Here is a 108,880-nt window from a genome sequence, read left to right as displayed (position 1 = left end):
AACGTAATCGAACATCAGGCGTTCAATTTCCTCAAATCGCTCTGAGTCCAGAAACTCGAGGGACTGCCGCGATAACTCAGAGGCAATGCCTGTGAAGAAGGCAAAAACCTTGCGGCGTTTTTTGTGTGTCATCGCAGCAAAGTCGTAGCGGTTGCCGTTAATCTCAGCAAAACCGTCATCGTAGACCGCCTTGATCATCTCGAGTGCTTTTTTCTGCTGTTCTTTAGACATATCTGGCCTTATACGTTACGCACGACATTGCGGTACTCAATGGTGTATTCCATCAGTGCGTTAACGTCCTGGTTGTTTTTGGTTTGCGTCGGTTGTGTGGTGATAGAACCGGCCTGTAGATCGTAGGTTTCCTTCAGTGCCGCGCCGTCGCGCACGAACGACTCTTTAACTGAGCCGTTAAGGACAACGGGGATCGCGGCGTTACGCTGCTGGTTAAGCCAGATATCATCGTTAGAAAATTTCTGGACACGTATCACCATCACATGCACCCCGGCATCAACACGCCCGGAGATTGTGACGCCGTTATTCGCACTATTGGCGCGGCTTGTAAGCGGATTGGATGGCGTCAGCGTGACGTAGTCCCCCGCAGCGATATCCGTGATGATTCGCCCATTCAGAACGATGGTCGCGGTATCTGCACTGATAACAATCTGAGACATTTACCGCTCCTTATTTATTGAAATTGATGATGATATCGGCACTGTGAACAGCACCAGCATTCTTCACTGCAACCTGAACAACCGGAGATTTGCGTTCCTGCCTGTCTGCGGTTGACTGGTCTTTCAGATCACCGGCCAGCACGTAATACCCGTTTTGCTCGATATTTCGCAGAAACATTTCCCGATCCCCAAAGAAGTCAGGCAGCGTCCAGGCACCCGGATTGAACACACCAGCACGAACAAATCCGACTGTGGTCTTTTCAACACAATCCTCTAACTGATCGACACCGTAGTAGGTTTGCGGGACTTTGGTCGGCGTGGTTTTAAGGAGATTGAAGGAATCCGTCTGCACTGCGTCAACGTAGGCCATCAGGTTATAGACGTTGTCCACAAAATCATTGGCACCGCTCGACAGCACACAGGGAACGTCTTTAATCGTGGTGTAGATGTCGAGACCTACGCGCTTCGCTTTGTCGATCTCCGTCTGCTCATAACTTTCAGCCGGCACGTTCATTGTTTTGAGGTGCAAAGTGATTGCGGTACGCTCTCCGTTGAAATTGACGGTGTGTGTGCGGGCCATATAACTAACACCAAATTTCCGGTTGCCTGCTTTGCTGTAGAGCATGCGGAAATTACTCTGGCTGGCGAGAGTGACCGCCCATGCCGGATTAGCCGGATCAACTTCCAGAGCAGCGGAGCCGGTAAACGTCTCATACACGATTACCGCATTCGCTTTAGCCCATGAAGCGATCAACGGCACCTGCGCATCGAGAATTTTGTCGATGAAAGCCGCGCCTTTTACGTTGACCTGCGCTTTGAGTTTACTGAGAGACTCCAGCTGCGTTTCAGGTGAAATCTTCACTAATGCGCTACCGTTAGTCTGTGATGCACCAGAACCCTCAGCAATAGCCAGCAGATCACCAATAAAAGAACCACCGGCGATCGCTTTCGAAAAACCAACCACAGAGTTAGCCCCTGTTGATTTGCTGGTGATCACTATACGGCTACCATCAAAAACAACCGATGCAACTGCTGGAGTGATCTTCGTCTGGATTTGGGCGATAACATCTGCCAGTGTCGCCGCCGTCATGCCATTAATTGCGGTCACATCGTGCTTCGTGCCGTCAATCTCAATACTGAATGACCAGTCAGACTTCTCGCGTAACGCTGGCAGTACGACTGCCTGAGAAATCTCACCGCCACGCAGTACACCGCTGGTCGCAGGCAGCGTTTCCCCGGCAGCATTCCAGTAACCGACAATCAGCGTGCCGCCCGCGGATACCGGGTTAGGACTGGTCCCGAAAAACACATTCGCAAAAGCTGCGGTGACCGAAGAAGCCCCCCAGTCCTGTTCGACAGCAGGTGCGCTTTTGTAAGAGCGCCAGCGCTCTGCGGTGATCAATACCCCCGTCTGGCTGGTAAGAATTGCGCAGACGTTGATGTTATCGCGCGCCGCCGCCCGCCCCTCTTCGAGAAGCGTCACATTAATGACGTTATTAATTGATGCCGACATTTATTTGTCCTCTAAAAATTGAAACTCCGGCGTATCGATGCGCAGTCTCTGCACGTCCCGCGCAGGGGCATACTGAACATTGAAACTCAGGTGAACACGGTTGCCGTGGGACTGTCCCAGGAGTTGCCCCACATCGATGATGTTTGAGACGGCCATGATGGTGAGTGAATGCGTGCGGCGCAGTTCGTTGGCGTGCTGGCTTTCACTCAGCATCAGGAAGCTTTCAGCGTTGACGTAAGCCTTATCCCCGTAAAACTCCAGGGCAATCGCGTGGCTCACTGAGGCGCTATAAGTCATCACTTCCGCGTCACCATTAAAGCACTGGCCCCGGGCCAGCACTGATTGCGGTAGTGAGCCGTTGACTACGATATAATTGGTGGAAAAGTCGGAGGCCTGCACGTTCCGTCGGTCGAACTTGATCAACTGCTCGTCGTAGTCCAGAAGGTCACGCACGAAACGCGCGACCGCTTTCAGATGGGGTTGTGTCATGACGTTGGCACCAGTAGCGGGAGCCGGGTTTCCTCAGCTATGACGGCGCAGAATCCATAATCCATGTAATCAGCCGGGGACACGACCTTGTAGTCCTTCCCGCCCCTCTCGATAAACTGACCGGTTTCAATTTTCAGCCGCGCGTGAATCAGCAGATACTCTTTCGACCAGTCCAGACTATCCAGCGTCAAATTCTCTTTATTCGCACTTTGCACCACCGCCAGAATGTCCTGGCTGCTAACAGTCACGGACGGTTCAAAATCGATGGTGGTTTCAGTACGGGTTTTGAGTTTTACAGGCTGTTCCCAGCCGATTAACGCGTCGCTCATATCAAGGTCTGATAAGTCGCTCACTTACGAACCTCCCATGTTATGGCACCACGCAGGGCGCCTGTATCGATTAATGGCGCGGATGAACCCTTGGCCTTTTTAGTCGCCGTCTTGATGTCGGGCCACGTCCCATATCCGGCAGTCTCAAAGGCTTTCACGCTAATATTCCGCGCAGTGGCCCCTATCAGGTTTAACGCGGTAGTCGCATCCATTTTCCCGGAGCCTACGGCTTCACAGGCCTTTTCGATTGCCCGGTTAATTTCAGACTTTTTGAGGGTGAATGGAGCGCGAAGAAAGGAGCGTTCGGGAATGGTTATCTTGTGGGCTGTCGTAAAGCCGCTAACCGGTCCCATAAAGGTCTTGCGGGTAAAAGTAGCTTTTCCACCGGTTGCCATATACCCCGTCCCGCCAGGGTGATCGATTTCAGCACCGAACTCGTGAACCGCCCCGATCTCAATTATCGATGTTCCGTCATCGTGGGTTTTATTTCCCACCTTGCCCGCTGGCAAACCTACTGCAACGTAATGCGTTTTCATCGCCTGCAGGTTCTTCAGGTATTCGGTGGTAAGCTTTAGCGTTTCTTCCGGAGTCATAAAAAACACTCCCTGTTAACTACCGTATCGCCAGCACATGCACACCTACCAGCTTACGAAGCCTCAGATACTCCTGACCGAATGAGCTTGAGCCGTACCCATCATGGCTGGTCCCAAACCCGGCATCGGGCGCAGAGTAGCCCAGAGACACGCCTGCAACGGATCGGCTGGTGATTGTCTGTAGGGGTTTCCCGTTACTACTTCCAGAGGGAGTGAGCGCGCCAGCCGCATACAGCAGATGCGCCGCTAAAGCATGAAGCCCTTGTTCATAGAGCTTGTTCCATACCTTGCGGCTCATCTGGTTTTCTGCATCCTGTAGCGCCCCTTCTATGCGAGCAGGGGCAACACTGGCGAACTCGGGGTAACGAACGGTGAAATCCATGCTACCCCCTGTAATTACTCTGCCGGAGAGGATTTGTAATCCACATACACCGCGGACTGCGGCTGTTTCCACATCGCGCCACCGAAGGCAGAACGATAGCCACACTCATATGTCAGTAGATCACGCTGTCGTGCCGCCAGCAACTCCGGCATATGCACTTCCATTTCGATGTAATCGGCTTCGTAGGTGTAGATGGCCAGGCGGGTTTTGCCCGATTTGATTCCTACTGCGTAATTGCTCGGGACTTTCACGAAAGTAATGTTGAAGGACTCATTACCAGAAGCCTTACGCAGCGCCGCCATAATGCGATCCATCGCCGCAATCGGCAGCAGGTCAGTACCCACAACGATCGGGTTCGGGTCGAATTTCTGCATGGCGAGCATAAAGTCGCTGGCGTCCATTGCGATATTCGTCGGCTGAATGCGATAGTTGGATTTGCGCCAGGCCACGTTGTAAGCATCCAGTACCAGCTTCACGAACTCATCAGAGGTCATGTCTGTAATGGTCTTTCCTGATGAGTCAGTGACGAGTTGAACGCTTTTGCCTGTCAGCAAGCCTTCCTGCCCTTTTACCCCCTGGTGGCCGACGTAGCCCGCATACTGAATTGTCGCGAGGGCGTTGGCATACAGATCATCCTGCTTTTTCGTCTGCAGGTTGATGTTGAGGCGAGCGATTTTCTCCAGTTCCTGCTGAGTCCAGGTTGCGGCTTTAGCCCACTGGCCAACAGGAGCCTTCAGCCATTCAATATCGCTATCAATAGTTTTCAGACTGTTGGTTTTGTTACCAATGATGCCGTCTTTAACCGAGCCCATCACTTCAGACACACCGAAATCAACGTAATCAAGTGAGTAATCTAGACCTTCTTTAACCGGAAGGGCTTCACCGATGTTGATCTCCGGCAGTTCTTTTTCCTGCAACTGCGTGTCACGCTCGGTGAGCGCCTCCTGCAGCACCTCTTCAAAATCTGCTGATACCATTGGCATTTGTTATGCTCCTTCCGCTGGCTGAGCTGCCTGCTGTACGTAACCGAGGGTGATAGCCACGCAGTTATTACCCGCGCTCACATCTTCCACCCAGTAGCCCAAATCAATGTTGCCGGCTGCTTCTGTTGTCACCTTCCCGGCATCGTCCCCCGTCGCCACGATGTAAGCCGCCGCGCCACGAGTAAAATCAGCGTCATCGACTGTCAGCGCGCCAACACAATCGCCGTGGGAAAAATGCCCAACGTTGACCTGTTTATTATGCGGCGCACCATCACCGTAAATATCACGCACCACAATCCCATGAATGCGTTTGCCAGCAGCGAGAGGCATTACGCCGCCGTCCGGGTTGACAGCTACAAACGTGCCGTAGGGCAGCGTTGTTTCGGTCAGATTCTCTTCCCCCCAGACTTTGTCGTTAGAGCTGGAGGCGCGTTTGATTGAACCCGGTTTAATAGTGCCGTTGGCACCATCCCAGTCAGTAAAAGACATAGTTATTTACCCCCAAGGCGTTGAGTTGCGGTTTTTGTGCTTTTGTTCGCGGAGTCGTTAAACAGATGAGCACCAATTTCACTGCGTGGCTTCGAGGTGGCCTGAATGGCTGCATAAGCCGCACGGACTTCGCTGTCAGTCATTGCTTTGACCTCAGCATCGTTAAATGCTTTAGTGCTCACCAGTACGGCGGCGCGCACGTCACGCGCTGATTTGGCATCATTGAAGCTGACTTTAGGGAAGCGGGCTTTCGCGTCTGCCAGTGTGGTGCTGGTTTCATTGCCGGATTTCAGCTGCTCCAGTTCTTCTTCCAGCGCTTCAACCTTCGCTTTCAGATCGGCGTTTTCGGTTTCCAGCGCGGTGATTTTCGCGTCCTTGTCGTCACCACCACCAGCAGATGGATCGTCATCGTTTGGCGATGGTGCTCCCGTCATGCCTTCCAGTTGTGTTTTAAGGTCAGCGAGTTGCGCCAGCACTTCCTGAGCCATTGCCGTCGCCTCGTCAGTCCCTTGCCCCTGGAGTTCTTCCAGTGCTTTTTCCAGCGCGGCGATCATGCCGACCAGTTCGTCAGGAGTTAGCGCTGCACCGTCCGCATCCTTCAGTTTTTTGCCCTTCAGGAAACTCAGGGCGTCAGTTAATGTTTTGAACATCGGCTTACCTTTTTTGTCGTTTAACTTACACTGAGGCCCGTAGCGCCCCTCTGCCACGCCCGCGACATGATTGCCGCGAATGTTGATGTGGTAATACTTCCCGCCTCTTTCCTCGAGTTCAGCAGGCTCATATCCAACGGATACTTCACGAATCCCCGTTTCTTCCAGCGTCTTAATTGCAACGGCATCCGTCAGAAAAACGTCGCAGACCACCTCACCGCCCTCGATACGGGTATTGGCGATATGACCGGATGCTTTGTCTTTGTGGTCTGCTGCGGTGACTTCCCCGTCGTCGGGGTGCGTTATGGTGAACGGGAGGCCATTGAATGAAGCGAGTGTTTCAGGTTTTGATAATTCGTCGAGGGTGCGGACAACGGTGATTTTTTTGTTGGCATCGCTGCCAGTTAATCCCAGTTCGTGACCGTAATATTCAATCGGCCCTGCGCGGGTGATCGTCGCAGTGGTAATCACATACCCCTGCGGTGTTCGTTTCCACTTCATTGATTAATCCCATGAGACGTAAGGGTGAGGCAGGCACCGGCATTGATAGTCTTCTCCTGGCTTACCGATAAATGCTCCGAGAGTGGAGCGTTTCTTCCACGTTTTACCGCCGTCGTCTGAATAGACTGTCGGATCCGAATATTTGCAAAGCATGCCGTTCAGAACGGAATGGCTTTCCCGTTCGCGTTCATCGCCAGTGCCGCCCCACTCATACAGGTCAAGACCAAGAGCAACATTTCGTGCTTCAGTCAGGTCTGCGTTCAGTTTTGAGGTCTGGTCACGAGCGATGAACCTTGCACGATTGCGGGTGACCTCCCCACGCTCCTTAATCAGGTCAATGAGGTTTTCATGTCGGCCACCGTCTTTCATGTTGTCGAAAACTGCCGCGCCGATATCGTGAATAAAATCGGTATGGATGGATGTAATCAGGTCAACGTTGTCACTGACAGCCTTTTCCATTTCTGTCTTTATCGCGCCATCGCCGAACATCCCGGTCAGGTCAATTCCAAATGCCTGAGAGAATGTGCGCTGCGTCTGTTCTTTGTTCTGCAAGTTCGCACGTGCAACGAATCCGGCAGAGAGTCGGGCGGCGACCTCCTGAATTGAAATGCTCGCTAATCGCTGCATGACTGCCGCAAGGCGCGCTGTAATCGACAAAGGAGTGATATCGGGTGCATCGGTGAGTGTGGGCTTGTCCAGCTCGTCCAGGAGTGTCTGAAGCATGCTATCGACAAACTCAATCAGCCTGTCTCGATACCAGACCTCTGCGCGCTTACTGGCGGTTGGTGGACGCATTCGCCGGCGACGCGGTTTCAAACGTCCCTGCTTACGCTCAAGAAGCAGTTTTAATTCCATAATCCCCTCAGAAGCCAGCATTCGCCCCGACGCTGACTATCGCCTTGATTTCAGCTTCGGTAACAGTCTTCAGCACGCCGCGGTTTACCATCTCCCTGATGGCAACCTCTTCCGTCAGAATTGACGACGTTACCAGCGTATTGAAGCCCGTCGCATACTGGCTAAACCGGTTAGCTTCGTCAGCCTCGTTAATGCTGTCGATTGTCGGATATTCGTAGGTAAGGCTTTCTGTGATGGCGAGTTTGTCCAGTGTGAACTGGTCGGCGAAATCCTGCATAGGGCGAAGCCTGGACTCCTGCAGGCCGTTAATCGTCTCGTAATAGGATTTGTTATCTTCCTCGCCGCTGCTGAACCCGCTGGCCGACTCACCAAACAGAACCGTTATCGGTCTGTCCAGCGCCCCGGCCAGTACAATCGCCATTTTGCTGATCACATCCGACAGCCCGGTAAATTGCGCGTTTTTTTGCTCATAGCGCCCCTGCGCCTGAGTATCACCAGCATCAATCAATAACATCCCGGTTGAAGATTTGGTGTCCTTCATCACCCTGGCGTACTCGCGCACCTGTCCTTCCTGACCCGCTGCGATCTGGTTATTCATGCCGGGGATAAACAGCACATCGACGTTTGCCTCCTGAATGGTGTCGCCGGTGCTCAGAATTGCAGTGTCGAACGTTTTGATGTGCTCGTAGGGCGCCTGTAGGTCTGACGTGCCAAACTTGGCGCGGTCCTTGATGCTGTGATTTCCAAGCTTCGTTCGGCAGCAGCGGGAGTGGTGAAACCTGAGTTGCTTTGTCCCGACATCAAGTTGATACGTCAGCGGTTCACCAAAACAGTCCGAACGTATGTCGGTGATGACATTACTGTCCGGCGTGTACTCCCCTTTACGGAACACCAGAAATTTAACGATATCTTCGCTCTGCAAATTGAGCGGCAGGGCTATCTGGTCATCGGCACAATCAGTGATAGCCACGATTAGCGAATCTCCCAGCAGGGAGGCCCATCCCAGCGCGCTGTGAAAGACTGCGTTCAATTTCAGTTCTTTTTCAGCATCAGCGATGCGCTTGGTTATGGAGCTATCGACATCGCCCGAAAATTTACGGGGCAACTTCAGCATGTCGTCGGCGGTTTTGTTGATGTACTTTTTAACCACCCACGATTTTTTATACATCGCGAGCAGCTCTTTATCAGGTACGTCAGGCTTACTGCTGCTATACCGCACTGCGCCAATCTTCTCGCCGAGCGAGGTCATTAAGCTAACCAGGCCATCATTCAGACGACCAACGATATTTTTTCTCGTCATTACATGATGTCCAGTGGGCTGAGTGTTTTTCTCTGATACAAATCGCGTAACCCCTGCGTCATTGCATCGACAACGTCATCGTTCGCGCCAACAGGGAACGTGGTAATTTCCTCAACCGTCTCGGTGATCCACGGAGCGATGTCTTTATGGGGAAGGAAAACGTTACCCGCTTCCCATACAGCGGTGATCGCATGCGCCCTCGCAACTTTACTGCCGTCCGGTTCGACAGGTACGAGACCTGCCACTGTGTTTTTCAGTGAATCAATAACTGCCGGGCCGTTGGCCTTATCCTCCACCAGCTTGCGCAAACCTTTGGGGAATTCGTCAGCCATGCGTTTAACGGCTTTAAGCGTTGCGGTGAAACTCATGCGGGCTCGTACCTGATGAAGCAGATAAGCATTGGCGCCCTTTTTACCCCATACCTGACCGACAACGTAGTCAGTACCTTCGCTGTCTTTAAACGTCATATCCCAGCTGTGGATGACGATGTCGAAGTTGGTCGGCAAGTCTTTCGGGAGGTAATACTTGATCCATTCGTCTTTGAAAATGGAGCCACCAGCCTGTTTTGGTGACTGCTGATACATCGCAGACCAGAAGTAATCCCCTAGAATGGTTTTTGTTTCGAGCAGTTTTTCTTTTGGGTGCAGCTCTGGCACCAGCGCTTCACCCTGCTCGTTGATTGCAGGGAACGCCAGCACCTTAGCGCGTGGCGTGATTTCCACTACACGCCCGGATAAGTCATCCGTCGCCCAGCGGGTCGCCATGATGATTTCGCCGCTGTTTTTCGACAGACGCGTTTTAAACGTGGAAACGTACCAGTTCCAGATAGATTTTTTGGTCGTCGGGCTGAGTGCTTCTTTGGCGTTTTTTATCGGGTCATCGATGATACCGAGATCGATTTTCTTACCTGTTAACGGGCCGCCTACGCCCGCACAGACATACGTTCCCTTATGGTTGGCTATACCGAATTCGTCAGTGTTACGCTTTACGGCCACACCATCAGCCGGCTTATTTCCCAACCAGGCACCCGGAAATATGTTGCGGTATTCCGGCGTGGACATAATGCGCTGAACATCGGCGTTCATGTCCCCGGCAAGGTCAGCGGAGTACGACAAAGCGCCCACGCGCATTTCAGGATATTTTCCGAAGAAATACGCTGGCAGGTAACGCGAAACGATATCCGATTTACCATGCTGCGGCGGCGCACCGAGAATCAGTATCGGGCGCAGCCCGTTCATCATATCCAGCAGGAACTGATCCAGAGCGTCGCAGACCGTCTGAGAGAACTTGCTGGTGATGTATTCGGGGTTTATGTACTGAATGAAGTCGTGGAGGCTTGCTCGGGCACTGCGCCGCTTGAGTAGTTCCCTGGCTGCTGCCTGTTTACTTACCGCCGATAATTGCGGCGAGTTGCTCATCAGTGAGATCCTCCGCACTTACAGAGTGGCTGTGCTGTATGGGCTCACCATTCGGGCCACTTAACTCAGTTTTGGTTTTCAGCATTCCGAGGTGCTGTGCGACCATCTTCATAGCCTCATCCTGATTGCGAGTGATCATTTCAAGGCCAAATTTGCCCTCTTTAATCCCGGCAAAAAGACGGCGTTCTGCGCCCTTCAAATCTCGCGTATCGTGGAAAACAGGACGGCTCAGACCAACGCCATTGCAGCGGGGGCAATCCGGGTTCGGGTCCAGTGTGCCGTCGTAGCCGTAGCCGCCCGTATCCTTAGGCTGTATGGCACCTTCCTTCCCCTTAACCTTTTCTTCCGCCTCTTCAAACTCAACTGCATCGCGCCACTGGTAGTTAAATCCGAGCCCCCAGCAGTAACGGCAACAGCCGCGGTGATGCTCGGTCAGTTGAGTAGCGTCTGCCGTCGCAATGTCCCACCACCATTTCAACACTTCGTCTTGTGTAACTTTCACTCTTCGCGAACGTTCATCCAGCGCGTCGCGAATTGCCTGGCTGACCTTAGCATTCCTTAGCAATCGAGAGGCGTTAACGTAAGCCGTATTACCTTCGCCTTTGTAGCCAGCCCGCTTGTATGCAGCGGTCCTGTTCAGATCGAGAAGATACTCTTCGACAAACCTGATCTGCATATCGTTAAGGCCGTAATTGCGCAGGTTGAAGGGTTGCGCACTTTCCGGTATATCGGTCTGCGCATCAGTTGGGGATTGCTCATACTGCGCAGTGGTAGGGGCTTGTTCAGTCTGCGCATTGCGCACTTTCTTTTGCGCAGTTTTTTGCGCAGTTGGCTTTTTGATGTAGCGCCGCGCAGATGTGTAATTCAGTCCCTGCGCTTCACACCAGTCTTTTGGTGATACGCCGGTTACGGCATGATCGGACAGGAACCGTTGCTGAAGCACGCCCCAGTCCGGTTTGCTCATTCATCACTCCATTGTTGATCCTGTGGGCTCTACCGTCACTTTCTGGGTCATGCCATGCTTCACGATGAACGCAGCCACCTTTTCGTAATCAGGCTCGCGCTGCATCAGCATGCAGAACAGGGTCAGCGTTTTGATATAAACCGGCAACCACCATTTGGCTTTGAGTTCGACTAACAGCTTGCAAATTGCCATTGGTAACTCCGCTTATCCCCTACAGGGTATATTTACGATTTATCCGCTACAGCCATTACGATGGGTCTGCCCATAGTGATGGCAATAAAAAACCGCCCGTAGGCGGTTATATTCAGCAGGTCGCATGTTATCTGTGAATGACAAACAGTGATTTGCATTGAGGGCAGAGCAACGGTAGTTCTTGCCGTACTTTTGTGGACGGGTGGTTCGAGTTATGGCCGCATATCGGGCAAGCCACTGTTGTTTTGGTCGCCGCTTCAACGCGTTTAAGTGCGTAATAGAAGAATGACATATTTTTAACCCCTCTAAGAATGAGGTCTATCATACCACGATTGATTATTTTTTAATCTAAAATAGCCACAACTTAGCACTTAATCACCGAGTTAATAAACTGCTATCGGTTGGTTGTTTGCAGTTCGCCTGCCACGATTTGTTATGCGCCAGGATGTCGCGCTTCGTCTGACGATCCATCACTTGGATGTCGTGCTCAGTGAGGCGAATCGCACTCACCCAGTCACAGCCGGTATCGATGACCTCAACCTTTGCGGGTCCAGTTTGAGCGCAGCTCACGATCAACATCGTCATCAGGCATATGGCTAACAGTCTGTTGTACATTGCTGGCCTCTCTGGTTGCTTCGACGCGACGTTCTGCGGCTGCTTTGGTGGCTGTGGCGTTATCATCGGTACGCTGTTTATCCGATTTGGCTTCAGCCTTTTCGCGACCACGCATGCTGCCCAGGCCAAAAGCGCCGAGCACCATAATGATTGCGAAGCCGATAGAAGCCAGAATAGCTTTCAGTTTCGTCATAGACTCACGCGCTCCCGTACCCAGCCATACACAAATGACTCGTTAGCCGGGCGCTGTTCTGCCAGTTCGAGATATCGTTGACCCTGGCTGCAGTTCAGTCCGCGGAGCAATACGGATTCCCCTTCACTTCCGCGTTTCGCCAGAAAGGATTTAAGGGCGCTGATACTTCGCGGGCCAATCTGGCCATCGGCGATCAGATCGGGATAGAGCTGCTGCTGGTTATTGAAGACATTCAGCCAACGCTGGAACCATTTCACCTGCACTGATGGCCCCATATTCACGCCGGTGTCGCACAGTTCGGCAGCGATGACCGGCGACACGGTAGCTACCTGGTCGAAGCGTGGACCATACCAGTAATCAGCCTCGAGTATTTCGAGAGCTTGCTGCCGTGTCAGGTTACGCATATCACCGGTATAGCCATGGGCGCGTGCCGTTGCCTGAGTGATGCCCCAGTTTGTCGGGCCGCCCTTATCGTTCGGGTGATTAACGTAGCCACCCTCTTTGCCGAGAATGCTGTTGAAGATATCGTCTTTGGTCATCATTCAGCCCTTACGACTTTTGCCAGATTGCCTTTGGCACGCCAGACAGCAATACATATGGCCAGGTTGAGGAATAACTCACCCGGGTCAACGTTACTGTAACGCCCGAGAAGAATACGGAAAGCGGTGAAGCCAGCCGCCAGAATCAGCAGGTAAGCCATCCACGCATAACTGGGTCGGTGTGTCTTCCCGGCTTTACTGAAGAACATCAGGCGCACCACGATCGCCATACAGATGATCGCGTTTGCGTCCAGGATGACGGAATGCCATGTCATTTCCCTTCCTCCTCCAGCCCGGGCATCTTGCCGCGCCGTGATTTGGCGACGATTCGAAGCAGGACTGCGACGGAAATGGAAGCGGATACCAGCGCACCGACATTCGGTGAAACTTCGATACTGACTGGCGGCTGCAACAACCCGAGGGCTGTGTTGATTACCCCGGCGAGTATCTTTGCCATGGGAACGGAGAAGAACACGCCCCCCATGAATGAGATGACCGCGAAGAGCATCTGCTTCCAGAGTTGATGAGGCTCTGAGGTCAGCACATACATTGCCGCCCCGGCAAGCGCACATAACATTACGCCAGGCGTCGCCTCCGGGAACATAGTGGCGAAAGTGATCCCTACCGTAGCGGAGGTCACCCCACTGGCAATTGTGATTGGCTCAGACATAGTTATTCCGTGTGTAGAGGATCAGACTTCACGGGCTTGATTTATCAACAAAGCACGTAGTGAGTGATATCCGTGAGCCTGAAATGAAAAAGGCCGCCACGCGGCAGCCTCGAAGTAAGTACGGTTGTTTACAATGGTGGAGAGAGAGGACCTTCTAACACATCTGCTTCACCGTTATGGCAAATGTCATCGCCTCTGGTCAGATGCCAAACACCTGTGATTATTTTCCCCGTTTCCAAGTCATCAACAGTGTCATTCGTGTAGTACGCTACCTGTACAACTCCGACATGCTGAATCCAGTAATACCCTTCTTTCATAAGCTCCTCCGCGATACTCAGCAGATAGTATAGAGCGGCACAAATAATGCTGTGGTGCAGGAAGCCACAACTTAACCTTTGCTAATAAAGTAATTTCGAAAGATGACGATAATGGGTAATAAATGTAAGGTCGGAGGAACCACCATGAGCATGACAGTTAGCACTTTGGGTCAGGACATACTACAAAGCACAGTAAAACAAGCACCTTCAAGTACTGGCAACTCTGTTTCACAACAAATTCAAAACCTGAAAAAACAAATTGGTGAGTTGACAAAAGAACTCAGCGCCATGGGTTCAAAAATAAATGAAGTAACCTCCGAAGATGAGGCAAAACTGCTTAAACAGCAGATGGAGATGATTCAAAGGCAAATCGAGTCTATATACGCAAAAATTGCTCAATTACAAAAACAAGAAGCAGAAAAAAACCAAATGGCATCGGTAGCATTACCTACGGTAAGTGACAATTCAAGTTCGAACGTTGCAGGGAATAATACTAAAAATATTGATGTCTACGTTTAGCAGTTGCCCCTCTCTCATTTTTCCTCTGAGCTAGAAACGAAAAAGCATTGGAGCATTGTGAGAACTTGTTTTCAAGTTAACGATTTCAGCTCGGCGATATGACAGGGGTACTGGTGCAATGCACCTCGCGAATACCCCTGTCGTATCGCCGGAAAGCAAAAACCCCGCGCTGGCGGGGTTCTCGTTATATTCAAATTGTTCGCTTTTCGTCGCTGCCATCGTGGCGCAGCTCTGCCAAGCATGAATGGATTATCTGATTTTCTGGCCCATTTTCAACACAACAATCTAAAAATAGCACTAATAGCTAAAATTGATTTCAGTGAGTCTATTCAGATAACAGTTTGCGTGCTTCCAGAAAGACCTTTGCTCTGAATATTTCCAGACACCAGCGCACGCGCTTCCTCGCCTCCCCGTCAGTTAGCCATGGCGCAATAGCCTGCAATTCCCGGGTTATGTCTGATATTTTTCTTCGGGTGGTGTAATACTGAAGACCGACTATATAAACCGGATCATTTATATCCAGCGCCTGCAGTACGCATTGCTCAACAAAATCGACATCGTCATTATGCAGGGCTTTATCAATCACACTGGCAGGTGACTGTGGCCAGAGAATGCAGTGTGCTCTGTTCATTGCCTGCTGCCCACGGAACCCCTCTTCTCTCGCCTGATTTAACGCTGCGGTAAAGCGCTCCAGTGCCTTATCTGACCAGTTCCTTCCTTTGATCACATTCCAACATGCCTGGCCCCGCGGCATACGGGGTGCAGTATTTCCTCCTACACCTTCGCCCCATGTTGTGAGCAGGGATTTAATCCATCCGGACTGAATCCCCGTAAGGAGAATACATTTACCCAGCCAGCTTTTACGCGGCGCAGCTGCTGCTTTTTCAAATGCTGACTGTTTTAGTCTGCGTTGGCGTGGCGTCATGCTTTTAGCTCCTCAATAATTATTCTCCCGGTTTCTCCCCATGATTTTGATACCCGTGCATCCCATATATGAGCATCATTTTCGTAAATGGCATCCATCAGGGCTTTCACCATATTGTCGAAATCAGGTTTAGCCTGGTGTGGTTTACCGTTGAACTCAGTCCGTTTCTTATTGCTCCAGCTCGCTGGCATAGGAAGAATGAAGGTGACATGAGAACCGCTTTCCGGCAGCTCAACACCCAGCAGACGAACTTCATCACAGAAAGCCCGGTAACGCAGAACCTCGGGGCGTTTTTTCCATTTGTCAGCGCGCGTCATTCTGGGCTTGCCCATTGGGGTGATATCGTAGACTTTCACATTCACCTCCAGATCCGTTGTTGCCAGGTTCTGTCCTGACGAGGAGGCTTAGATACTTCCGGCAAGAACGCGCTGATCGTCCAGTGAATAAAGTCATTATCCAGACTACGCTCTGTCCTAATCTGCTTTGCGCGATAGCGGGCTTCCAGTTCGTCGGCCTGCTCGGTTGTGCATTCGTGATGGTGGAACCAGGAATATTTCATCGCCATCACCCCGCAAAGCTCATGAGTTGCGATGCGGCGTTTTCCGCTTCACGCTGGTCCTTGAATGCCCGGGACAATACCCAGCGCCACAGAACATCAAGCGCGGCTTTGTACAGCTGCTGGAACTCGGTTTCGTCCATGTTGGCGAAGGCAATGCTGCGGGGGTGTTTGCGAAGGGTGCCGTCGGGAAGCTGTATGGCGTCGTAGTGACCAGACTCGATGATCACCCATGCACGATAAGCATCATAGGATTTGCAGATGCTAATGCTACCGGCTCGCTTATCAGCGATACGCTCCAGATATTGCTCAGCAGCATCCAGGAGTGCGGCTTCACTTCCCGCGAATGAGGCAAGAAACTTGGCATAGCCGGTCACCAATTTACGTTCGTTGGAAGATATCGCTCCTCCAGTAGGTTCCCAGTATTCAAACCCGAGATTCAGGAGCGCAAAGAAACGGCGATGGAATGCGGGATTCCTCACCTGACGAAATTCGGCTACCAGTACGGCGCCGAGTTTGATTTTTGATTGCAGAATATCGCTGGTCTCCGGCGTCGCGGGGATCAGGATTCCTGAGGACTGCTTGATGAGTTGTAATTCGTGCGCCATGGTTTCTCTCCGTGGCGCATCAAGTTGTCAGTTGTTCAGGCTGACGCGGGAATTATGGCGGTTTGATTATGGAAAATCAAAGGTCATTTTAATCTAACTATTCACTGCCTCGGGAAGGGGGTGAACCTTTGATCGCTCAATAAGTTTTCCGATATCATCTTGGCTAACCATCCCATGCGATCCCTCTCCTAACGCTACTGCATAGCTCTTACCTAAGTGATTCATGACATGCACTTTTAAAGTTCGCTCTGAGTATTGAGGGGCGTCATCGTGGGCTGGATTAAATACTAAAGACTTAGGTAAAACGAAGCCTGCGTCCGGCGAAGTCCGAACAACGTCTCCGTTTCGCCAACATCCAACCAGCAGATAATCAATATTCATATTTTACCGCCTTAATGATGAATGGTACTTACCAGAGAGCCACATAGAAACTTGGCTTGATGACATTATATCAGGCAGCGGCTTCGTGTTCTCTACAAAGTTCCGGCAGGTTAGCCCTCACCAGTGCTTCAGCAAACGGCGGCGGGACGGCGTTACCGCAGCGGGCAACCCAATAAGAAACATGCCTATAAAACATTATCATTAATTGCACTTAGATATAGAGCAAACGTAATCATTATAAATTTAAATAAAAAATGAAGACTACAGTTGATAAATTATTATGCTCTGAGTTAACTGCCGAAAAAGCCAGCAGGTAACGCACCTTCTGCACCTGCATCGTTGTATGTATAGTACTCTAGAGAATAACGTTTAAATTGACGTTCTAGACTCTTTGTGAACTCCCCCTCGGGGAGAGTGTTTATACTTTCCAAAACAACGCCCTCCATTGAAGAAAATATCCCTTTTATTCTTTCAACCATTGCAGGTACATTATTTTTCATAACCTGAGCTAATTCACGCCCTCGAAAACTTTCAGGAATGGTTAGCACTATTGACAGATTATATTTTATCTCATCATCTAACTCTTCGTCAGTTGAGAGGGCAAAGTGCACACCTGAGCAACAATTAACATAATCATCACTTTTCCACATTTTTTTCAACAACTTATCCTTGCTGGCAATTCTCCTGTTAAATGCATCTGGAAAAGTAGCCTGGTTAAATCGCCCGCTGATCCAATTAAGAAGGCACTCTAAAGCCAAGGGACCCCACTTTAACTTCAAATTTGGGGTGCTATTTTTTAAGAGAAACTCTCTTTCTATTTGGGCGAATCCAAGCGAAGAAATCTCCATCCACTTGACATTATCTTCACCATCAACAAAATATGGCAAACATAATCTGCGAGGGTTTCTGGCATTCTTAAACTCCGAACGTTCGTCACATGGGGTACCTATCACTACTTGCACCCAATGTTCTCTTTCGAAGTCCATATCGATCAAAGCACATTCATATAATACCGGAATCAAAACTGCATCTTTCTCGGTATATAATGATGCTAGTTTTTCAGGTAATGTGGCTAAGAGTGCGGGATGATTAAAGAGACTCACGAATGATCCTCTCATCCATCCCGCCTTGATTAACTCCTCTCGATTTAACCCTGACATCCCTTAACCCTCCAATTACTAGGCCAATCTGGCTCTAACCGAATACCCTTCAATCTGCGCATAAATGTCATAATACGCATCGACCATTTTATTAAGATCTAATGGTTCTTCATAGAACGCCGTTCTAATCCCCTCATTACCCATTTTCCCAAAAATAAATTTCTTCAGATATGGCGCGTGGCTTATATCCATTTCCTTATAGAAAGCTTCAAATGCATTTATTCTTGATATGGTTGCATTTTTTATTCTAGTTTCTTTTTTACCATTCCAATTGTAAATCGTTTTTCTTTCCACCTTAAGTAACGAAGCCCATTGAGATACGTTAAAGTTGAATCCCTTCTGTAAAGCATTGCTTTTTTCGATGGCACTTGGTTCTTTTTTTACATCAATTTTCGATGAAGAATTATAGTTTCTTACAATTGGTTTAATTTCAACAGGAGATGCTCCAGTCATTGAACCAACATTTAATAAACTAGATAAAGCGAAAACACCTAAAAGGGCCTTACCAACGACAGTGCCTAAATTTTTTCGCGCCTCAATAGTATTGTTGGTTGTCTTGTATGATTGCGCAGAACTAGCCGGCAAAAATGGTCCGGTACCGATTTTTATCCCGCTTGTAACGAAACCAGTCATACTAACCTCCTATAATACTATGTGTTTGAATATTGCATTAGATGCAACTCTTAACTCATTGAGTTTATTTGATATAACGTCAAGATTAAACTCTTCCATCCTATCTTCTAAAAAATAAAATGAATCTATATCGACATGTGCTACAACCCCAGCATCAATATCAACTGGATTTAATATGTCAGAAGCAAGTTCTGCAAGTTCTGGTGTAATTTTAGGGCCATTGATAACGACACCGCTATTTATACTCAAGAAATATCTTTTCTCCATATCTTCGTACCTAGAAGAAAGATTGCTTCCTCCCCTATTATAACCATCAATTATAGGCTGTAAGAATTCAGATCGATTAATACCAAATTCATTCGATAAGTCAGCTGAATGTGGAAACTTATTTAAAAATCTCATCCCTATAAAAGAAAAATGCGATATGCCCAGAGCTTCCTGAAGAGAAGATAAAAGCTTTTTCATTCTCTTTTCAAAATCATCAAAACAATCATAATTTTTTGTATGTAATATGATATGCTCAGGCGTTATACGAATTGCCCATTCTTTATTGGCCGAAACCAATGTCAAAACAGGATCTTCTTCCTGAATCATTTCCGGGATACCCGCTCCCTTGAACTCTATCTTAAATGTCTGTACATTTTTTTTAGGCAATACAATAGGATACTCTTTCCTCAAAGCTTCAAGTATATAATCTGATGCTGAAAGAAAAGTGGTATTAGGTATGCGCCCAAACTGAATCTTTGAAAGCATATATATTAAGTTTTTATTCATCATAAGTATGATCCTCCATCACATCACAACCAACATTTTACACACTTTTTTGGCTTACCACATAAAAATTACACACTTTTTTTTCATTTTTCTGCTCCCTCGCACCGGAATCCCGCCAGCCGAATCTACCGCTTGGCGAGCGTAATGGCTTCTTCATGCGCTTTTTCTTGCTCATTCCAGTAGCCGTTTGTTTTTGGCAACAAAACGGGATTAGCTAACTTTGCCTCCAGTTCTGCCATGCGCTTCTCTGCGGCTTCCAGTAGAGAATGAAGCCGAACGCATTCTCCGTTGCGTTGCCCAACGACCGCATTAAGATCATCAATTGCTCGTCGTGCTTGCAGAAGCTCTCGGAGCGCACAAGCAATATCCGCGCTTTCCTGTGCAAATTCATAATCACCGATTCCTAAAGCCTCCTGTTCCGCCCCGTGAAATTCTTGAAGACGGAAAAGCAACTGCCCCTCTGTTAAGTTCATCGTTCCATCCCCTGCTTTAGTTCCTCAGTTAAAAAATCAACGCCTTTTTGATAGATGCCAATAAGCTCTATGTCGTCATCAGTTTTTTCTTTCCATGCTTGCATTGAAGAAAGGCCGTCTTTCAGCCGGGGCAAAAGGCATTGACATAGATAGGCTCTTCGCCCCTCGATGCACTCACGAGAAGCGTCGTTAATGTAGAAATTAATCAATCTCGCAGCGGCGCATTCTGATGCTGGAATCATAGCTCTGCTCCTTGCGCCGCTTCACGCAGCGCCTGTTTGTTGAGTGCTGTCATTGGGCTGCTCCAGTTCTAAGTTGAGCCATTCGCAAAGCTGATTCTGCAATGTTGTCTTCTTCGGTTTTCAACGGCTCCAAATCCACTTCACCTTCCCTGGCGTTAATTACCCACTGACCGAATGGAGTGATATTGCGGATTCCATGAGGACCTTTACCTGCCAGCCCTATTTCAACAAGTCGCGCCATCGCTTCTGCGCCAATGTCATACCCTTCCCCGTCTTCGCATGTTTCATTGAAACGCATCAAGGCGTTGATATCTTGCTCCTGCAAACGAGGCCAGTGACCCGCCGCCAGCTCCCTGCACTTGCTCTCGGCGTTAGCGAGCTGTACTGCCATGTCTGTGACTTCAGCTTCAAGGTTTTCAGTGTATTCAATCAGGAGATCGATTCTTTCCGGCGTTACGGTTTTAACGTATTTGCAAATCGATGACGCATAATTATCATCCTGGAGTGTGCCAGCCAGGCCATTACAAAATTTGCGGTTCCCTTTTGTCGCCTTGATATCGGCGATGATTTTTTTAACATCTGGTTTCATGCTGATGCTCTCCCGTAAAACGCCAGTACACGCTGCATAGCCGGACTTGTGCGGCATACTGATGTGACCATGTTTTCGCTCATGTTCGATTTGAGCTGCTTGATGTTCAGCTCCCCGCCAGGCTGAAGTGAATAGACCGGGCGGTGCGGCTCGCCAGTGCGGATTACTACCGCTCTGCGTACCAGGTGAAGCAGCAGGTTGTGTGCCTTCTTGCAGTCACATCCCAGCAGGCTCTGGACCTGACGAGGCGTGATGGTCTGGTTAACCCGAAGGAAATCGACGATTGCCCACAGTGATTTGCTTGCCATAGTGATTTTCCCTCGAGGTTATTTAACGATCCGGAGATGGCTAACGTTCTTGCGATAGCTGCCCCAGTCAAAGTTCACCCACATCCCGCCATCCATCTGGAGGCGATCGATAACCCGCGCACCCAATGCGCCGAGAAGTTCGTCATGGTTCAGATTCGTCAGAACGCCAACTGGACGCATCGACGACAGCCGACGGTCGATAACCTGATTCAGGATAACTTTCTCCCCGTTGCTACCGCGCTGAATACCGACTTCATCCAACACCAGCAGATCAACTTTGCAGAGGTCATCCAGAAGTGAAGCCTCTGACTGGCCACCGTCGTAACACTCGCGAACACGCAGCATCAGGTCAGGGATTGTCACCACCAGCACTGATTGGCCACCGGACAGGAGATGATTTCCGATCGCTGCTGCCAGATGGTTTTTACCGGTACCAGGCCCGCCACTGAACACGAAGCTCGCAAAGCCAGCCCCAAAGTTCTGTGCGTAGCTTTTCGCCATGGTGTAGGCCTTGCGCTGTTGCTCACCGGATACTTCGTAGTTCGCGAACGTGCAGCTGCGGTGCAGGCTTTGAATTCCTGAGCGGCCGAAGATTTTCTCTGTGCGCGCTTTCTGATTCAGCTTGTCCAACTCTTCGCAATGTTTCAGTCCTTCTTCCCGTTGCCACGCCAGAAGCTCTGCTGCGCTGGTGAACTTAGGCTGAACGCCTGGCGGTATGAGTTTTTTCAGGCGCTCAAGAGCACTGCCGGAATTAACAATGTTTTTCACCGTTACCCCCTGAATCCGGTTGGGATGGTTTTATCTGGCTCAGAAATTCGGTTGGGATCTCGCTGTCCAACATGGACGGTCCTTTGGCCGTGACCACGCGATTGCAACAGACTGTTGGCAAAGGTCTGCTCCCAAGCCAACTGGTGTTTAACCTTGCCGTCAGGTATCCAGTAATCACGGAATTGCTGAAGTTCTTCAGCGGTGTAACCCGGCTCAGTGCCGACGTTCTTACCCCAGAGCGCAGCCTGACGCACGAAGTCTGGAGACGGGGTCCATGAGTCAGTGATCGGAAATTTACCCAATGGGCCAAAATCCAGACCGGGCCCAAAATCCTCGTTCTGAGGTTTGGGAGGGATAGCTGGCAGAGGTGGGTGATTTCCAGAAATATCATCCCCAGAATGACTTCCGCCCGCGCGTTCTCTCTCTGGGTTTAGATCTTCTCTTCTCTTCTCTTCTCTGTGGTTACTCGTTACGTTATTAGTAACGTAACGAGTAACGTTACTTTCCTGGAGTTTTTTCCGTTCACGAAACTCCTTCTGGCGCTGCGCATTTGTCTTGGCCGTAGCTGAGCGCATATCACCTGACGTATTGTATTCATTGAAGTTTGGAAGAATGACGCAGTTATTCTCCGCATCATAAATGGCCCAGCCTACGGTTGATAATGCAGCCCCAAAACCGGGTACTCCGACAATATCATCGATATCAGACAGGTCTGCATTTTCAAATACACCGTTACGCGAGTGTTCATTTGCCGCAGACCAAAACGTTACTAGTAACGACACCGTAACGTTACGGGTTACGTTACGCGTTACAACGTCTGATAACGTGGTGTTATGCGAAAGTGTGAACATTTTTCCCACCTCCGGTGAACGCTCCAGTATTCGCGCAATTCCGTTCACCTTCGGGCTGGTGACCAGTGATGTACGCATCTTTATCCAGTCTCCGGCCATTAAGTCCTCCTGAAGAATAATTAAGGGAAGATTTATCCAGTCGCGGTCCGACACGCTGGCAAAACAATTTGTTGTTAGGCATACTTACCCCGCAATGATTTCGCAATGAATTGCACCAGAAAGCCGTTGGTGTTCGCGCACCGCGGCTTTCGCCATTTTTGAACCGGTCATATAGCCCCCAGCATCATCTGCACCATCTCCATCAGCGGCCCGGTTAAGCCAGGGTCAACGCGGTACATCTCCACGATCCCCTCGCTCAACTCTTTCAGCTTCTGATGACGTGGAGCATCCATCGCGACGGCTATCTTCGCTTCGCTGGTTTCTTTCTCCATACGCGCCAGACGAGCCATAACGTTGTCTTCTGGCAGCAGGCGGTTGCGGAACTCGAGTGGAAGAACAGCAAGAATTGCCGGGGTCAGTTGGCGAACGTTCTCGCGGTACCGTTCGCTGTTGAAATGGTTATCCAGGAAGCGGAAAAGCTTCTGCCGCTTTCGGCAGAGATCGTCAGGGAAAGTGATGTCGTAACCACCCTGCGCCTGGTACTCTTCGATGATCAGAGCCGTAACTACGTCCTGACCATCTGCGCCCGCCCAGGAGCGAACGGCATCACGAATATCTTCATGGCTAGGTCCCTTGCACGCTTGAGCACGATTTATCACCGCCTGCTGCGGCGATCCTGTATCCTGGTAAAACGTAAGTGATTGCATAGTGCTTTCCCTTTCGTGGTTAAAGCGCCGGTCAGGCTACTTTTGGTTTGCTGATTTCAAGAATTTGGGTGGTGGTAAAGCGACCACCTGAGGCCTCAGCAATTTTCGATGCATAAGCTGTCTCACCGGTGTAATCAGTACGTGGCAAGCACCCACTATTGATCCACTTGTAAATTGCTCGCGGAGTCCGCTCGCATGCTTTGGCCACCACGGGTACGCGAATCAATTTGATGATTTCGCCAAGGCTTGTTGGTTGCATTTTTTAACCCTCAATATGAACTGTAAGTACATATTATGTCGGAACTGATAGTTCACGCAAGAGATATTATGATTGAACCTATGGTTCAGGAAGAAAAAGCGCGAAAAGACTTTTCCCATAGGCTAGCGCTGGCCTGCGATAAAGCTGGTTTGCCGGTTCATGGTCGTCAGGCTGAGATAGCCAAAAAGATGAAGTTGACACCAAAGGCCGTAAGCAAATGGTTTAACGGGGAATCAATTCCAAGACGCGGGAAGCTGCAAGAGCTTGCTGCGAGTATTGGTACAACTTCAACTTACCTGTTAGGTGACAGCGAGGCTGATGGAATATCTGAGGGACGCTTGCAGAAATCGACAGAAATATTTCGCATAGATGTGCTCAATGTATCTGTCAGTGCAGGCCCGGGCGTGATCAATAGCGAGTTCGTGGAGGTGCTTCGCTCTGTGGAATACTCAGTTGAAGATGCGCGCCAAATGTTCAACGGACGAAAGCAGGAACAAATCCGCATCATCAACGTCCGCGGAGACAGCATGTCTGGCACGATAGAGCCGGGTGATCTGCTGTTTGTCGATATAAGCGTTCAACACTTTGATGGTGATGGAATTTACGCTTTCATTTATGACGACACATCCCATGTGAAGCGACTTCAGAAGATGAAAGATAAACTCTTGGTCATCTCAGACAACCAGACCTATCGACCGTGGGAGCCGATTGAGAAGGAAGAGATGAACAAAATATTCGTATTCGGAAAGGTGATCGGTAGCATGCCGCAGACCTACCGTAAGCATGGGTAGAAAGGAAATGTCTGCTTCATCTTTATGATTCATCCATTCAAATGAAAAAGGAGGTGGCTGATGAAAAACAAAAGCTCTAAATACCTTGAAAAAATACGACCTCAATTAGAATGTGTAACTGTTGAGCAATTTTCTGCTTATCTGAATGCTGTGGGTGCCAGTAAAAAATGTCTTTCTTGTGGTAGTCACGAGCTTGTCGCTTTAACAACGAACAGATTGCCTGACTCACTCTCGCCAGAAGATCAACTAATTGACCCAGAAGGCATTTTTGAAAAGTATACGTTCATGAAAATTCACTACGGGTATTCCGAATTAGATATAATCGTTGGATCCGATATTTTTTTTAGGACGACTTGCAAGAACTGCGGATTCACAATGAGCTATGTAGCCCCCAAAGTTACTCACTGGATACAAAAGGAAAAAGAGTCTCATACTGATGAATGACGTGTTTGATTATGAGAATGTACAATACCTGTTCCCACAAGAGGTTGAAAAGGATAACATCCGTTCCAGGAAAGATGCTGGAGATGGTGATTTGGTCGCTATGAGCAAAGATGAACTTGACGCTAGAATGGCTCAAAACAAAGCAGAGGTGGATGTAGTTGCCGCCGAGATGCGACGCGAGATGGCTGAGTTTCGAGCCTTTCAAGCGCAGCAGTTTTCTGCAATGAATACATCTATGTCTGAAATTAAAGCGCAGATTTCAGGCGTTAATGGCGAAGTAACTGGGTTAAAGGGGCAGATTGATGGGCTGAAAACCACATCTGCAACTCTTCAGTGGATGGTTGGCGCCATCCTGGCGCTACTGGCGGTTATCCTTGCACTTCCTCAAGTGCAAACCTACCTAAAACCAGTCGAAATAATCCAGCCAGCACCAGCACCAGCACCAGCACCAGCACCAGCACCACAAAATAATAAATAACCCGGCCACCGCGCCGGGTTTTTACTGCCCCTTCCTCACGAACTCCGCTGCATCCCGCAAAAATCCCTTGTGGATTACATTCCCTACAGCCTTACGCTTAGCTTCCAGCTGGTCGACAATAGCGTCACGGTCAATCACCACACCATCAATTATCAACTCAACAACCGCCCCACCAATCTCACCAGCTATGAAAGCTGCGCGATCTTCCAGCAATTCATCACGTGACATATCCATACCTAAGCCCATAGCAATACCCTGTTTGGTGTTTTTTTGAGCATAGCAAGACTAGAGAAAAAAATAAATAATCTTAAAGTTCATATTGTTATGCGTTTATGAACTTGCCACATCACTTAAATGTACTATTGGTACTTTACTTCAATGAACTTATAGTACATTATCATCCCATCGCGAAACACTAAGCGCATCAAGTTCAAACGTTCCGCCAGCCTGGCGACAAGGGCAAAGCACAGGAGCTGTGAGATGGAAGAGTTAAAACACGTAATCGCATTGTTGCTGGAAGACGCCAAACGCTTGCAGCAGATTAAGCCAAACGCAGGTACTGAGGCCCGCATTACACAGGCTATAAAAGTGCTTGAACCTGCCTTTAACGCCAAAATCGAATGCTCAACAAGAAAGGCATCGCTCGAAGCCCCAAAAAAAGCCGAAGAAACCATTATTTTTGATGGCGTGCTAGCTAATGAACAGTTTGCAACTCATGTGGTGGATAAATTTCACCCTACCATTTCTCGAGTGATTGAAGAGATGGTTTTGAATGGCAAGCCGGAAGATCAAATTAAAGAAGCCGCAGCAACAACCGGCAGAGCAATCGTTGCTGGGGTAAGGGAGTTAATTAGAAGTGCCTCCACTCGTTTGAAGGGTGAGCCTTCGCCTCACGCTCAAGTTCAGAAGGACTAAGTTCGAGAAGGTCGGCAAATCTGGCCCTTAACCTTTGAACTTCGCAAAGAAACTCAGCTTCATTGCAACTATTTTGGGGTGGATTGTGGTGAAGAAACTGAAATGCGAGTTGGGTTATATCAATATTATTTTTCATTTTTGAATTCCTTGCTGGCTGTGTGAGAACTACCAGCATACCACTGAGCCTGAAGTGGATAAAAGACAGGCACATAAGAGTGGGTTTCGCGGTGGTGAATTGCAGAGTTAAAACGCTCAACCGTGAAGATCAGCGTCACGGCACCACCAGCGAAGTTCACTCAGCAATAGTGGAGAACATCATGGTTCATCAGCACTACGGTACACAGACGGTAAACCGCGGCGCAGTTCAGCCTGGAATGCTCGTCAAACACAAGGATTCAACCTGGACGGCATCAGCTAATGCTCGTGGTCGTTTGTATCTGCATCGCGGCGTTGAGATGACTTACACCAGGGATTTGCTGGTTGAAGTTTATCTGAACGGTCTGGGGAATGGCCTCAGCCATTAACGGAGAGTGTCATGCAAGACAAGAAATGCGGTTACTGCAGCAAGCCGGTTAAACCGGAAGAAGTAATCAAAAGCACCCTTCTCTATCGCAACGGCTCACTGCTGGCGCGCAAAGAGAAAGAGTACTGTTCCAGACGTTGCGCTTCGCACGACCAGATGGCTCACGAAGGCTAACGTACACCCCGCGCAAGGCGGGATCTACGTCCGGTGCCACCGACCAAAGTTACACCGGAAACAACATCAAAACCAAAGTTAACCCAATGGGCGCTATCAATGGTCCGGGGATTCTAACACCCAAAAATGAGGATCTCACATGGAATTCTTTTATGTGGTTAAAGCCACTCAGAAATCCGGAAAGCAAGATGCAGTGGTCTGGTTCACTGCCAAAACCGAGGCTCGCGCCAACCTGATGCTGGACGTTGCGCTGGAAGATGCTGGCATCGAAACCGGCCGCGGCAAGGACTACGCCAAACCGATTCGCACTGATTTCCCGGTGTACAACGACCTGCCAGAAGAAGGTGAAGTTGATTTCACCTGGTGTGATCGTTACGAACTGGCCGAAGACCAACGCACCTGGAATGTGAAATTGAAAGCTGATAATGCGGCGCAGGAAGTAAACCACCAGGCTGATGACAATGTTGTTGATGATGAAACCGGCCACGCAGAAGAGTCTCAGCAGGTAGAACAGCCGAACCTAATCGTTGTTGCCACCCTGCCATTCCGCCAGCGCGTACTGGCTCAGTTCATCGGTGATGGTGAATATCTCTATCACGTCGATGCCGGGCAGAAAAACGATATTGTCCGTCTTGAGATGGACACTGATGACGCGTACGTCCAGAACCTCCTGCTGGCTGCTGAGAATGTAGAAGCATTCAAAAAAGCTATTGATCTCGACATCCATAGAGTCGTGAAAGCCGTTAAGCAAGTATTCTCTGTCGACGGGAAAAAACCTGATCTGGCAACAGTTATCCAGTTCCTGACGGTGTGGTTCAAAACTGATTACATCGATCGCGGCCTGCTGGTCAAGGAATGGCAGAAAGGCAATCGTGTAACAACCATTAATCGCACACCTTCAGGTGCGAACGCCGGCGGCGGCATTGTCTCTGACCGAAAATTCCCGCAAACCATTCTCGGTCTGGAGCATGAGATTGCTCTGGCGTTACGTGCCCGTGACCGCGAATTTGATATTTACAACGTCCCTCTGGATATAGAACTACAGGCAAACTCCATCATGAATAAGATGGACGATCCCGAATGGCTGGCGACTCGAGAGAGATTCGTTTCAATTCCTGGTGGCCTGGACTACTCACGTGCCTGCATCATCGCAACAGTAAAAACCACACCAGAGGGGCTTTATGCTGATCCTGTAAAACACCAAGAATATTTGAATAGAGTACTGACGGAAACCGATCACACAAACCCAGATCCGTTGCTCGTTGATATAGCCTGCGGTCGTTCGTCTATGCCTGTACCTATGAAACAGGAAAAAGTAACGGCTGAAGAGGTAAACAAAATTCTTGCAGCTTCCCGCGGCGAATATGTTGAGGGGATTAGTGACCCTACAGACCCGAAATGGATCACAGAAGACCTCGCATCAAACGACCAACAAAAAGATGACCGTTCACCAGTTAAAGAGGAAACCACCAGCAATGTGCAGATGGAAGAAACTTTCAGTGATGAAGAACAGGCTGGTAATGAAGTGCAGCCAGGCGAAAGCAGTCTGGAAACTGGTGAAGAGTCACATACCGGCCAGCAAGCCGATGTAAACCAGAATGCGGACTCTGTCGTCCAAAATAGCGATTCTGTAAACCAAGCCGAACCAGTTGCTGCGCAAACCGAGCCAGAAGCGAAATCTGACGAACCGGCTGTTGTGTATCCCGCTTACTTCGAGCCTGGGCGCTATGAAGGTCTGCCGAACGAGGTTTATCACGCAGCGAACGGGATCAGCAGCACGCAGGTAAAAGATGCCCGCGTCAGCCTGATGTACTTCAACGCACGCCACGTCGCCAAAACGATCACCAAAGAGCGTTCTCCGGTACTGGACATGGGTAACCTGGTGCACGGCCTTGCGTTGCAGCCAGAGCAGCTCGATGAAGAGTTCAGCGTTGAACCGGTGATCCCGGAAGGCGCGTTCACCACAACGGCAACAATCCGCGCGTTTATCGATGAGTACAACGCCAGCCTGCCAGCGCAATTGAGCGCCGACGATATCAAAGCGTTGCTGGAAGAATACAACACCACTCTGCCTGCTCAGGTGCCACTGGGTGGGTCCGTCGAGGAAACTGGCCAGAGCTACATGTCTCTGCCCGAAGAGTACCAGCGAATCGAAGCGGACCAGAAACAGACCGCCGCGGCGATGAAAGCCTGCATCAAGGAATACAACGCCACTCTGCCTGCTCAGGTGAAAACCAGCGGCAGCCGTGATGCGTTACTCGAGCAACTGGCAATCATCAATCCCGACCTGGTGGCGCAGGAAGCGCAGAAGCCGCAACCGCTGAAAGTGTCCGGTACCAAAGCTGATCTGATTCAGGTCGTTAAGTCTGTTAATCCAGACGCCGTCTTCGCCGACGAACTGCTGGATGCATGGCGCGATAATCCACAAGGGAAAGTGCTGGTCACCCGTCAGCAACTAAGCACCGCACTGGCCATTCAGAAAGCCCTGCACTCTCACCCGACCGCCGGGATGCTGCTTCAGCATCCGAGCCGCGCCGTTGAAGTTAGCTATTTTGGCTTTGACGATGAAACCGGTCTGGAAGTCCGCGTTCGTCCAGACCTTGAGATCGACCTGGACGGCGTGCGCATTGGTGCCGACCTGAAAACCATCAGCATGTGGAACGTTAAGCAGGAAGGCCTTCGCGCCAAACTGCACCGGGAAATCATCGACCGTGACTATCACCTGAGCGCCGCCATGTATTGCGAGACCGCAACACTGGACCAGTTCTTCTGGATTTTCGTCAACAAGGACGAGAACTACCACTGGATTGCCATCATCGAGGCATCCGCCGAACTGCTGGAGCTGGGCATGCTCGAGTACCGCAAATCTATGCGCGCTATCGCCACCGGCTTTGACACTGGCGAATGGCCAGCGCCGATCACCGCTGATTACACCGACGAACTGAACGACTTCGACCTGCGCCGCCTTGAAGCGCTGCGTACTCAGGCATAAGGGGAACGATGATGGAAAACATGAATATCGTAACTGCAGAGCAACAGGCTCCGAACACTATTTCCGCCAGCAACGCCATTTTTAACGTTCAGGCATTAACGCAGCTTCAGTCAGTGGCGGGACTGATGGCACAGGCTGCCGTCACGGTTCCCGAGCATCTTCGCGGGAATCCTGCCGACTGCATGGCAATCATCATGCAGGCCATGCAATGGGGCATGAACCCTTACGCAGTGGCGCAGAAAACGCACCTGGTCAACGGCGTGCTGGGCTACGAAGCGCAGTTGGTAAACGCGGTGATCTCCAGCTCTAACGCCATCGTTGGCCGCTTTCACTATGAGTACGAAGGCGATTGGTCGAAATGCGCCAGCAGCCGCGAAGAGATCGTGAAGAAGCCTGCAAAAGGCGGCGGGACTTACGACAAGAAAGAAATAGTACGGGGCTGGAACAGCGCCGACGAGCAAGGCCTGTCGGTTCGTGTGGGCGCCGTCATTCGCGGCGAAAGTGAGATCACCTGGGGCGAACCGGTATTCCTCTCCAGCGTGATTACACGTAACTCTCCACTGTGGATTTCGAACCCGAAACAACAGATCGCGTATCTGGCCCTTAAATACTGGGCACGCCTGTACTGCCCTGCGGTCGTTCTCGGCGTGTATACCCCGGATGAAGTCGAGCAGCGCACCGAGAAAGAAATTAACCCGGCGCCGCAACGCGTTAGCCTGGCGGATATCTCAGGTGACACCGTCACAACCACGCAAAACGCACAGGAATCATCGGTAAATATCGGCTCACTGGCCGATGATTTCCGCGAGCGTATCGATGCCGCACAGGATGTGGACAGCGCCAAAGCACTGCGCGCTGACATCGAAAGCGCGAAGGTCACGCTCGGTTCTGCCCTGTTCACAGAGCTGAAGAACAAAGCGGTGAAGCGCTACTACCTGGTTGATTCACGTAACAAGGTTGAAGCCGCGATCAACTCCCTGCCGTCTCCGGATGAACCGGGCGCAGCAGAACGATTCGCCGAAGTTGAGCGGGTGCTGGCAACCAATAAGCGTCACATGGGCGACGAGCTGCACGATCAGTTCAGCATCACCCTGGCTGATATGAAACCGGAATACGTGGGCTAAGGGAGGCGGGAGGGTTCGCCCTCCCGGTAACGATATGAGTAAATCTTTAAACGCGCGCTGCATCCGTCGCTGGGAAATTGAGTTCAAAGGCCGTTGCGACTCGAAAGTAAGTCCTTGGTGGCGCAAACACCACCTCCGCGGTTACATCCGGGAATGCGCCCTGACAACTGCCGACTGCATGGTTGAGCGTATGGCTGAGGACAACGCTCTGGTTGATTTTCAAGGTAATGGTCGCGGTTGGTCACCTGCGTTCTCTGCCTGGTATGACCAACGTCGTAAGCAGTACCGAAAAGAAGCGTTGAGCTACCTCAATGAAGATGCCAGCAACGACGAGATCGACGAAGAGATTCAGAACGAGCTGGAGGCCTGGAATGACTGAGCTGAATTATAACCCGGCAGACCCCGACAAAATGCAACTCCCGAAGGGTAAGACCTGCGGCGACTGCGCCCATATCCGTCGCTGTAAGGCAATTTTCGGGCATACCGAAACCGATGCATATTGCGACTGGTCGCCATCCCGAGCGGTTTTCCGTCAACCATCCAACCCAGAAGACGGTGACCATGCGACTAATTAACCGCGGAAATCAGCAATCCCCATTAGCACGCCAGGCATGCGATATCGCACTGGCTACCCACCAGCAACGCTACGGCGACTACGGGCGTAGCAAGATGAAAGAGACGTACACGGTGAGAGTTGAAGGCGTGAAGGTCTGGGTAGAAGTAGTGAACCGCAAGGCCAGCTACGTGGCCACGGCGATGACAGGTATGCGCCGGCTGCGCGCACTGCCGGGTCAGGTTTCTTGATAACGATATTTCATTAACAGTTTTCCGGCAGCTCTATAATGAGTTGCCGGATCCGGAGGTAGTATGGCCAAGCTTCTTAATCTGCAGGAATGGGCGAATTCGACTTATTCAACCCCGCCGTCTCTTTCAACACTTCGCCGCTGGGCGCGGGAGGGGCGCATTTACCCTGCTCCGGAACTTCACGGAAAAGAATATAAGGTTCAGCCTGACGCCATCTATGTGGATCCGAGCAAAAAGAACCTTCGTCCCAAATCAAAACGCTTAGCGCTGCCAACTGGCGGCACTCTACTGGAGAGACTGACTCATGGCGAAAAGGCCAGTACGTTACGACGCTAACCTGCCCCGTAACCTGACCTATCGTAAAAGAGACAGGCTTTATAGCTGGCGAAACCCGATTACCGGTCAAGAATTATCTCTTGGCCGGATCGACAGAAAGGACGCCATTTCTCAGGCCATCGAGGCCAACAACTACATCGACCAAAATTACCTTCCGTCAGCGCTGCTTGACCGCATAAAGGAAACACCAACGTTTACGGTTAAAGCGTGGCTCGAGCGCTACGAAGTAATTCTTGAGCGAAGAGAATTGAAGCCCAACACGATGAAGGTCAGGCGCAATCAGATCGCCACTATCAGTGATGAATTCGGACGTATGCCGCTATCGTCGGTCAGCACGAAGGATGTATCTACTTTCCTGGAGAGTTACATACTCTGCGATAAGAAGAGTATGGCCTCAGGCCTGCGTTCGGTATTGTTGGATATTTTCAGGGAGGCGATCGTCGAGGGACATATTGAAAGGAACCCGGCAGAGCCGACAAGAACGCCGACGCCAAAAGTTAAGCGTGAGCGTCTTTTACTCGAGCAGTTCGAGATAATAAGGGATGCCGCAACCGCCCATTCCGAATGGGCTGCAAACGCATGTGATCTGGCACTTGTCACCGGGCAAAGAAGAGAGGACGTATCGTTGTTCAGATTCAGCGATATCAGGGATGGAAGATTGTTTGTCACGCAGGAAAAGACAGGTCACAAATTGGCGTTGCCACTTGATTTGCGACTGGACTCTGCTGATTTGGTATTGCAGGATGTTATCGATCGTTGCAGAAAAAACAACCCGTCAGACTTCATGCTGTATTCAGCGGTGAGACGTGGCGGCAGGAAGCCAGGGCCATTAACTCCGGACGGAATTACCCAGGCATTTTCTGATATCAGAGATTCTACAGAGTTAAAGTTTGGTCCCAACCCTCCTCCTTTCCATGAGATCAGGAGCTTGGCGAGCAGACTGTATGAAAGGGAGCGCGGAGAGGATTTCGCACAGAGACTGCTGGGGCATAAAAATTTAACAATGACCAAAAAATACCTGGACGCACGCGGTGCAGAATATGTTATGGTTTAGACAGGATATTGAAATTTCGAGTAATTTTCGTGGGATTTCGTGAAACAACCGAAAAAACACAACGAAAACAAGCACATAAAAAGAGACCGAATACGATTCCTGTATTCGGTCCAGGGAAATGGCTCTTGGGAGAGAGCCGTGCGCTAAAAGTTGGCATTAATGCAGGCTAAGTTACCCTGCCATTTAAGAATAGATGACAGCGCCAGGTTTTCCAGTCCGCGACCAAAGTGGCCTGAAAAAAAGGACGATTGTCACCCGCTAGAATGCAAAAACCGCAAGTTCTGCAGCCAGAACGTTGCGGTTTTTTATTGGAAATCAGAAAGCTACATCTGACAATTAACAGAGCTTTTCTGCACGCTCAATAAACGGGGCCAGGCTCATTTTTTCGCCAGGCTTTGCCGGATCGTCAATCTGGATAATGTCGATCGGTTTGGCGGTCGTTTTACCGCTTGCTACCTGCTGTCTGGCAATATCGTTCAGCGGGTATTGCACCAGCGTGCTGGGGTTGATGACATACAGCGCATTACCCGGTCGGCACGTCAGCATCACTTCTTCGCGATTAAACGCCCACTTGTCTTTGCCAACCTCAAAGCGACTGACGGTAATAACCTGCGGCGCAGCCAATGCAGCGCCTGAACTTGCCAGCAGTAACACAGAGATAATCAATTTTTTCATACGTTTTGCCAGTCCATCAGAACGGTTCCAGGGTTGCAAACAGGCTGACGATTGCCAGCACGACGGCCCCTATTCCCCATTCAATCTTAGTCATCCTAATAAAATAGAGAGTCATGCAGCGATTATCCTGCTGCATACGTGGTACGAGAACATACCGATTCGCCAGCGCAATCGCCACCATTAGCGCGACCAGCACACATTTTAACAACAGAAGTTGCCCATAGGCTGCATGCCAGGGAAAGGATAATCCGACAATAAACAGGCCGTTGGTGATGCCCGTCAGCAAGACGCCAATAACGAAAAGATGCCCAAAGCGGGAAAAACGCATCATGGTGGCGATCGCCTGTTGTTGCCAGCGGCCTTGCGCCATTCTCATACAGTAAAGAACGGGCAGCAAGCCGCCAAACCAGGCAGCGGCGCAGACCAGATGCAGAGCGTGATTAAGCTGCTGCACCGCCCGCGTTGCGCCGTCATGCAGCGTCGCATGTCCGACACCGGCTAATAAAATACACTGCGCAATCGTCAGCATCAGCAGCAGTCGTGACATACTGCGCGGCACAATGAGGGTCACCACCAGCGTAACCAGAGCGAGGATAATTTGCCACAGCCATACGCCGCCAAACTGCGTTTGCAGGACCGCTCCCCATATATCAACGGAGAAAACATCCTGCCAGCCGGACCCCATTAATCCCCCCTGGACAGCCAGCATCAGCGTCGCGCTGATGAAGCTCCACGTCGCGGCATGGCGTTGCAGGCGCATAAAACGGCGCATCATTAAACGTCGTACCGAAACAGGTGCCAACCAGGCGCCGTACAGCGCACAGCCAAATACCAGCATTAAAGAGGTGAAATGGATAAACCGCAGCGTAACCCAGGTGAATGCCAGCATCGTTTTATTTCACGCTAAAGGTATAGTGTCCTTTGGTTTTGTGACCGTCCACCGACACAACGTGCCAGTCAACCGTATATTTTCCGGCGTCCAGCGATTGTTCAACAGGAACGATCAGCTGCGTCTTGTCCTGCTCATTACGCGTCGCCTTGCCTGTTTTAATCGGCTGCTGCTGCGGGTCGGTCAACGTTGCACCGCTGAATGCAGGCTCGACACCCTCTGAAAAATTCAGGGTCAACGCCTCTGGAGATGCGGTAATCTGTGCATTCGATGCTGGATTTTGCTGTGTCAGGTGTGCATGTGCCAGTGCGGCAGGAGAAATCAACATGGAGACGAGAGCGATGAGAGCAAAGCGAAGTGAGGATGCAGATGAAGCCATATCAACTATTCCTTTTTGTTATGTCTAATCTATAGAGAATAACCTTCTACAATGAACGAGTCGAGAAGCATCAATTCAGGCTTGCCATTAGCGCACACTCTTAGTAACTTTTGCGCGCTACGAAATACCCATAAGGAGAAACGCATGAATCTGGCCAAACTCGAACAATCTGAAATGGATAAGGTCAATGTTGACCTGGCTGCGGCTGGCGTCGCCTTTAAGGAACGCTATAACATGCCTGTCGTTGCAGAAGTCGTCGAGCGCGAGCAACCCGCACATTTGCGAGACTGGTTTCGTGAACGGTTAATTGCACATCGTTTAGCGTCCGTTTCCCTCTCACGTTTACCTTACGAGCCGAAAGTTAAATAAACCTTATAATACGTTACGATTCCTTACATGATGACTGCTACAGTATAAGTATATTCTTAATCTATACTTTATAGATGATTGTAGACACTATGAAAAGGAAGTCATTATGTCACACTGGAAAATTGCCGCAGCACAGTATGAACCGCTTCAAACCTCACTAACTGAACACGTCGCCCATCACCTGCAATTCATCAGGGCGGCAGCCAAATGCCAATGTGAATTGCTGGTTTTCCCCTCCCTTTCTCTATTAGGTTGTATGGATGAAAGCGATGAGCTGCCAGCCCCACCCGATGAATCTCTGTTGCAGCCCCTCGCCCACGCCGCGGCGACGTATCGCATGACCATTATTGTGGGGTTGCCGGTTGAACATAACGAACGTTTTGTGAAAGGTATGGCGCTTTTTTCGCCGTGGATGACCTCCCCCTTAATGTTCCACCAGAGCCATGGGGCTTGTATTGCCAGACAGCGAAATACCATCAGCGTTGTCGACAGCCAGCCAGAAGGCATCGATATTGATCCTGCGTTTTCACTGTTTACCACCTGCCAGTGCGTCAGCGAACCTGAACTTCTCTCATCAACCTCTCGCCTGCAACGTTTCTCGCATCAGTTCGCCATTGCGGTACTGATGGCCAATGCACGCGGAAGCAGCGCATTATGGGATGAACGGGGCCGTTTAATTGTTCGCGCGGACAGCGGCTCACTGCTCTTAACTGGCAAGCGCACCTCTCAGGGTTGGCAAGGCGATATCATTCCATTACGCTAGGCGTTTTCGGCCAGGAGCATGGCATGTTGCGCATAATAGATACAGAAACCTGCGGTCTGCAGGGAGGCATTGTTGAGATCGCATCTGTCGATGTGGTTGATGGCAAAATTGTGAATCCGATGAGCCACCTGGTGCGACCCGACCGCCCCATCAGCCCGCAGGCAATGGCGATACATCGGATTACGGAAGCCATGGTGGCGGATAAACCGTGGATTGAAGACGTCATCCATCATTATTACGGTAGCGAGTGGTACGTCGCGCACAACGCCAGTTTCGACCGTCGCGTATTGCCGGACATGCCTGGGGAATGGATTTGCACGATGAAGCTGTCCCGCCGCCTGTGGCCGGGGATAAAATACAGCAACATGGCGCTGTATAATTCCCGCAAGCTGAGCGTACAAACCCCCGTTGGTTTGCATCAGCACCGTGCGCTATACGATTGCTACATTACCGCGGCACTGCTGATCGACATCATGAACACCTCAGGCTGGTCGGCAGAGCAAATGGTCGAGATCACTGGTCGCCCTGCGCTGTTAACCACATTTACCTTTGGTAAATACCGCGGTAAACCCGTTTCCGAGGTGGCAGAACGCGATCCGGGCTATCTGCGCTGGCTGTTTAATAACCTTGACAGTATGAGCCCGGAACTGCGGTTAACATTGAAGCACTATCTGGATAACGCCTAGACGGCCGCGTTGCCGGGCAACGTCCCCTGCGCCAGGCCAATCAAAAAGGCGAACTCAAGGGCCACACCTTCATAAGATTTAAAACGTCCGGACTTGCCGCCGTGACCGGAGTCCATATCCGTACACAGCAACAGTAGATTGTCGTCCGTTTTCAGCTCCCTCAGTTTCGCTACCCACTTTGCCGGTTCCCAGTATTGCACCTGGGAGTCGTGAAGCCCGGTGGTGACCAGCAGATGCGGATAAGCCTGTGTGGTGACGTTATCGTATGGGCTGTAGCTTTTCATGTAAGCGTAATATTCCACATCCTGCGGGTTGCCCCACTCTTCAAATTCCCCGGTGGTGAGCGGGATCGACTCGTCCAGCATCGTTGTGACTACGTCAACAAACGGCACTTGGGCAACCACGCCGTGAAATAACTCCGGACGTTCGTTAATGGCGACCCCCATCAGCATTCCACCCGCGCTTCCTCCCATGCCGTAGCAGAGTGAAGGCGCTCCGTAGCCCAGTTTGAGCAGCGCGTCACAGACGTCGAGATAATCGTTGAAGGTATTTTTCTTCTGCAAGAATTTACCGTCTTCGTACCACTGCTGCCCCAGCTCGCCACCGCCACGGACGTGGGCAATAGCATATACAAAGCCGCGATCCAGCAGGCTCAAACGGCTGCTGCTGAAATCAGCATCCATGCTGGCACCATACGAACCATAGCCATATACCAGCAGTGGATTTTTCCCTTTTTGGAAATGCCGCTGATGATAAACCAGTGAAACCGGCACCTCTACGCCATCACGGGCGGTTACCCACACATGCTCGCTGCGGTAGTTTGTCGCATCAAAACCGGGGACATCCGTCTGTTTGAGCACCCGTCGCTCTCCGGTGTCCATATCCAGTTCAAATAGCGTGTCCGGTGTCGTCATGGATGAATAACCATAGCGCAGCCGCGACGTCTCCGGTTCGGGATTATAAGCAAGCCAGGTGACATAAGCCGGGTCGTCAAAGGCAATCCCAACCACTTCACGCGTCTTACGGTTGATCTGCCGCAGGCTGGTTAAGCCCTGCTGACGTTCTTCCACCACCAGCCAATCGGTAAACAGCGTAAACCCTTCCAGCATAACGTTTTCACGCGGCGGAATTAACGCTTCCCAGGTCTGTTCATCACGCACACGGGTACGGTACAGACCAAAGTTTTTACCCTGTCGGTTAGATCGCAGATAAAACGCGTGTTGATAGTGATCGAGGCTGTACTCATGGTCTTTACGCCGCGGTAAAAAAACCAACGGTTCAGCGTCGGCCAGCTCAGCGTCAAGCAGCAGAACCTCACTGGTGGTCGCACTGGCAATATGAATAACGACATAATGCTGCGAAGTCGTTTTGTGCAGACTGACATAAAACATATCGTCTGCCTCTTCATACACCAGCCTGTCTTCGGATGACGGCGAACCGATGGTGTGTCGCCAGACCTGATACGGCAGCAACGTTGTTTCATGCTTACGCACGTAGTAGAAAGTTTGCGAGTCGTTGGCCCAGACGAGTTCAGGCTCGACGTTGTCGAGGACCTCAGGATACCAGTTACCGCTTTGCAGATTGCGAAAACGCACACCATATTGCCGGCGCGAGAGATAATCCTCAGCCAGCGCCATGATGGTGTTGTCCGGGGAGATTGCCAGACCGCCCAGCGTATAAAACTCGCTGTGAGCTGCGCGCTGGTTTCCGTCCAGCAACGTATCCCAGGCATCCCACTCTTCGCTGAGCGCAGACTGACGCTGGTAAATGGCATACTCACAACCGGGCTCATAGATATGCCGGTAGCGATAACCGTTTTTCACGTAGGGAGCCGAAACATCCTGCGGGGGAATACGGTCGATAATTTCTTTCAGCACGCGATCCTGTAATGCCTGCTGTGAGGCCATAACCTGGCGACCATAAGCATTTTCTTGCTGCAGGTAATCGAGGACCTCTGGCTGCGAGCGGGTGTCATCTCGCAACCAGTAATAATTATCGACGCGGGTGTCGCCATGTTGCGTCATGGCGTGTGGAATACGAGGAGCGTTCGGTAGCATGTCACTGTTCTTTTGCTTAATCATCCTATAAGGGTGGCAAAAGTCAGCAATGATGCAAGCGAAATATGCTCCTGCGCCGTAACTATTTAGCCCGGCAATGCCTGTTTTTGTTGCTTAAGATCTTGCTCAATACCTTCTCGAACATCCTGTGGGATCTTTAACGCATCGCCCAGCGCGTTCAGATAGCTGCGCTCCATAAAGTGGTCGATATCAATCGCCGCACAGCTGAGGAAGTAGATTTCCAGCGCCTCTTCTTCGTTGCGGATCCCCTGTGCCAGACGCTGAGGATCCAGCGGTTGCTCAATGGCGCGTTCAATCAGGATGCGCCCCTGGTCTTCAACTCCCGCTTCACGCAGCTGCTGATCGATGGCCGCACGCTCTTTTGCATCGATATGACCATCGCTTTTTGCCGCAAAAACCAGCGCGAGGATCAGGCGTTCAGTCCGCTCATCCACCGGCGTACTTTGCACGCCAAACTGCGGCTCATCCTGATGCGCCGTGCGGACTTTATCTTTGTATTTGTTCCATAGCACGCTGCCAGCCACCGCGCCGCCACCGACGAGCAGCGCACTGGTGCCGTACTTTGTCAACAATTTGCGCGAGGATTTATTGGCTACCAGTAACCCCGCCAGTCCGCCTAATGCGCCGGGAACCAGCAATTTGCTCAGTCCCTGATCGCCCGAAGAAGACGCGGAAGATCCTTTTTGCCCAAGAAGAGATTGCAGTTGATTCAGCCAGTTAGCCATTTTACCCCTCAAGTACTGACGATTAATTATCACAGCGTACCCGAGGGGATGTCAGGAAGTGTCTATTGTAGCAAAAGATGCGCAAATACCAGGTTACTGCGCCAGATACTCTGCGCTGCCCGTTTTGCAATCAACCTTCACCTGATAGCGAATATCCGCACTCTTGCCGCGCACGGTAAGTGGTACCGTCCACTGCCCGTCTTTGCCGACAATGTCCTGTGGATTAACCCAGGCAACGGGATCGAGTTGTCCCAGTTTTTTCTGATCGTCAGCCCAGCGCACAATACGATTTTGCTGATAATCACGTTTCACGCTCGCAGCAATACCGTCGGCGTTCAGTCCCTCACACTTGGGAAACTGAACGGTCTTACTTTCCGTATTTGCAGCAAAGGTCGACACGCTGGCGGATAACAGCAGCAGGCTTAACAGCGTTTTTCTTTTATTCATTCTTTTCTCCTTTATCCCCTTCGTCCTTCAGGCCGCAGAAATGCAACGCGAAATCAGTTGGGTACAGCACAATGATTCAGGGAAAAGCATGGTACAAAACGCCGGGAGCGCAAGTCGGATCAGGCTGCTTGTGTGTCATCTCCGTCGGACGCCGTGTTTTCTACTGCCTGAGGCGACGGCAGTTTGCCGTTTTTCAGGATCGCACTTAGCACGTCTTTTTGCTCGGACAGCCACAGAGAAAGCGCTTCACGCTGTTCATCTTCCAGCGCGACCGGCGACTGCTCCAGCCAGGTGTCTAGCAGGTCTGCTGTATCCAGCATTTTGTCATACGCATCGGCTTCCTTTTTGCTGGTAAACGACATTTTTTCCTCACCTTCCCGAATGACTACGTATTTAACTTCAACCGCCATTTTGCAGCCTCTTAAATTACCTGTAATTATGTACAGTATATTCTTTTTCAGCCGCAAAATCAACCTGGTAATAAAGACAGACGCAAACGTTTTCGTATATACTGCACCCAGATAAAACAGGGGATTAATTTATGACGTTATTAGGCACAGCGCTGCGTCCGGCAGCAACGCGAGTGATGTTATTAGGTTCAGGGGAACTGGGTAAAGAAGTGGCGATTGAATGCCAACGCCTGGGTGTAGAAGTCATCGCCGTGGATCGTTACCCCGACGCGCCAGCGATGCACGTAGCCCACCGCGCGTACGTGATTAATATGCTGGATGGCGAGGCATTGCGCGAGGTTGTCGAGCGCGAAAAACCCCATTATATCGTGCCAGAAATTGAAGCTATTGCGACGGATATGCTGGTAAAACTGGAACAGGAAGGTATGAACGTCGTGCCTTGCGCGCGCGCCACACAGTTGACCATGAACCGTGAAGGCATTCGTCGTCTGGCTGCTGAAGAGCTGTTATTACCCACATCCTCTTTCCGCTTCGCCGATAGCGAAGCCCGCTTTCGTGATGCGGTGGCTGAAATCGGCTTTCCATGTATCGTGAAACCGGTAATGAGTTCTTCCGGCAAAGGTCAGAGCTTTATTCGCTCCGCTGAGCAGCTTACCGAAGCCTGGGAGTATGCCCAGCAAGGCGGCCGAGCCGGTGCGGGACGTGTAATCGTGGAAGGGGTGGTGAATTTTGATTTTGAAATCACCCTACTCACCGTCAGTGCCGTGGACGGTGTGCACTTCTGCGCGCCAGTAGGCCATCGCCAGGAAGATGGCGATTACCGCGAATCCTGGCAGCCGCAGCAGATGAGTGAACTGGCGCTGAAACGCGCGCAGGAAATTGCCCGCAAGGTCGTGCTGGCGTTGGGCGGTCACGGATTGTTTGGCGTAGAGCTATTTGTTTGCGGTGATGAGGTAATTTTCAGCGAAGTCTCCCCTCGCCCACACGACACCGGCATGGTGACCTTAATTTCGCAGGATCTGTCCGAGTTTGCGCTGCACGTCCGCGCGTTCCTCGGATTACCCATCGGCGCAATCCGCCAATATGGTCCGTCCGCATCAGCCGTTATCCTGCCACAACTCACCAGTCAGAATGTGACGTTTAATCACGTTGAAAGTGCCGTTGGTGCAGGTTTGCAGCTTCGTCTGTTCGGTAAGCCGGAAATTGATGGCTCACGTCGTTTAGGCGTTGTGCTGGCAACAGCTGAAAGCGTTGACGAGGCGGTTGAACGGGCGAAGAATGCTGCCGCGCAGGTGAACGTCGCAGGATAAAATATCGGGCCATCTGGCCCGTTTTAAGGTATTCCGTCGACCCGAAAAGCGTAGTGGACTGCACCCCAAGATTGGTTATCCAGCTGAATAAGGTGCAGTTTTTTTTGGCTAAATCACAATATTCCCTGGAAACGAAACTGACGTTAGTTGACCGTATTCTCTCCAAAAAGGCTCGGACCCTGCGCACAGCAAAACGTTTAGGATAAACAATTTTCGATAGGTGAAACCGCCGCCTGACTTACTATCCCGACTAAAATGGCTGTACTGCGCTAAAAGCAAAAAGCCTGCTTAGTTTCCTAAGCAGGCTTCTTAAATATGGCTCCTCTGACTGGACTCGAACCAGTGACATACGGATTAACAGTCCGCCGTTCTACCGACTGAACTACAGAGGAATCGGTTTGGAGGCCTATCTTAGCGGCGAAAAATTTTTTGTCAAACCCCATTTCCTTCAATGCGTATCAATTGGTGCTTCTCTCGACAGTTTGTTGCATTTACAGACATTTTATATGGAAAAAACTTTGCAGCTTTTTTGATTCTCCCTCATCATTTGAAATGAGGTTTCAACTTTCTTCATTAAGGTCCACTTTGAACGTCTCCGCTGCCTTACGCCAGGTCGTTTCCCGCACGCCCTGGTACGCCAAACGCAAGAGTTATAAAGTTCTATTCTGGCGCGAAATCACCCCGCTTGCCGTACCTATTTTTCTGGAAAATACCTGCGTGCTCTTAATGGGGGTACTGAGTACCTTCCTGGTAAGCTGGCTGGGCAAAGAAGCGATGGCAGGCGTCGGCCTCGCCGACAGTTTCAATATGGTCATCATGGCATTTTTTGCCGCCATCGATCTTGGCACCACGGTTGTCGTGGCCTTTAGTCTGGGAAAACGCGATCGTCGTCGAGCCCGAGCCGCTGCCAGACAGTCGCTGGTGATCATGACAATTTTTGCCGTCGTGCTGGCCGCGATCATTCATTATTTTGGGGAACAGATCATTAATGTCGTTGCCGGAGAAGCGACACCTGAGGTTAAAGCGCTGGCGCTAACGTATCTTGAACTGACGGTGCTCAGTTATCCTGCGGCAGCCATTGCGTTGATCGGCAGTGGGGCGCTACGCGGTGCTGGAAACACCAAAATACCGCTGCTGATTAACGGCGGTATGAACATACTGAACATCATCATCAGTAGTATCCTGATCTACGGTATTTTTTCCTGGCAAGGGCTGGGGTTTGAAGGCGCTGGGCTGGGGTTGACGATTTCTCGTTACATCGGCGCTGTCGCCATTATCTGGGTATTGATGATTGGTTTTAACCCAGCGCTGCGGATTCCCCTGAAGAGCTATTTTAAGCCGTTGAATTTTGCCATTATCTGGGAGGTGATGGGGATTGGTATTCCTGCGAGTATCGAATCAGTACTGTTTAACGGCGGTAAGCTGCTCACTCAGATGTTTGTCTCAGGGATGGGAACCAGCGTCATTGCCGGTAACTTTATCGCCTTCTCTATCGCAGCACTGATTAACCTGCCCGGCAATGCTCTGGGGTCTGCCTCCACCATTATTACCGGGCGGCGTCTGGGAAATGGACAGATTGCCCAGGCTGAGATTCAGTTGCGGCATGTATTCTGGCTATCCACAATTGGTTTAACCGCCATAGCCTGGTTATCAGCTCCCTTTGCCGGATTAATGGCCTCGTTCTATACCCGCGATCAGGATGTAAAAGAGGTCATAGTTGTTCTGATTTGGCTCAACGCGGCATTTATGCCGATATGGGCGGCATCATGGGTTCTTCCTTCCGGGTTTAAGGGGGCACGCGATGTCCGTTTTGCGATGTGGGTTTCCATGCTGGGCATGTGGGGTTGTCGCGTGGTGGCAGGTTATACCCTCGGGATCGTCTTAGATTGGGGTGTCGTCGGGGTTTGGATGGGGATGTTCTTCGACTGGGCAGTGCGTGCTGCGCTGTTTTACTGGCGCATGATCACCGGGCGATGGTTATGGAAGTACCCACGTCCGGAACGGGAAAAGTCTATAAAACAACCCGTTGCGTCTGAATAAGCAACGAAATGAAGAAATATTCAGCAAACGATCGCATTTCTCCATTCAGGCTTTGACAACGCTGACTGGCATCGCTAATATTCGCCCCGTTCACACGATTCCTCTGTAGTTCAGTCGGTAGAACGGCGGACTGTTAATCCGTATGTCACTGGTTCGAGTCCAGTCAGAGGAGCCATATTTAAGAAGCCTGCTTAGGAAACTAAGCGGGCTTTTTGCTTTTATACTCCCGCATTTTCACGCGCTATCTGCAGAAAAGCCTGTACGGCCCCCTTATTCTCTTGTTGCCTGCTGATGAGCATCAGATTCGCCGACAGTTCCGGCGCATCCAGTGGGCGGTATACCAATCCAGGAATATTCACATGCTGCAGAGGATCGGGCGCCAGCGCCAGCCCCTGGCCGGCGGCGGCGAGTGCAAGCACGCTTAGGGTACTTGCGGTGCAATGGGCGATACGCGGAGCATGGCCCATAGTTTCAGTAAGTGCGGTGTAAAGCGACTCATCAGCCCCATGCGCGTCATAAAAAATGAGTGGCTGCTCGGCGAGCATATCGATTGTCAGCGACGCCCGTGCGGCCAACGGGTGGTCGTCAGCCATCGCCACTTGCCGGTGCCAGACACCGATCTGTTCAGCCATTAGCGCGGCATCATGGATTTTGTGGTGATCGGGGGTATAACCCACATCGAGCTGTCCCGTCAGGATAGCCTCGGCTTGCAGCAACGGTGCGACTTCATTCACAACCAGTTCGGCATCAGGGTAGGTTCGGCGAAAAGCACGTAGATCGTTGGTAAGCTTGCCGCTAAAGACGGCATTACCGGCAAACCCCACGCGTACATGGCCCGTTTCACCGCGTATTGAGCGCTGAACGGTCAGTCGGGCGTGATCCGCTTGCTCCAGCGTGCGCTGCGCCTCGACCTGTAGTAGCCGCCCGGCGTCCGTTAACTCCACTTTGCGGCTGGTGCGTACAAACAGCGGACCACCGAGTTCTTCTTCCAGGGCCTTGATTTGCATACTCAGCGCAGGTTGGACGATATGCAGGCGTTGAGCCGCGCGACCAAAATGGCCTTCTTCGGCAACAGCCAGAAAATAGCGCAGGTGGCGCAGATCCATATCGTTACTCCGTCATCAAATAAAATGATTGATCAGTCATATCTATCTATTTGAGTTTATCTCCATTGGGGATGAAACTGAAACCCAATCCCGTACCGGAGTACATGTTATGCAAAATTATTTGGACGACCGTCAGCAAATCACCGATCTTCTCACGGGCTGGATGCACCGCGATCTGGGGGAATGGGAGCAGCTGCGCAACCTTTTTCACCCGGACGGCACCATTGAAATCACGTGGTTTGAGGGCCTCGCCAGCGATTTCGTTGAGGGCTCAATGCGGATGGGAGCGTCAGATGTGCGCACCAAGCATCTGATTGGCACGCCGGTAGTGACCTTCAATGCCAACGCGACGAGGGCTATTGTCGAAACCAACGCCATGATTATCGCTGAGCACGTTAAGCTGAATCTGGGCTGCATTGGTCATAACCGTTTCTATGACATGGCAGAAAAACGTGACGGCGTCTGGAAGCTGTTCCATCGCCAGAGTATTTACGATATGGCCAGCTTTACCTTTCCGCTCGGCATGGTCGCGATTGACCAAAGTGCGGCAGAGAAATATCCGCGTGAATACGCCGCGCTGGCTTATCTGCTGGAAAAAAGTGGTTTTCCGGTTCAGCGCGTCTTTGCCACACGTGGCAGCGATCTGGAACAACAAATGAAAGCAAGTGGTACGCACTGGTTAGCCGGGCAGATGGCCTGACAATTTCATCCGCCATTGACCCTTTTTCATCTCAGCAACGCAAAGGAAATGTATGCGCCCCAACAAAATATACGGAAAATATCTGGCAATGCTGTTCGTCGCCCTGCTGCTACCGACCACGGTTTCGGCTACACAAATCCTGACATACAGTGATCATGAACCGCTGGGTGGGATGCGCACTCGCTTTCTTAACGACGTGCTCTTCCCCGCCATTGAGAAAGAGTCAAACGGACGGTTGAAAATAGAGGCGCACTGGAGCGGTGAGCTCAGTAACAGCTACGATGCGTTACGCAACGTCGGCAACGAACGAAAGGTGGATATGGCGACTGTCGTACCTGAATACACCGCCGACGCGCTGCCCCTGAATCAGATATTTAAAAGCTTTCCCGTCGGACCGGCCTGTGAACAACAAGTGGCCTTCTTCCGCCACGTCTACGCTGACATCCCGGCATTCCCGGCTGAGCTTGAGAAAAATAATGTGGTGAGTATTTTCCTTGCCACTGGCTATCCACTGGCCTTTTTCAGCGCTAAGCCCATAGCGACGTTGAGCGATATCAAAGGCGGCACATGGCGCTCTGCCAGCTTCTGGCACCGTGATTTTCTGCAAAACGCTGGGGCTAAACCGGTGACCATGCCCTGGGGTGAAAAGACCTATAACGCGCTAAAAACGGGGGCAATCGATGGCATGATGCTGAACGTGGACAGCGGTTACGATCTTAAAGCGTATCAGTTCGCACCCAATGTGCTTCTCGCCAAAAATCTGTGGCTGGGGCATCTCTATATTCTGACGATGAACAAAAAAACCTGGAACGCGCTTTCTCATGAAGATCGGATCGCCATTCAGCGTGCGGCTGAAACGGCGTATCAATCTCTGGGTTCAGTCATGGACCGGTGTTTTAACACCCAGATAGACGATTTACGCCAGGCCGGGGCCACGGTACGCGTTCTGCAATCGCAGGAGGTCGCGCAGTGGAACACCGCCACCCATTACCGGGCTGCGCAAACCAAGTGGGTCCACGAGCAGGAAGCGAAAGGCGTCAAAAACGCAGGCACGGTGATGAAACAAGTTAGCGCCATTATGGATGAAACCCTGTCACAAAAAGCGCGCGTAAAACGGTAGTTATCCATGAACTAGTGGCAGGGAGTCTCACCCTCTCTCTACCCGCCACTTTTCGCCGAGTAAACCCCACATCACACCGTTGTTTAAAGTTATGTAAATGTAAATCGTTTAAACTTTGCCATTATTGTAAGTGCTAGTGATTATCATTTATTGTACGCGGGCCAAAAGAACGAGCGCCTGCTCGGGTCACTGTACGTTCCAATTACTCTGGGATATAAACGATGAATGCTCTGCCTCGCACCGGACTGCGCCGTATCACGCTTGCATCTGCCCTGGTCCTCTCCGTCAGCCTGCCGGCTTTCGCACAGGATACGTTAACGCTTTATACCACCCGTGAACCAGGCCTGATCCAACCCCTGCTCGATAGCTGGACAAAAACCAGCGGTATAAAAGTGAGCACGGTGTATATCAAGGATGGCATGCTTGAACGTGTTAAAGCGGAAGGGAAGAACTCCCCTGCCGACCTGTTAATGACCGTTGATGCCGGTAACCTCATCGATTTAGTCGAAGCGGGCGTAACGCAACCGGTCGAGTCCGATGCGCTGAAAACCGCCATTCCGGCTAACCTGCGCGGTGCAGATAACCAGTGGTTTGCGCTTTCCATGCGCGCACGCGTGCTCTACGCTGAGAAATCGATGCCTATCGATAACTGGCATTATGAGCAGCTCGCAAGCCCTGAGTACAAAGGCAAAGTGTGTATCCGTTCCGGGCAACATCCGTATAACACCGCATTGATTGCCGCCATGATTGCCCACCACGGTGAGGCCAAAACGGAAGAGTGGTTGCTCGGCGTGAAAGCGAACCTGGCACGTAAAGCAACCGGCGGCGATCGTGACGTTGCCCGCGATATCCTCGGTGGAATTTGTGATATTGGCCTCGCCAACTCCTATTACGTCGGCCATATGAAAAATGCCAAAGAAGGCAGCGATGCACGCCAGTGGGGCGATGCCATTAAAGTGGTTAAACCGACATTTGAGAAAGGCGGCACTCACGTCAATATCAGCGGTGCCGCTGTAGCCCGTTACGCACCAAACAAAGCCGACGCCGTTAAGCTGATGGAATATCTGGTTTCTGCACCTGCCCAGCAGCAGTACGCGAAAGCGAACTTTGAATACCCGGTACTCAAAGGCGTCACGCTCGACCCGGTTATCAGCGCCACTATCGGTGAAATCGACGTCGACAAGATCCCGTTAACCGAAATCGTGAAGTACCGTAAACAAGCTAGTCTGCTGGTAGATAAAGTTGGATTCGATCAATAAACCACTATTGCTACCGACGTTACGCGGCCTGGTTTCCGGGCCGCAGTCATTATTAACGCCGTTACATCTTGGCGCGCTGTGCGTTGCGCTTGGCGTCCTGACTCCGATTGTGGCGCTCATCTGGCAGGCCACCCAGGCTGATTTGTCCCACTGGGATAATCTCATCACCTGGGTGTTGCCCTCCGCGTTAAAAAACACTGCGCTGCTGCTGGCGGGCGTCGCGGTAATGGTCGGCGTAATTGGCGTTGGCAGCGCGTGGGCGGTTACGGCATGGGACTTTCCCGGGCGTAAGATCCTGAGCTGGGCGCTGCTGTTGCCGCTGGCAATGCCGACCTATATCGTGGCCTTTGCCTGGCTCGATTTACTGCATCCCATCGGCCCACTGCAAACCTTTATCCGCTTTTTACTCGGTTTCGACAGCCCACGACAGTTCCGTTTGCCCGACTTACGTTCCCTTTCCGGTGCGATTCTGCTGCTCGGTTTAGTGCTGTACCCGTATGTTTATTTAACCACCCGCGCCACGTTTATCAGCCAGCCTGCGCATTTGCTTGAAGCCGCACGTACGCTGGGTTGCAGCGCCAGCGGAACCTTCTTTCGCGTCGCCCTGCCTATGGCCCGTCCGGCGCTGGCGGTCGGGATCAGCCTGGCGCTACTGGAAACACTCAACGACATCGGCGCGTCGGAATTCCTTGGGGTACAAACCTTAACCGTCACCGTGTACACCACGTGGATCTCGCGCTCTGATTTATCCGCTGCGGCGCAAATCGCCTGCATGATGCTGATGTTTATCTTCTTTATTCTGACGCTGGAGTTTTACGGTCGCAGAAAGCAAGGGTTCAGCAGCCGCAGCCTGCGCGAAATTCAACCCACACGCGTGCACGGCTGGCGCGGTTGGCTGCTCGGCGCCGTGATTTCGCTCCCGGTGGTACTGGGCTTCCTGGCCCCGGTATTGTTTTTGATGTGGGAGAGCGCCAAACGGTTAGGTGGTGAGAATCCGCTGTCCGCGTCGTTACTTGCTGCATTACAAAACACGCTATCGCTGGCGGCTGGCACCACGCTGGTGGTGATTTGCGTCAGTATGCTGGTGGCGTGGAGCGCCCGTCACAGTGCCGCAGACAACGCCATGCCCGGCTTTCGTCGCGGTGTGATGCGTCTGGCCTCGTTAGGTTACGCCGTGCCTGGTACGATTCTGGCGATTGGTTTTCTGCCTCCGGCGATGGCGGTTGACCGCTGGCTGGCCGATCTGCTCGACATACGCGGTTTACCGCTGATGTCTGCCGGTATCTTGCTGATCATTTGTTGTGCCATGCGTTTTCAGGCCATTGCCATTGGCGCGCTGGATTCCGGGCTGGGCCGTATTCCTCCTTCCCTTGAGCAAGCCTCACGTTTGTTGGGCGAAAATGGTGCCGGAACATTTGCCCGCGTGCATTTCCCGCTGTTGCGCCCGGCTTTAGTGAGCAGTGCATTGCTGGTCTTCGCCGACGCCATGAAAGAGTTGCCCACGACCCTGCTACTGCGCCCGGTAAACTTCGAAACGCTGGCCACGCTGCTGTATGCCGAAGCGGCGCGAGGAACCTATGAAGAAGGGGCAATTGCTGCGCTAATGATTGTTTTAGCCGGCACACTACCGGTTATTTTGCTGGTTCGTCATCAAATGACGCGCCGTGTTTAAGAGAGCAACAATGTCAGAAATCGCATTACGACTCGAGGATGTACACGTGGCCTACGGCAACAGCCAGCAATCGGTGCTGACCGGCTTTTCAATGTCGGTGCGCAAAGGCGAAATCGCCTGCCTGCTGGGTGCATCAGGCTGTGGAAAAACCACGGTTTTGCGCGCAATCGCCGGATTTGAACGGCTGCAACGCGGAGAGATTTATGTTTCACAGCGGCGTGTTGCTGGCCCCGGCGTGCATCTGCCGCCGGAAAAACGGCATGTTGGCATGGTGTTTCAGGAATACGCGTTATTCCCACATCTGACAGCCCAACAAAACGTGGCCTTTGGTTTGCGCCGCCTGCCACGAGAAGCGCAACAGGCCAGAGTCACCGAGCTGTTAAAAATGGTGGAATTACACAGTCACGCCGACCATTACCCTCATGAGCTTTCTGGCGGGCAGCAGCAGCGTATCGCCCTGGCCCGCGCCCTGGCACCACATCCGGATATTCTGCTGCTGGATGAACCGTTTTCCAGTCTGGATAAAAGCACCCGCGAGCGTCTGGGTGGCGAGGTACGGGATATTTTGCGCGCCGCCGGACAAACGGCGCTGCTGGTCACCCACAGCGAGCATGAAGCACAGCTGATGGCAGACCATATTGGTTTTGTGAAAAAGGGACAGTTTCAGACGAAGCACGCGGCCTGAGGGTAACGTACAGACCGCGCGGGGTAATGATTAGAATCTCTGCGCCTGGCTGATATTTACCGGCATCCCGGAGCGGCGTTCCAGCGTCGCATTGGCACGACCGACGTCCACTCCCTCTCCGCTCACAAAACTGCGTAATGCCGGAGTCACCGGCAGTGGGATCTTTTTATCCGACTCATATTCGCTGCGGTTGCGTGACAACGGTTCATGAACTTCAACCCAGCGGCTACCGTCTGGCTCAGTGCTGTATTTAACAGGCCGGTCGATAAGTTGAACCCGCGTTCCCACCGGCACGGTATCAAACAGGTATTTAATATCGTCATTGCGCAGGCGAATACAGCCCTGGCTGACCCGCAGCCCAATTCCGAAATTAGCATTGGTGCCGTGAATAGCGTACAGCTTGCCAATATAAATGGCGTACAACCCCATCGGATTTTCCGGCCCGGCCGGAACAAACGCCGGTAAGCTTTCGCCACGCGCGGCGTATTCCCGGCGGGTATTTGCCGTTGGCGTCCAGCTCGGTGCTTCCTGCTTGCGCTGTACCGTCGTCACCCAGTTGCGCGGCGTTTCTCTCCCCGCCTGACCGATACCGATGGGTAAGATTTCAACTGTATTGCTGTCTTTGGGGTAATAGTAAAGACGCATTTCAGCGACGTTTATAACAATGCCCTCACGCACGGTATCCGGCAAAATAACCTGCTGTGGCACCACCAACGTAGAGCCCGACTTCGGCAAATAGACATCCACCCCCGGATTGGCTTCCATCATATTGCTCAGCCCCTGCCCGTACTGCGCCGCAAATGCTTCCAGCGGTTGCGTATTGGCTGGCGGCACCGTAATAGTCAGCGGACTGCCGACCAGGCGGCTGCCCTCTGGCGGCAACGGATAGCTCACCGCCTGAGCTCCCTGGCCGGCAAGCAGTATGATAAGTGAACACAACAGTTTTACACGACGCATCATTGTCCTTTCCTTCGCCGCAGCAGATATCCGTTAATTATAGCTTTTTTATCGGGTTAACGGGATTACGACGTACCCTACCAACAAGAACCCCGCCGTTGAGCGGGGTGCAGCTTGACTAGGCTTCCTTACCGTCCGGAAGCACAATATTGCTGGCGGCTAAATGCCCCATATTGTTGTACATGGCGCAGGCGGCCTCAACGATCGGCATCGCCAGCGCGGCACCGCTGCCTTCACCTAAACGCATGCCCATGTTGAGATACGGCTCCAGTTCCAGATGCGCCAGGGCGGTACGGGCACCTTTTTCGGCGGAAAAATGTGAAGGGATCAGGTACGGCTTAATCTCTGGCGCAATCTGACAGGCTGCCAGCGCAGCGGAATAAGAAAGGAACCCGTCCAGCAACACCGGCAGACCGCAAGAGGCAGCCCCCAGCATCACACCCGTCATCCCCACAAGATCAAAGCCACCGACTTTGGCCAGCACATCTATACCATCAGTGGGATCGGGCTGATTAACGGCGATCGCCCTACGCACCACATCCACCTTATTGCCCACCCGCGAGAGTGGCAGGTTAGCGCCAATCCCCACCACCGCCTCAGCATCACTGCCGGTCAGTACACTAACAATCGCCGCCGCAGGCGTGGTATTGGCCATGCCTAACTCGCCGACGCCAAACAGTGTGACGCCCTCATTCGCCAGTTCACGGGTATAGCGCATCACTTCCAGCAACAGTTCCTCGGCCTGAGAACGGTGCATTGCCGGGCCTTCAGCAATATTGCCGCAGCCACGCGCAACGCGCATATTCACCACGCCAGGAATAGGGTCAGCGTCAATCCCCACATCAATCACATGAACCTTTGCGCCAACCTGGGTAGCCAGTACGCAAACGCCGGTCGTGCCACGCGTCATATTTGCTGCCTGAATCGCCGTAACCACTTTCGGCGAAACGGCCACACCTTCATCCCAGACGCCGTGATCGGCGCACATCACCAGCATCGCTTTCCCCCCCACGCGCGGCACGCCCTTCAGGCCTGGCATACCGGCGAGTTGCACGGCCAGAGACTCAAGACGTCCCAGGCTGCCCGGCGGTTTAAGTAAGCCATCAATATGCTGCTGTGCGCGTAACATTGCAGCACTGTCGGGAGAAGGGATCGCGTGGAGTAAAGCGGATAAAGTCTGCATAAGGGTTCTCAATGTGTTGACTGGCTCAAAGCAGAGCCAGTAAGAAGATCAACTCGCCAAGTTCGATGGCCGCGCCAAGCGTATCGCCGGTCTGCCCACCTAACGTGCGTTTTAATAATTGCCCAAGAATGAAAATTGCCACCATCGTGACGACCAGCGCCGCCACTCCACGCATGCCGGGAAGCAGTACAGCAGCAAGGATCGCCGCAAGCCCCAACGTAACGCAGGTTTGTCGTCCGGTTACTTTGCCTATAAAGACATTTCCCAGCCCTTCTTCGCGGGCATAACGATGCCGGTACATCAGCAGAACGGCGGTTCCACGCCCTGCCACACAGGCTGCAGTCAGTGCAGCCAGCATTGGCGTTCCGCGTAGAGCCAGTTCGCTCACCACCAGCACTTTAGCCAGCAGAACAAAGATCAGCGCCAGTCCGCCGTGGGTCCCCAGGCGGCTGTCGCGCATTATTTCCAGCATCCGCTCGCGCCGACGAGCAGAAAACACGCCATCACAGGTATCCGCCAGACCGTCAAGATGAAAACCGCCGGTCAGCAGCGCCAACGTCAGCACGCTAAACAGCGCTGCCAGCGGGATATCGCACCAGGCTTGCAGCGCCATGAAGACCAGTCCCGTCACCCCTCCCAGCACCACGCCAATCAGCGGGAAGATGACGATGCCGCGCGAGTACTGTTCGAACTCCAGTCCTTGCGACCAGCGCGCAGGAACGGGCAAGCGACTGATAAAAGAGAGCATTGCCCAAAACAACTTACTCATTTAATTTTGACTCCAATTCCAGATACCACCAGCCAGACCTCATCTGACGCTGCCGCCAGACGCTGGTTTACCCGTCCAGCAATATCGCGAAAATGCCGCGCCAGACGATTTTCCGGAACAATCCCCATCCCCACTTCATTAGTCACCAGCACGACTTTTGCCGGGCAACGCTGACAAGCGTCGATCAGAACACGGATCTCATCCTCAATGGACCGTTCCATCGCGGCGTAGTCCCAGCCATCCGGTGAACTGTCGCCGCCTAACGCAAACAGTTGGTTCGTCACCATCGTGGTAATGCATTCCAGTAAAATCGCCTCGTGCGGATCGTTCTCAGCCGTAATCAGCGCATCAAGATGTTGCCAGCGCTCGGCTGTACGCCAGTGCGCAGGGCGTCCATCGCGATGGTGTTGAATTCGCGCCGCCATCTCCTCGTCGAATATCTGCGACGTCGCGATGTACAGCACGTTTGGGGAGTCCGCGATCAGTGCCTCTGCGTGACGGCTCTTGCCGCTACGGGCACCACCGGTAACCAGAATCATCATACTGGCTCCCGGTGTTGCTGCATGATGGTATAAATTTTCTCAATATCGATGTGTTGCCGCATCGCATCCGCCAGCAGATCAAACTGCTGTGATTTATATTGCGCGTAATGGAAGGTTGAATCCAGTGGTGCTAACCCTTTGCGCACCCGCAGGCCATTCACCAGCGCGCGCGTAAATTCATCGCTATCAAACAGGCCGTGGAGATAGGTGCCGAACGCCAGACCGTCGTGAGTCACCGCGCCATCAGCGACGTTACCGCCCTCTTTTTGCAGCGTCATCACCGACTGACACTCCCCGGATAACACCGTTTCACCCATATGAATTTCATAGCCGCGAACAGCTAACCCTGAGGCGTCTGCCAGCCAGTCCGGCAATGTGGCCGACATTTGTCCTTCAACCAGGGTCGTGGTTTTGTGTTGCGCAAAATGGGTGACGGTATCGAGCAGGCCAAGACCCGGCAGCGTTCCCAGGCCCGACTCCACGTCATCAATAATGGTCTCGCCGAGCATTTGATAGCCACCGCAAATCCCCACCACCGGCACATTCTGACGGTGTAGCTGCAACACGCTGTGCGCAAGACCGCTTTCGCGCAGCCAGACTAAATCGCCGAGCGTATTTTTACTGCCTGGCAAAATCACCAGATCGACGCCTGCCAGCTCTTCCGGGTGCCGAACATAGCGCACCCGAACGTCCGGCTGGGCGGCCAGCGCATTAAAATCCGTAAAGTTGGAAATATGCGGCAGTTGCACCACAGCAATCTCGATATCGCGTTTGTCGGTGCGTAAATATTTCCCTTTTTGCAGCGCGACGCCATCTTCATCTTCGAGATCAACATCCAGCCACGGCATCACGCCGAGTACGGGAACGCCGGTCAGCGCTTCAATTTGTTCAATACCGGAATAGAGCAGCGCCACATCGCCACGAAATTTATTGATAATCACGCCTTTTACGCGCGCGCGTTCATGATCATGCAGCAGCGCCAGCGTGCCATAAATCGAGGCAAACACGCCGCCGCGATCGATATCCGCCACCAGCACAACCGGGCACTGCGCCATCTCCGCCATCCCCATATTGACGATATCGCGATCGCGCAGGTTAATTTCAGCCGGGCTTCCCGCCCCTTCCAGCACAATAACGTCAAATTCCTGCGCCAGGCTGTTATAAACCGAAATGATCTGCTCGCGCAGACGCGGTTTGTACTCGTGGTAGCTTACCGCATCCATATCGGTCACCACTTTGCCCATCAATACCACCTGCGCTTTGCGGTCGCTGGTCGGTTTCAATAGCACCGGATTCATACGTACATCTGGGGTGATCCCTGCCGCTTCAGCCTGGAAAATTTGCGCGCGCCCCATCTCTTTCCCCTCAGGCGTAATACCCGAGTTCAGCGCCATGTTCTGCGATTTGAACGGCGCAGTACGTCGTCCATCCTGATAAAAAATACGACACAGCCCGGCGACTAATACGCTTTTACCTACATCAGATGCCGTTCCCTGCAACATTATTGCCTGCGTCATGACGCCTCCTTCAGTGCGTTCTCTCGCATACAACGATAAAATTCAGCCTCTGTTTTACACAATGGGAAGCCTAGCTCCGTGTGCAACTTCACCAGCCAGGGCTGAGTTAATCCTGCTTGTTCAATAAGGTCCGTGCGCGCGAATACCTCACCGGGAGTGCCGTGCGTCAGCACTTCTCCCCGGCGCAAAACGTAAACCGCGTCGCTCACTTCATAGATAAGATCGATATCATGGCTGGAAATAACCACATGATTTCCCTGCGCCACGATCCGTTTAATAATCTCAATCATTTGCGTACGGCCCGAGGGGTCAAGGCCCGCAGTCGGTTCATCCAGCAGCAGATACTGCGCCTGCAGTACCAACGCGCCAGCGATCGCCACGCGTTTTTTTTGTCCGTGGCTTAGGCATTGAATGGGCTGATGACGAAAATGTTGTGCATCCACCAGCGTCAGGGCATCTTCCACCCGGCGAGCAATTTCTTTTTCATCCACGCCAATATTGCGCAGGCTAAAGGCGATGTCGCTGTCGATATCGGTATAAAAGATTTGCTGATCGGGGTCCTGAAATACGGTCGCCACCTGCTGACGCAGTGCCAGCAGGCCTCGCTTGCTGTAATCCAGCGGTTTTCCTTGCCACATCACCGCCCCCTGCTGTGGACGCAACAAGCCACTCAGGTTCATAAACAGCGTGGATTTTCCGCACCCATTGGCCCCCACCAGTCCAGTGACGGCCTGCGCGGAAAAATCCAGCGTGAGCCCTTTGAGGACCGGGTCATCCTGATAGCGAAACCAAAGCGCTGAGGTGGCAAGCATACTTTTCCTTACAGGTGAAAATCACCCTGATACAGTTTGATATCCAGTGTGGTGGTCATTTGCTGATAGCGGATTAACACACGTGTAAACAACAGCCCCACCAGCATTGCCAACGAGCGATAGCTCAGCGGCACGCTACGATAACCAAAACGCAGCGTTTGCGCGCGGTGAATAGCGAGCGCTTCGTCTAAAAGAATAAAAATAAATCGCCAGGTCAGCAGGATCTGCTCAGTCAGCAGGCGCGGAACGCGCGCCCATTTCAGTAAAAGAATTAATTGCGGGAACGGCAGATTAAGTACCAACCAAAAGGTGGATGCCAGCGCCGCCAGGCTTCGCCAGAATGTTGCATTGGCAGTGAGTACACCCGCTTCGGTGACGCCTAACCAGTAGCTACCCACCGGTAGACTAACCAGTAAGCTATGCGGATCGCGACTCACACTGAATAGGATCGTCACCACCCCGACCAGCAAAAAACCAAACGGCAACGCCATCCAGCGACACCAACGCCAGAAAGAGATGCGCAGCAACCAGCAGCTCAGTGCGGCAATGAGTAACAGCTCGATACCCTGCCCCAACGGAGGCAGGGTAAACGCCAGAATCATCATCACTAACCACAGCAGAAATTTGCGCTGCGGTGTGACATGAAACCAGCGGCTCTGGTAGCTCAGCCTGTCAAGACCGGTCATCACGGCGTTGTCTGCCCTTGGTGTAACCCAGAATGTAGAAAATTACCGCTGCACCGAGCGATCCCTGAAGCGTAAACAGCAGGCTTTCAATTTCACCGCTGGCTGGCTCATACAGCGGCTGGAACCACGGCTCATAATGCGGAGCGATGGCCTGAATCTGGCTTTCCGCTTCGCCATCTGATCCTCCGTATTCTCCACCGTGGTTGATGAAAAATGGCAGGACAACCAGCCCAATCACCATTGCTAACAGAATCAGCGTCTTTTTCATGGTTAATGTCCTTGTGCGGTGATGAGCTGCCGTTTGGTGAGCTGGTCATAAATCATCACCGTGAGCAAGCCTTCTGCGATAGCGATTGGGATCTGCGTCAGGCAGAAAATCCCCATGAACTTGATGATAGAGCCCGTAGCACCTACGGACGGGTCCGGAAAAGCAACACCCAGTTGCACCGACGTCACAAAATAGGTCACCAGATCGGCCAGCATGGCGCAGAGGAAGACGCAGACATCACGACGGAACCCCGCACGGCAAGCCATCTTCCACACCATATAGCCGACGACCGGACCAATAACCGCCATCGACATACCATTAGCACCCAGCGTGGTCAAACCGCCATGTGCCAGCAATAATGCCTGGAATAACAAAACGATGGCACCGAGAATGGCCACCACGCCTGGCCCGAACAGAATCACCGCCAGACCGACCCCGGTCGGATGCGAACAACTCCCGGTAACAGATGGAATTTTCAGCGCTGACAGCACGAAAATAAACGCGCCACACAGGGCCAGTAACACTTTCTGGTGGTTATCTTCCTGCACAATTTGGCGCAGGCGCACCAGCCCGTACCACAGGCAGGGTAAAAACAGCAGCCACCAGGCCAGCGCCCACATCGGCGGTAAAAAGCCTTCCATAATGTGCATAGCAAACGCCTGCTCAGGCACAATCATCAGTAATAGCGCCGCAGCCAACCCGCTGAAAGACAGCTGTTTTAGCTGGTGTTCTAGCTTCATCTTTCATACTCCCACTGTTTATTGACCAGAATGGTCGAGAAATACGGCAGCGGCTGATCGTCACTCACTTCACTGAGTTGGCGCCAGCACTGCTCACCCGGTAGCGTGGCTTCGGACATCATTAACGCGCAGTCCAGAATGCCTTCTTCTTGCAGCAACGCCTTGATGCGTGCAAACCGACCGTAGACCTTCATCAGCACCAGGCTGTCATGCTGCTTTAACGCCTGCCGGATTTCAGCCTCCGGCGCAGTGCACGAGACGACCGCCAGCGACTGCTGTTCCATGGCGAGCGGCGTTTTTGAGCGCGCGGCAATGGCAGCAAATGAGGTCACGCCGGGGATGATTTCTAACCAATCAGGATTACCAATACGCTGGAGTAAAAAGACCCAGGTACTGAACAGCATGGCATCGCCGAGGGTGATGAAACCGACCTGCTTGCCGGCCTCCACTTCCGCAACCAGTGCAGCGGCGACCTCATCCCAGACGGCTTCTTTTTCGGCACTGTCGGCGCTCATCGGGAAATGGCAACAGCGGATTTCGGTCTGCTCACCGACATATTCCCGGACGATAGACAGCGCCAGGCTGTCGCCACCTTTACGTCCGGCGGGCGCATAGAGAATATCCAGCGAACCGAGCGTGCGCGCCGCGCGCACGGTTATCAGATCGGAGGCACCTGGCCCAGTGCTTAATGCGTACAGTTTACCGCTCATGCTGCTTCCTCCAGCGCCACGTTTAGCGCCTGCTGTAAATGTGCCACGAACATGGCGCGTACCGCCGGGTTCTCACCCAGACCGCTAAGCCACGGCGTGGCCGGAATGCCTGCCGCGTTAAATAATGTTTTCCACGAGTCGTCTTCGTCGGAGGCCATATCGTTGATAGCGTGGTCACCCGCAACCAGCATTAATGGCATAAGATGCACCGCCGTTATCCCTTCGCGACCTAAGCTGTCGATAAGAATATCCACTTCCGGGTAGCTCTCTACCGCACCAACTCGCGCCGGGAAACCCTGCGCGGTCATCATGTGATCGAGGCAGGCATAAGCGGCAAAGGCGTGATGGCTGGCCCCGTGCCCCATAAACACCACTTTTTCTCGCTCACCAAGCGACGGCATCTGCTGCTGCAGCGCCAGCATCAGTTGCGCGTAATCATCATGGCTGCTCAGCAGGGGAACCCCCAGCGTCAGGCGCGCAAACAGCGGGCGCATACTTTGTACCTCACGAACTATTTTTTCGTACTCGTCACCGTTAATGATGTGCAGCGACTGAATAGCCACATCCTGATACCCCTGCTCCGCCAGCTTTTGCAGGGCCTGCAACGGCGTGTCGATGTCAATGCCGTCGCGCTGTTTGAGCTTGCGGATGATCATCCCGGAGGTAAATGCCCGAAACAGGTCACGGTCAGGGCAACTGGCCGCAAGATCGCGTTCACAGGCCACAATATTTTTCTCACAGGTGTCGTGATAGCTGGTGCCAAAGCTGACCACCAGAAGCGCCTTTTTCATCTCTAACTCCTTAAGCCACAGCCAGCCAGCGCGCTAAACGCGCCGCAAATGCGGCCTGACTATCCAGTAATTCTTCTCCCGTCACCAACGGTGCCGGACGTGTAATCACGATGCAGGGGATCCCGGCATCCAGACAGGGTTGTACTTTTTCCTGATAACCACCTTCCGCGCCCGATGCTTTGGTGATGACCACGTCAGCCTGACACTGACGGTAAAAAGCGGCATTAAACTCAGCGCTAAACGGCCCGCACAGGGCGAATATTTCGCCAACGCCAAATCCTAAATCGGCGCATTGCTGGATAACGTCAGGCACCGGCAGTACGCGGGCCAGCAGTGTTTTTTCCGGTAGCCCCGCGCGCCAGATAGCCAGATCTTTGCTGCCGGTGGTTAGCAGCACACGTTCGCCAAAGCGACGCGCCACGTCGCAGGCTTGCTGAATACTCTGCACGGTATAAAGATGCGGATGCGTTAAGCCACTCAACTGCTCAGGGCGCTGATAGCGGCTCAGCAGCACGCCCGCCGCTTCACAGGCGCTCATGATGTTACGACTCACCACTTCGGCATACGGATGTGAGGCATCAATCACCCAGCGCGTACGGTTTTCCTGCAGCCAGGCAACCATGTGTTCCCGCTCCAGACGTCCGCAGCGCACCTGACCTTTAATATCGCCCGCCAGCTGCTTCCCCGTCGGGGTGGCTACCGACAGGGTATAAGCCACGTTCGCCGCATCCAGTTGCTGGCACAGCATGCGCGCATCGCTGGTACCACCCATGACCAGCACATCACCGTAATTCACAGTACATAACCGCGTGGGGTGATCATCAGGCCATCCTGAACGTAGGTCGTTTTGTTGCCGACAATCACCAGGCTGGTCATATCCACCGGTTCAAAGTCCATTTCGCCGAGCGTGGTCAGCCATTTTTCCTGTTTTTTACGTCCGGCTGACTTCACGATACCCACCGGCGTTTGTGCACTTTTGCTGGCAGAAAGCAGCTCAAAAGCACGTGCCAGATGCCCTTCGCGGCCACGGCTGCGCGGGTTATAGAAACAAATCACGAAGTCAGCTTCGCCCGCAGCCACAATGCGTTTTTCAATCACCGGCCACGGTGTTAACAGGTCGCTTAAACTGATATGGCAGAAGTCGTGCATCAGCGGAGCGCCGAGCAAAGAGGCGGCGGCAATGCTGGCAGTCATCCCAGGGATCAGCTTGACCTCAACATCCAGCTTCTGCTTGCTGACCAACTCAAGCACCAGCCCGGCCATGCCGTAAATTCCGGCATCGCCGCTGCTGATTAGCGCCACATTATGACCGGCCTGCGCCAGCTCAATTGCCGCCTGGCAGCGTTCTATCTCTTTGCACATCCCGGTTTTGATCACCTGCTTATCGCCGGTAAAGGCTTTTACCAGGTGGGTGTAGGTTTTGTAACCCACGATAATTTCTGCCGCTTTCAGTGCTTCAACGGCTTCCATGGTCATCATTGCCTGCGAGCCAGGACCAATTCCAATTACGGTTAACATCAGTGTGAAACTCCCAAAGTAATAGTGACGCCCTGTTCACGCAGGGTCTCGCCTAACAGTTGTCCATGGCTCAGCAGCCAGGCTGCAGGACCGGAGACGCTCCCCGTCCCGACCGTTTTACGCACAAACGATGAGGCAGGAAAACGGTGTTCATGCTCACGCAGCGCGTCAGCAGTAAAGGTTTCGAAAGGTACGCGACAGCAGGAAGCCAGTTGGATAAGCCCCTGTTCATCTTTTTTCAGCGTGATGCTGCCGATGGCTTTTAGTGCCAACGGATCGAGCCGTTGGGCTTCAAGTTGGCGGGAAAGCAGTTCAGCTAACAGCGGGAACGGCGTATCGCGACGACAGCCAATCCCGGCGACAACCCGCTGTGGCACCAGCTTCCAGTGCGGAAGGGGCAACTCGGGGAGATCGGTCCGCAAGGTGATGCAAATCAGCGCATCGAGCTCAGGGAGTTGGTTCAGGTCAGTCACCGTGATGAAACCACGACGATCGCAATGACTGACGTCCTGCGCCAGTTCGTCGTCCCACCACAGGCCAACCCGCTTGTTGCTGACCAGCATCTGATTAACGATTTTTACCACCGAACGGAAGTCGGTCATTCGCGCATTCAGTTGAAACGCCAGCGTATCAAGGGCCGCCATGTCATTCACATCCGTCGCCGTGGTGATCACCGGATCCGCACCCAGCATGCCCGCCAGGTAGCGCGCCAACGTGTTAGCGCCCCCCGCATGGCCCGACAGCAGGCTGATGACATGCTGCGCACGCTCATCGATCACGACCACCGCCGGGTCACAAAACTTGTCGTTAACCAGCGGAGCCAGCACGCGTACCGCAATACCGGTCGCGCCGATAAAAATCAGCGCTGAATAGTTCGCAAACGCATCGCGGGCCGCATTGGCAAACCCGTTTTCGAAGGGAATAAATCCCTCCTCCAGCAATTTTTCACTGGTGAAACAGGTCACCGGTAGCATTGCCGCCAGACGCTTCGCCAGCAAAACACCGCCGGGCGTCAGGCAGAACAACGCGATAGACTCAGGCTTTACGGTATTCATGGCTAAAGTCCGCCGCATAGAGTTTGGAGTAGTGATACTCCGTGCCCAGGAAGTTGCCGACCAGAATAAGCGCCGTTTTGCGGATCCCCGCATCGCGCACTTTGTCGCCAATATCCTCAAGGGTGCCACGTACGGTCTGGCTTTCAGGCCAGGTGGCTTTATAGATGACCGCCACTGGCGTGGTCGCCGGATAACCGCCCTCAATCAGACGCTCAGCCACCCGATGGATACGCTGGACGGAAAGATAAATCGCCATTGACGTCTGGTGACTGGCAAACGCCTCCAGTTGTTCGCGCTCCGGTACCGGCGTACGACCTTCAAGACGGGTAATGATCAGACTCTGCGACACTTCAGGTACCGTGTACTCGACTCCGAGTTCTGCCGCTGCCCCGAGGAACGCGCTGACGCCAGGCACCACCTGCCATTCAATCCCGCGTTTGGTCAGCTCTTCACCCTGCTCGCGGACCGAGCCGTACAGCGAGACGTCGCCGGTTTGCAGACGCACAACCGTTTTACCCGCTTTTACACCGGCTTCCATCAAGTCGAGGATCTGTTCCAGATGCAGTTCGGCGCTGTCGTGACACTCAGCGTCAGGTGGGCAATATTCCAGCAGTTCGGTGTTAATCAGCGATCCGGCATAGATAACCACCTGCGCTTGCTGCAGCAACCGGTAACCTTTGAGGGTAATCAGCTCGCGATCGCCAGGACCAGCGCCAACAAACCACACACTACGGGGATCAAATATCTCAGACATGGTTTCCTTCCTTCTGACAGGCGATAACAAAAACGGGATTATTCGGTTTGAAATAGTGGCCACTGCCAAGCGTGGTCAGTGATGACACCTGCATTTGCAGGCAGTCCACACCCTGCATGCCAAGGTGCTCCAGATGCGCCAGCGCGGTATTCAGGTTTTCCTGAAGAATGAAGGTCATTACCAGCCGCCCGGCGGGATGCAGTTGACGCATCGACCAGTCGATCAGGTCGGTCAGGTGACCACCACTGCCGCCCATAAAGATGGCATCAGCTTTTTCCGCGATGGTCATCGGCGCGATACCGGGATAAATATCGACATTGGCGCAGGCAAAGTGCTGGCGATTCTCGTCCAGCAGCCTGAGTGCCGCCGGGTTACGCTCAATCGCCGTCACGCGTAGCGATGGATATTGCAACGCCGCTTCTATCGACACACTGCCGGTTCCTGCGCCAATATCAATCAGGTGCGTGGCGCGGTGTAATTCAAGTTTTGAGAGGGCAAGTGCACGGACCGCTTCTTTGGTCATCGGCACCTTCTCTCCACGCAGAAAAAGCTCATCTTTCATCGAGGATCACCACTGCATTCATGTCATAGTCGGCATTAATTTCACTGAGCGGCAGGCAGTGGATGCGTTCATTTTCCATTGCCAGGTTTTCGCCAATCACCATCCAGCGATGCCCCTTACCACGGGCAATAAGCTGATGTGCAATTTCGCGCGGACCGCACAGGGCATCCGTGACCATCGCCACCTTGTTATGTCGTGCCAGTTCATCGAAACAGACGCTACGGCCGTGGCTACTGGTCAGCCACATGTCGTTCATATCAATACCGGACTGCGCGCATAGATATTGCACCGCACTGATGCCAGGAATAATGCGCACATGTTCAATGCCAAAATGCGCCACCATCCGGGTGCCAATGCCGTAGAACAACGGGTCGCCAGAGGCCAGTACCACTACATGCTTCCCCTGATGCTCATCAATCCAGGTTAATAACTCCGGGATATTGGCGCCAAGGGCAAACCGCTCGCCGGTAAAATCCGGGAACTGCTGCAAATGCCGTTTACCACCGACCAGCACATCCGCCGTAGCGACAGACTCGCGTGCTGCGGGCGTCATCAAATGCAACCCTGCGGGTCCCATCCCTACAACGGTAAGCATGTCATCTCCTGCGCAATCTCTGCGACCGGGCGGTTGCTGCCGAGGATCTGGTTATCAAAAGAGAACATGATGGCGTCGCAGGTCGGCGGATTTTTGGTAAAACGCAAGGTCTGCAGGACACGCATGCAGATACGTTTAGCCAGATGATCGTAAATATGCTGAAAACCGTAGGCATCGATGTGCTCCATCGCGGCTTCGGTGGTATCGCAGTCGCTGACCAGCGTCAGTAATTCCAGCGGCGCACCGAGCAGCGCCAGGTGGGCGACCAGAGTTTCCATACGCGCGTCGGCAATATGGCTGTGGGTATGGAAAATACCCGCTGCAATTTTGATGAGCTTGCCCGGATGTCCGACGAGAACGATTTGTTTGAACCCAAGGCGGACGGCCTCTTCAATCATGTAGCCGACAAAGTTGCTCATGGTGACCACCACCTGCGTGTCAATCCCCATCTGTTCGCGGACAAAACGTTCGCCATGGTTACCCGGCACCAGCACCACGTGTTCCAGTCCCGCCGCACGTTTGATTTCCAACTCCAGCGACAGTGAACGCTTCCAGCTCTCTTCCGACATGGGCGTAACAATGCCGGTGGTGCCGATAATGGAAATGCCGCCCAGAATACCCAGACGCGAGTTGTAGGTTTTCTGCGCCCGCTCTTCACCTTCCGGGGCAAAAATTTCAATCTGTGCCCCACGATTTGGGCCGATCGCCTCGCGAACCGCTGACTCAATAGTCTGACGCGGCGTGCGATTGATTGCCGAACTGCCTACCGGTAGGCCAATTCCTTTGCGGGTGACCGTGCCGACACCTTCGCCGCCCTGCAGCGCTATCTCGCCGCTGTCGTCTAGCGTCACACGAGCAAAAATCAGCATCCCGTGGGTGGCGTCCACATCATCGCCGCCGTCTTTACGAATAGCGGCAATCGCCTGCTGCCCTTCAATGTGCGGCGACTCAACGTTCAGGCATAGCGTGACCCCGGACGGGGTGACTATGGATACTTGATGGATCAAATGCTGACGCAATACCATCAACGCAGCGACTTTGGCTGCTGCCGTCGCACACGATCCGGTGGTGTACCCTTTGCGCAGCGCTTTACCGTTGTGCCATACCGGTGCGTCAAAGGGTTGGTCGCTCATCGCGCCCCCTGCATGTGGTAGAGCATCGCGTTGACGATAGCGGCTGCGACGTTGCTTCCGCCTTTGCGGCCCAGGGCAGCTATGGCAGGCAGATGACTTTTCGTCAGCGCATCTTTCGACTCCTCCGCGCCGACAAACCCTACCGGCACACCGACCACGCCGCTCACGGCAACATCATGTTCCATCAGGCGGAACAGCGCCGTCGGCGCATTGCCAAAGACAAACAGCTTTTCGCCCTCTTCCTGAACCGCAATGTCGACGGCGGCCATCGAACGAGTGATCCCCTGTTCTTTTGCGGCGCGCACCACTCGCGGGTCGCTAATGTAACAGCGGCATTCTCCGCCGAATTTTGCCAGCAACGTTTTGTTGATTCCGGAAAGGGCCATCGTAGTATCGGTATAAATCACGCTTGATCGGTTTAACGCGGCGCAAAACTGCGCCAGTACATCATCGGAAAACCACAAAATGTCCAGCCAGTCGAAGTCGGCGGTGGTGTGGATCACCCGCTTGATGATGGCTTCATGTAATGGGCTGGCAAACTGATAGTCCGGGCGGGTTTCACGAATAATGTCGCCAATGATGTCGAAACTTTTGGCTTCAATCGCCTGGGGTTGCTGAATGTATTGCATTGTTTTGTCCTCAGGCCACACCGACCAACAGCCACCGCAGCGCGATAAACAGCGCCAGGGCCAGGGTCGATGCTACCCACATCAATCGAATTGTTTGGGAAATGTCGTCTACTGAAATGTCTCGTTGTGCATCACCAATCCACGGTTTCTCAACGCGTTCGCCAAAGTAGTCGTTAGGACCACCCAGTCGAATGCCTAATGCCCCGGCAACGGATGCCTCCGACCATGCACAGTTTGGGCTGCTGTGGTTGTAGCGATCGCGCCAGCCAATCTGTAAAGCCCGCGATCCGTCTTTACGGCACAAAAATGCAGCCACGCTCAGCAGCAGCCAGCTCAGTCGGGCAGGAATAAAGTTTGCAACATCATCCAGTCGCGCGCTGACCATCCCGATAGCGCGGTACTTTTCATTTTTATAGCCCACCATGGAATCCAGCGTATTCACCGCTTTGTAGGCCATCGCCAGCGGCGCCCCGCCGAGAAACAGGAAGAACAGCGGCGCAATGATGCCGTCCACGGTGTTTTCAGCGACGGTTTCCACCACTGCGCGATTGATCTGTTTCGGCTGCAATTGTGAGGTGTCACGGCCGACAATCCAGGAGAGTTTTTCCCGGCTTTCCGCGAGATTATTGGCACGCAGTGGACGTTCGACATCCCGGGCAGCATTCGCCAGACAGCGGCCCGCCAGCACGGTAAAAATCATCCACACCTCGACGCCCCAACCCAGCCACGGATGAAGCGATTGTGCCAGCGCCAGTACGCCCCATGAAACGCCCCAGGTCACGCCGACCACCACAACCCACAGCACTGCGCCACCGATACGCAGCATGCCATCGCTATGGCAGTAGCGGCGCACCAGTCGCTGCACAGCGGTAATGAGATTGCCAATCCAGCGTACCGGATGCGGCCAGCTCTGCGGATCGCCAATGATAAAATCAAGCAGCCAGGCGACACACCACGCGAGCAGCGTCATTTCACGCTCCTTGCGGCGGCCAGCCAGTGATTAAGCATCTCCGGACGCTGAGCAAAGTGAACATGCAGGTAGCTTGCAAACGCACTGCCAACCTGCCAGCCGCCGGACCACGCCTGTAATGTTTCGCCATCGCGAACTTTGCGACAGCTCATCACGGCCTGGGTTTGAGGGGTAAAATCGGAATAGTGAAATTCATGTCCGCGCAGCACGTCACCGGGCGCGGCGAGTAAGGTTTGTTGTTCGGCCTGCGCTTCACAATAGCCAAATCGGGTCAGACGTTTGCCCATTTTGCTGTGACCGGGAATAATATCCGCCATCGGCCAGATATCGCCGTTGCTGTCTTCCAGCGAACTCCCCAGGTACATCAGACCACCGCACTCCGCGTAAATCGCCACACCGCGCTGATGAGCCGCACGCAGTTGCGCCAGCATGGTGGAATTTTGGGCAAGCCCGGCAGCGTGCAGCTCAGGGTATCCGCCCCCTAGCCAGATCATCTGGCAATCAGGGAGACGGCTGTCATGTAGCGGGCTGAAACGGACAATATTGAGGCCCGTGCGCGCCAGTAGCGTAATGTTATCCGGATAATAGAAGTTGAATGCTTCGTCATCAGCAATGGCAAGCGTCAGTCCAGCTCCGGCATCGGCGGCAGGAAGCGCGGGCCATTCGCCCACCGGTGGGGTGTCTAACTGGCTTAAGGCCAGCAGCGCGTCGATATCTAACGTTTGCTCGAGCGTTGTAGCAAATTCCTGCCACGGCAACTGATTGACGATTGATTCCCGCGCGGTCACCAGTCCCAGATGACGCTCAGGGAGCGCCACGCCATCCACGCGGGGAACATAGCCCAATACCGGTATCGAACAGTAGCGTTCGATGGCGACTTTAAGTAGCTGGTAATGCGTTTCGCTGTTTACCCGGTTAACAATCACGCCAGCAATGTTCAGCGTTGGATCAAAATGCTGGAATCCCATCACCGTAGCGGCAATTGACGTTGAGACGGCTTTACCGTCCACCAGCAAAATGACCGGACAGCCCAGCTGCTTCGCCATCGCGGCGGAACTGCAGTAATTGGGGTCTGTACCATAACCATCATACAGCCCCATAACGCCTTCGATGACGGCGATATCCGCATGCTGCATATGTTCGCAAAATAAGGCGTTCAGCGTGGAAGTGGGGAGCATGAAGCTATCAAGATTGCGGGAGGCTGTGCCAGATACGGCGGTATGCCAGCCGGTATCCAGATAATCAGGTCCGACTTTGCAAGGCTGGACGCGCAAACCGCGTTTTTTCAGCAGACTCAACAAGCCCAGCGTTACCGTGGTTTTACCACAGCCGCTTCCGGTACCTGCAAGAACAAACGCGCGAAAATTGGCCGCCATACCCTGATCCTGTTCAGGGTGGTAGGGGTGTAAAGATACCCAGTCTTTCGACTGTATGCATCTGAGCAACCCACTTCCCACCGAAGTTGTTGGTAGTCACTGACAGGCAGGTCTTCTGGCTTAGCGTCATTCTCGCCCGTCCTTCCCAATCTCGCGATCAGTGGTCTATACGGGGTCGTCAGCATCACAGCAGCGGGGGCTGCGGGGGATTCTCACCCCCTTCCCTACCACAAACGTGGTAAACCTGTCAGCTCAGGAGCAAATTCTATTAAGCTCCAGGCATGAGATGAATTAACACACCTCATGACAAAAATTCATTTAAATATCTTTTACGCTCATTCAGCCAATGTTATGGCGTCATTCAGCTTATTCTTAAGCTTGCATTCCGTATGAAAGCTTCAATTAATAATAAAGAAAGTCATTCACACAGACACTGTATCTCATCACAAAAATAAAAACTGGTGCAGTTTATCCTTCAGACACTATTACTTTGTTGCGCTATGACAATTTATTGTCTTCTATCCTTATTTTTCATTTTATAATGACGGACATACAATACGATATCAAAAATCGGCAATAGCAAAATATTGCTATTATGCTGACTCTTCGGACGAAACAACACTAATTTGCTGGCGAAAAGCCTGCGGCGTCACCTGGTATGTCTGGCGGAAAACTTTGCAAAAATAACTGGTTTGCGAAAAGCCTAAATTTCGCGCAATACTGGCAATACTCCAGTCACTATGACAAAGCAACTCTTTAGCACTTGCCATTCGCTGTTGGTTTACCCAGGCATTAAAACCGATCCCCTGATATTTTTTGAACAGCTTGCTGAAATAGTACGGACTGAGATAAACATGCGAAGCCACCTCCTCGAGGCGAAGCTCATCCGACAAATGTGCGTCGATATAGCGCAACGCTTTTTTCATTTTACTGTCATGCGGAGTCGGGCTACGGGTTGGACGCACCGACTCTGACTGCTGTGTATTGTCTTTAATGACAACGAAATTCAATTGTTTTTTAAGGCAATTTTCAACAATCAACTTCAGCAAATCTGCAGAGGCGATGACGCGAGAATAGTCCATTTCCGGAACATTACGAAATTCATTGAGCAGTTCGGGATCGGCTTGCCAGCGGTCATCGACATTCAAAATATCAACCAGGCCTACGTCATTGCTTAAGCGCACCTGACCGCATAAAACAAAACCGACCAAGTGGCCTGCAATCACCAAAGGGATAGAAAAATCGGTAAGGCCGGCATGACAGCGATAAATACACGGCTGGTCTGATTTTGATGCTTCAAGGCCCCCACAACGATCGCTCATACGGCATCGCGTGCTGTGCTGCGGGTGCTGGCGCATCAACTGGCAGAAAGGGGTAAAATTAAAGAGTTCAGAAATTTCATCACCGTGAATATTGACAACCACAACGGCCAGACTGGTGGCCTGTGCAAAATCCTGTGCGATTTTATTAATGAGTTCTGAGTTCAGGGCGCTCGCAGAAATCATGATAAAACCTCTCAGTTAATTTATTGTTATAAATAAAAACACATTATTTACATTCACTTTTCATCTCGCTATTAGACGCAATGATAAAAGGTGTTAATGGACCATAACAAAAGTCTCCCATTGTGGGGAGACTTTTTAAGCTGTTCAGGAAACCGGATCACGAAATCAGTTTTTGCATTTCAGAAATAAACAATTTCCATGAAGCTAGTTCTCATTTTCCTCCAGCTTACAAGTATTACACGGTAAATTTTTGCCAATAAAGTAACGATAAATTGCTGCCCCGGCGCACGCGCCGATGATCGGTGCCACAATCGGGACGATAAAGTATGGGATATCGCGTCCCCCCGTCATCGCAACATCTCCCCATCCGGCAAACCAGGCAAACAACTTAGGACCAAAATCACGCGCCGGATTCATGGCAAATCCTGTGAGCGGACCTGTTGATGCACCGATGACGGCGACCAGAATACCAATCAGCAATGGCGCGAGAGGACCTTTAGGCACCCCATTGCCATCGTCCGTCAGCGCCATAATCATGCCCATCAAAATGGACGTGATGACCACTTCCACCAGCGCCGCTTGCCATACGCTAAGCGCAGAGGCCGGATAAGTACTAAAAATACTGGCCAGTTGCAGGCTTTCAAGACTGCCACGAACCATATGGTGCGCCGTCTCATATTCAATGAATAAACTGCCGTACAGCAAATAGGCCAGCAACGCGCCGCCAAAGGCACCCGCGACTTGCGCGACCGTATAGGGTAAAACTTTACGCCCAGGGAAACAGGCAAACAGCCACAGAGCGATGGTAATCGCAGGGTTGAGGTGTGCCCCGGATATTCCGGCAGTCAGGTAGACCGCCAGCGAAATCCCAAGACCCCAAATGATGCATATTTCCCATAACCCTAAACTCGCACCGGCCACCTTAAGGGCACTCAGGCATCCAATGCCAAAAAACAGGAACAGCCCGGTACCTAAAAACTCGGCAATGCATTGCGCTTTTAGTGAATCGTTCATTGTGACACCTTCTAAGCAGAGTTCGTGTCTGTACCAGCGGACTCCCTGCTGGCAGTAGAGTACTTCAAGGCTTACTATAAAAAGCGCCGTCGGCAAATTGTTGGCAATCTGAGCACTCCCACCTTTTTAAAATCGTGTAGTGATAGCAAATTCTTGCTGTCAGCATTATTAAAACAGCTAACAAAAACGGGCATTAGCCCTATTAAAAACGCATTATAAAAATAATAAAATATTGCCAACAGCAGATTTCCGTTTTCAAACAAGCATCACAATTTCATTTCCCCCGCATAGCAAATGATATTTATCGTGTCACTAGCAAAAATGTAAATCTGGTATTGACATAACCAAATTTTCACATCCACAAAATCACAAAAATCATTTAAAAACAATCTGATAAAATAAAATAAAGCAATTTTATATCACCGATCGCTTACTATTTTTTCACTCTCCGTTTCAAGTCAGCCATTCTTTTTCCTCGCTTCTTTTTATAGTCATGAAAATCGGAACAACCCAGGCGAGGTCTTTATGCAACAAGAAGCGTTAGGAATGGTAGAAACCAAAGGCTTAACTGCAGCCATAGAGGCCGCAGATGCAATGGTGAAGTCAGCCAATGTGATGCTGGTCGGCTACGAAAAAATTGGTTCAGGGCTGGTCACCGTGATTGTTCGCGGTGATGTTGGCGCGGTAAAAGCGGCAACAGATGCAGGCGCCGCTGCCGCACGTAATGTGGGTGAAGTGAAAGCCGTACACGTGATCCCACGTCCTCATACCGATGTCGAAAAAATCTTACCGAAGGGAATTAGCTGATGAGCAGCAATGAGCTGGTTGAACAGATCATGGCGCAGGTGATTGCTCGAGTGGCAACGCCAGAACACAAGGCTATCCCTGAAAATAATCTTCCAACACGAGAGACGGCTATGGCAGAGAAAAGCTGCAGTTTAACGGAATTTGTCGGCACCGCGATTGGCGACACCGTCGGTCTGGTGATCGCCAACGTCGACAGCGCCTTACTGGACGCGATGAAGCTTGAAAAACGCTATCGCTCCATTGGCATTCTAGGCGCCCGTACCGGCGCAGGTCCCCATATCATGGCCGCTGATGAAGCGGTAAAAGCCACCAATACTGAAGTGGTGAGCATTGAGCTTCCGCGAGATACCAAAGGCGGAGCAGGCCACGGTTCACTGATTATCCTCGGCGGCAACGATGTTTCCGACGTAAAACGCGGAATTGAAGTCGCGCTGAAAGAACTGGATCGCACATTTGGTGATGTCTACGCCAATGAAGCCGGTCACATCGAAATGCAATACACCGCACGTGCCAGCTATGCGCTGGAAAAAGCCTTCGGCGCACCCATTGGTCGTGCCTGTGGTGTAATCGTCGGCGCACCGGCATCGGTTGGTGTACTGATGGCCGATACCGCACTGAAATCGGCCAACGTCGAAGTGGTGGCTTATAGCTCCCCTGCCCATGGTACCAGCTTCAGTAACGAAGCCATTCTGGTTATTTCCGGTGACTCTGGCGCCGTACGTCAGGCCGTCATCTCCGCGCGCGAAATCGGTAAAACCGTGCTTGCGACCCTCGGTTCAGAACCGAAAAACGATCGTCCGTCCTACATCTGATACCCGTGAGGCTGATTCATGAGATCGAAAAGATTTGAAGCACTGGCGAAACGCCCTGTGAATCAGGACGGCTTCGTTAAGGAGTGGATCGAAGAAGGCTTCATTGCGATGGAAAGCCCGAACGACCCAAAACCGTCCATAAAAATCGTTAACGGTATGGTCACCGAACTGGATGGTAAAGCCGCCAGTGAATTTGATTTGATAGACCATTTCATTGCCCGCTACGGTATTAATCTGGCGCGCGCTGAAGAAGTGATGGCGATGGACTCGGTCAAACTCGCCAATATGCTCTGCGATCCTAATGTGAAACGCAAAGACATCGTTCCGCTGACCACCGCGATGACACCGGCAAAAATTGTCGAAGTGGTTTCGCATATGAACGTCGTCGAAATGATGATGTCGATGCAGAAAATGCGCGCCCGCAGAACCCCTTCTCAACAAGCGCACGTCACTAACGTTAAAGACAACCCGGTGCAGATTGCGGCCGATGCAGCAGAAGGCGCATGGCGTGGATTTGACGAGCAGGAAACAACCGTTGCCGTGGCACGCTATGCCCCGTTTAACGCTATTGCTCTGCTGGTTGGTTCACAGGTTGGGCGTCCCGGTGTATTAACCCAGTGCTCACTGGAAGAAGCCACCGAGCTCAAACTCGGCATGTTAGGCCACACCTGCTATGCAGAAACGATTTCCGTGTACGGTACTGAACCGGTCTTTACCGATGGTGACGATACCCCATGGTCAAAAGGCTTCCTGGCCTCTTCTTATGCCTCACGCGGTCTAAAAATGCGCTTTACCTCAGGTTCTGGCTCAGAAGTGCAGATGGGTTATGCAGAAGGCAAATCCATGCTGTATCTGGAAGCCCGCTGCATTTACATCACCAAAGCCGCTGGCGTGCAGGGTTTACAGAACGGGTCCGTTAGCTGCATCGGCGTCCCTTCCGCCGTACCGTCAGGTATCCGCGCAGTGCTGGCAGAAAACCTGATCTGCTCGTCACTGGATCTCGAATGCGCCTCCAGTAACGACCAAACCTTTACCCACTCGGATATGCGCCGTACCGCGCGTTTGCTGATGCAATTCCTGCCAGGAACTGACTTCATATCTTCCGGTTATTCCGCCGTGCCGAACTACGACAACATGTTTGCAGGCTCTAACGAAGATGCCGAAGACTTTGACGACTACAACGTTCTCCAGCGTGACCTGAAAGTCGACGGGGGTTTACGTCCGGTGCGTGAAGAAGACGTCATCGCCATTCGTAACAAAGCGGCCCGCGCACTGCAGGCAGTGTTTGCTGGAATGGGATTGCCACCTATCACCGATGAAGAAGTTGAAGCCGCAACTTACGCCCACGGCTCGAAAGATATGCCAGAACGTAACATCGTTGAAGACATTAAGTTTGCGCAAGAGATCATCAGCAAAAACCGCAACGGACTGGAAGTGGTGAAAGCCCTGGCCCAGGGCGGATTTACCGATGTTGCTCAGGATATGCTCAACATCCAGAAAGCCAAGTTAACCGGAGACTATCTGCATACCTCCGCCATTATCGTCGGCGACGGACAGGTGCTTTCCGCGGTGAATGACGTCAACGATTATGCCGGTCCGGCAACAGGTTATCGCCTGCAAGGCGAACGCTGGGAAGAAATTAAAAACATCCCCGGCGCACTTGATCCCAACGAGCTTGGCTAAGGGGTGAACTATGGAAATCAATGAAAAGCTGCTGCGCCAGATAATTGAAGATGTGCTGTCTGAAATGCAGACCAGCGATAAGCCTGTTTCTTTCCGATCGTCTGCCGCGGCAACCGCACCGCAGATGGCGACCGCGCCAGGTGACAGTTTTCTGACCGAAATTGGCGAAGCCAAACAGGGCCAGCAGCAGGATGAAGTGATTATTGCCGTTGGTCCGGCGTTTGGGCTCTCGCAGACCGTCAATATCGTCGGTATTCCGCACAAGAATATTTTGCGCGAAGTGATCGCGGGTATTGAAGAAGAAGGCATTAAAGCACGCGTCATCCGCTGCTTTAAATCCTCCGATGTGGCGTTTGTCGCCGTGGAAGGTAACCGTCTGAGTGGCTCCGGTATTTCAATCGGCATCCAGTCCAAAGGCACCACGGTTATCCACCAGCAGGGGTTACCGCCGCTTTCTAACCTGGAGCTGTTCCCTCAGGCCCCACTCCTGACGCTGGAAACCTACCGCCAGATTGGTAAGAACGCCGCGCGTTACGCCAAGCGTGAATCTCCACAACCGGTCCCGACGTTGAATGATCAGATGGCGCGTCCGAAGTACCAGGCGAAATCAGCCATTCTGCACATTAAAGAGACCAAATACGTCGTGACGGGCAAAAACCCGCAGGAACTGCGCGTGGCGCTTTGATAAAGGATAACTCCATGAATACCGACGCAATTGAATCGATGGTTCGGGATGTGTTGAGCCGAATGAACAGCCTGCAGGGAGAGACCGTCACTCCAGCCGCGACTAGTTCATCAGCGCATACCGCGAAAGTGACGGATTACCCGCTTGCCAATAAACACCCTGAGTGGGTAAAAACCGCCACCAATAAAACGTTGGATGACTTCACGCTCGAAAATGTGCTGAGCAATAAGGTCACCGCACAGGATATGCGTATCACACCAGAAACGCTGCGCATTCAGGCGGATATCGCCAAAGATGCCGGACGTGACAGGCTGGCGATGAACTTTGAACGTGCCGCAGAACTGACCGCGGTACCTGACGATCGCATCCTTGAGATCTACAACGCCCTGCGTCCATACCGCTCAACCAAAGACGAGCTGATGGCCATCGCCGACGATCTCGAAAATCGTTATCAGGCAAAGATTTGCGCAGCCTTCGTGCGTGAAGCAGCAGTGCTGTACGTCGAGCGTAAGAAACTCAAAGGTGACGATTAATTTTAGGGAAAAATGATGCGATATATAGCTGGCATTGACATAGGCAACTCATCAACAGAAGTCGCTCTCGCGACTCTGGATGACGCTGGCACGCTGAGCATTACAACCAGCGCACTGGCAGAAACGACTGGAATTAAGGGCACGTTACGTAATGTGTTTGGTATTCAGGAGGCGCTTACGCTTGCAGCAAAAAATGCAGGCATCAATGTCAGCGATATTTCGCTCATCCGTATTAACGAAGCCACGCCGGTCATTGGTGATGTGGCGATGGAGACGATCACCGAAACCATCATCACCGAGTCGACCATGATCGGCCACAACCCTAAAACGCCTGGTGGGGTCGGGTTAGGTGTTGGCGTCACAATTACGCCGGAAGAGTTGTTAACCCGTCCGGCGGATATGCCTTATATCCTGGTGGTGTCATCGGCATTCGATTTTGCCGATGTCGCCACCATGATTAATGCCTCCGTTCGCGCCGGATATCAGCTAACCGGCGTTATTTTGCAACAGGACGATGGCGTGCTGGTCAGCAACCGTCTTACTACGCCGCTGCCCATCGTCGACGAAGTGCGCTATATCGATCGGATCCCGTTAGGGATGCTGGCGGCCATTGAGGTCGCCATCCCCGGAAAGGTGATTGAAACGCTCTCTAATCCTTACGGGATTGCGACTGTTTTTAACCTGAATGCGGACGAGACCAAAAATATTGTCCCCATGGCACGTGCCCTGATTGGTAACCGCTCAGCGGTCGTCGTGAAAACACCGTCGGGCGATGTAAAAGCGCGAGCCATTCCTGCCGGAAACCTCGAACTCCAGTCGCAAGGACGTACTGTTCGCGTCGATGTTGCCGCAGGCGCGGAAGCCATTATGAAGGCAGTAGGCGAATGCCCACGGCTTGATAACGTTATCGGCGAAGCAGGAACCAATATTGGCGGCATGCTGGAACATGTACGCCAGACCATGGCGGAGTTAACCAACAAGCCCAGCCATGAAATCTTCATCCAGGATTTATTGGCAGTTGATACCTCCGTTCCCGTCAGCGTGACGGGGGGACTCGCCGGAGAGTTCTCGCTGGAACAGGCGGTGGGTATTGCCTCAATGGTGAAATCAGATCGCCTGCAAATGGCGATGATAGCCCAGGAGATCACGCAAAAGCTCAACATCGACGTGCAGGTAGGCGGCGCTGAGGCCGAAGCGGCCATTCTGGGTGCCCTCACTACGCCGGGCACGACGCGTCCGCTGGCCATTCTGGATCTCGGCGCAGGTTCCACTGACGCCTCAATCATTAATCCAAAAGGCGAAATTATTGCCACACACCTGGCGGGTGCGGGCGATATGGTCACGATGATTATTGCCCGTGAACTGGGACTGGAAGACCGTTACCTCGCCGAGGAGATCAAAAAATATCCGCTGGCGAAAGTAGAAAGCCTGTTCCACCTTCGCCACGAAGATGGCAGCGTTCAGTTCTTTCCTTCTCCCCTGCCACCAACGGTATTCGCCCGGGTCTGTGTGGTGAAACCCGATGAACTGGTGCCATTACCTGGGGACCTGGCGCTGGAGAAAGTTCGCATCATTCGCCGCAGCGCCAAGGAACGCGTTTTTGTCACCAATGCGCTGAGAGCGCTTCGGCAGGTTAGCCCCACAGGAAATATTCGCGACATCCCGTTTGTGGTTCTGGTTGGTGGCTCTTCTCTGGACTTCGAAGTTCCACAGCTGGTAACGGATGCGCTGGCGCACTACCGCCTGGTTGCGGGTCGCGGCAATATTCGCGGTACCGAAGGCCCACGAAATGCTGTCGCAACTGGGCTTATCCTCTCCTGGTACAAGGCATTTGCTCATGGAAAGTAACCTCAGCGCACCGGCTATCGTGATCTTCACCCTGGGAGAGGACATGTCACTCTGGAATGACGTCCTGCTGGGTATTGAAGAAGAAGGGATCCCCTTTGTGGTTCAGGAGAGCCATTCCGCCGACATCATCCACAGCGCATGGCTGGCGGCATGTCAGTCACCGCTGCTCGTCGGCATTGGATGTAACCGGGAACAACTGGTTGTGCACTACAAAAATTTACCGACCTCAGCGCCACTTTTTACGCTGACGTATCAACAAGATAGCCACGCTCGTCGGCGCATCGGCAATAACGCTGCGCGGCTGGTAAAAGGCATCCCCTTCCGGGAATGCCACTCATAATCCACAGGAGAAAAGCAGTATGAATAACGCACTGGGACTGGTTGAAACAAAAGGGCTTGTCGGCGCTATTGAAGCCGCTGATGCCATGGTGAAATCCGCTAACGTTCAGTTGGTTGGTTACGAAAAAATTGGCTCGGGCCTTATCACCGTCATGGTTCGTGGGGATGTCGGCGCGGTTAAAGCTGCTGTAGACGCTGGCAGCGCTGCCGCCAGTGCCGTTGGCGAGGTGAAATCCTGCCACGTCATCCCGCGTCCACACAGCGACGTCGAAGCCATTTTACCTAAATCCGCTTAAACCGTTGCAACAAGGAGCACAGCGTGAAGCAATCACTGGGATTACTTGAAGTTAGTGGTCTGGCATTAGCCATCAGTTGCGCGGATGTCATGGCGAAAGCCGCCTCCATCACGCTGGTGGGCCTCGAAAAAACCAACGGCTCAGGCTGGACGGTGATCAAAATCATCGGGGATGTGGCCTCCGTGCAGGCGGCCATTTCCACCGGTGCCAGCTTTGCAGACCAGCGGGAAGGTCTGGTTGCGCACAAAGTTATTTCCAGACCCGGGGAAGGCATCCTTTCGCACAGCGTCGTTTCGACGCCTGAGCCCATCCCTGAACCCACACCTGTCGAGGTGGAAGTACAGGTGGTTGTGGAAAGTGAATTACCCGAGGCACCGCAAGATACAGACCTGATTAGCTGCAATCTGTGTCTCGACCCTGCCTGTCCGCGCCAGAAGGGAGAGCCTCGCTCACTCTGCCTGCATTCTGGTAAACGAGGTGAAGCGTAATGGATAAACAGCAACTGGAGACTACGGTCAGTAAAGTACTGGATGAAATGCGCGAGCGCCCTATTCCACTGGGGATCTCTAATCGTCATATCCATCTTTGTGCTGAAGATTACGCTCGTTTGTTTCCCAATCAGCCCATCAGCGAGAAAAAAGGTCTGCTGCAGCCCGGACAATATGCCGCAGATCAGACCGTTACGCTGGTGGGACCAAAAGGCCAGCTAAAAAATGTGCGTTTGCTGGGGCCGCTGCGTAGCACCAGTCAGGTAGAAATCTCCCGCAGCGATGCCCGCACGCTGGGTATCGCTGCGCCGTTGCGTATGTCCGGCAATATTCAGGGAACGCCGGGCATTCGCCTGGTGAGTCCTTTTGCTGAACTGGATATCTCATGCGGAGTGATTGTTGCCCAGCGGCACATTCACATGTCGCCGCTTGATGCGCTGATCCTACGCGTGTCACATGGCGATAAAGTCTCCGTCGCCATCAATGGAGATGAACGCAGACTGATCTTCGATAACGTTGCCGTTCGCGTCTCGCCGGATATGCGTCTTGAAATGCATATCGACACTGACGAAGCCAATGCTGCAGGGGCGGATAGCCCACAGGCATTCGCCACGCTGGTGAGCCCACGATGAACAATGAACTGCTGCAACGCATCATCGGGGAGGTCGTCTCCCGATTAAAAAAACGCGCGGACAGTTCGCTCTCTCTAAGCGTCGCGCAGTTACGGGAAGCCGATCCCCGGGCGCTGGTTTGTCAGTACTCCGCTCTGATTATCGAGCACGCTGATTTACCGCTGCTGGCGCATATTGCGCAACACGATTCATCCGATGTGTCAGCGATCACTCTCCACGAAGCCCTGGCCTGTGGCGTTCGCGTGAAGATATCGCTGCAGCATCAATTGCTACCGGCGATCCCCGTACGAAAACTCGCGCGACTGCCGCTGGAGTTCAGTGATGAACGCGGGCAAACCATCATTCTGCATCCCGATACGCTTTTAAGTTATGCCGATGTAGCCCGATTACAAGGTGGGTTTCTGGTGCTACGCCGTCGATGTGTTGTGACCGCACTGGCAAAAGAAACCGTCAGTATGCGCAATATCCAATTAATTAAGCAGGAGTGAACCATGCATCTGGCACGCGTTACAGGCGTCGTGGTATCCACGCAAAAATCACCGTCACTGGTTGGAAAAAAACTGTTACTGGTACGTCGGGTAACAGCCGACGGCGAACTACCGCAATCGCCAACAGCGGGTGACGAGGTCGCAGTTGACTCAGTGGGTGCCGGTACCGGTGAGCTGGTTTTACTCAGCAGCGGCTCCAGCGCCAGACACGTTTTTAGCGGCCCCAATGAGGCTATCGATCTGGCCATTGTTGGCATTGTCGACACGCTTTCTCGCTAGGAGGAACTATGGCGATTTATACCCGAACAGGCGATGCCGGTACGACAGCGCTCTTTAGCGGACAGCGCGTCAGTAAAACACACCCGCGCGTTGAGGCTTACGGCACGCTGGACGAACTCAACGCGGCGTTGAGTCTGTGCGTCTGCGCGGCACAAAGCCTGCAACACCGTGTGTTACTTGAAGAAATTCAGTTACGGCTGTTTTGGTTCAGTGCCGAACTGGCCAGTGAAAGCGAACAGCCCACGCCCGCCCAACGCTACATCAGCTCGGAAGACATTGCAGCACTTGAGGCTGCCATCGATACCGCGATGGCGCGAGTGCCTCCCCTGCACAGTTTTATTTTGCCCGGACGCTGTGAAGCCGCCAGCCGTCTGCACTTCGCCCGCACGCTTGCCCGTCGTGCTGAAAGACGTCTTGTCGAACTCTCTACAGATGCCTCCATCCGACAGGTACTGATGCGCTATATCAACCGCCTGTCCGATTGCTTATATGCGCTCGCCAGGTCTGAAGATTATGACGCGCACCAAAACACGCTCATTCAGAAGGTGGCTGAGCGTTACGTGGCAGCGACCCAGACATCGGCAGTTCAGGAGTCTGCTATGTCATTGTCATTTCAGGAACTCCATCAGCTTACGCGTACGGCGGTAGCGCGTGCACAAGCACTCAAAGTTCCTGTTGTCATCAGCATTGTGGATGCAAACGGTACACAAACAGTGACCTGGCGCATGCCCGATGCCCTGCTCGTCAGTAGCGAGCTGGCACCGAAAAAAGCGTGGACCGCCGTGGCGATGAAAACCGCCACCCATGAACTGAGCGCAGCGGTGCAACCGGGCGCCGCACTTTACGGTCTGGAAAGCCATATGCAGGGAAAAGTCGTCACGTTTGGTGGCGGATACGCACTATGGCGAGAAGGTTTACTCCTTGGGGGTCTTGGCATCAGCGGAGGAAGCGTTGAGCAGGATATGGACATTGCAGAAACCGCCATTGCGGCGATTAACGTGAGAACACATCAATGAATACGTCAGAACTTGAAACCCTTATCCGCACTATTTTGACTGAACAGCTCGAACCGGCAAAAGCAGAGATAAAGGGTGGCGGTATTTTTCCATCCGTCGGTGAAGCAATCGATGCCGCGCATCAGGCCTTTTTACGTTATCAGCAATGCCCACTGAAAACCCGTAGCGCCATTATTAGCGCTCTGCGGGAAGAACTGACACCTCATCTGGCCTCGTTGGCGGCAGAAAGCGCAACCGAAACGGGAATGGGCAACAAAGAAGATAAATTTCTCAAAAATAAAGCCGCGCTGGATAACACCCCCGGTATTGAAGATCTAACCACAACCGCCCTCACCGGTGATGGCGGCATGGTGCTATTTGAATATTCCCCCTTTGGCGTAATGGGTTCCGTTGCTCCTAGCACCAACCCAACGGAAACCATTATTAACAACAGCATCAGTATGTTAGCTGCGGGGAATAGCGTTTATTTCAGCCCGCATCCGGGCGCTAAAGTGGTTTCACTCAAGCTGATTGCCATGATTGAAGATATTGCCTTTCGCTGCTGCGGGATCCGAAATCTTGTTGTCACAGTCACAGAACCCACTTTTGAAGCTACCCAGCAGATGATGGCGCACCCTAAAATCGCAGTTCTGGCGATTACCGGTGGCCCGGGAATTGTGGCTATGGGTATGAAAAGCGGGAAAAAAGTCATTGGTGCCGGTGCCGGAAATCCACCCTGCATCGTTGATGAAACCGCCGATCTGGTTAAGGCCGCGGAAGACATCATCAACGGCGCATCGTTTGATTACAATCTGCCCTGCATTGCCGAGAAAAGCCTGATTGTTGTTGAAGCGGTTGCCGAACGACTGATTCAACAAATGCAGTCTTTTGGGGCATTACTGCTAAATAGCGAAGAAGTAGACAAACTACGCGCCGCCTGTCTGCCAGAGGGAATGGCGAATAAGAAGCTTGTCGGAAAAAGTCCGGCAGCACTACTGGAAGCAGCGGGTATACCCGTTCCGACAAAAGCGCCTCGTCTGTTGATAGGCGTCGTCAAGGCTGACGATGTGTGGGTTACCAGCGAACAGTTGATGCCCATGCTCCCTGTCGTGACGGTTAACGATTTTGACAGTGCGCTAACGTTGGCGCTGAAGGTTGAAGAGGGACTGCACCATACTGCCATTATGCACTCGCAAAATGTGTCGCGTTTGAATCTTGCTGCTCGCACGTTGCAAACGTCTATTTTTGTGAAAAATGGCCCCTCTTACGCCGGTATTGGCGTCGGCGGCGAAGGTTTCACCACCTTTACCATCGCCACCCCAACCGGTGAAGGGACAACGTCTGCGCGAACGTTTGCACGTTCTCGTCGTTGCGTGCTGACCAACGGTTTTTCTATCCGCTAATGAGGCCGTAATGAATAGCTTTTCACTGCAAACTCGATTGTACAGCGGCCAGGGCAGTTTGAGCGTGCTCAAACGCTTCACGAATAAACATATCTGGATTATTTGCGATGGTTTTCTTGCGCGTTCGCCGCTGATTGCAACGCTGCGCGATGCGTTACCTGCGGATAATCGCATTAGCGTGTTCAGTGATATCACACCCGATCCTACCATCAATACGGTAGTACAAGGGATTGCGCAAATGCAGTCCCTGCGACCGGATGTGGTGATTGGCTTTGGTGGAGGGTCGGCGCTTGATGCAGCAAAAGCGATTGTCTGGTTCAGCCGTCAGTTTGGCATCGAAATCGAAACCTGTGTAGCCATTCCGACCACTAGCGGCACAGGCTCTGAAGTGACCAGCGCCTGCGTGATCGGCGATCCGGAGAAAGGCATTAAATATCCGTTATTTAATAATGCCCTCTACCCGGATATGGCGATCCTTGACCCAATGCTGGTGGTCAGCGTACCGCCTGCCATCACCGCCAATACCGGAATGGACGTGCTGACGCATGCGCTTGAAGCGTACGTTTCCACCAAGGCCAGCGACTTCACTGACGCGCTGGCTGAAAAAGCAGCGCAAATTGTCTTCCAGTATCTGCCCATCGCCGTCAGCAAAGGCGATTGCCTGGCTACCCGCGGAAAAATGCACAACGCCTCGACCCTCGCGGGGATGGCGTTTAGCCAGGCCGGGCTTGGGATTAACCATGCCATTGCGCATCAACTTGGCGGTCAGTTTCATCTGCCGCACGGGCTTGCCAATGCACTGATCCTGACCTCTGTGATTCATTTTAATGCCCGCGATCCCAGGGCCGCAAAACGGTATGCCCGCTTCGCGAAGGCCTGCCACTTATGCCCTGATAACGCAAACGATACGGCGGCACTCAATGCGCTAATTCATCATATTGAGCAACTCAAAAAACAGTGTGCGTTACCCTCTTTCACAGACGCGCTCAAAGACGGAAAGCAAACCTGGTCACAGCGTATTCCCTCGATGGTTCAGGCGGCTCTGGCGGATGCCACGCTGCAAACGAATCCCCGCGATGCTGATGCCGCTGCCATCCAGGAACTGCTTGAGGAATTATTATGAATACAGCCATGACGGCTGAACCCATTTGTTATGATGCTCAGACAATACGCGATCGCGTGCGCGCTGCAGGTGTAGTGGGAGCCGGTGGTGCCGGCTTTCCTGCCCATGTAAAACTGCAGGCGCAGGTCGATACGTTTCTGGTCAATGCTGCAGAATGCGAGCCGATGCTGAAGGTTGATCAGCAATTAATGGCCGTGCAGGCGGCCCGACTGATACGCGGCGTGCAGTATGCCATGAAGACCACTGGCGCCAGCGCCGGCATTATCGCCCTTAAAGAAAAATATCAGAAAGCCATCAGTGCGTTAACACCTCTCCTGCCCGCCGATATCAGGTTACACATTTTGCCTGATGTCTACCCGGCTGGCGATGAAGTGCTGACAATCTGGATGGCAACCGGACGGCGGGTGCCTCCTGCTGCTCTCCCGGTTAGTGTGGGCGTGGTGGTCAATAACGTCCAGACCGTGCTTAACATCGCACGAGCCGTTGAACAGCAGTTCCCCGTTACGCGTCGTACATTAACCGTCAATGGCGCAGTTGCCCGGCCGGTTACCCTGACCGTGCCTGTCGGTATGTCGCTGCGCGAAGTGCTGGCACTGGCTGGCGGCGCTACCGTCGATGACCCCGGATTTATTAACGGCGGTCCTATGATGGGCGGTCTGATTACTTCTCTGGATACGCCAGTCAGTAAAACGACCGGTGGCCTGCTGGTGCTACCGAAATCCCATGCGCTGATCCAGCGACGAATGCAGGATGAACGGACCGTGCTCTCAGTTGCCAAAACCGTTTGCGAGCAGTGCCGCTTGTGCACGGATCTGTGTCCACGACACTTGATTGGTCATGAACTCTCACCACATTTGCTGGTTCGCGCGGTCAACTATCAGCAGGCCGCCACACCGCAATTACTGCTTACCGCCCTGACTTGCTCAGAATGCAACGTCTGTGAAAGCGTGGCCTGTCCGGTGGGGATTTCTCCGATGCGCATTAACCGCATGCTCAAACGCGAGCTACGTGCGCTCAATCATCGTTATGAAGGCCCGTTAAACCCTGAAGATGAAATGGCGAAGTACCGTCTGATTCCGGTGAAACGGCTTATTACCAAACTGGGTCTCAGTGACTGGTATCACGATGCACCATTAGACCAGACAGATCATCCCACTGAAAAAACAACGTTGTTGTTACGCCAGCATATTGGTGCCAGTGCCATTCCTTGTGTGCAAAAAGGGGAGCGCGTTGTGCGCGGCCAATGTGTTGCAGAGATACCCGAGGGTGCATTAGGTGCGCCGGTTCACGCCAGTATTGACGGTATTGTCAGCGAAATCACAGATCAGTCCATCACGGTAATAAGAGGTTAACCATGTCTCAGGCTATAGGGATTTTAGAACTCACCAGCATTGCCAAAGGAATGGAAGCCGGCGATGCGATGCTGAAAAGCGCTAATGTGAATTTGCTGGTCAGTAAAACCATCTGCCCGGGAAAATTTTTGCTGATGCTGGGTGGTGATGTTGGCGCAATACAGCAGGCCATTGCCACAGGAACCTCACTTGCTGGAGATATGCTCGTCGACAGCCTGGTCCTGCCTAACATTCATGCCAGCGTTCTGCCGGCGATCAGCGGACTCAATAGTGTAGATAAACGTCAGGCGGTAGGGATTGTTGAAACCTGGAGCGTTGCGGCTTGTATTTGTGCCGCCGACCGCGCGGTAAAAGCCTCCAATGTCACGCTGGTAAGAGTGCATATGGCGTTTGGTATTGGCGGTAAGTGCTACATGGTTGTCGCGGGCGATGTTTCCGATGTGAATAACGCCGTGACGGTCGCCAGCGAAAGTGCGGGTGAAAAAGGTCTGCTGGTCTATCGCTCGGTGATCCCACGTCCGCATGAAAGCATGTGGCGCCAAATGGTGGAGGGGTGATGGAAATGCAGCCGACGACGGATCGTATGATTCAGGAATATGTGCCCGGAAAACAGGTCACACTGGCGCATCTTATCGCTAATCCCGGTAAAGATTTGTTCAAGAAACTGGGCCTGCAGGATTCAGTCTCGGCGATTGGCATTTTAACCATTACGCCCAGCGAAGCCTCCATTATCGCCTGTGATATCGCCACTAAATCGGGCGCGGTAGAGATTGGTTTTCTGGACCGCTTTACCGGCGCAGTCGTATTAACCGGCGATGTTTCAGCCGTTGAGTACGCGCTGAAGCAGGTTACCCGCACGCTGGGCGAAATGATGCGTTTCACCGCCTGCCCGATTACGCGGACGTGATGTGATGAAACGCATCATGCTCATTGGTCCCAGCCAGTGCGGGAAGACATCGCTCACCCAGTGTATGCGTGGCGAGGCGCTTCATTATCAGAAAACCCAGGCTATTGTCTGGTCCCCCATGGCAATAGACACACCCGGTGAATATCTGGAGAACCGCTGCCTGTACAGCGCGCTGCTGGTCAGCGCCTGTGAAGCCGACGTTATCGCGCTGGTGCTCAACGCTGACGCCCCGTGGTCACCTTTTTCTCCCGGATTTACCGGCCCCATGAACCGGCCCGTTATCGGTCTGGTGACCAAAGCCGATTTAGCTAACCCGCAGCGCATTGCCCTCATCGAAAGCTGGTTGGTGCAGGCAGGGGCGCAAAACGTTTTTATTACCAGCGCGGTGAACAATACCGGCGTTGATGAGATGTTCAATTTTCTGCACGCAAAGGAATCGTCATGTCTCACAAAATAATGGCCATTAATGCAGGCAGCTCTTCTCTGAAGTTTCAGTTACTGGCGATGCCGCAGGGCGAGATGCTCTGTCAGGGGCTGTTCGAGCGCATCGGGATGCCTGATGCAAAGGTCACGATAAAAACACCGGTGCAAAAATGGCAGGAAACACTGCCGATTGCCGATCACCGTGAAGCGGTAACGCTGTTACTGGAAAAACTGCTCAGTCACGGCATCATTAATAGCTTACAAGACATCAACGGTGTTGGGCATCGCGTCGCACACGGCGGAGAATCCTTTAAAGATTCAGTTTTAGTCACCGATGAATCGCTGGCAGAAATAGAACGTCTGGCAGAACTGGCTCCGTTGCATAACCCGGTTAATGCGCTGGGTATTGCTGTTTTTCGCCAACTGTTACCGGCGACACCTGCTGTAGCAGTTTTCGATACGGCCTTCCATCAGACGCTCGACGAGCCTTCTTTTATTTATCCCCTGCCCTGGCGTTATTATTCGGAGCTGGGTATTCGTCGCTACGGCTTCCATGGTACCAGCCACAAATACGTCAGCCATACGCTGGCTGAAAAACTGGGCGTTCCGCTCAGCGCTCTGCGAGTTGTGTGTTGCCATCTGGGCAACGGCAGCAGCATCTGCGCCATCAAGGGCGGACAATCCGTTAATACGTCAATGGGCTTTACCCCACAGTCTGGCGTGATGATGGGCACCCGTAGCGGCGACATCGATCCGTCCATTTTGCCGTGGATTGCCCAACGAGAAGGTAAAACACCACAGCAGCTAAATCAGCTACTCAACAACGAGTCGGGGTTACTTGGCGTATCCGGCATATCACCTGACTACCGTGACGTGGAACAGGCGGCTGATAGCGGAAACCGTCAGGCAGCGCTGGCGCTGACGCTGTTTGCCGAACGAATTCGTGCCACCATTGGCAGCTACATTATGCAAATGGGCGGTCTGGATGCGCTGGTGTTTACCGGTGGTATCGGCGAAAACTCTGCTCGTGCCCGGGCAGCAATTTGCCACAACCTCAATTTCTTAGGGCTGGCGGTAGATGAGGATAAAAACCAACATAATGCGACCTTCATTCAGACAGAAAACGCGATGGTCAAAGTGGCCGTCATCAATACCAACGAAGAGCTGATGATCGCGCAAGACGTAATGCGTATAGCGATTGCAGAAACTGTGACGCTGAGCATTCCCGCTTAACACTGCTGCGCCGCAGATTGCGGCACATCATGGTAATAGCGCGATCGCCATGACACTATGCGCCGAAGATTGCTAATCACAAAGGTGAAAAGACGTGGCTGTTGCGCAATGCCCCGCATCATGCGGAGAACTTATCCAGGGCTGGATTCTGGGCAGCGAGAAATTGGTCTCCTGCCCGGTTGAATGGTACAGCACCGTTGAAGTCAGCTCCGGATCGCCGCTTGCCGATGAGCGGCCTCTTTCACGGTCGATGGTTGATCGCTTGTTGCAGCACTGGCAATATCCGGCACATGTCAGTCAGGATATTCGTATTGATATCCACTCCACGATCCCCATCGCCAAAGGGATGGCCAGCAGTACGGCAGATATTGCCGCCACCGCCATCGCTACCGCCCACCATCTGGGCCATCAGTTAGATGAAGCCACGTTAGCGCAGCTTTGCGTTTCGCTCGAACCTACCGACAGCACCGTTTTTCGCCAGTTAACGCTTTTTGATCATAACGACGCATCCACTCAGATCGCCTGTGAAGCGCAGCCCCACCTCGACCTGCTGGTTCTCGAAAGCCCAGAAACGTTACGCACGGCAGACTATCACCGGATCCCGCGCCAGGCCGGGTTACAGGCAGGCGCACCTGCCCTCAGACGAGCTTGGGAAAAAGTGCAGGAAGCTTGCTCAAGTCAAAACCCGTACCGGATGGGCGAAGCGGCCACGCTAAGCGCCATTGCCAGCCAGATGTTGTTGCCAAAACCGGATTTCGATTCGTTATTATCGCTGGTTGAAGAATGTGATTTATACGGTGTGAACGTTGCCCACAGCGGCAGCGTGGTTGGCCTGATGCTGGACAGAACGCGTCATGACATTGACTACATCAAATGGATGCTGGTGCAGAAAAAACTGACTACACACTGGCCGGAACAGCATTTGCTACGGATGGTAACGGGCGGGGTTGAATTACAGTAGAGACGATAGGGGCCACATTACACCCCTATCGTTTGCAACAATTACTCTGCTTTCGCTTCGCCGTTTTTCACTTCGCCCATGGCTTTGAGCTTTTTAGAAATGTCGCGACGCTCTTTAGAGATCTCGGCATTTTTGATGATGTAATCATCCACGCGATCTTCATAGTCGCTTTTCATGCTGGCAATAATGCCCTGGATCGCTTCAACGCTCATACCTGGCTTGATGTAGTCGCTCAGGTTGTCCAGCAGCAGGACACGTTTCTGGTTGTCACGGATCTTTTTCTCAACGTCCTGGATTTCACGTTGCAGTTTGTTCTTACGACGGAACAGACGAACAAATTCCAGCACGTCCTGGAAAGAAGGCTTGGTAGTTTCCATTTTTACACCCCTGATAATGTGAGATTCGGATTCGTTTAAACAACGGCTAAAGTGGGTCAACATTACTTTCATGCCCGCCATACTTCAAGTTGCATCTGCATTGACAATACACGGTTGAAACCTGAATTATCGAGGGTAAAGCCATTGCAGTTACCAATGGTTTTAGCCTTTTTCAGTATCATACCCTTAATCGTTGCTGAATCGAAGCAGCAGTAGAACCAATCCCCTCATCTGCGCTTTATTTGCGCAAAGCACGACAGATTAAATGTGAGAGGAGTTCCAGCTGTCGTGCCATCTCCATATTCAGCCAGACATAACCATGAATAGGTGTTTCTGCAACGTTGTCGCCCTTATGTTCATCAATCAGCTGACGCATCTCGGTCACCGTATCATTGAGTTTTTCGGTGTTGGCAAGCACCGGCTGCGGATTACCTTCATAGAGAGCGTGCGTTATCGTCAGCAGTGCCTGTTGCATTCTGAGCTGAGTTTCACGCAGCGTATGCGCATTCAACATCACAAAATGACTGGACCGCGTTGCCCACAGCGCGTTGATTTGCAGTTCAAGCATGCACACCAGATTTCGATTAATCGTTTGAATGGCTTCAAAAACTGATTTTTGAATGCGCGTTTCTTTGCTGGCCGGAATGATTAAGCCGCGCATTTTAACGACGTCACTCAGCAACTGCTGTAAGTGCTTATCCAGCCGGGGTTGTTCGAGTAAGTTGGGTGATAGCGCAGCCTGATATACACGGTTATAGCCGGTAATGCAGTGCGCCAGCTGAATACGCCAGTGTATAAATGCGCGTTGCGGCCAGATCCAGGTAAACAGCATTGCCAGTAGCGAGCCGAGAATCACATCCCCCCCGCGCCAGAGTGCCGTGTTCATATCGCCCGCAGGTGCGCCAACCACAACGGCCAACGTGATGCCGATCAGCAGCGCCTGATACGGTTTTTTACCCAATGCCAGCCAGCCGCACAGGAACATCGCCACCGCACACCATATCAGCATCAGCGGCAATGAAAAGAGCTCCAGCCGGAGCGCCACCAGCCCAAGGACCGAACCCAGAATCGTGCCACCAATACGTTCAAAAGCTCGGGGGACGACATTGCCCCAAAAGGAAATCGGCCCCATGATCACCACCAGCGTGATCAGAGGCCAGGTACCTTCAGGGATGTCCAGCAGGCGAACCAGCAGAAAAGTGAGAAGAAACGCCAGCGAGATGCGCATACCATGCACCACACGATAATGACGATACAAGCGAATTTCAAAAGGACTCAGTGACTTATCTGCACGCACTCATGCACTCCGTCAGGGAATAGCAAAGAACAGAATTGTACCTGTTTTTTCAGTGAAAACATTACCGTTATCAACAGGCCTTTTATCCTGATTCACACCCAAAACCGTTACTTCGCCTGCACCGGCACGTACATTTCAATATCCCAGTATCCGTCCTCCATGCCATTGTTTCGGTAAATTTCAAAACACGGTTTGGCCGATAACTGCCAGGACGAATCCTGCAACAGACGGTCAAAAAACTGATACCAGGGTGTGGCAAAGTCATGGTTTTCAACACGGGCAACGGCCACGGCATAGTCGCCGCCCGCCAGTTCAGTCAGGATCACCCCTTCGCTGTTTTCGGGGATCTCAAAACCTTCAGGCACTGAAACTACGGTATCGCAGCGCAGTTTATCTGCCGGAACCACGTCTGGGTTGTCGTAATAGACGGCTATCCATTCCAGCGGCACAATCTGGTTACCGTCGACCCACATAACCAGCTGTTCAAACCCCTGCTTTACCGTGTGTTCCCACGGTCCAACCATGTGAAACCCGGCAATCCTGCGTCTTTCTACCTGCTTTATCTCATACTCCATATAACCTCCCGCATGTCACTGTATAAAAACACAGTATAATTTCTGCGTATTACGGCCTCAAGGAAATAGTGATTATTATGTGAGCAGATTCGCAGTCTTGCCAGTTTGGTGCACAAACAGAAATCTACACCTTATGGTGAAAATAATCGCTCAGGCGCGAAAACACGCCCCCCTCACCGACTGACTCCAGCGTCATCAGCGGCCAATGCGCCACCAGCTGATCCCGGTCGTAGAGTTCAATTTCGCCCACGCGCTGATGTGCGGCAATGGGGGCGACCAGCTCTTTCTTATCAAGCACATACTTTGCTTTAATATTCGCCACTTCGGCTTTAGGCAGCGCCATCCAAAAATCCTGCTCGGTACCGAGACTGATTTTTTCTTTATCGCCATACCAGATCCGCTCAACGCCGACCTGCTTACCACTACGCAGAACCTGCACCGTGTCAAAGTTTTGCTGTCCCCATTGCAGCAGCTTACGCGCCTGATCTTCACGCCCCTTTGCACTCTCGGCCCCCATTACAACGGCGATTAATCGACGCTGTCCGTCTACCGCAGATGCAATCAGGTTAAACCCGGCACCAGAGGTATGTCCCGTTTTTAGCCCATCCACGTTCAGGGTTTTATCCCACAATAAACCGTTACGGTTCTGCTGGGTGATGCCGTTCCAGGTGAGGCTTTTCTCGCTGTACATATGATAGAAATCAGGCTCGCCGTGAATGATAGCCCTCGATAACACAGCCAGATCGTAAGCCGAACTGTGCTGGCCTGGGGCATCCAGTCCGTGCACCGTTTCAAAATGGGTGTCCTGCAACTTCAGCTTTTGCACATAACTGTTCATCATCGCGACAAACTGTGGCTGCCCACCGGCGATATAATCCGCCAGCGCAACGCAGGCATCGTTGCCGGAATCGACAATTAAGCCGCGACTTAAATCACGTACTGAAACGCGGTCACCTTGTTTTAAAAACATTAACGATGAACCGACAAATACCGGATTGTCTTTCGCCCACGCGTCACGCCCAACGGTGACAATATCTGACGGGCTAATACGCTGGCTGTCGATGGCGCGATCCACAACATAGCCGGTCATCAGCTTGGTCAGACTGGCGGGGTTACGCTGCTGGTGCTCATTACCTGCGGTAAGAATTTGGCCTGTGGTGTAATCCATCAGCACCCACGCACCCGCATTGATAGCCGGAGGTTGGGGAGCAAAACTGGCGACATCCGCCGCAAAGGCGGAGGAAAAACTCATCGCGAAAAGGGAAGCGGCAATAAACAAACGGCGTTTCAACAGCATGTCCTCAGGAAAAGGAAAAATAGCCGTTCTTTTTACGGAAATTCTGAAGAACAAACAGGGATAAATTGCAAGAAAATGTGACTTAAGGCACATTTTCTTGCAATGGAATGCAGGTATCAGATAAACCGGTAGTGATAAATTCGCACTATATTACCCTTTACGCGGTGATACATCTGCGTGATGGCTGCGATGCCGGTGATAGCCGTCGATCATGCTGCGAAAGATTTGCCCCGGCGTGTCGCCCAGCGTGCACAGGTAGATATGCGCACAAATAAACAGAATGCCAATAATCGCCAACGCCATATGCAACACCAGCATAACCGGACCTGCGCCGATAACTTGTGGGTAAAGACACAACAAACCGCTGATGATCAACAACGGTACCAGCGCATACATGATGGCCAGATAGGCCAGTTGTTGTAGCGGGTTAAATTTACTCTCTGCCGTCGCGGCAAACGGATGCGCTTCCCCCTTCATTATCCCATACAGGTAAAAGCGCGTTTGCTGCAGGCAGCGCGAAATCAGTCCGCTACATTTCACCCGATAGTGGCAACCGTTGCCGGTGGTGGCATTTATCAGCACGAAACCCACCCAGAAGGCCAGTAATGCAAAGCCACACCAGGTGTGTACCTGCACCATGAGCGCCACCGGTCCAATCGAAAAGTGACCAAACAAACCGCTCACCAACAGCAGAACGAACAACAGCGCATTTCCCCAGTGCCAGCGGCGGACCGCTAACGAGTAGAGGTAGTCACGATGCTCTTCACCGGTTGCGGTTTTAGGTGCCAGCATCCGGCGCAGCAGCGCGTGCGCCACCAGACCCACAATCATCAGCAGGATGACCACACCTGCGTAAATGAGCCACTGCGGCCAGTAGTCCGGCGCATAGTTAAGCTCTGCTCCCCAGATAGCATTCATACTTTCCCCTCCTGATGATACTCTTTACGCCGATAAAGACTCACCTCACCACTGCGCGTATCCTGCTGGCGATATACCTCTTTTTGACTTATCCAGTGCTGGATCTCCGGGTCATCGCGACGGCCAAACTTCAGCGCATCGGTTGGACAAACAGAAACACAGGCCGGCGCTTGCCCGGCATCGAGGCGGGTATCTGCACAAAAATTGCATTTGTCAGCGATACTCGTTTGCGGATTCAGATAACGTACATGAAACGGACAGGCCGCAACACAATAGTCGCAGCCAATACAGCGCGACTTGTCCACCTGCACAATACCGTTTTCGTCACGAAATGAAGCACCGGTCGGGCAAACGCTCACGCAGGGCGCATCTTCACAGTGCTGGCAAGAAACTCGCACAAACTGAAAATGAGACAGGACGTCTGACTCTTTTTCCGGGGTGCGGATCTGCACCTGCAGGCGGCTGTACCCCCCCGGCACATCGTTCAGAACCTTGCAGGCAACCGTACATGCCTGGCAGCCAATGCAGCGTTTTTCGTCATGCAGCATGACATAGGGATTTGTGGATTGATTCATGATGTTCTCCTTGTTCATGCCCGACGCAGCGTCACGCCAGCGGTGTGCACCACCGTTCCGGAAACCGGACTGGTCACGTGCGGAAGTAAATTACCGCAGTGAATACCGTGCGTTGTTGCCGCCGTTTTAGCCCCGGCCTTGGCGCCAAACCCCATATAAACAAACAGCGTATCGGGTCGAATACCGGCCGTGACCAGCGCCTTACCTTTTTCTTTGCCGGTGGCGTTTTCCAGCCAGATGTCGTCACCGCTTTTAATCCCTTTTTCACGCGCGGTCGTCGGGTGGATCCACACCGCGTTGTCCCACATCAGTTCACTGAGTAAAGGCACATATTGCGTCGCTCCGTTGGTGTGAACCGCCACCTTGCCCTGGATGAAATAGAGTTCATTTTCACCCTTCAGGGCAAAATTGCGGGCGCGTGGAATACCGTAGCCGGGAAGTAACGATTCCAGCTCTGCGGAATAAAGCTCGATTTTGCCTGACGGGGATTTGAATCGCAGTTGCTCCCCGTAGGTACCATCGCTGTCCGCGGGCACTGCGCCAGGATAGCGCTCGACAAACTGGCGCACGGTCTCAGGTTCACGAAATAACAGCGGTACGCCCCACTCCCGGTATCCCTTCTGACGCAGTTCTGCGGATAAGGCGTGCTCGCCATTGAGCTGGTACAGCTGGCGCGTCTGCATATCCTGCCACGGGTAAAATTGCCCGAGACCCAACTTTTCACCCAGCTCTTTCCAGATTTGCCAGCTCGGACGAGCATCGCCAATGGGCTCAACTACCTGTTGGCGTAATGCATAGGCTGGATTCAGCCCTGACATATCAGAGACTTCTTCATCACGCTCAAGGTAGGTGCATTCCGGTAACAGATAGTCAGCATAGGCCGCGCTTTCACTTAAATAGACGTCGCAGCTGACCACCAGATCCAGTTGTTCCACGGTTTTGACCAGATCGGGTCGGCAGGTCACGGTCTGGAAAGGATTATGTCGGGACATGATCCATCCCTTCACCGGGTAAGGAGTCTGCTTTAACACGGCATCAATAATGCTTTGCACGACCCCACCACCCGCGGCGATGTATTTAAACTGCGGTGCCACCAGATCAATGCGCTGCGCGGTTGGCTTCGGTAATTTCACATCCGGTTTTGCCAGCACCGGCGCGACCTTTTCGCCAGCCAGCTTGTTGTAGGTTGCCGCCGCCTTTTTCTGGTACATGCCACCTTCACGTTCGATATTGCCCAGCAGTACGTTGAGGGTGAAGATCATCCGCCGCATGTCGATCTCTTCCTGAGAAAACGTCGCGCGGTGGCCTGGGCTGACGATGGCACGAGGCGCGCTGGCCGCCATTTCTCGGGTTACGCGGGTAATAACCTCAGCAGGAACATCAGCCAGCTTTTGCGCCCATTCAGGCGTTGTCTCTTGTACGGCCTCTGCCAGCTGTGCAAACCCCGTGGTGTAACGCTCCACAAACTGCGCGTCATACAGGTTTTCTTTAATCATGACGTGGCACATTGCCATCAGTACCGGCAAGTCGCCGCCAGGCCTGATGGCATGCCATTCATCCGCTTTACTGGAAAATACGGACAAGCGAGGATCGAAGCTGACCATCTTCGCGCCTCTCTCCTGTGCGGTCATCAATTCGTGCGTGTCGGCAACCTCAATACCTTCATAGAGGTTATGGCCAAAAGAGACCATATAATGGGTGTTGGCGATGTCCATGGCCAGATCGCCGCCCATCATCACTTTAGCGGCAATGGATTTCCCGGCGGGACATGTCGAGGCATGGGTAAAGGTATTCGGCGAACCGAAGGCCGTCGCCAGGTAAAATAAATGACCGGAAAGCGAGCCGGATTTAGAAGAGAAGACAACGCCCTGAGGACCATATTGCGCTTTTATGGCACTCATCTTTTCGGCAATTTCTTGATAGGCTTGCTGCCAGCTAATGACCTGCCATTCTCCAGCGCCACGCGGTCCGGTGCGCTTCATCGGTTTAACAATACGGTGCGGATCGTTAACCAGGCTCACGCCGCTGCCCCCTCGGGCACAGACCCGGGTACCCTGCTGCGGCGCATTAGGGTTCCCCTGGATGAAAACGGTTTTATTATTAATGACCTGAGCTTGAATGGGACAGCGAAATGAACACATTTCGCACAGACTTGGCGTGAGTGAGGTTTTCCCCTTGATACTCTCTGGTGCATTACGCGCCAGTGCCCCCGGTGGAAAAGTTCCTATTGCGCATGCGGAGCAGCCAATACCCACGCCGCGCAAAAAGTTACGCCGACTAATGCTCATATAACCTCCTGTTATTAGATATATCCAATTATTATATGGAGTTTATATTATTAATTTTTAACCTCACTCACATTTCCTTACAATGAAGCGAGAACATCCTGATGAATCAGAACCTATTGTTTACAAAGATTTTTAAAACTTCCAAAACTCAACAATTAACCGTAAAAATAACAATAATGGTTATCAATCAAATTATTAAAATGAAATTACCCTTGATGATAATCATGCCAATAAATACAGTTTCGGTCGTTTAATTAATTCAAGAAATATATAAAAGCACCGTTCATCTCAATTTTATTGCGACCTGATTCCCCGAACAGATAATCGCTTTGCTGATTACCTCACTATTTTTTGGTACTCTTATAAAAGCGCTAAATTGATCCCGGACATAACTGAACAATGAATGACGGCAAGCAGCACCCTACGTTTCTCTTCCACGATTACGAAACCTTTGGTACCCATCCGGCGCTGGACAGGCCCGCGCAATTTGCGGCCATCCGCACGGATAACGATTTCAACATTATCGGCGATCCAGAGGTTTTTTATTGCAAGCCTGCGGACGACTATCTGCCGCACCCGGAAGCGGTACTTATCACCGGTATTACTCCGCAGGAAGCGCGTGAAAAAGGAGAGAACGAAGCAACGTTTGCTGCCCGCATTCACGCCCTGTTTACCGTGCCCAAAACCTGTATTGTGGGCTATAACAATGTGCGCTTCGACGACGAAGTGACGCGCAATATCCTGTACCGCAATTTCTACGACCCCTACGCCTGGAGTTGGCAGCACGATAATTCACGTTGGGATTTACTGGATGTCATGCGCGCCTGTTATGCCCTGCGTCCGGAAGGCATTAACTGGCCAGAAAACGACGACGGGTTACCCAGTTTCCGCCTTGAGCATTTGACCAAAGCCAACGGCATTGAACACGCCAACGCCCACGATGCGATGGCCGACGTGTACGCCACCATTGCGATGGCGCAGTTGGTTAAGTCGCGTCAGCCTCGTCTGTTCGACTATCTCTATAGCCACCGGAACAAGCACAAGCTGGCCGCCCTGATCGATGTCCCACAAATGAAACCGTTGGTTCATGTCTCCGGCATGTTCGGCGCATGGCGCGGCAATACCAGCTGGGTTGCGCCGCTCGCCTGGCACCCGGACAATCGCAACGCGGTCATCATGGTTGACTTAGCCGGTGATATTTCTCCCCTGCTTGAGCTGGACAGCGACACGCTGCGTGAGCGCCTTTACACCGCCAAAGCCGACCTGGGCGATAACGTAGCGGTACCCGTGAAACTGGTGCACATCAACAAATGCCCGGTTCTGGCTCAGGCCAACACGCTACGCCCGGAAGATGCTGACCGACTGGGAATTAACCGTCAGCATTGTCTGGATAACCTCAAAATCCTGCGTGAAAACCCGCAGGTTCGCGATAAAGTGGTGGCTATTTTTTCCGAGGCAGAACCCTTCACACCGTCAGACAACGTGGATGCCCAACTGTATAACGGTTTTTTCAGCGATGCCGACCGCGCCGCGATGAAAATCGTGCTGGAAACCGACCCACGCAATTTACCGGCACTGGATGTTACCTTTGTTGATAAGCGTATTGAAAAGCTGCTGTTTAATTACCGCGCGCGTAACTTCCCCGGCACGCTGGATGAGGCTGAACAGCAGCGCTGGCTGGAACATCGCCGTCAGGTGTTTACCGCAGAGTTTTTACAGCAATATGCCAATGAATTGCAGATGCTGAGTCAACAGTACGCTGATAATAAAGAGAAACTGGTGCTGCTGAAATCACTCTGGCAATACGCCGAAGAGATTGTGTAAGAAGAGAAACTAACACGCAGGTAATAAAAAACCGGAGAACATGTCTCCGGTTAGGCAATTTGCCGGATGGTGGCGCAAGGCCCCCAGTCCGGCAAACATCAATTACTGCGCGATATCTTCGTACTGTGGAACCGGATTGCGGAAGCTTTTGGTCACGCAAGCCAGGTAAACCAGACCAATACCCGCCCAGATCAGACCCAGAACCATCGAGCTTTCTTCCAGGTTAACCCACAGTGCGCCGACGGTCAGAGCACCACACACCGGCATGACCAGGTAGTTGAAGTGGTCTTTCAGCGTCTTGTTGCGTTTTTCGCGGATCCAGAACTGTGAAATCACAGACAGGTTCACGAAGGTAAACGCCACCAGCGCACCGAAGTTGATCAGCGCCGTCGCCGTCACCAGGTCAAATTTGATTGCCAGCAGCGCAATCGCACCCACCAGCAGCACGTTCCATGCAGGAGTACGCCATTTCGGGTGAATATAACCGAAGAAACGGGTCGGGAATACGCCATCGCGCCCCATCACGTACATCAGACGAGAAACGCCCGCATGTGCCGCCATACCGGATGCCAGTACGGTTACGCTGGAGAACACCAGCACGCCCCACTGGAAGGTTTTACCCGCAACGTACAGCATGATTTCCGGCTGTGACGCGTCCGGATCTTTAAAGCGAGAGATATCCGGGAAGTACAGCTGCAGGAAGTAGGAGGCACCAATAAAGATCAGGCCACCAATCAGCGCGGTCAGGAAGATAGCCTTCGGAATAACGCGCTCTGCGTCTTTGGTTTCTTCTGACAGCGAAGAGATGCCGTCAAAACCAAGGAACGAGAAGCACAGGATAGTTGCACCGGTAATCATCGGCACCACGTGCGCGCCTTCAGACCAGAATGGACGGGTGCTGGTCAGCGTGCCTGCGCCTTCGCCGTGCATAATGCCGTAAATAATCAGGCCAACAATCACCGCCACAATACCCATCTGCAAAATAACAATCAGGGTATTGAAGTTCGCGACGGCCTTGATGCTGCGCAGATTCGAGATGGTCATAAAGCCCACCAGCGCGACAACAAAGATCCACGACGGTACCGACGGCACTAGCGCTTCAAAGTAGATTTTAGCCAACAGGATGTTGATCATCGGCATGAACAGATAGTCCAGCAGCGATGACCAGCCCACCATAAAGCCTACGGTCGGGCTAATGGATTTCTGGGCATAGGTATACGCAGAGCCAGCTGACGGGAAACGGCGAACCAGTTTACCGTAGCTCAACGCAGTAAAGAGAATGGCAACCAACGCAAAAGCATAAGCCGTCGCGACATGACCATCGGTCAAGCCCGAAACGATACCAAATGTATCGAACAGCGTCATCGGTTGCATATAGGCAAGGCCCATCATAACAACCGGAACCAACGTAAGCGTTTTACGTAATTCCACGCGAGAGGTGTTTGGAGTAACGTTATGCGACATGGTCATTCCCCTTTACGGTGAATACGGTCGCGTAAGCAAAAAATTGCCCCATTTTTACGGATTCCTCAGCGACAACAACTGTCGGTTTTTAGTAAGTATCTATCCGGTACGAAGCCCGGCCTCTTTTATGAATGATTGGTTTGATGCAAAAAAATAACCGACGCGTATTAAAACGTCGGCTAATGTCATTTTTTGCAAGCGGCGTATTTTGCACTAAATTGGAGAGAAATAACAAGAGAATGAGATAGCCAAAAATAAATATTTTTCTCTAACTGTCTGATTTATCGACACTCGATTTTACATAAACGCCTGCGATAGCACTATTTGCTAAAATCTGATCTCGCCACCAGGCGCTGGCTAATCCTGACGTCTGTTCATTCCAGCCAATCCACACCGGTTCAAACATAATTTGTGCGACCACTTTCTTCTCTATCAGGGCACCGCTGTCCAAAAAACGTTGTGCCAGATAGCGCGGTAAATACCCGCATCCCAGCCCACTGATCTGCAGTTCCAGCTTGGTTTTAAAGTCAAAAACGGTGATTGCATCCTGATCGTCAAGCAGTTGAGAACCCGACAAGCTCGCCAGATGAGGACTGTCCCCCACCACAATGGCACGGAAACGTTTAATGGTACGCCGTTGCAGTGGTTCGTCTTCCTGCGCCAGCGGATGATGCGGTGCGATCACAAACACCTGTTCGAGGTCACCTAAACGCGCAAAACCAAAGTTACTCGCGGAAGGCGGTTCATGCATCGCCCCGACGATAATATCGGCCCGCCCTTGGGTGAGCGCCTCCCAGGAACCGCCCAGTACACCGTTGATAAATTTAAGCCGCGTGACGCTGTGGTGCAGGTAGAAGGATTCGATAAGCGGGGCCAGCAGTGAAAAAGGAAAAGTGTCATCCACGCCAATAACCAGCTGGTTCTCCCAACCTTCGTGCAGTTTGATGGCCTGTTTTTCGAGTTCGCGGACGGTATGCAGTACCTCCCGCCCCTTTTCCAGCAGCATCTGCCCGGTGCGGGTAAACTTCGCCCGATGCCCGCTGCGATCCAACAATTGAATATTCAGATCGCTTTCCAGCTTATGGACGGTATAACTCAGCGCGGACGGCGTCTTAAACAATTTTGCCGACGCCGCCGCGAAACTTCCCTCTTTATCTAACGCGTCGAGGATGATCAGAACGTCCAGCAGTGGTTTCATACTCGCCCCCTGGCGGTATATGACGGCACGCTGCTGGTCTGTCACTCCATCGGCATCACCAGCGGGTCGGGATACTGGTACTCAAACCCAAGTTCATTGCAAATTCGGTTGCCGTCAATGACTTTACCTTTACCGTTATCCACACCGTCCCGGAATTCCGGCGGCTCCAGCCCCAGCAAACGCGCCATCTGGGGATAGAACACATTACGCGCCGGATGCATAGGCGCACATATATTATAGATGTGTCCTCCTTTCGGTGCCTGGAGCAGCAAAGCGATCGCCGACACCACATCGTCCAGATGCACCAGATTGACGCCATGCTGTCCATCCGGTGCCGTTTTACCGGCGAAAAAACGCCCTGGGTGTCTGCCCGGACCAACCAACCCGGCGAGGCGCACAATGTCTACCGAGGTCCCCGGCAGGTTATGCAGCCAGTCCTCAAGTTCTTTCAGCACACGACCGCTTGCCGTCACCGGATTACGCGGCGAGCCTTCTTTCACGGCTCCCTGTACGTCACCATACACCGACGTCGAGCTGGTAAAAATAATCCGTGGAATGCGGTATGCCAGCGCACTGTCGACCAGCTCCTGCATCGCCTGCAGATAAAAATCTTCACCCGGACCGCTACGGCGGGCGGGCAGCGTGATGACCAGCGCATCGACATCCATCAGCGCATCGAGATCGTCTGACGCGCACACCAGCTCAGGTTCAAGGCGCAGCGAATAGCTTTCGATACCGCTCATACGGGCCGCTTCCACCCCATCCAGCGTGGTTTTGCTGCCGGTGACCTGCCAGCCTCGCGCCGCCAGCGACATGGCTAACGGCATGCCTAACCAACCTAACCCGACAATTGCGACCTTTTTCATGCCTTTTCTCCTGACTTTGAGCCTATTACCCAAGGCTACGACAGCTTACGGTGGCTGACAATTCATAGTATCAATATGAAATGAATTAATGATCAAAAAAAGCCCTTGCTTTCGGTGACTAAAGTGGTTTAGGTTAAAAGACATCAAATGAATAAACATTCATCGAGAATATTTTATGACACGCGCTCAATTTAAACACCATCATCACCATCATCCTGACTAGTCTTTCAGGCGATGTGTGCTGGGAGACATTTAACTCTTCCAGTGGTGCATGAGCGCATGAGAAAGCCCCCGGAAGAATTCTTCCGGGGGCTTTTTTTTGGTGCGTGACCCAAACCGATTCAGACAGGATAACGAGGACAAGAGAATGTTAGACAATACCCGTTTACGCATAGCTATGCAGAAATCAGGCCGCTTAAGCGATGATTCACGCGAATTACTGGCCCGCTGTGGCATTAAAATTAATCTTCACACCCAGCGCCTGATTGCGATGGCAGAGAACATGCCGATTGATATTCTCCGCGTGCGTGATGACGATATTCCGGGTCTGGTGATGGACGGCGTGGTTGACCTCGGCATCATTGGTGAAAACGTTCTGGAAGAAGAGTTGCTCAACCGCCGGGCGCAGGGCGAAGATCCGCGCTACTTTACGCTGCGTCGTCTCGACTTCGGTGGCTGTCGCCTCTCGTTAGCCACCCCGGCTGACGAAGCCTGGGACGGCCCGGCTTCGCTGAACGGTAAACGTGTTGCCACTTCCTACCCGCACCTGCTGAAACGTTATCTCGATCAGAAAGGCGTCACGTTTAAATCCTGCCTGCTAAACGGCTCGGTGGAAGTTGCCCCGCGTGCGGGCCTGGCCGATGCGATTTGCGATCTGGTCTCAACCGGCGCCACGCTGGAAGCCAACGGCCTGCGTGAAGTCGAGGTGATTTACCGCTCCAAAGCCTGCCTGATCCAGCGCGACGGCGAGATGGCAGAAGCCAAGCAGCAGCTGATCGATAAATTGCTGACCCGTATTCAGGGCGTTATCCAGGCCCGCGAATCCAAGTACATCATGATGCACGCCCCAACCGAACGTCTGGACGAAGTCATCGCCCTGCTGCCAGGCGCAGAGCGTCCAACTATTCTGCCGCTGGCGGGCGATCAGCAGCGCGTAGCCATGCACATGGTCAGCAGCGAAACCCTGTTCTGGGAAACCATGGAAAAACTGAAAGCACTCGGTGCCAGTTCGATTCTGGTGCTGCCAATTGAGAAGATGATGGAGTGATCTGATGCCTGATGGCGCTTCGCTTATCAGGCCTACAAGAATTGTCACAATCATTGATATTACGGGTCTTGTAGGCCGGATAAGGCAGCGCCGCCATCCGGCAACACCCGATAATGGAGTAACGACCATGAGCTTCAATACCCTGATTGACTGGAATACCTGCAGCACAGAGCAGCAACGCGAATTGCTGATGCGCCCGGCAATCTCTGCCTCGGACAGCATCACCCGTACCGTCAGCGACATTCTGGATAACGTCAAATCACGCGGTGATGCGGCGCTGCGCGAATACAGCGCCAAATTTGATAAAACCACCGTCAGCGCGCTGAAAGTCAGTGCCGAAGAGATTTCCGCCGCCAGCGCGCGTCTGAGTGATAACCTCAAGCAGGCGATGGCGGTCGCGGTGAAAAACATTGAAACTTTTCACAACGCGCAAAAACTGCCCGCGGTAGATATTGAAACGCAGCCCGGCGTGCGCTGCCAGCAGGTGACCCGTCCGGTCAGCTCCGTCGGTTTGTATATTCCGGGAGGGTCGGCCCCGCTCTTCTCGACGGTATTGATGCTTGCCACACCTGCCCGTATTGCTGGTTGCCAACGCGTGGTGCTGTGTTCGCCACCGCCCATCGCCGACGAAATTCTGTATGCGGCACAGCTGTGCGGTGTGCAGGAAGTGTTTAACGTCGGTGGTGCCCAGGCTATTGCCGCTCTGGCCTTCGGTAGCGAATCGGTACCCAAAGTCGACAAAATATTTGGCCCCGGTAATGCATGGGTAACGGAGGCCAAGCGCCAGGTAAGCCAGCGTCTGGACGGTGCGGCCATTGATATGCCGGCCGGGCCTTCCGAAGTGCTGGTGATTGCCGACAGCGGCGCGACCCCGGATTTCGTCGCCTCTGATTTACTCTCACAAGCCGAGCACGGCCCGGATTCTCAGGTGATCCTGCTGACGCCAGATGCCGGGATAGCCCGCCGCGTGGCTGACGCCGTTGAACGCCAGCTTGCTGAACTACCACGTGCGGAAACAGCGCGTCAGGCGCTCTGCGCCAGCCGTCTTATTGTGACCCGGGATCTGGCGCAGTGCATCGCCATTTCTAATCAATACGGCCCAGAGCACCTGATCATTCAGACCCGTAACGCCCGTGAACTGGTTGATGACATTACCAGCGCCGGCTCCGTGTTTCTCGGTGACTGGTCACCGGAATCCGCCGGTGATTATGCCTCAGGCACAAACCACGTGCTACCGACCTACGGCTACACCGCGACCTGTTCAAGCCTTGGGCTGGCAGACTTCCAAAAGCGGATGACCGTCCAGGAACTGTCGCCACAAGGTTTCTCAGCCCTCGCCTCAACCATCGAAACGCTGGCCGCCGCGGAGCGACTGACCGCCCACAAAAATGCCGTCACCCTGCGTGTTAACGCCCTCAAGGAGCAAGCATGAGCACTGACAACATTCTTAGCGTCACCGATTTAGCCCGTAAAAATGTCCGCGAACTGACGCCCTATCAGTCTGCCCGTCGTCTGGGCGGTAATGGTGACGTCTGGCTGAATGCCAACGAGTTTCCGACGGCCGTTGAGTTTCAGCTCAGCCAGCAAACGCTTAACCGTTACCCGGAATGTCAGCCAAAAGCGGTGATTGAGAATTATGCACAGTACGCGGGCGTTAAACCGGAGCAGGTGTTGGTTAGCCGGGGGGCAGATGAAGGTATCGAACTGTTGGTCCGCGCGTTTTGTGAACCCGGCCAGGATGCCATTCTTTACTGCCCGCCGACCTACGGCATGTACAGCGTCAGCGCTGAGACCATCGGCGTTGAATGCCGCACCGTGCCTACGCTTGCCGACTGGCAGCTCGATCTCCAGGGCATTGCCGACAAGCTTAATGGCGTGAAGGTGGTTTACGTTTGCAGCCCTAACAATCCGACCGGCCAGTTGATTAACCCACAAGATCTACGCTCGCTACTTGAAATGACCCAAGGTAAAGCCATTGTGGTCGCCGATGAAGCGTACATTGAGTTCTGTCCGCAGGCGACGCTGGCCGGCTGGTTAACGGAATATCCACACCTGGTGGTTCTGCGTACCCTTTCCAAGGCGTTTGCGCTGGCAGGGTTGCGCTGCGGATTTACGCTGGCCAATGAAGAGGTTATTAACCTGCTGTTGAAAGTGATCGCCCCCTACCCGCTGTCGACGCCGGTAGCCGATATCGCCGCCCAGGCGCTGACATCACAAGGCATTGCCGCCATGCGTGAACGCGTAGCGCAGATCCTGCTAGAACGTCAGTATCTGGTGGATGCGCTGAAAACCATTCCGTGCGTGGAGCAGGTTTTCACCTCTGAAACCAACTATATTCTGGCCCGCTTTACCGCTTCCAGTTCTGTGTTTAAATCTTTGTGGGATCAGGGCATTATCTTACGAGACCAGAACAAACAACCTTCATTAAGCGGCTGCCTGCGGATCACCGTCGGCACCCGTGAAGAAAGCCAGCGCGTCATTGACGCTTTACGTGCGGAGCAAGTATGAGCCAGAAGTATCTTTTTATTGACCGTGATGGAACCCTGATTTCAGAACCGCCAAGTGACTTTCAGGTTGATCGCTTTGACAAACTGGCCTTTGAGCCAGAGGTTGTCCCTGCACTGCTCAAGCTGCAAAAAGCCGGTTATAAGCTGGTGATGATCACCAACCAGGATGGACTGGGAACGCAAAGCTTCCCGCAGGCTGAGTTTGACGGGCCGCATAACCTGATGATGCAGATTTTCACCTCGCAGGGCGTGGTGTTTGATGAGGTGCTGATCTGCCCGCACCTGCCAGCAGACGAATGCGACTGCCGTAAGCCAAAAGTGAAGCTGGTCGAACAGTATCTGGCTGAACAGGCGCTGGATACCGCGAACAGCTACGTGATTGGCGACCGCGCAACCGACATTCAGCTGGCTGAAAACATGGGAATCGGTGGGTTACGCTACCACCGTGACACCCTGAACTGGTCGATGATTAGCGAACAGTTGACCAAACGCGACCGCTACGCCCACGTTGAGCGTAATACCAAAGAAACGCAGATTGACGTCAAAGTGTGGCTGGACCGCGAGGGTCGCAGCAAAATTAATACCGGCGTCGGCTTCTTTGACCACATGCTGGATCAAATCTCGACCCACGGCGGTTTTCGCATGGAAATCACCGTCAAGGGCGACTTGTATATTGACGATCACCACACCGTAGAAGATACCGGTCTGGCGCTGGGCGAAGCGTTAAAACTGGCGTTGGGTGACAAGCGTGGCATCAACCGCTTCGGGTTTGTGCTGCCAATGGACGAATGCCTGGCCCGCTGCGCGCTGGATATCTCCGGACGTCCGCACCTGGAATACCGGGCTGAATTCACCTATCAGCGCGTTGGCGATCTGAGCACCGAAATGATCGAGCACTTTTTCCGTTCGCTCTCTTACACCATGGGCGTGACGCTGCACCTCAAGACCAAGGGCAAGAACGATCATCACCGTGTGGAAAGCCTGTTCAAAGCCTTTGGCCGTACGCTGCGCCAGGCGATTCGCGTGGAAGGCGATACTCTCCCCTCCTCAAAAGGAGTGCTGTGATGAACGTGGTGATCCTCGACACCGGCTGCGCCAACCTCAACTCGGTGAAATCCGCGGTGGCGCGTCACGGTTATGATCCGATCGTCAGCCGCGATGCCGATGTGGTACTGCGCGCCGATAAGCTCTTTCTGCCTGGCGTCGGTACCGCACAGGCGGCGATGGAACAGCTGCATGAGCGTGATCTGATTGAGCTGATCAAAGCCTGTACCCAACCGGTACTGGGGATTTGTTTAGGCATGCAACTGCTTGGCCGGCGTAGTGAAGAGAGCAATGGCATCGATCTGCTGGGCATTATTGAGCAGGACGTTCCCAAAATGACCGACTTTGGCCTGCCGCTGCCGCATATGGGCTGGAACCGGGTGTATCCGCAGGCGGGAAATCGCCTGTTCCGCGGCATTGACGACGGCGCGTATTTTTATTTTGTTCACAGCTACGCAATGCCGGTCAATCCCTCGACCATTGCCCAGTGCCATTACGGTGAACCGTTCACCGCCGCGGTACAAAAAGACAATTTCTTCGGCGTACAGTTTCACCCTGAGCGCTCGGGTGCCGCTGGGGCGCTGTTGCTGAAAAATTTTCTGGAGATGTGATGATTATTCCGGCATTAGATTTAATCGACGGCACAGTTGTGCGTCTCCACCAGGGCGATTACGCCACCCAGCGTGATTACGGCAACGATCCCCTGCCGCGTTTGCAGGATTACGCCGCACAGGGTGCAGAGGTTCTGCACCTGGTAGATTTAACCGGCGCGAAAGATCCACTCAAGCGTCAGATCCCGCTGATTAAAACGCTGGTCGCCGGCGTCAACGTGCCAGTGCAAGTTGGCGGCGGCGTGCGCACGGAAGAAGACGTTGCAGCCCTGCTGGCGGCCGGTGTGGCTCGCGTAGTAGTTGGCTCGACGGCGGTAAAATCTCCGGAAGTTGTGAAAGGCTGGTTCGAGCGTTTCGGTGCGGATGCGCTGGTGCTGGCGCTGGATGTGCGTATTGATGAAAAAGGTAACAAGCAGGTCGCGGTCAGCGGCTGGCAGGAAGACTCCGGCGTTTCGCTGGAAGAACTGGTGGAAACCTACCTGCCCGTTGGCCTGAAGCATGTGCTGTGCACCGATATCTCCCGCGACGGCACGCTGGCAGGCTCTAACGTATCGCTATATGAAGAAGTCTGCGCTAAATATCCGCAGGTGGCCTTTCAGTCATCCGGCGGTATTGGTGATATCGACGACGTTGCCGCCCTGCGCGGAACCGGCGTGCGCGGCGTGATCGTCGGACGCGCGCTGCTGGAAGGAAAATTCACCGTTGAGGAGGCCATCCAATGCTGGCAAAACGCATAATTCCGTGTCTGGACGTTCGCGATGGTCAGGTAGTGAAAGGCGTCCAGTTTCGTAATCACGAGGTCATCGGCGACATCGTCCCGCTGGCGAAACGCTATGCCGACGAGGGCGCAGATGAGCTGGTGTTCTACGATATCACCGCCTCCAGCGATGGACGTGTAGTCGATAAGAGCTGGGTATCGCGCGTAGCAGAAGTGATCGACATCCCGTTCTGCGTGGCGGGCGGGATTAAGTCAGTGGACGATGCCGCGAAAATACTGACCTTCGGCGCTGATAAAATTTCAGTCAACTCCCCGGCGCTGGCTGACCCGTCGCTGATTACCCGCCTGGCCGAACGCTTTGGCGTGCAGTGCATCGTGGTTGGGATCGATACCTGGCATGACGCCGAAACCGGGAAGTATCACGTTAATCAATACACCGGCGATGAAAGCCGTACCCGCGTCACCCAGTGGGAAACCCTCGACTGGGTTCAAGAGGTGCAAAAACTCGGCGCAGGCGAAATCGTCCTCAATATGATGAACCAGGACGGCGTGCGTAACGGCTACGATCTCGAACAGCTGAAAAAAGTACGGGAGGTATGCCACGTTCCGCTGATCGCCTCCGGCGGCGCAGGAACCATGGAACACTTCCTTGCTGCCTTCCAGGATGCGGATGTCGATGGCGCGCTCGCCGCTTCAGTGTTCCACAAGCAGATTATTAATATTGGTGAATTAAAAACGTACCTGGCAACGCAGGGCGTGGAGATCAGGATATGTTAACGAAGCAACAATACCGCGAACTGGACTGGGAAAAAACCGACGGACTGATGCCGGTTGTTGTACAGCATGCGGTCTCCGGCGAAGTATTAATGCTGGGTTATATGAACCTTGATGCACTGGACAAAACCCTTGAAAGCGGCAAAGTGACCTTTTTCTCGCGCACCAAACAGCGCCTGTGGACCAAGGGCGAAACTTCCGGCAACTTCCTCAATGTGGTCAGCATTACGCCCGATTGCGATAACGACACCCTGCTGGTGCTGGTGAACCCGATTGGGCCTACCTGCCATAAAGGGACCAGCAGCTGTTTTGGCGAGGCCAGCCACCAGTGGCTGTTCCTGTATCAACTTGAACAGCTACTTGCTGAGCGTAAAACGGCGGACCCGGAGAGTTCCTACACCGCGAAACTGTACGCCAGCGGCACCAAACGCATCGCTCAGAAGGTCGGTGAAGAAGGCGTGGAGACCGCGCTGGCCGCAACGGTACATGACCGTTTCGAACTGACCAATGAAGCATCCGACCTGATGTACCACCTGCTGGTACTGCTGCAGGATCAGGATCTCGATCTAACGACGGTGATTAAGAATTTACGCAAACGCCATCAATAATAGACTGATACCGGCGTCATGCCGGTATCTTTATTGCGCAGAACCTTTAATCGTTACCAAATAAATCTCGGGTATAGACCTTATCCGCAACATCTATCAGCTCCTCCGCCATCCGGTTAGAAATAATGACGTCGGCCTCATATTTAAATCTATCTAAATCGCGCTCTACCCTTGAATGGAAAAAGCTTTCCTCTGCCAGCACAGGCTCATAAATTATAACCGGAATACCCTTGGCTTTAATTCGTTTCATAATCCCCTGGATAGACGATGCTCTAAAATTATCCGATCCGCTTTTCATAATCAGGCGATAGATACCGACAACTTTAGGTTTTCGGGAAAGAATAGCATCAGCAATAAAGTCTTTTCGTGTACGATTTGCATCGACGATTGCCGAAATAATATTATTTGGTACAGACTGATAATTAGCGAGTAACTGCTTAGTATCTTTTGGCAGGCAATATCCGCCATATCCGAATGACGGATTGTTATAATGATTGCCTATGCGTGGATCCAGACATACGCCTTCAATGATTTGGCGCGCATTGAGACCTAAACTCTCTGCATAACTATCAAGTTCATTAAAATAGGCAACCCGCATCGCCAGATAGGTGTTTGCAAAGAGTTTGATGGCTTCCGCTTCAGTAGAGTCCGTAAACAGGACCGAGACATCCTGCTTTATCGCCCCTTCTTGTAACAACGCAGCAAATTGCTCTGCACGTGCGGACCGTTCACCAATGACAATACGCGATGGATGTAAATTGTCATATAGCGCCTTTCCTTCACGCAGGAACTCAGGAGAGAATATAATATTCTGCGAGTTAAATTTCTGACGCATG

At 52.6% G+C, this 108,880-nt stretch carries 136 protein-coding genes, 2 tRNA genes, 2 pseudogenes, 1 riboswitch and 1 other annotated feature (2 of these 142 only partly in view); of the genes and pseudogenes, 57 read left to right on the top strand and 83 right to left on the bottom strand.

Annotated features, from left to right (window positions below; genetic code table 11):
* From FDW98_RS05635 to FDW98_RS23580, 22 genes are all read right to left on the bottom strand, one after another.
* On the bottom strand, positions 1-231 hold the 5' portion of the coding sequence (locus FDW98_RS05635; protein WP_137398775.1) for a hypothetical protein. It extends 183 nt beyond the left edge of the window; 231 of the gene's 414 nt are visible here — the first part of the coding sequence; it begins with the start codon at positions 229-231; the stop codon falls past the left edge of the window.
* An 8-nt stretch (positions 232-239) separates the two neighbouring features.
* A complete protein-coding gene (locus FDW98_RS05630) occupies positions 240-671 on the bottom strand; it encodes a hypothetical protein (protein ID WP_016156265.1) in 432 nt (143 codons plus the stop codon).
* A gap of 10 nt (positions 672-681) precedes the next feature.
* On the bottom strand, positions 682-2,184 hold the full coding sequence (locus tag FDW98_RS05625; RefSeq protein WP_137398774.1) for a DUF3383 family protein: 1,503 nt from the start codon (positions 2,182-2,184) through the stop codon (positions 682-684).
* Positions 2,185-2,673, bottom strand: a complete 489-nt coding sequence (locus FDW98_RS05620) for a hypothetical protein (protein WP_137398773.1) — start codon at positions 2,671-2,673, stop codon at positions 2,185-2,187. It lies immediately after the preceding gene.
* The gene (locus FDW98_RS05615) at positions 2,670-3,026 is read right to left on the bottom strand and encodes a hypothetical protein (RefSeq protein WP_137398772.1); all 357 of its coding nucleotides are present in this window, start codon (positions 3,024-3,026) and stop codon (positions 2,670-2,672) included. Before FDW98_RS05615 ends, FDW98_RS05620 begins: the two co-directional genes overlap by 4 nt.
* Complete coding sequence (locus FDW98_RS05610) at positions 3,023-3,595, bottom strand: hypothetical protein (RefSeq protein WP_137398771.1); 573 nt, start codon at positions 3,593-3,595, stop codon at positions 3,023-3,025. The genes FDW98_RS05615 and FDW98_RS05610 overlap by 4 nt, the downstream gene beginning before the upstream one ends.
* Before the next feature lie 19 nt (positions 3,596-3,614).
* Entirely contained in the window at positions 3,615-3,977 is a 363-nt protein-coding gene (locus FDW98_RS05605) for a DUF4054 domain-containing protein (RefSeq protein ID WP_137398770.1), read from the bottom strand.
* A gap of 14 nt (positions 3,978-3,991) precedes the next feature.
* On the bottom strand, positions 3,992-4,960 hold the full coding sequence (locus FDW98_RS05600) for a major capsid family protein (protein ID WP_137398769.1): 969 nt from the start codon (positions 4,958-4,960) through the stop codon (positions 3,992-3,994).
* Between the two features lie 3 nt (positions 4,961-4,963).
* Positions 4,964-5,455: a hypothetical protein gene (locus tag FDW98_RS05595; RefSeq protein WP_137398768.1), complete on the bottom strand. Its 492-nt coding sequence runs from the start codon at positions 5,453-5,455 to the stop codon at positions 4,964-4,966.
* Positions 5,452-6,600, bottom strand: a complete 1,149-nt coding sequence (locus tag FDW98_RS05590; RefSeq protein ID WP_137398767.1) for a DUF2213 domain-containing protein — start codon at positions 6,598-6,600, stop codon at positions 5,452-5,454. The genes FDW98_RS05595 and FDW98_RS05590 overlap by 4 nt, the downstream gene beginning before the upstream one ends.
* A 3-nt stretch (positions 6,601-6,603) precedes the next feature.
* Positions 6,604-7,455 carry a phage minor head protein gene (locus FDW98_RS05585; protein WP_137398766.1) on the bottom strand — a complete coding sequence of 284 codons (852 nt, stop codon included), beginning with the start codon at positions 7,453-7,455 and terminating at the stop codon, positions 6,604-6,606.
* 7 nt (positions 7,456-7,462) lie between these two features.
* Positions 7,463-8,755, bottom strand: a complete 1,293-nt coding sequence (locus FDW98_RS05580) for a DUF1073 domain-containing protein (protein WP_137398765.1) — start codon at positions 8,753-8,755, stop codon at positions 7,463-7,465.
* A complete protein-coding gene (terL, locus tag FDW98_RS05575; protein WP_137398764.1) occupies positions 8,755-10,173 on the bottom strand; it encodes a phage terminase large subunit in 1,419 nt (472 codons plus the stop codon). Before terL ends, FDW98_RS05580 begins: the two co-directional genes overlap by 1 nt.
* Positions 10,139-11,137, bottom strand: a complete 999-nt coding sequence (locus FDW98_RS05570; RefSeq protein ID WP_103798112.1) for a terminase small subunit — start codon at positions 11,135-11,137, stop codon at positions 10,139-10,141. Before FDW98_RS05570 ends, terL begins: the two co-directional genes overlap by 35 nt.
* Before the next feature lie 3 nt (positions 11,138-11,140).
* Positions 11,141-11,329 carry a hypothetical protein gene (locus FDW98_RS05565; protein ID WP_103285385.1) on the bottom strand — a complete coding sequence of 63 codons (189 nt, stop codon included), beginning with the start codon at positions 11,327-11,329 and terminating at the stop codon, positions 11,141-11,143.
* A 127-nt stretch (positions 11,330-11,456) separates the two neighbouring features.
* Positions 11,457-11,621, bottom strand: coding sequence for a YnfU family zinc-binding protein (locus FDW98_RS23790; RefSeq protein WP_213083821.1), 165 nt, complete (start codon positions 11,619-11,621; stop codon positions 11,457-11,459).
* An 83-nt stretch (positions 11,622-11,704) separates the two neighbouring features.
* Positions 11,705-11,908 carry a hypothetical protein gene (locus FDW98_RS23585; protein ID WP_096757380.1) on the bottom strand — a complete coding sequence of 68 codons (204 nt, stop codon included), beginning with the start codon at positions 11,906-11,908 and terminating at the stop codon, positions 11,705-11,707.
* Entirely contained in the window at positions 11,865-12,137 is a 273-nt protein-coding gene (locus FDW98_RS05555) for a hypothetical protein (protein WP_096757381.1), read from the bottom strand. The genes FDW98_RS23585 and FDW98_RS05555 overlap by 44 nt, the downstream gene beginning before the upstream one ends.
* On the bottom strand, positions 12,134-12,676 hold the full coding sequence (locus tag FDW98_RS05550; RefSeq protein ID WP_049041746.1) for a glycoside hydrolase family 108 protein: 543 nt from the start codon (positions 12,674-12,676) through the stop codon (positions 12,134-12,136). Before FDW98_RS05550 ends, FDW98_RS05555 begins: the two co-directional genes overlap by 4 nt.
* The gene (locus FDW98_RS05545) at positions 12,676-12,951 is read right to left on the bottom strand and encodes a phage holin family protein (RefSeq protein ID WP_049041753.1); all 276 of its coding nucleotides are present in this window, start codon (positions 12,949-12,951) and stop codon (positions 12,676-12,678) included. The genes FDW98_RS05550 and FDW98_RS05545 overlap by 1 nt, the downstream gene beginning before the upstream one ends.
* Positions 12,948-13,346 (bottom strand): putative holin, encoded by a 399-nt coding sequence (locus FDW98_RS05540; RefSeq protein ID WP_049041756.1) that lies wholly within the window; start codon positions 13,344-13,346, stop codon positions 12,948-12,950. Before FDW98_RS05540 ends, FDW98_RS05545 begins: the two co-directional genes overlap by 4 nt.
* A 128-nt stretch (positions 13,347-13,474) precedes the next feature.
* The gene (locus FDW98_RS23580) at positions 13,475-13,663 is read right to left on the bottom strand and encodes a hypothetical protein (protein ID WP_060683644.1); all 189 of its coding nucleotides are present in this window, start codon (positions 13,661-13,663) and stop codon (positions 13,475-13,477) included.
* Positions 13,664-13,807: 144 nt separating this feature from the next.
* Here FDW98_RS23580 and FDW98_RS05530 point away from each other — a divergent pair, with 144 nt between their 5' ends.
* A complete protein-coding gene (locus FDW98_RS05530) occupies positions 13,808-14,182 on the top strand; it encodes a FlxA-like family protein (RefSeq protein ID WP_167373427.1) in 375 nt (124 codons plus the stop codon).
* Between the two features lie 325 nt (positions 14,183-14,507).
* On the opposite strand, the gene FDW98_RS05525 is transcribed toward FDW98_RS05530, so the two are convergent.
* The 15 genes from FDW98_RS05525 to FDW98_RS05455 form a co-directional block, all read right to left on the bottom strand.
* Positions 14,508-15,107 carry a hypothetical protein gene (locus FDW98_RS05525; RefSeq protein WP_137398762.1) on the bottom strand — a complete coding sequence of 200 codons (600 nt, stop codon included), beginning with the start codon at positions 15,105-15,107 and terminating at the stop codon, positions 14,508-14,510.
* Complete coding sequence (locus tag FDW98_RS05520) at positions 15,104-15,463, bottom strand: RusA family crossover junction endodeoxyribonuclease (RefSeq protein WP_137398761.1); 360 nt, start codon at positions 15,461-15,463, stop codon at positions 15,104-15,106. The genes FDW98_RS05525 and FDW98_RS05520 overlap by 4 nt, the downstream gene beginning before the upstream one ends.
* Positions 15,464-15,465: 2 nt before the next feature.
* Positions 15,466-15,672, bottom strand: coding sequence for a hypothetical protein (locus FDW98_RS05515; RefSeq protein ID WP_197971199.1), 207 nt, complete (start codon positions 15,670-15,672; stop codon positions 15,466-15,468).
* Positions 15,672-16,271 (bottom strand): DUF1367 family protein, encoded by a 600-nt coding sequence (locus tag FDW98_RS05510; protein ID WP_073464675.1) that lies wholly within the window; start codon positions 16,269-16,271, stop codon positions 15,672-15,674. Before FDW98_RS05510 ends, FDW98_RS05515 begins: the two co-directional genes overlap by 1 nt.
* A 671-nt stretch (positions 16,272-16,942) precedes the next feature.
* On the bottom strand, positions 16,943-17,755 hold the full coding sequence (locus tag FDW98_RS05505; RefSeq protein WP_137398759.1) for a hypothetical protein: 813 nt from the start codon (positions 17,753-17,755) through the stop codon (positions 16,943-16,945).
* 75 nt (positions 17,756-17,830) lie between these two features.
* Positions 17,831-18,445: a hypothetical protein gene (locus FDW98_RS05500; protein WP_103285395.1), complete on the bottom strand. Its 615-nt coding sequence runs from the start codon at positions 18,443-18,445 to the stop codon at positions 17,831-17,833.
* 9 nt (positions 18,446-18,454) lie between these two features.
* Positions 18,455-19,222: a TIGR04255 family protein gene (locus FDW98_RS05495; protein ID WP_137398758.1), complete on the bottom strand. Its 768-nt coding sequence runs from the start codon at positions 19,220-19,222 to the stop codon at positions 18,455-18,457.
* A 122-nt stretch (positions 19,223-19,344) separates the two neighbouring features.
* Positions 19,345-19,692 carry a hypothetical protein gene (locus FDW98_RS05490; RefSeq protein ID WP_103285397.1) on the bottom strand — a complete coding sequence of 116 codons (348 nt, stop codon included), beginning with the start codon at positions 19,690-19,692 and terminating at the stop codon, positions 19,345-19,347.
* The gene (locus tag FDW98_RS05485) at positions 19,689-19,934 is read right to left on the bottom strand and encodes a hypothetical protein (protein ID WP_103285398.1); all 246 of its coding nucleotides are present in this window, start codon (positions 19,932-19,934) and stop codon (positions 19,689-19,691) included. Before FDW98_RS05485 ends, FDW98_RS05490 begins: the two co-directional genes overlap by 4 nt.
* A gap of 49 nt (positions 19,935-19,983) precedes the next feature.
* Positions 19,984-20,523, bottom strand: a complete 540-nt coding sequence (locus FDW98_RS23575; RefSeq protein WP_233899540.1) for a protein regulator of cytokinesis family protein — start codon at positions 20,521-20,523, stop codon at positions 19,984-19,986.
* On the bottom strand, positions 20,520-20,831 hold the full coding sequence (locus FDW98_RS05475) for a hypothetical protein (protein WP_103285399.1): 312 nt from the start codon (positions 20,829-20,831) through the stop codon (positions 20,520-20,522). The genes FDW98_RS23575 and FDW98_RS05475 overlap by 4 nt, the downstream gene beginning before the upstream one ends.
* 18 nt (positions 20,832-20,849) lie before the next feature.
* On the bottom strand, positions 20,850-21,599 hold the full coding sequence (locus FDW98_RS05470; RefSeq protein ID WP_126317838.1) for an ATP-binding protein: 750 nt from the start codon (positions 21,597-21,599) through the stop codon (positions 20,850-20,852).
* A 2-nt stretch (positions 21,600-21,601) separates the two neighbouring features.
* Positions 21,602-22,549: a DnaT-like ssDNA-binding domain-containing protein gene (locus tag FDW98_RS05465; RefSeq protein ID WP_019076921.1), complete on the bottom strand. Its 948-nt coding sequence runs from the start codon at positions 22,547-22,549 to the stop codon at positions 21,602-21,604.
* A 167-nt stretch (positions 22,550-22,716) separates the two neighbouring features.
* Positions 22,717-23,256 carry a toxin YdaT domain-containing protein gene (locus FDW98_RS05460; protein ID WP_137398757.1) on the bottom strand — a complete coding sequence of 180 codons (540 nt, stop codon included), beginning with the start codon at positions 23,254-23,256 and terminating at the stop codon, positions 22,717-22,719.
* 31 nt (positions 23,257-23,287) lie between these two features.
* Entirely contained in the window at positions 23,288-23,515 is a 228-nt protein-coding gene (locus FDW98_RS05455; RefSeq protein ID WP_019076923.1) for a hypothetical protein, read from the bottom strand.
* Positions 23,516-23,583: 68 nt separating this feature from the next.
* On the opposite strand from FDW98_RS05455, the gene FDW98_RS05450 reads away from it, so the two are divergent.
* The 3 genes from FDW98_RS05450 to FDW98_RS05440 are packed head-to-tail and all read left to right on the top strand — an operon-like array spanning position 23,584 to position 25,228.
* Positions 23,584-24,306, top strand: coding sequence for a S24 family peptidase (locus FDW98_RS05450; protein WP_087121837.1), 723 nt, complete (start codon positions 23,584-23,586; stop codon positions 24,304-24,306).
* 60 nt (positions 24,307-24,366) lie between these two features.
* Complete coding sequence (locus FDW98_RS05445; RefSeq protein WP_137398756.1) at positions 24,367-24,750, top strand: hypothetical protein; 384 nt, start codon at positions 24,367-24,369, stop codon at positions 24,748-24,750.
* A complete protein-coding gene (locus FDW98_RS05440; protein WP_137398755.1) occupies positions 24,743-25,228 on the top strand; it encodes a hypothetical protein in 486 nt (161 codons plus the stop codon). The genes FDW98_RS05445 and FDW98_RS05440 overlap by 8 nt, the downstream gene beginning before the upstream one ends.
* Before the next feature lie 21 nt (positions 25,229-25,249).
* On the opposite strand, the gene FDW98_RS05435 is transcribed toward FDW98_RS05440, so the two are convergent.
* Positions 25,250-25,456, bottom strand: a complete 207-nt coding sequence (locus tag FDW98_RS05435) for a hypothetical protein (protein ID WP_170975197.1) — start codon at positions 25,454-25,456, stop codon at positions 25,250-25,252.
* 252 nt (positions 25,457-25,708) lie between these two features.
* Between FDW98_RS05435 and FDW98_RS23570 the strand changes: the two are divergent.
* Positions 25,709-25,825 (top strand): annotated as a pseudogene (locus FDW98_RS23570) (hypothetical protein); the annotation flags it as partial.
* A 253-nt stretch (positions 25,826-26,078) separates the two neighbouring features.
* On the opposite strand, the gene FDW98_RS23785 reads toward FDW98_RS23570, so the two are convergent.
* Positions 26,079-26,279, bottom strand: a complete 201-nt coding sequence (locus FDW98_RS23785; protein WP_158654537.1) for a YdiH family protein — start codon at positions 26,277-26,279, stop codon at positions 26,079-26,081.
* Between the two features lie 181 nt (positions 26,280-26,460).
* Between FDW98_RS23785 and FDW98_RS05420 the strand changes: the two genes are divergently transcribed.
* The 9 genes from FDW98_RS05420 to FDW98_RS05385 all read left to right on the top strand — a co-directional run bounded on the left by FDW98_RS05420 (position 26,461) and on the right by FDW98_RS05385 (position 33,150).
* Entirely contained in the window at positions 26,461-26,667 is a 207-nt protein-coding gene (locus tag FDW98_RS05420; RefSeq protein ID WP_016156718.1) for a hypothetical protein, read from the top strand.
* 11 nt (positions 26,668-26,678) lie between these two features.
* On the top strand, positions 26,679-26,840 hold the full coding sequence (locus FDW98_RS23365) for a YdaE family protein (protein WP_057064861.1): 162 nt from the start codon (positions 26,679-26,681) through the stop codon (positions 26,838-26,840).
* Positions 26,841-26,979: 139 nt separating this feature from the next.
* Positions 26,980-29,832: a RecE family exodeoxyribonuclease gene (locus FDW98_RS05415; protein ID WP_137398752.1), complete on the top strand. Its 2,853-nt coding sequence runs from the start codon at positions 26,980-26,982 to the stop codon at positions 29,830-29,832.
* Between the two features lie 11 nt (positions 29,833-29,843).
* Positions 29,844-30,956, top strand: a complete 1,113-nt coding sequence (locus FDW98_RS05410; protein ID WP_137398778.1) for a RecT family recombinase — start codon at positions 29,844-29,846, stop codon at positions 30,954-30,956.
* A 34-nt stretch (positions 30,957-30,990) separates the two neighbouring features.
* Entirely contained in the window at positions 30,991-31,335 is a 345-nt protein-coding gene (locus tag FDW98_RS05405) for a hypothetical protein (protein WP_110497740.1), read from the top strand.
* Positions 31,328-31,531, top strand: coding sequence for a hypothetical protein (locus FDW98_RS05400; RefSeq protein WP_137398751.1), 204 nt, complete (start codon positions 31,328-31,330; stop codon positions 31,529-31,531). The genes FDW98_RS05405 and FDW98_RS05400 overlap by 8 nt, the downstream gene beginning before the upstream one ends.
* The gene (locus tag FDW98_RS05395; RefSeq protein WP_001237028.1) at positions 31,518-31,760 is read left to right on the top strand and encodes a DUF4060 family protein; all 243 of its coding nucleotides are present in this window, start codon (positions 31,518-31,520) and stop codon (positions 31,758-31,760) included. The genes FDW98_RS05400 and FDW98_RS05395 overlap by 14 nt, the downstream gene beginning before the upstream one ends.
* 63 nt (positions 31,761-31,823) lie before the next feature.
* The gene (locus tag FDW98_RS05390) at positions 31,824-32,096 is read left to right on the top strand and encodes an excisionase (protein WP_032170291.1); all 273 of its coding nucleotides are present in this window, start codon (positions 31,824-31,826) and stop codon (positions 32,094-32,096) included.
* On the top strand, positions 32,065-33,150 hold the full coding sequence (locus FDW98_RS05385; protein WP_137398750.1) for a tyrosine-type recombinase/integrase: 1,086 nt from the start codon (positions 32,065-32,067) through the stop codon (positions 33,148-33,150). The genes FDW98_RS05390 and FDW98_RS05385 overlap by 32 nt, the downstream gene beginning before the upstream one ends.
* Positions 33,151-33,486: 336 nt before the next feature.
* Here the strand turns inward: FDW98_RS05385 and FDW98_RS05380 are convergent, their stop codons facing one another.
* From FDW98_RS05380 to yobA, 3 genes are read right to left on the bottom strand one after another with little or no spacing between them, the layout of a single operon-like run.
* Positions 33,487-33,825 carry a YebY family protein gene (locus FDW98_RS05380; RefSeq protein ID WP_096756691.1) on the bottom strand — a complete coding sequence of 113 codons (339 nt, stop codon included), beginning with the start codon at positions 33,823-33,825 and terminating at the stop codon, positions 33,487-33,489.
* 16 nt (positions 33,826-33,841) lie between these two features.
* A complete protein-coding gene (copD, locus tag FDW98_RS05375) occupies positions 33,842-34,714 on the bottom strand; it encodes a copper homeostasis membrane protein CopD (RefSeq protein WP_096756690.1) in 873 nt (290 codons plus the stop codon).
* A 4-nt stretch (positions 34,715-34,718) separates the two neighbouring features.
* Positions 34,719-35,093: a CopC domain-containing protein YobA gene (yobA, locus tag FDW98_RS05370; protein WP_096756689.1), complete on the bottom strand. Its 375-nt coding sequence runs from the start codon at positions 35,091-35,093 to the stop codon at positions 34,719-34,721.
* Positions 35,094-35,237: 144 nt separating this feature from the next.
* On the opposite strand from yobA, the gene FDW98_RS05365 reads away from it, so the two are divergent.
* The 3 genes from FDW98_RS05365 (at position 35,238) to exoX (ending at position 36,911) form a co-directional block, all read left to right on the top strand.
* The gene (locus tag FDW98_RS05365; RefSeq protein ID WP_096756688.1) at positions 35,238-35,462 is read left to right on the top strand and encodes a DNA polymerase III subunit theta; all 225 of its coding nucleotides are present in this window, start codon (positions 35,238-35,240) and stop codon (positions 35,460-35,462) included.
* A gap of 106 nt (positions 35,463-35,568) precedes the next feature.
* Positions 35,569-36,225, top strand: coding sequence for a carbon-nitrogen hydrolase family protein (locus FDW98_RS05360; RefSeq protein ID WP_096756687.1), 657 nt, complete (start codon positions 35,569-35,571; stop codon positions 36,223-36,225).
* Between the two features lie 23 nt (positions 36,226-36,248).
* Positions 36,249-36,911, top strand: coding sequence for an exodeoxyribonuclease X (gene exoX, locus FDW98_RS05355; protein WP_096756686.1), 663 nt, complete (start codon positions 36,249-36,251; stop codon positions 36,909-36,911).
* On the opposite strand, the gene ptrB is transcribed toward exoX, so the two are convergent.
* The 4 genes from ptrB to yebG form a co-directional block, all read right to left on the bottom strand.
* Positions 36,908-38,968: an oligopeptidase B gene (ptrB, locus tag FDW98_RS05350; RefSeq protein ID WP_096756685.1), complete on the bottom strand. Its 2,061-nt coding sequence runs from the start codon at positions 38,966-38,968 to the stop codon at positions 36,908-36,910. The genes exoX and ptrB overlap by 4 nt on opposite strands.
* An 86-nt stretch (positions 38,969-39,054) precedes the next feature.
* A complete protein-coding gene (locus FDW98_RS05345) occupies positions 39,055-39,714 on the bottom strand; it encodes a tellurite resistance TerB family protein (RefSeq protein WP_096756684.1) in 660 nt (219 codons plus the stop codon).
* Positions 39,715-39,807: 93 nt separating this feature from the next.
* On the bottom strand, positions 39,808-40,161 hold the full coding sequence (yebF, locus tag FDW98_RS05340) for a protein YebF (protein WP_096756683.1): 354 nt from the start codon (positions 40,159-40,161) through the stop codon (positions 39,808-39,810).
* 119 nt (positions 40,162-40,280) lie between these two features.
* The gene (gene yebG / locus FDW98_RS05335) at positions 40,281-40,571 is read right to left on the bottom strand and encodes a DNA damage-inducible protein YebG (RefSeq protein ID WP_096756682.1); all 291 of its coding nucleotides are present in this window, start codon (positions 40,569-40,571) and stop codon (positions 40,281-40,283) included.
* Between the two features lie 131 nt (positions 40,572-40,702).
* Between yebG and purT the strand changes: the two genes are divergently transcribed.
* On the top strand, positions 40,703-41,881 hold the full coding sequence (purT, locus tag FDW98_RS05330) for a formate-dependent phosphoribosylglycinamide formyltransferase (protein ID WP_096756681.1): 1,179 nt from the start codon (positions 40,703-40,705) through the stop codon (positions 41,879-41,881).
* A gap of 316 nt (positions 41,882-42,197) precedes the next feature.
* Here purT and FDW98_RS05325 read toward each other — a convergent pair.
* Positions 42,198-42,273: transfer RNA gene (locus FDW98_RS05325), tRNA-Asn, on the bottom strand.
* 6 nt (positions 42,274-42,279) lie between these two features.
* Between FDW98_RS05325 and FDW98_RS23780 the strand changes: the two genes are divergently transcribed.
* The 3 genes from FDW98_RS23780 (at position 42,280) to FDW98_RS05315 (ending at position 44,096) form a co-directional block, all read left to right on the top strand.
* Positions 42,280-42,414, top strand: coding sequence for a DUF5951 family protein (locus tag FDW98_RS23780; protein WP_226794618.1), 135 nt, complete (start codon positions 42,280-42,282; stop codon positions 42,412-42,414).
* A 19-nt stretch (positions 42,415-42,433) separates the two neighbouring features.
* The gene (locus FDW98_RS05320) at positions 42,434-43,921 is read left to right on the top strand and encodes an EmmdR/YeeO family multidrug/toxin efflux MATE transporter (protein WP_137398749.1); all 1,488 of its coding nucleotides are present in this window, start codon (positions 42,434-42,436) and stop codon (positions 43,919-43,921) included.
* Between the two features lie 99 nt (positions 43,922-44,020).
* Positions 44,021-44,096, top strand: a tRNA-Asn gene (locus tag FDW98_RS05315).
* Positions 44,097-44,139: 43 nt separating this feature from the next.
* Here FDW98_RS05315 and FDW98_RS05310 read toward each other — a convergent pair.
* A complete protein-coding gene (locus FDW98_RS05310; protein WP_096756679.1) occupies positions 44,140-45,027 on the bottom strand; it encodes a LysR substrate-binding domain-containing protein in 888 nt (295 codons plus the stop codon).
* A 109-nt stretch (positions 45,028-45,136) separates the two neighbouring features.
* Here FDW98_RS05310 and FDW98_RS05305 point away from each other — a divergent pair, with 109 nt between their 5' ends.
* From FDW98_RS05305 to FDW98_RS05285, 5 genes are all read left to right on the top strand, one after another.
* Complete coding sequence (locus tag FDW98_RS05305; RefSeq protein ID WP_096756678.1) at positions 45,137-45,727, top strand: nuclear transport factor 2 family protein; 591 nt, start codon at positions 45,137-45,139, stop codon at positions 45,725-45,727.
* Positions 45,728-45,779: 52 nt separating this feature from the next.
* Complete coding sequence (gene dctP / locus FDW98_RS05300; protein ID WP_096756677.1) at positions 45,780-46,847, top strand: TRAP transporter substrate-binding protein DctP; 1,068 nt, start codon at positions 45,780-45,782, stop codon at positions 46,845-46,847.
* 221 nt (positions 46,848-47,068) lie between these two features.
* The gene (locus tag FDW98_RS05295; protein ID WP_096756676.1) at positions 47,069-48,106 is read left to right on the top strand and encodes an extracellular solute-binding protein; all 1,038 of its coding nucleotides are present in this window, start codon (positions 47,069-47,071) and stop codon (positions 48,104-48,106) included.
* A complete protein-coding gene (locus FDW98_RS05290) occupies positions 48,090-49,778 on the top strand; it encodes an iron ABC transporter permease (RefSeq protein WP_096756675.1) in 1,689 nt (562 codons plus the stop codon). The genes FDW98_RS05295 and FDW98_RS05290 overlap by 17 nt, the downstream gene beginning before the upstream one ends.
* A gap of 10 nt (positions 49,779-49,788) precedes the next feature.
* A complete protein-coding gene (locus FDW98_RS05285; protein WP_096756674.1) occupies positions 49,789-50,463 on the top strand; it encodes an ABC transporter ATP-binding protein in 675 nt (224 codons plus the stop codon).
* A 30-nt stretch (positions 50,464-50,493) separates the two neighbouring features.
* On the opposite strand, the gene ldtA is transcribed toward FDW98_RS05285, so the two are convergent.
* The 23 genes from ldtA to pduF form a co-directional block, all read right to left on the bottom strand.
* Positions 50,494-51,420, bottom strand: a complete 927-nt coding sequence (gene ldtA, locus FDW98_RS05280; protein WP_096759375.1) for a L,D-transpeptidase — start codon at positions 51,418-51,420, stop codon at positions 50,494-50,496.
* A gap of 118 nt (positions 51,421-51,538) precedes the next feature.
* Positions 51,539-52,603: a nicotinate-nucleotide--dimethylbenzimidazole phosphoribosyltransferase gene (gene cobT / locus FDW98_RS05275; RefSeq protein ID WP_096756673.1), complete on the bottom strand. Its 1,065-nt coding sequence runs from the start codon at positions 52,601-52,603 to the stop codon at positions 51,539-51,541.
* Positions 52,604-52,628: 25 nt separating this feature from the next.
* Complete coding sequence (cobS, locus tag FDW98_RS05270; protein WP_096756672.1) at positions 52,629-53,372, bottom strand: adenosylcobinamide-GDP ribazoletransferase; 744 nt, start codon at positions 53,370-53,372, stop codon at positions 52,629-52,631.
* Complete coding sequence (gene cobU, locus FDW98_RS05265) at positions 53,369-53,914, bottom strand: bifunctional adenosylcobinamide kinase/adenosylcobinamide-phosphate guanylyltransferase (RefSeq protein WP_096756671.1); 546 nt, start codon at positions 53,912-53,914, stop codon at positions 53,369-53,371. The genes cobS and cobU overlap by 4 nt, the downstream gene beginning before the upstream one ends.
* Positions 53,911-55,431, bottom strand: coding sequence for a cobyric acid synthase (locus tag FDW98_RS05260; RefSeq protein WP_096756670.1), 1,521 nt, complete (start codon positions 55,429-55,431; stop codon positions 53,911-53,913). Before FDW98_RS05260 ends, cobU begins: the two co-directional genes overlap by 4 nt.
* The gene (locus tag FDW98_RS05255) at positions 55,428-56,243 is read right to left on the bottom strand and encodes an energy-coupling factor ABC transporter ATP-binding protein (RefSeq protein WP_096756669.1); all 816 of its coding nucleotides are present in this window, start codon (positions 56,241-56,243) and stop codon (positions 55,428-55,430) included. Before FDW98_RS05255 ends, FDW98_RS05260 begins: the two co-directional genes overlap by 4 nt.
* A gap of 8 nt (positions 56,244-56,251) precedes the next feature.
* Positions 56,252-56,929: an energy-coupling factor ABC transporter transmembrane protein gene (locus tag FDW98_RS05250; protein WP_096756668.1), complete on the bottom strand. Its 678-nt coding sequence runs from the start codon at positions 56,927-56,929 to the stop codon at positions 56,252-56,254.
* Positions 56,916-57,197 (bottom strand): energy-coupling factor ABC transporter substrate-binding protein, encoded by a 282-nt coding sequence (locus FDW98_RS05245; RefSeq protein ID WP_096756667.1) that lies wholly within the window; start codon positions 57,195-57,197, stop codon positions 56,916-56,918. The genes FDW98_RS05250 and FDW98_RS05245 overlap by 14 nt, the downstream gene beginning before the upstream one ends.
* Positions 57,198-57,199: 2 nt before the next feature.
* Positions 57,200-57,937, bottom strand: a complete 738-nt coding sequence (gene cbiM, locus FDW98_RS05240) for a cobalt ECF transporter S component CbiM (protein ID WP_096756666.1) — start codon at positions 57,935-57,937, stop codon at positions 57,200-57,202.
* On the bottom strand, positions 57,934-58,647 hold the full coding sequence (locus FDW98_RS05235) for a cobalt-factor II C(20)-methyltransferase (RefSeq protein ID WP_096756665.1): 714 nt from the start codon (positions 58,645-58,647) through the stop codon (positions 57,934-57,936). The genes cbiM and FDW98_RS05235 overlap by 4 nt, the downstream gene beginning before the upstream one ends.
* On the bottom strand, positions 58,644-59,438 hold the full coding sequence (locus FDW98_RS05230) for a sirohydrochlorin cobaltochelatase (RefSeq protein ID WP_096756664.1): 795 nt from the start codon (positions 59,436-59,438) through the stop codon (positions 58,644-58,646). The genes FDW98_RS05235 and FDW98_RS05230 overlap by 4 nt, the downstream gene beginning before the upstream one ends.
* A gap of 10 nt (positions 59,439-59,448) precedes the next feature.
* Positions 59,449-60,234, bottom strand: coding sequence for a cobalt-precorrin-6A reductase (locus FDW98_RS05225; RefSeq protein ID WP_096756663.1), 786 nt, complete (start codon positions 60,232-60,234; stop codon positions 59,449-59,451).
* Positions 60,231-60,956: a precorrin-3B C(17)-methyltransferase gene (locus FDW98_RS05220; RefSeq protein WP_096756662.1), complete on the bottom strand. Its 726-nt coding sequence runs from the start codon at positions 60,954-60,956 to the stop codon at positions 60,231-60,233. The genes FDW98_RS05225 and FDW98_RS05220 overlap by 4 nt, the downstream gene beginning before the upstream one ends.
* The gene (gene cbiG / locus FDW98_RS05215; RefSeq protein WP_096756661.1) at positions 60,956-62,011 is read right to left on the bottom strand and encodes a cobalt-precorrin 5A hydrolase; all 1,056 of its coding nucleotides are present in this window, start codon (positions 62,009-62,011) and stop codon (positions 60,956-60,958) included. The genes FDW98_RS05220 and cbiG overlap by 1 nt, the downstream gene beginning before the upstream one ends.
* Positions 61,992-62,765, bottom strand: coding sequence for a cobalt-precorrin-4 methyltransferase (locus FDW98_RS05210; protein WP_096756660.1), 774 nt, complete (start codon positions 62,763-62,765; stop codon positions 61,992-61,994). The genes cbiG and FDW98_RS05210 overlap by 20 nt, the downstream gene beginning before the upstream one ends.
* Positions 62,758-63,327 (bottom strand): decarboxylating cobalt-precorrin-6B (C(15))-methyltransferase, encoded by a 570-nt coding sequence (locus FDW98_RS05205; RefSeq protein WP_096756659.1) that lies wholly within the window; start codon positions 63,325-63,327, stop codon positions 62,758-62,760. The genes FDW98_RS05210 and FDW98_RS05205 overlap by 8 nt, the downstream gene beginning before the upstream one ends.
* Complete coding sequence (locus tag FDW98_RS05200; protein ID WP_096756658.1) at positions 63,317-63,922, bottom strand: cobalt-precorrin-7 (C(5))-methyltransferase; 606 nt, start codon at positions 63,920-63,922, stop codon at positions 63,317-63,319. The genes FDW98_RS05205 and FDW98_RS05200 overlap by 11 nt, the downstream gene beginning before the upstream one ends.
* Positions 63,907-65,055: a cobalt-precorrin-5B (C(1))-methyltransferase CbiD gene (gene cbiD / locus FDW98_RS05195; RefSeq protein ID WP_096756657.1), complete on the bottom strand. Its 1,149-nt coding sequence runs from the start codon at positions 65,053-65,055 to the stop codon at positions 63,907-63,909. The genes FDW98_RS05200 and cbiD overlap by 16 nt, the downstream gene beginning before the upstream one ends.
* The gene (locus FDW98_RS05190) at positions 65,052-65,684 is read right to left on the bottom strand and encodes a cobalt-precorrin-8 methylmutase (protein ID WP_096756656.1); all 633 of its coding nucleotides are present in this window, start codon (positions 65,682-65,684) and stop codon (positions 65,052-65,054) included. Before FDW98_RS05190 ends, cbiD begins: the two co-directional genes overlap by 4 nt.
* Positions 65,685-65,694: 10 nt before the next feature.
* Positions 65,695-66,654 (bottom strand): adenosylcobinamide-phosphate synthase CbiB, encoded by a 960-nt coding sequence (gene cbiB, locus FDW98_RS05185; protein ID WP_096756655.1) that lies wholly within the window; start codon positions 66,652-66,654, stop codon positions 65,695-65,697.
* Positions 66,651-68,030 (bottom strand): cobyrinate a,c-diamide synthase, encoded by a 1,380-nt coding sequence (locus tag FDW98_RS05180; protein WP_096756654.1) that lies wholly within the window; start codon positions 68,028-68,030, stop codon positions 66,651-66,653. The genes cbiB and FDW98_RS05180 overlap by 4 nt, the downstream gene beginning before the upstream one ends.
* Positions 68,031-68,117: 87 nt before the next feature.
* Positions 68,118-68,293: riboswitch (cobalamin riboswitch) on the bottom strand.
* Positions 68,294-68,623: 330 nt separating this feature from the next.
* Positions 68,624-69,535: a regulatory protein PocR gene (gene pocR / locus FDW98_RS05175; RefSeq protein WP_096756653.1), complete on the bottom strand. Its 912-nt coding sequence runs from the start codon at positions 69,533-69,535 to the stop codon at positions 68,624-68,626.
* Between the two features lie 204 nt (positions 69,536-69,739).
* Positions 69,740-70,549 carry a propanediol diffusion facilitator PduF gene (pduF, locus tag FDW98_RS05170; RefSeq protein WP_096756652.1) on the bottom strand — a complete coding sequence of 270 codons (810 nt, stop codon included), beginning with the start codon at positions 70,547-70,549 and terminating at the stop codon, positions 69,740-69,742.
* A gap of 525 nt (positions 70,550-71,074) precedes the next feature.
* Between pduF and pduA the strand changes: the two genes are divergently transcribed.
* The 21 genes from pduA (at position 71,075) to FDW98_RS05065 (ending at position 87,836) form a co-directional block, all read left to right on the top strand.
* A complete protein-coding gene (gene pduA, locus FDW98_RS05165; RefSeq protein ID WP_003030255.1) occupies positions 71,075-71,356 on the top strand; it encodes a propanediol utilization microcompartment protein PduA in 282 nt (93 codons plus the stop codon).
* The gene (pduB, locus tag FDW98_RS05160) at positions 71,356-72,168 is read left to right on the top strand and encodes a propanediol utilization microcompartment protein PduB (protein ID WP_096756651.1); all 813 of its coding nucleotides are present in this window, start codon (positions 71,356-71,358) and stop codon (positions 72,166-72,168) included. Before pduA ends, pduB begins: the two co-directional genes overlap by 1 nt.
* An 18-nt stretch (positions 72,169-72,186) precedes the next feature.
* Positions 72,187-73,851, top strand: coding sequence for a propanediol dehydratase large subunit PduC (gene pduC, locus FDW98_RS05155; RefSeq protein ID WP_096756650.1), 1,665 nt, complete (start codon positions 72,187-72,189; stop codon positions 73,849-73,851).
* 10 nt (positions 73,852-73,861) lie between these two features.
* Positions 73,862-74,536 carry a propanediol dehydratase medium subunit PduD gene (gene pduD, locus FDW98_RS05150; protein ID WP_096756649.1) on the top strand — a complete coding sequence of 225 codons (675 nt, stop codon included), beginning with the start codon at positions 73,862-73,864 and terminating at the stop codon, positions 74,534-74,536.
* 14 nt (positions 74,537-74,550) lie between these two features.
* Positions 74,551-75,069, top strand: a complete 519-nt coding sequence (gene pduE / locus FDW98_RS05145; RefSeq protein ID WP_096756648.1) for a propanediol dehydratase small subunit PduE — start codon at positions 74,551-74,553, stop codon at positions 75,067-75,069.
* A gap of 15 nt (positions 75,070-75,084) precedes the next feature.
* Entirely contained in the window at positions 75,085-76,917 is a 1,833-nt protein-coding gene (locus FDW98_RS05140; protein WP_096759374.1) for a diol dehydratase reactivase subunit alpha, read from the top strand.
* Positions 76,907-77,257 carry a glycerol dehydratase reactivase beta/small subunit family protein gene (locus tag FDW98_RS05135; RefSeq protein WP_096756647.1) on the top strand — a complete coding sequence of 117 codons (351 nt, stop codon included), beginning with the start codon at positions 76,907-76,909 and terminating at the stop codon, positions 77,255-77,257. The genes FDW98_RS05140 and FDW98_RS05135 overlap by 11 nt, the downstream gene beginning before the upstream one ends.
* Positions 77,258-77,276: 19 nt before the next feature.
* Positions 77,277-77,552 carry a propanediol utilization microcompartment protein PduJ gene (pduJ, locus tag FDW98_RS05130; protein ID WP_001057752.1) on the top strand — a complete coding sequence of 92 codons (276 nt, stop codon included), beginning with the start codon at positions 77,277-77,279 and terminating at the stop codon, positions 77,550-77,552.
* A 23-nt stretch (positions 77,553-77,575) separates the two neighbouring features.
* On the top strand, positions 77,576-78,040 hold the full coding sequence (locus FDW98_RS05125; protein WP_096756646.1) for a BMC domain-containing protein: 465 nt from the start codon (positions 77,576-77,578) through the stop codon (positions 78,038-78,040).
* Positions 78,040-78,672 carry a phosphate propanoyltransferase gene (locus FDW98_RS05120; RefSeq protein WP_096756645.1) on the top strand — a complete coding sequence of 211 codons (633 nt, stop codon included), beginning with the start codon at positions 78,040-78,042 and terminating at the stop codon, positions 78,670-78,672. The genes FDW98_RS05125 and FDW98_RS05120 overlap by 1 nt, the downstream gene beginning before the upstream one ends.
* Positions 78,669-79,160, top strand: a complete 492-nt coding sequence (pduM, locus tag FDW98_RS05115; protein ID WP_096756644.1) for a microcompartment protein PduM — start codon at positions 78,669-78,671, stop codon at positions 79,158-79,160. Before FDW98_RS05120 ends, pduM begins: the two co-directional genes overlap by 4 nt.
* A gap of 3 nt (positions 79,161-79,163) precedes the next feature.
* Complete coding sequence (locus FDW98_RS05110) at positions 79,164-79,439, top strand: EutN/CcmL family microcompartment protein (RefSeq protein WP_096756643.1); 276 nt, start codon at positions 79,164-79,166, stop codon at positions 79,437-79,439.
* Positions 79,440-79,447: 8 nt separating this feature from the next.
* Positions 79,448-80,455 (top strand): two-domain cob(I)yrinic acid a,c-diamide adenosyltransferase PduO, encoded by a 1,008-nt coding sequence (pduO, locus tag FDW98_RS05105; RefSeq protein ID WP_096756642.1) that lies wholly within the window; start codon positions 79,448-79,450, stop codon positions 80,453-80,455.
* Positions 80,452-81,837 carry a CoA-acylating propionaldehyde dehydrogenase PduP gene (pduP, locus tag FDW98_RS05100; RefSeq protein ID WP_096756641.1) on the top strand — a complete coding sequence of 462 codons (1,386 nt, stop codon included), beginning with the start codon at positions 80,452-80,454 and terminating at the stop codon, positions 81,835-81,837. The genes pduO and pduP overlap by 4 nt, the downstream gene beginning before the upstream one ends.
* A 10-nt stretch (positions 81,838-81,847) precedes the next feature.
* Positions 81,848-82,960, top strand: a complete 1,113-nt coding sequence (locus tag FDW98_RS05095; protein WP_096756640.1) for a 1-propanol dehydrogenase PduQ — start codon at positions 81,848-81,850, stop codon at positions 82,958-82,960.
* Entirely contained in the window at positions 82,957-84,312 is a 1,356-nt protein-coding gene (gene pduS / locus FDW98_RS05090; protein WP_096756639.1) for a cobalamin reductase PduS, read from the top strand. Before FDW98_RS05095 ends, pduS begins: the two co-directional genes overlap by 4 nt.
* A 2-nt stretch (positions 84,313-84,314) precedes the next feature.
* Complete coding sequence (gene pduT, locus FDW98_RS05085) at positions 84,315-84,869, top strand: propanediol utilization microcompartment protein PduT (protein WP_046275683.1); 555 nt, start codon at positions 84,315-84,317, stop codon at positions 84,867-84,869.
* A complete protein-coding gene (pduU, locus tag FDW98_RS05080; RefSeq protein WP_096756638.1) occupies positions 84,869-85,219 on the top strand; it encodes a propanediol utilization microcompartment protein PduU in 351 nt (116 codons plus the stop codon). The genes pduT and pduU overlap by 1 nt, the downstream gene beginning before the upstream one ends.
* A 4-nt stretch (positions 85,220-85,223) precedes the next feature.
* Positions 85,224-85,676, top strand: coding sequence for a propanediol utilization protein PduV (pduV, locus tag FDW98_RS05075; RefSeq protein ID WP_096756637.1), 453 nt, complete (start codon positions 85,224-85,226; stop codon positions 85,674-85,676).
* Complete coding sequence (locus FDW98_RS05070) at positions 85,661-86,875, top strand: acetate/propionate family kinase (protein ID WP_096756636.1); 1,215 nt, start codon at positions 85,661-85,663, stop codon at positions 86,873-86,875. The genes pduV and FDW98_RS05070 overlap by 16 nt, the downstream gene beginning before the upstream one ends.
* 94 nt (positions 86,876-86,969) lie before the next feature.
* Positions 86,970-87,836, top strand: a complete 867-nt coding sequence (locus FDW98_RS05065) for an L-threonine kinase (RefSeq protein ID WP_096756635.1) — start codon at positions 86,970-86,972, stop codon at positions 87,834-87,836.
* 41 nt (positions 87,837-87,877) lie between these two features.
* Here FDW98_RS05065 and FDW98_RS05060 read toward each other — a convergent pair whose 3' ends face one another.
* The 7 genes from FDW98_RS05060 to phsA form a co-directional block, all read right to left on the bottom strand.
* Positions 87,878-88,213, bottom strand: coding sequence for a DUF496 family protein (locus FDW98_RS05060; protein ID WP_003834176.1), 336 nt, complete (start codon positions 88,211-88,213; stop codon positions 87,878-87,880).
* 238 nt (positions 88,214-88,451) lie between these two features.
* Complete coding sequence (locus FDW98_RS05055; RefSeq protein ID WP_096756634.1) at positions 88,452-89,510, bottom strand: FUSC family protein; 1,059 nt, start codon at positions 89,508-89,510, stop codon at positions 88,452-88,454.
* A gap of 107 nt (positions 89,511-89,617) precedes the next feature.
* Positions 89,618-90,085, bottom strand: coding sequence for a DNA gyrase inhibitor SbmC (gene sbmC / locus FDW98_RS05050; RefSeq protein ID WP_096756633.1), 468 nt, complete (start codon positions 90,083-90,085; stop codon positions 89,618-89,620).
* A 124-nt stretch (positions 90,086-90,209) separates the two neighbouring features.
* A complete protein-coding gene (gene dacD / locus FDW98_RS05045) occupies positions 90,210-91,382 on the bottom strand; it encodes a serine-type D-Ala-D-Ala carboxypeptidase DacD (RefSeq protein ID WP_096756632.1) in 1,173 nt (390 codons plus the stop codon).
* A 150-nt stretch (positions 91,383-91,532) separates the two neighbouring features.
* Positions 91,533-92,300, bottom strand: coding sequence for a thiosulfate reductase cytochrome B subunit (gene phsC, locus FDW98_RS05040; RefSeq protein WP_096756631.1), 768 nt, complete (start codon positions 92,298-92,300; stop codon positions 91,533-91,535).
* Positions 92,297-92,875 carry a thiosulfate reductase electron transport protein PhsB gene (gene phsB, locus FDW98_RS05035; protein ID WP_096756630.1) on the bottom strand — a complete coding sequence of 193 codons (579 nt, stop codon included), beginning with the start codon at positions 92,873-92,875 and terminating at the stop codon, positions 92,297-92,299. Before phsB ends, phsC begins: the two co-directional genes overlap by 4 nt.
* Before the next feature lie 14 nt (positions 92,876-92,889).
* Positions 92,890-95,163: a thiosulfate reductase PhsA gene (phsA, locus tag FDW98_RS05030; protein WP_096756629.1), complete on the bottom strand. Its 2,274-nt coding sequence runs from the start codon at positions 95,161-95,163 to the stop codon at positions 92,890-92,892.
* 399 nt (positions 95,164-95,562) lie between these two features.
* Here phsA and sbcB point away from each other — a divergent pair, with 399 nt between their 5' ends.
* Positions 95,563-96,987, top strand: coding sequence for an exodeoxyribonuclease I (gene sbcB / locus FDW98_RS05025; protein WP_096756628.1), 1,425 nt, complete (start codon positions 95,563-95,565; stop codon positions 96,985-96,987).
* A 102-nt stretch (positions 96,988-97,089) separates the two neighbouring features.
* Here the strand turns inward: sbcB and FDW98_RS05020 are convergent, their stop codons facing one another.
* From FDW98_RS05020 to FDW98_RS05005, 4 genes and pseudogenes are all read right to left on the bottom strand, one after another.
* Positions 97,090-98,451 carry an APC family permease gene (locus FDW98_RS05020; protein ID WP_162604171.1) on the bottom strand — a complete coding sequence of 454 codons (1,362 nt, stop codon included), beginning with the start codon at positions 98,449-98,451 and terminating at the stop codon, positions 97,090-97,092.
* Positions 98,441-98,503, bottom strand: coding sequence for a membrane protein YoeI (gene yoeI, locus FDW98_RS05015; RefSeq protein ID WP_101706264.1), 63 nt, complete (start codon positions 98,501-98,503; stop codon positions 98,441-98,443). Before yoeI ends, FDW98_RS05020 begins: the two co-directional genes overlap by 11 nt.
* 161 nt (positions 98,504-98,664) lie before the next feature.
* Positions 98,665-99,649: pseudogene (locus tag FDW98_RS05010) on the bottom strand (LysR family transcriptional regulator).
* Between the two features lie 41 nt (positions 99,650-99,690).
* On the bottom strand, positions 99,691-100,515 hold the full coding sequence (locus FDW98_RS05005) for an SDR family oxidoreductase (RefSeq protein ID WP_096756625.1): 825 nt from the start codon (positions 100,513-100,515) through the stop codon (positions 99,691-99,693).
* Positions 100,516-100,690: 175 nt separating this feature from the next.
* Here FDW98_RS05005 and hisL point away from each other — a divergent pair, with 175 nt between their 5' ends.
* The 9 genes from hisL to hisIE all read left to right on the top strand — a co-directional run bounded on the left by hisL (position 100,691) and on the right by hisIE (position 108,044).
* Entirely contained in the window at positions 100,691-100,738 is a 48-nt protein-coding gene (gene hisL, locus FDW98_RS05000) for a his operon leader peptide (RefSeq protein ID WP_100250077.1), read from the top strand.
* Positions 100,714-100,836: a sequence feature (His leader region), on the top strand. Its footprint overlaps the gene before it by 25 nt.
* Positions 100,837-100,882: 46 nt before the next feature.
* Complete coding sequence (gene hisG / locus FDW98_RS04995) at positions 100,883-101,782, top strand: ATP phosphoribosyltransferase (RefSeq protein ID WP_096756624.1); 900 nt, start codon at positions 100,883-100,885, stop codon at positions 101,780-101,782.
* Positions 101,783-101,909: 127 nt separating this feature from the next.
* Positions 101,910-103,214: a histidinol dehydrogenase gene (gene hisD, locus FDW98_RS04990; RefSeq protein WP_096756623.1), complete on the top strand. Its 1,305-nt coding sequence runs from the start codon at positions 101,910-101,912 to the stop codon at positions 103,212-103,214.
* A complete protein-coding gene (gene hisC / locus FDW98_RS04985) occupies positions 103,211-104,290 on the top strand; it encodes a histidinol-phosphate transaminase (protein ID WP_096756622.1) in 1,080 nt (359 codons plus the stop codon). Before hisD ends, hisC begins: the two co-directional genes overlap by 4 nt.
* Positions 104,287-105,354: a bifunctional histidinol-phosphatase/imidazoleglycerol-phosphate dehydratase HisB gene (hisB, locus tag FDW98_RS04980; RefSeq protein ID WP_096756621.1), complete on the top strand. Its 1,068-nt coding sequence runs from the start codon at positions 104,287-104,289 to the stop codon at positions 105,352-105,354. Before hisC ends, hisB begins: the two co-directional genes overlap by 4 nt.
* A complete protein-coding gene (hisH, locus tag FDW98_RS04975) occupies positions 105,354-105,944 on the top strand; it encodes an imidazole glycerol phosphate synthase subunit HisH (RefSeq protein ID WP_096756620.1) in 591 nt (196 codons plus the stop codon). The genes hisB and hisH overlap by 1 nt, the downstream gene beginning before the upstream one ends.
* Positions 105,944-106,681, top strand: a complete 738-nt coding sequence (gene hisA, locus FDW98_RS04970) for a 1-(5-phosphoribosyl)-5-[(5-phosphoribosylamino)methylideneamino]imidazole-4-carboxamide isomerase (protein ID WP_096756619.1) — start codon at positions 105,944-105,946, stop codon at positions 106,679-106,681. The genes hisH and hisA overlap by 1 nt, the downstream gene beginning before the upstream one ends.
* Positions 106,663-107,439 carry an imidazole glycerol phosphate synthase subunit HisF gene (gene hisF / locus FDW98_RS04965; RefSeq protein ID WP_096756618.1) on the top strand — a complete coding sequence of 259 codons (777 nt, stop codon included), beginning with the start codon at positions 106,663-106,665 and terminating at the stop codon, positions 107,437-107,439. Before hisA ends, hisF begins: the two co-directional genes overlap by 19 nt.
* The gene (gene hisIE / locus FDW98_RS04960) at positions 107,433-108,044 is read left to right on the top strand and encodes a bifunctional phosphoribosyl-AMP cyclohydrolase/phosphoribosyl-ATP diphosphatase HisIE (RefSeq protein WP_137398748.1); all 612 of its coding nucleotides are present in this window, start codon (positions 107,433-107,435) and stop codon (positions 108,042-108,044) included. The genes hisF and hisIE overlap by 7 nt, the downstream gene beginning before the upstream one ends.
* Before the next feature lie 46 nt (positions 108,045-108,090).
* Here hisIE and ugd read toward each other — a convergent pair whose 3' ends face one another.
* Positions 108,091-108,880, bottom strand: the 3' portion of a protein-coding gene (gene ugd, locus FDW98_RS04955; protein ID WP_096756616.1) for a UDP-glucose 6-dehydrogenase. Its footprint extends 377 nt past the window's final position; only the last 790 of its 1,167 coding nucleotides appear in the window; its start codon lies beyond the right edge, outside the window; the stop codon is at positions 108,091-108,093.

Source organism: Citrobacter sp. wls711 (genome assembly GCF_005281055.1).
Classification (GTDB): Bacteria; Pseudomonadota; Gammaproteobacteria; order Enterobacterales; family Enterobacteriaceae; genus Citrobacter; species Citrobacter gillenii.
This window is presented reverse-complemented; position numbering and strand designations above follow the sequence as displayed.

Bases quoted from the DNA above. Each gene is read 5' to 3' on its own strand.
- hisC (WP_096756622.1), top strand. From the start codon at position 103,211: ATGAGCACTGACAACATTCTTAGCGTCACCGATTTAGCCCGTAAAAAT.
- pduD (WP_096756649.1), top strand. From the start codon at position 73,862: ATGGAAATCAATGAAAAGCTGCTGCGCCAGATAATTGAAGATGTGCTG.
- FDW98_RS05565 (WP_103285385.1), bottom strand. From the start codon at position 11,329: ATGGCAATTTGCAAGCTGTTAGTCGAACTCAAAGCCAAATGGTGGTTG.
- FDW98_RS23785 (WP_158654537.1), bottom strand. From the start codon at position 26,279: ATGAAAAATAATATTGATATAACCCAACTCGCATTTCAGTTTCTTCAC.
- pduE (WP_096756648.1), top strand. From the start codon at position 74,551: ATGAATACCGACGCAATTGAATCGATGGTTCGGGATGTGTTGAGCCGA.
- cobU (WP_096756671.1), bottom strand. From the start codon at position 53,914: ATGATGATTCTGGTTACCGGTGGTGCCCGTAGCGGCAAGAGCCGTCAC.
- FDW98_RS05585 (WP_137398766.1), bottom strand. From the start codon at position 7,455: ATGGAATTAAAACTGCTTCTTGAGCGTAAGCAGGGACGTTTGAAACCG.
- FDW98_RS05490 (WP_103285397.1), bottom strand. From the start codon at position 19,692: ATGAACTTAACAGAGGGGCAGTTGCTTTTCCGTCTTCAAGAATTTCAC.
- FDW98_RS05415 (WP_137398752.1), top strand. From the start codon at position 26,980: ATGGAATTCTTTTATGTGGTTAAAGCCACTCAGAAATCCGGAAAGCAA.
- purT (WP_096756681.1), top strand. From the start codon at position 40,703: ATGACGTTATTAGGCACAGCGCTGCGTCCGGCAGCAACGCGAGTGATG.
- FDW98_RS05310 (WP_096756679.1), bottom strand. From the start codon at position 45,027: ATGGATCTGCGCCACCTGCGCTATTTTCTGGCTGTTGCCGAAGAAGGC.
- FDW98_RS05600 (WP_137398769.1), bottom strand. From the start codon at position 4,960: ATGCCAATGGTATCAGCAGATTTTGAAGAGGTGCTGCAGGAGGCGCTC.
- FDW98_RS05345 (WP_096756684.1), bottom strand. From the start codon at position 39,714: ATGGCTAACTGGCTGAATCAACTGCAATCTCTTCTTGGGCAAAAAGGA.
- FDW98_RS23580 (WP_060683644.1), bottom strand. From the start codon at position 13,663: ATGAAAGAAGGGTATTACTGGATTCAGCATGTCGGAGTTGTACAGGTA.
- FDW98_RS05140 (WP_096759374.1), top strand. From the start codon at position 75,085: ATGCGATATATAGCTGGCATTGACATAGGCAACTCATCAACAGAAGTC.
- FDW98_RS05365 (WP_096756688.1), top strand. From the start codon at position 35,238: ATGAATCTGGCCAAACTCGAACAATCTGAAATGGATAAGGTCAATGTT.
- FDW98_RS05610 (WP_137398771.1), bottom strand. From the start codon at position 3,595: ATGACTCCGGAAGAAACGCTAAAGCTTACCACCGAATACCTGAAGAAC.
- FDW98_RS05255 (WP_096756669.1), bottom strand. From the start codon at position 56,243: ATGCTTGCCACCTCAGCGCTTTGGTTTCGCTATCAGGATGACCCGGTC.
- FDW98_RS05420 (WP_016156718.1), top strand. From the start codon at position 26,461: ATGGTTCATCAGCACTACGGTACACAGACGGTAAACCGCGGCGCAGTT.
- FDW98_RS05360 (WP_096756687.1), top strand. From the start codon at position 35,569: ATGTCACACTGGAAAATTGCCGCAGCACAGTATGAACCGCTTCAAACC.
- cbiB (WP_096756655.1), bottom strand. From the start codon at position 66,654: ATGACGCTGCTCGCGTGGTGTGTCGCCTGGCTGCTTGATTTTATCATT.
- pduS (WP_096756639.1), top strand. From the start codon at position 82,957: ATGAATACAGCCATGACGGCTGAACCCATTTGTTATGATGCTCAGACA.
- FDW98_RS05450 (WP_087121837.1), top strand. From the start codon at position 23,584: ATGATTGAACCTATGGTTCAGGAAGAAAAAGCGCGAAAAGACTTTTCC.
- FDW98_RS05295 (WP_096756676.1), top strand. From the start codon at position 47,069: ATGAATGCTCTGCCTCGCACCGGACTGCGCCGTATCACGCTTGCATCT.
- pduF (WP_096756652.1), bottom strand. From the start codon at position 70,549: ATGAACGATTCACTAAAAGCGCAATGCATTGCCGAGTTTTTAGGTACC.
- phsC (WP_096756631.1), bottom strand. From the start codon at position 92,300: ATGAATGCTATCTGGGGAGCAGAGCTTAACTATGCGCCGGACTACTGG.
- FDW98_RS05285 (WP_096756674.1), top strand. From the start codon at position 49,789: ATGTCAGAAATCGCATTACGACTCGAGGATGTACACGTGGCCTACGGC.
- FDW98_RS05235 (WP_096756665.1), bottom strand. From the start codon at position 58,647: ATGAGCGGTAAACTGTACGCATTAAGCACTGGGCCAGGTGCCTCCGAT.
- FDW98_RS05525 (WP_137398762.1), bottom strand. From the start codon at position 15,107: ATGACGCCACGCCAACGCAGACTAAAACAGTCAGCATTTGAAAAAGCA.
- FDW98_RS05500 (WP_103285395.1), bottom strand. From the start codon at position 18,445: ATGACTGGTTTCGTTACAAGCGGGATAAAAATCGGTACCGGACCATTT.
- copD (WP_096756690.1), bottom strand. From the start codon at position 34,714: ATGCTGGCATTCACCTGGGTTACGCTGCGGTTTATCCATTTCACCTCT.
- FDW98_RS05510 (WP_073464675.1), bottom strand. From the start codon at position 16,271: ATGGCGCACGAATTACAACTCATCAAGCAGTCCTCAGGAATCCTGATC.
- FDW98_RS05380 (WP_096756691.1), bottom strand. From the start codon at position 33,825: ATGAAAAAATTGATTATCTCTGTGTTACTGCTGGCAAGTTCAGGCGCT.
- FDW98_RS05095 (WP_096756640.1), top strand. From the start codon at position 81,848: ATGAATAGCTTTTCACTGCAAACTCGATTGTACAGCGGCCAGGGCAGT.
- yobA (WP_096756689.1), bottom strand. From the start codon at position 35,093: ATGGCTTCATCTGCATCCTCACTTCGCTTTGCTCTCATCGCTCTCGTC.
- FDW98_RS23790 (WP_213083821.1), bottom strand. From the start codon at position 11,621: ATGTCATTCTTCTATTACGCACTTAAACGCGTTGAAGCGGCGACCAAA.
- pduO (WP_096756642.1), top strand. From the start codon at position 79,448: ATGGCGATTTATACCCGAACAGGCGATGCCGGTACGACAGCGCTCTTT.
- sbmC (WP_096756633.1), bottom strand. From the start codon at position 90,085: ATGGAGTATGAGATAAAGCAGGTAGAAAGACGCAGGATTGCCGGGTTT.
- FDW98_RS05460 (WP_137398757.1), bottom strand. From the start codon at position 23,256: ATGCAATCACTTACGTTTTACCAGGATACAGGATCGCCGCAGCAGGCG.
- FDW98_RS05135 (WP_096756647.1), top strand. From the start codon at position 76,907: ATGGAAAGTAACCTCAGCGCACCGGCTATCGTGATCTTCACCCTGGGA.
- FDW98_RS05200 (WP_096756658.1), bottom strand. From the start codon at position 63,922: ATGCTTACCGTTGTAGGGATGGGACCCGCAGGGTTGCATTTGATGACG.
- pduC (WP_096756650.1), top strand. From the start codon at position 72,187: ATGAGATCGAAAAGATTTGAAGCACTGGCGAAACGCCCTGTGAATCAG.
- FDW98_RS05250 (WP_096756668.1), bottom strand. From the start codon at position 56,929: ATGACCGGTCTTGACAGGCTGAGCTACCAGAGCCGCTGGTTTCATGTC.
- sbcB (WP_096756628.1), top strand. From the start codon at position 95,563: ATGAATGACGGCAAGCAGCACCCTACGTTTCTCTTCCACGATTACGAA.
- FDW98_RS05530 (WP_167373427.1), top strand. From the start codon at position 13,808: ATGAGCATGACAGTTAGCACTTTGGGTCAGGACATACTACAAAGCACA.
- FDW98_RS05570 (WP_103798112.1), bottom strand. From the start codon at position 11,137: ATGAGCAAACCGGACTGGGGCGTGCTTCAGCAACGGTTCCTGTCCGAT.
- FDW98_RS05210 (WP_096756660.1), bottom strand. From the start codon at position 62,765: ATGTCTGAGATATTTGATCCCCGTAGTGTGTGGTTTGTTGGCGCTGGT.
- FDW98_RS05405 (WP_110497740.1), top strand. From the start codon at position 30,991: ATGAGTAAATCTTTAAACGCGCGCTGCATCCGTCGCTGGGAAATTGAG.
- cbiD (WP_096756657.1), bottom strand. From the start codon at position 65,055: ATGAGCGACCAACCCTTTGACGCACCGGTATGGCACAACGGTAAAGCG.
- FDW98_RS05445 (WP_137398756.1), top strand. From the start codon at position 24,367: ATGAAAAACAAAAGCTCTAAATACCTTGAAAAAATACGACCTCAATTA.
- FDW98_RS05400 (WP_137398751.1), top strand. From the start codon at position 31,328: ATGACTGAGCTGAATTATAACCCGGCAGACCCCGACAAAATGCAACTC.
- FDW98_RS05465 (WP_019076921.1), bottom strand. From the start codon at position 22,549: ATGGCCGGAGACTGGATAAAGATGCGTACATCACTGGTCACCAGCCCG.
- FDW98_RS05475 (WP_103285399.1), bottom strand. From the start codon at position 20,831: ATGGCAAGCAAATCACTGTGGGCAATCGTCGATTTCCTTCGGGTTAAC.
- FDW98_RS05390 (WP_032170291.1), top strand. From the start codon at position 31,824: ATGGCCAAGCTTCTTAATCTGCAGGAATGGGCGAATTCGACTTATTCA.
- yebF (WP_096756683.1), bottom strand. From the start codon at position 40,161: ATGAATAAAAGAAAAACGCTGTTAAGCCTGCTGCTGTTATCCGCCAGC.
- FDW98_RS05190 (WP_096756656.1), bottom strand. From the start codon at position 65,684: ATGCAATACATTCAGCAACCCCAGGCGATTGAAGCCAAAAGTTTCGAC.
- FDW98_RS23575 (WP_233899540.1), bottom strand. From the start codon at position 20,523: ATGAAACCAGATGTTAAAAAAATCATCGCCGATATCAAGGCGACAAAA.
- pduM (WP_096756644.1), top strand. From the start codon at position 78,669: ATGAACAATGAACTGCTGCAACGCATCATCGGGGAGGTCGTCTCCCGA.
- FDW98_RS05580 (WP_137398765.1), bottom strand. From the start codon at position 8,755: ATGACGAGAAAAAATATCGTTGGTCGTCTGAATGATGGCCTGGTTAGC.
- FDW98_RS05620 (WP_137398773.1), bottom strand. From the start codon at position 2,673: ATGACACAACCCCATCTGAAAGCGGTCGCGCGTTTCGTGCGTGACCTT.
- FDW98_RS05625 (WP_137398774.1), bottom strand. From the start codon at position 2,184: ATGTCGGCATCAATTAATAACGTCATTAATGTGACGCTTCTCGAAGAG.
- phsB (WP_096756630.1), bottom strand. From the start codon at position 92,875: ATGAATCAATCCACAAATCCCTATGTCATGCTGCATGACGAAAAACGC.
- hisH (WP_096756620.1), top strand. From the start codon at position 105,354: ATGAACGTGGTGATCCTCGACACCGGCTGCGCCAACCTCAACTCGGTG.
- phsA (WP_096756629.1), bottom strand. From the start codon at position 95,163: ATGAGCATTAGTCGGCGTAACTTTTTGCGCGGCGTGGGTATTGGCTGC.
- exoX (WP_096756686.1), top strand. From the start codon at position 36,249: ATGTTGCGCATAATAGATACAGAAACCTGCGGTCTGCAGGGAGGCATT.
- pduJ (WP_001057752.1), top strand. From the start codon at position 77,277: ATGAATAACGCACTGGGACTGGTTGAAACAAAAGGGCTTGTCGGCGCT.
- pduU (WP_096756638.1), top strand. From the start codon at position 84,869: ATGGAAATGCAGCCGACGACGGATCGTATGATTCAGGAATATGTGCCC.
- ptrB (WP_096756685.1), bottom strand. From the start codon at position 38,968: ATGCTACCGAACGCTCCTCGTATTCCACACGCCATGACGCAACATGGC.
- FDW98_RS05245 (WP_096756667.1), bottom strand. From the start codon at position 57,197: ATGAAAAAGACGCTGATTCTGTTAGCAATGGTGATTGGGCTGGTTGTC.
- cbiM (WP_096756666.1), bottom strand. From the start codon at position 57,937: ATGAAGCTAGAACACCAGCTAAAACAGCTGTCTTTCAGCGGGTTGGCT.
- cbiG (WP_096756661.1), bottom strand. From the start codon at position 62,011: ATGAATACCGTAAAGCCTGAGTCTATCGCGTTGTTCTGCCTGACGCCC.
- hisD (WP_096756623.1), top strand. From the start codon at position 101,910: ATGAGCTTCAATACCCTGATTGACTGGAATACCTGCAGCACAGAGCAG.
- pduV (WP_096756637.1), top strand. From the start codon at position 85,224: ATGAAACGCATCATGCTCATTGGTCCCAGCCAGTGCGGGAAGACATCG.
- FDW98_RS05410 (WP_137398778.1), top strand. From the start codon at position 29,844: ATGGAAAACATGAATATCGTAACTGCAGAGCAACAGGCTCCGAACACT.
- ldtA (WP_096759375.1), bottom strand. From the start codon at position 51,420: ATGCGTCGTGTAAAACTGTTGTGTTCACTTATCATACTGCTTGCCGGC.
- FDW98_RS05220 (WP_096756662.1), bottom strand. From the start codon at position 60,956: ATGTTAACCGTAATTGGAATTGGTCCTGGCTCGCAGGCAATGATGACC.
- dacD (WP_096756632.1), bottom strand. From the start codon at position 91,382: ATGCTGTTGAAACGCCGTTTGTTTATTGCCGCTTCCCTTTTCGCGATG.
- pduT (WP_046275683.1), top strand. From the start codon at position 84,315: ATGTCTCAGGCTATAGGGATTTTAGAACTCACCAGCATTGCCAAAGGA.
- FDW98_RS05515 (WP_197971199.1), bottom strand. From the start codon at position 15,672: ATGGCGATGAAATATTCCTGGTTCCACCATCACGAATGCACAACCGAG.
- FDW98_RS05435 (WP_170975197.1), bottom strand. From the start codon at position 25,456: ATGTCACGTGATGAATTGCTGGAAGATCGCGCAGCTTTCATAGCTGGT.
- hisF (WP_096756618.1), top strand. From the start codon at position 106,663: ATGCTGGCAAAACGCATAATTCCGTGTCTGGACGTTCGCGATGGTCAG.
- cobT (WP_096756673.1), bottom strand. From the start codon at position 52,603: ATGCAGACTTTATCCGCTTTACTCCACGCGATCCCTTCTCCCGACAGT.
- FDW98_RS05180 (WP_096756654.1), bottom strand. From the start codon at position 68,030: ATGGCGGCCAATTTTCGCGCGTTTGTTCTTGCAGGTACCGGAAGCGGC.
- FDW98_RS05540 (WP_049041756.1), bottom strand. From the start codon at position 13,346: ATGTCTGAGCCAATCACAATTGCCAGTGGGGTGACCTCCGCTACGGTA.
- FDW98_RS05495 (WP_137398758.1), bottom strand. From the start codon at position 19,222: ATGATGAATAAAAACTTAATATATATGCTTTCAAAGATTCAGTTTGGG.
- FDW98_RS23365 (WP_057064861.1), top strand. From the start codon at position 26,679: ATGCAAGACAAGAAATGCGGTTACTGCAGCAAGCCGGTTAAACCGGAA.
- hisG (WP_096756624.1), top strand. From the start codon at position 100,883: ATGTTAGACAATACCCGTTTACGCATAGCTATGCAGAAATCAGGCCGC.
- yebG (WP_096756682.1), bottom strand. From the start codon at position 40,571: ATGGCGGTTGAAGTTAAATACGTAGTCATTCGGGAAGGTGAGGAAAAA.
- hisB (WP_096756621.1), top strand. From the start codon at position 104,287: ATGAGCCAGAAGTATCTTTTTATTGACCGTGATGGAACCCTGATTTCA.
- hisIE (WP_137398748.1), top strand. From the start codon at position 107,433: ATGTTAACGAAGCAACAATACCGCGAACTGGACTGGGAAAAAACCGAC.
- FDW98_RS05440 (WP_137398755.1), top strand. From the start codon at position 24,743: ATGAATGACGTGTTTGATTATGAGAATGTACAATACCTGTTCCCACAA.
- FDW98_RS05385 (WP_137398750.1), top strand. From the start codon at position 32,065: ATGGCGAAAAGGCCAGTACGTTACGACGCTAACCTGCCCCGTAACCTG.
- FDW98_RS05005 (WP_096756625.1), bottom strand. From the start codon at position 100,515: ATGAAAAAGGTCGCAATTGTCGGGTTAGGTTGGTTAGGCATGCCGTTA.
- pduA (WP_003030255.1), top strand. From the start codon at position 71,075: ATGCAACAAGAAGCGTTAGGAATGGTAGAAACCAAAGGCTTAACTGCA.
- FDW98_RS05605 (WP_137398770.1), bottom strand. From the start codon at position 3,977: ATGGATTTCACCGTTCGTTACCCCGAGTTCGCCAGTGTTGCCCCTGCT.
- FDW98_RS05485 (WP_103285398.1), bottom strand. From the start codon at position 19,934: ATGATTCCAGCATCAGAATGCGCCGCTGCGAGATTGATTAATTTCTAC.
- FDW98_RS05020 (WP_162604171.1), bottom strand. From the start codon at position 98,451: ATGTCGCATAACGTTACTCCAAACACCTCTCGCGTGGAATTACGTAAA.
- FDW98_RS05205 (WP_096756659.1), bottom strand. From the start codon at position 63,327: ATGAAAGATGAGCTTTTTCTGCGTGGAGAGAAGGTGCCGATGACCAAA.
- FDW98_RS05305 (WP_096756678.1), top strand. From the start codon at position 45,137: ATGCAAAATTATTTGGACGACCGTCAGCAAATCACCGATCTTCTCACG.
- pduP (WP_096756641.1), top strand. From the start codon at position 80,452: ATGAATACGTCAGAACTTGAAACCCTTATCCGCACTATTTTGACTGAA.
- FDW98_RS05110 (WP_096756643.1), top strand. From the start codon at position 79,164: ATGCATCTGGCACGCGTTACAGGCGTCGTGGTATCCACGCAAAAATCA.
- pduB (WP_096756651.1), top strand. From the start codon at position 71,356: ATGAGCAGCAATGAGCTGGTTGAACAGATCATGGCGCAGGTGATTGCT.
- FDW98_RS05550 (WP_049041746.1), bottom strand. From the start codon at position 12,676: ATGACCAAAGACGATATCTTCAACAGCATTCTCGGCAAAGAGGGTGGC.
- FDW98_RS05060 (WP_003834176.1), bottom strand. From the start codon at position 88,213: ATGGAAACTACCAAGCCTTCTTTCCAGGACGTGCTGGAATTTGTTCGT.
- terL (WP_137398764.1), bottom strand. From the start codon at position 10,173: ATGAGCAACTCGCCGCAATTATCGGCGGTAAGTAAACAGGCAGCAGCC.
- hisA (WP_096756619.1), top strand. From the start codon at position 105,944: ATGATTATTCCGGCATTAGATTTAATCGACGGCACAGTTGTGCGTCTC.
- FDW98_RS05230 (WP_096756664.1), bottom strand. From the start codon at position 59,438: ATGAAAAAGGCGCTTCTGGTGGTCAGCTTTGGCACCAGCTATCACGAC.
- FDW98_RS05590 (WP_137398767.1), bottom strand. From the start codon at position 6,600: ATGAAGTGGAAACGAACACCGCAGGGGTATGTGATTACCACTGCGACG.
- dctP (WP_096756677.1), top strand. From the start codon at position 45,780: ATGCGCCCCAACAAAATATACGGAAAATATCTGGCAATGCTGTTCGTC.
- FDW98_RS05260 (WP_096756670.1), bottom strand. From the start codon at position 55,431: ATGACGCAGGCAATAATGTTGCAGGGAACGGCATCTGATGTAGGTAAA.
- FDW98_RS05120 (WP_096756645.1), top strand. From the start codon at position 78,040: ATGGATAAACAGCAACTGGAGACTACGGTCAGTAAAGTACTGGATGAA.
- FDW98_RS05545 (WP_049041753.1), bottom strand. From the start codon at position 12,951: ATGACATGGCATTCCGTCATCCTGGACGCAAACGCGATCATCTGTATG.
- FDW98_RS05630 (WP_016156265.1), bottom strand. From the start codon at position 671: ATGTCTCAGATTGTTATCAGTGCAGATACCGCGACCATCGTTCTGAAT.
- FDW98_RS05395 (WP_001237028.1), top strand. From the start codon at position 31,518: ATGCGACTAATTAACCGCGGAAATCAGCAATCCCCATTAGCACGCCAG.
- pocR (WP_096756653.1), bottom strand. From the start codon at position 69,535: ATGATTTCTGCGAGCGCCCTGAACTCAGAACTCATTAATAAAATCGCA.
- FDW98_RS05320 (WP_137398749.1), top strand. From the start codon at position 42,434: ATGAGGTTTCAACTTTCTTCATTAAGGTCCACTTTGAACGTCTCCGCT.
- FDW98_RS05555 (WP_096757381.1), bottom strand. From the start codon at position 12,137: ATGACGAAACTGAAAGCTATTCTGGCTTCTATCGGCTTCGCAATCATT.
- cobS (WP_096756672.1), bottom strand. From the start codon at position 53,372: ATGAGTAAGTTGTTTTGGGCAATGCTCTCTTTTATCAGTCGCTTGCCC.
- FDW98_RS05455 (WP_019076923.1), bottom strand. From the start codon at position 23,515: ATGCAACCAACAAGCCTTGGCGAAATCATCAAATTGATTCGCGTACCC.
- FDW98_RS23585 (WP_096757380.1), bottom strand. From the start codon at position 11,908: ATGTTGATCGTGAGCTGCGCTCAAACTGGACCCGCAAAGGTTGAGGTC.
- FDW98_RS05070 (WP_096756636.1), top strand. From the start codon at position 85,661: ATGTCTCACAAAATAATGGCCATTAATGCAGGCAGCTCTTCTCTGAAG.